Consider the following 109,445-nt stretch of genomic DNA (forward strand, 5'->3'; position numbering starts at 1 on the left):
CCCGGTCGCGTCGGCGAACTGAAGAAGACGATCGCGCGCATCAAGACGGTGCAGCGCGAAGAAGGCGACCTCGACGAGGAGTAACACGACGATGGCACTGACCCCCGAAACGCTCACGCGACACGAACTCTGCGGCCTCCCGGTACGGGTGGCCGCCGCCGCCAGCGACGCCTCCGTCGGCATCGCCGGCCGCGTCGTGTCCGAGAGCCAGCGGACACTCACGGTCCGCGACTCGTCGCCCGACGGCGACGCGGGGGACAAGCAGGTGCCGAAGCGGGGCGCGACGTTCGAGTTCGCGCTCCCCTCGACCGAGGATTCCGTCACCGGCGTCGCTGCTGGCGCAGCGGCGCACGGGCCCACAAATGAAGCCGCCGAGGCGCGCAAGCCCTCGGGGTCCACATCCGAACTTCCGTCGTCCGCGCACGGCACACTGGCCGCCGAGCGAGGACAGGACGATACTGCCGGGGTCACAGCCGGTCAGTCGGGCGGTTGCGAGGGTGTGGTCTACGTTACGGTGGATGGGGCCAGACTGCTCTCACGACCCGCCTTACGCACAGAACGTGCGGGTGATTCGATATGGCAATCGGACTGAACGTAACTACACCGGAGGAGACCTGCTCCGACGAGAACTGCCCGTTCCACGGATCGCTGTCCGTGCGCGGCCAGACGCTCGAAGGAACCGTCGCCTCCACACGAATGGACAAGACCGTCGTCGTCGAGCGGGAGTACGACGTCTTCGTACCGAAGTACGACCGCTACATGAAGCGACGGAGCCGCGTCTCCGCCCACTGCTCGCCCTGCCTCGACGTCGAGGAAGGCGACGAAGTGCGGATCGCGGAGACCCGACCGCTCTCGAAGACCAAGTCACACGTGGTCGTCGAGACGCTCGAAACCGAAGGTGATGCCTGATGGAGGCGCTGAAAGCCGACGTCACGCAGGGCCTCGAGAAAGGCTCGCTGATCACGTGCGCCGACAACACCGGCGCGCGTGAACTCAAAGTCATCTCGGTTTCGGGCTACTCGGGCACGAAGAACCGTCACCCCAAAGCAGGCGTGGGCGACAAAGTGACCGTCTCGGTCACGAAAGGGACGCCGGAGATGCGTCGACAGGTCCTCGAGGCCGTCGTCGTCCGGCAGCGCAAACCCATCCGTCGCCCCAGCGGCACGCGCGTCAAGTTCGCGGACAACGCCGCCGTCGTCATCGACGACGTCGGCGAGCCGCGCGGGACCGAAATCAAGGGTCCCATCGCGCGCGAAGTCGCCGAACGCTTCGGGAGCATCGCATCCACCGCGACGCAGATCGTATGAGCAAGCAACCGCACAAACAGCGAAACCGGACGCGAGACGCGCCGCTCCACGAGCGGCAGAAGCTCGTCCGCGCAACCCTCACGGAGGAGCTCCGTGAGGAGTACGGCCAGCGGAACGTCCGCGTCAACGCGGGCGACACCGTCGAGGTCATGCGCGGCGACTTCGCCGGCGTGGAAGGCGAAGTGCTCGAAGTCGACCTCCGCGACGCCGTGATTCACGTCGAGGACGTCACGGTCGAGAAGGCCGACGGCGAGGAGACGCCGCGGCCGCTCGACACGTCGAACGTCCGCGTCACGGAGCTCGACCTCGAGGACGACCGCCGCGAGGAGCGTCTCGAGTCCGACGAGGAGGCTGCATAACATGAGTAACCACCAGAAGCGACTGTCGGCCCCGAACTCGTGGCCGGTCGAACGGAAAGAGGAGACGTTCACCGTGGCGGCGGGCGCGGGCCCGCACGGCGAGTCCGGCGTCCCCCTGCTCATCGTCCTTCGGGACGTGCTGGGGTACGTCGACACCCGGAAGGAGGCGCGCTACGCGCTCGACCACGGCTCTGTGCTCGTGAACGGCAAGGCGGTGTCCGACGAGGCCCGCCCGGTCGGGATGTTCGACATCCTGGCGTTCACGGAGCGCGAAGAGTACTACCGCGTCTTCCCGAGCGAAGGCGGTCGGCTCTCGCTGACCCCCATCGACGAGGACGCAGCGGCGTCCCGACTCGGGAAGGTCGTCGAAAAGCGGCAGGTCGCCGGCGGGCAGTTCCAGTACACGCTGCACGACGGCACCACGCTGCTGGCCGACGAGTCCGACTACGACGGCAAGGACTCGCTCGTCGTCGACAACGAGACGAAGGAGGTCGTCGCGCACTTCCCGTACGAGGAAGGCGCGCTCGTCACCGCCATCGACGGCGAACACGCCGGCCAGATCGGCACCGTCGAGGAGATCGCGGTGACGCAGGGCTCCGGGGCGAACGGCGTCACGGTCAGCCAGGACGACGGCGGCTTCGAGACGGTCGAAGCGTACGTCGTCGTCATCGACGAGAACTTCGTCGACGGAGGTGACGACGAATGAGCGAGGCCGCAGACCTCCACGAGATGCGCGAACCGCGCATCGAGAAGGTCGTCGTCCACATGGGCGTCGGCCAGGGTGGCCGCGAACTCGCCAACGGCGAGGAAATCCTCGAAGAGATCACCGGTCAGGAGTCGGTCCGCACGACGGCGAAGAACGCCATCGGCGAGTTCGACATCCGGCCCGGCGATCCCATCGGGGCGAAGGTGACGCTGCGCGGCGACGACGCCGACGAGTTCCTCGAGACCGCTCTCGAGTTCGTCGACCTCTCCGCCGGGCAGTTCGACGACACCGGCAACTTCAGCTTCGGCGTCGACGAGCACACCGAGTTCCCGAGCCAGGAGTACGACCCGCAGATCGGTATCTACGGGCTCGACGTCACCGTGGCGCTGACGCGCCCCGGCTACCGCGTCTCCCAGCGGAACGAAGTGACGCGGTCGATTCCGAGCAGCCACCGGATGTCAGTCGAGGACGCCGTCACGTTCCTCGAACGCGAGTTCGAGGTCGAGGTGAGCGACGAATGAGCGAAGCAGAATCCGAAACGAGCGGCGCCGAACAGACGGGCGAACACGCCGAGAAGCGCACCGGCCAGCGGAACGAGTGTCGTCGCTGCGAGCGCAAGCAGGGGCTCGTCGGCAAGTACGACATCAATCTCTGCCGGCAGTGCTTCCGCGAGGTCGCCCGCGACATGGGCTTCCGCAAGTACCGATAACAATGGCAGGTAACGATCCACTCTCCGACGCGCTCGCAGGCATCGACAACGCCGAGAGCGTCGGTCATCTGGAGTACACGGTCCAGCCCGCCTCGAACATCGTCGGTTCCATCCTCGAAGTGCTGTACGACAGCGGCTACGTCGACGGCTTCGAATACGTCGAGGACGGGAAAGCCGGCCGGTTCGAGGTCGAACTGAAAGGCGCTATCAACGAGTGCGGCGCGGTGAAGCCGCGCTACTCCGTCGGCGCGGACGGCTACGAACGCTGGGAGAAGCGGTACCTCCCGGCCCGCGACTACGGCGCACTCATCGTGACGACGAGTCACGGCGTCATGAGCCACTACGAGGCCCGCGAACAGGGAATCGGTGGCCAGGTCATCGCATACGTCTACTGATCATGGCACGAAGAGAAATCGAACTACCCGAGGACGTCTCGGCGGACGTCGACCACCTCGACCTCACCGTCGAGGGGCCGAACGGCTCCGTGACGCGCCGACTGTGGTACCCGGACGTCGACGTCGCCGCCGAGGACGACGCCGTCGTGCTGACGTACCCGGACGACGCCGACCGCAAGACGAACGCGACCGTCGGAACCTTCGCGAGCCACGTGACCAACATGGTTCACGGGACCACGGAGGGCTGGGAGTACCAGCTCGAAGTGTTCTACGCTCACTTCCCGATGGACGTCTCCGTCGACGGCGACGACGTCGTCATCACGAACTTCCTCGGGGAGAAGGCCCCGCGCCGCGCGGCGATCCGCGGCGACACGGACGTACAGATCGACGGCGAAGAAATCACGCTGACCGGCCCCTCGAAGGAGGACGTCGGGCAGACCGCCGCGAACATCGAACAGCTCACTCGCGTGACGGACAAGGACACGCGCGTCTTCCAAGACGGCGTGTACATCACGCAGAAGCCCACCGGAGGTGCCTGATAGATGGCTGACGACGACGACATCCAGGAACTCGAAGAGATCTCGGGGGTCGGCGCTTCGAAAGCGGACGCGCTCCGCGACGCCGGCTACGAGACCGTCGAGGACGTACAGGCCGCCTCCCAGTCGGAACTGGCGGAGGTCGAAGGCGTCGGGAACGCACTCGCGGCCCGCATCAAAGCGGACGTGGGCGGACTCGAGGTCGAAACGGAGACCGATGCCGAAATCGAAGAGGAGGAGCCGGCGGCCGAGGAGGCCGAAGAAGCCGAGGAGGTCGAGACGGAGCTGCGCCCGCGCGGCCACGCCGACAAGACCCCTTCGCTCGACGACGACACTGCGCGCGCGCTCGCCCAGAAGCACCGCGAGGGCAAACCGCAGTTCAACCGGCAGGACTACCACAAGAAGAAGCGGACGCCGACCTCGTGGCGCCGCCCGCGCGGCGGCCTGTCGAAACAGCGCCGCGGCGTGAAAGGGAAGGGCCCGAAAGTCGAAGCCGGCTTCCGGTCGCCGGAAGCGGCCCGCGGCCTGCACCCGAGTGGCTTCGAGGAGGTCCGCGTGCACAACACGGACGACCTCGAAGGCGTCGACGCCGACACCGAGGCGGTCCGCATCGCCTCGAAGGTCGGCGCTCGCAAACGCGAACGCATCGAGGACGTCTGCGCGGACCGCGAAATCCGCGTCCTCAACCCGACCTACGAGGAAGTGGAGGTGGACGATGAGTGACCTGAGCGCACAGCGGCGTCTCGCCGCCGACGAACTCGACGTCGGGAAGAGCCGCGTCTGGCTCAACCCCGAGGCACAGTCGGAGCTCGCGGACGCGATCACCCGCGAGGACATCCGCGACCAGATCGAACAGGGCAACATCCGCGCGGAGGACAAGAAAGGGAACTCCCGCGGCCGCGCCCGAGAGCGCGACGAGAAACGCGCCTACGGCCACCGCAAGGGCGCCGGCACCCGCAAAGGGAAGGCCGGCGGCCGGCAGAGCAAGAAGGACGCGTGGATCAGCCGGATCCGCGCCCAGCGCGCACGACTCAAGGAGCTCCGCGACGACGGCCCCCTGTCCCGCTCGCAGTACCGCGAGCTGTACGACAAGGCGTCCGGCGGGGAGTTCGAGGACGTGCGCCGTCTCGAATCGTACATCGTGAACAACTACGACGTAACACTGGAGGACGACGAATAATGGCAACCGGACCACGATACAAGGTGCCGATGCGGCGCCGCCGAGAGGTTCGGACCGACTACCACCAGAGGTTGCGCCTGCTGAAATCCGGGAAACCGCGCCTGGTCGCGCGGACCTCGAACAGGCACGTCAGGGCGCAGCTGGTCACGACCGGTCCGGACGGCGACAACACGCTCGCAGCCGCGTCCAGCGAGGACCTCGCGGAGTACGGCTGGGACGCCCCCACGGGCAACATCCCCAGCGCGTACCTCACGGGCTACCTCGCCGGGCTCCGAGCGGTCGACGCCGGCCTCGACGAAGCGGTACTCGACATCGGCCTGCACACCGCGACGCCCGGCAACCGGGCGTTCGCCGTGCAGGAAGGCGCTATCGACGCAGGGCTCGAAATCCCCCACAACGAGGACGTACTCGCCGACTGGCCGCGTAACCGCGGCGAACACATCGCCGAGTACGCCGAGCAGCTCGACGAGCCGCTCTACTCCGGGGACTTCGACGCCACAGAACTGCCCGAACACTTCGACGAGCTTCGGGAGACCCTTACGGAGGAATTCGAGTAAATGAGCCGAAACAACGACGGCTGGACGCCGCAGACGCGGCTCGGCCGAAAAGTACAGGAAGGCGACATCACCTCGATGGACCAGGCGCTCGCCTCCGGGCTCCCGCTGAAGGAGCCCGAACTGGTCGACCAGCTCCTGCCGGGGCTGGAAGACGAAGTGCTGGACATCAACATGGTTCAGCGCATGACCGACTCCGGTCGCCGCGTCAAGTTCCGCTGCGTGGTCGCCATCGGCAACCGCGACGGCTACCTCGGCTACGCCGAGGGACGCGACGACCAGGTCGGCGGCGCCATCCAGAAGGCCATCGAGGTCGCGAAGCTGAACATGATCAAGGTCGACCGCGGCTCCGGCAGCTGGGAGGACTCGCCGGGCGGACTGAACTCGCTGACGCGGACCGCCAACGGAAAGGCGGGCTCCGTCGAAGTCGAGATCCGTCCCGCCCCGCAGGGCCTCGGGCTCGCCGCCGCCGAAACCGTCCGCAACATCCTCGAACTCGCGGGCGTCCAGGACGCTTGGACGTCCTCGAACGGGAACACGCGGACCACGGTCAACCTCGCGAAGGCGACGTACAACGCGCTGCGGAACGCGTCGCAGGCGCGCACCCCTGACCGGGCTCAGCGCGTCCAGCAGGAAGCCCGAGGTGGGCAGTGATGAAGGCGGTCGTTCAGCTCCGCGGCGAGGTCGACATGGCCGGCACGCAGCACGACACGCTGAAGATGCTGAATCTTCACGCCGTCAACCACTGCACGCTGGTTCCGGACGAGGACACCTACCGCGGCATGATCGCGAAGGTCAACGACTACGTCGCGTTCGGTGAGCCGTCCGTCGAGACGGTGACGCTGCTGCTGGAGACGCGCGGCGAGCCGCTCGAAGGCGACGCGGACGTCGACGACGAGTGGGTCGCCGAGCACACCGACTACGACGACGTCGAGTCGCTCGCGGCCGCGCTGGTCGACGAGGAGACGACGCTGCGCGAGCAGGGGCTCGCGCCGGTGCTGCGGCTGCACGCCCCGCGCGGCGGTCACCGCGGCATCAAGCACGCAGAGAAGAATGGCGGCGAACTCGGCCGCCACGAAGACATCGACGCGCTGCTGGAGGCGATGCGATAATGACCAGTAAGAAGCGACGCCAACGCGGCTCCCGTACCCACGGCGGCGGCTCCCACAAGAACCGGCGCGGCGCCGGTCACCGGGGCGGCCGGGGCGCAGCGGGCCGGAAGAAGCACGAGCGGAACCTCTACGGCCCGCTCGGCAAACACGGCTTCAAGCGCCCGGAGGACGCACAGGACGCCGTCGCGGAAGTGACGGTGCAGAAACTCGACGAGGACGCTGCGCTGCTCGCGGCCGACGGGGTCGCAGAGCAGGACGGCGACGCCTACCACATCGACGCCCGCGACGTCGCCGAGGACGGCTACGAGGCGGACGTCGTGAAGGTCCTCGGCAACGGACAGGTCCGCGGCGAACTCCACGTCGTCGCCGACGCGTTCACCGCCGAGGCCCGCGAACTCATCGAGGACGCCGGCGGCTCCGTCGAACTCTCCGACCGCGCCGAGGAAGCCGAGGAGGCCGACGCCGACGCGGACGACGAGTCCGACGACGAGTAGTCGGCGCCGACGCGCCGCACGGAGACGTTTCGCTTTTCGTTTTCCGCCCGGGGAGCGCCGGCTTCGCAGGTCGGCTGGTGGGCCATCCTCGGCGGTCGGTCTGTCGGCGGTCCGCGGCCGTCGAGCGTCGCCGCCGCAGGCGGCTCGCGCGGAACCTAATCGAAGCACCTACGTATGCCGCCCGTCCACCTTGACGCAAAATGGGTTGGAAAGAGTCCGCCGAACCTGTCCTCACGCGGATGCCGACGGTCGTCCGACCGGAAGGGCACGTTCCGTTCAAGCGGAAGCTCGCGTGGACGGCGGGTGTTCTCGTCATGTACTTCTTCCTCACGAACATCACGCTCTTCGGGCTGTACACCGGAGAGGGGGCGAGCGGTGACTTCTACGGTCAGTTCCGCTCCATTCTCGCCGGCTCGCAGGGCTCCATCCTGCAGCTCGGTATCGGCCCCATCGTCACGGCGTCCATCGTCCTGCAGCTGCTCGGCGGCGCGAACCTGCTCGGGCTCGACACCGACGACCCGCGCGACCAGATCCTGTACCAGGGGCTCCAGAAGCTGCTGGTGGTCGTGATGATCTTCCTGACCGGGCTGCCGATGGTGTTCGCCGGGAACTTCCTGCAGCCGGACCCGCAGGTCGCACAGGCGCTGTTCGGGTCGCAGAACGCCGTGTTCGGCGTGAAGGTCATCATCTTCGCGCAGATGTTCGTCGGCGCGCTGCTGCTGCTGTTCATGGACGAGGTCATCTCGAAGTGGGGCGTCGGCTCCGGCATCGGGCTGTTCATCGTCGCCGGCATCAGCCAGCAGCTCGTCGCCGGGCTGTTCGCGACGCAGGCGATCGGGAACGTCACCGGGTTCTTCCCGGCGTGGTACGGAATCGTCACCGGCAGCGTCGAACTCGGCGGACTCAGCGGCCTGCTGTTCTCGCCCGGGAACCTGCTCGCCATCTTCACGACGGTTCTCATCTTCAGCATCGTCGTGTACGCGGAGTCGGTCCGCATCGAGATTCCGCTCAGCCACGCGCGCGTCAAGGGCGCCCGCGGCCGCTTCCCGGTGAAGCTCATCTACGCGTCCGTCCTGCCGATGATTCTCATCCGGGCGCTGCAGGCGAACGTCCAGTTCCTCGGGCAGATCCTGTACTCGCAGCTCGGCGAGGCGACGATGCCCGACTGGCTCGGCGTCTACCAGACGACGCAGGCGGGTGGCACGCAGGTCACCGGCGGCCTGTTCTACTACCTGAACCCGATTCAGTCGCCCAGCGAGTGGATGTTCTTCGCCGGGCCGTACGCTCCGTCGGGCGACCCGCTCGACATCATGATTCGGGTGCTCATCGACCTGCTCGTCACGGTCGGCGGCTCCGCCATCTTCGCGGTGTTCTGGGTGGAGACGACCGGCATGGGGCCGGAGTCGACCGCCCAGCAGATTCAGAACTCCGGGATGCAGATTCCGGGCTTCCGCCGGAACCCGCAGGTCATCGAGAAGGTGATGGAGCGGTACATCCCGCAGGTCACCGTCATCGGCGGCGCGCTCGTCGGGTTGCTCGCGGTGCTCGCGAACATGCTCGGGACGCTCGGCGCCGTCTCCGGGACGGGGCTGCTGCTGACGGTCTCCATCACGTACAAGCTGTACGAGGAGATCGCCGAAGAGCAGCTGATGGAGATGCATCCGATGATGCGCTCCATGTTCGGCTCGGAGTAACGGCGGCCCGCCGCTCGAACCGCGACGTCCCCCCGCTTCTCGACCGCGAATTCTTCTGTCCAGTCCTCTTCGTCAGACGGGCGTTCTCACGACTGAGAGGTGGCCGGACAGCTATTTCAGTCCGACCCGACACGTTCCACGCGATGAGTACGACCGACCGGCGCGCGGAACTCGACGGGAGCACCCTGACCGACCTGCCGAAGTTCGAGCTTCGATTCCTCTACGACGACGGCGACCAGCCCCGGTCGGTGACGGTGTACGACCCCGAGTCGCTCGAAACCTCGTGGGTCACCGTCGACGTCGACGCCGCGGTTTCGCTCGACGACGTCCGGTAGCGGACGCGACGGACTGCGCAGCCACCACCGGGAGCGGCTACCGATTCCCGAGCCACCAACGCTTTTCCTTGCGGTATCCGAACGCGAACTGTGCCACCTGAATCGTCGTCGTCCCCGGAGGAGGCGTCGGGCGGTGGAGACGCCGTCGAAACGGAGCTCTCGCGGGACATGGGGCTGTTCGACATCACGTTCATCGGCGTCGGCGCGATGATCGGCGCCGGCGTGTTCGCGCTCACCGGGTTCGCCGCGGGGCTCGCCGGGCCGGCGCTCATCCTCACGTTCCTTTTGAACGGCTTCGTCGCGGTGTTCACCGCCGTCTCGTACGCCGAACTCGGCGCGGCGTTCCCGGAGGCCGGCGGCGGCTACCTCTGGGTGAAGGAGGCGCTCGCCGACCCGAACGGATTCTTCGCCGGCTGGATGTCGTGGTTCGCACACGCCGTCGCGTGCTCGCTGTACGCCGTGACGTTCGGCGTGTTCCTCACCAAGTTCGCCATCTACGGCACCGGGCTCACCAACGAGTTCGTGCTGTGGGGCGTCCTCACCCGGCCGATGGTCGAGAAGCTGCTGGCGACGCTGATGGTCGCGCTGTTCGCGTACATCAACTACCGCGGCGCCGAGGAGACCGGGAAGGCGGGCGTCGTCGTCACGGTCATCAAGGTCGTGATTCTGGGCGTGTTCGTCGCGTTCGGCGTGCTCGCGACGGTCCACACCCCGAACTGGCCGGCGAAGTTCCTATCTTCGCCGCGGTTCGCTCCGAACGGCGTCGTCGGCATCATCGGCGCGATGGGGTTCACGTACATCGCCTTCGAGGGGTACGAGATCATCGTCCAGTCCGGCGAGGAGGTCGTCGACCCGGGCGAGAACGTCCCGAAAGCCGTGTTCTACTCGCTCGCCATCGTCGTCCCAATCTACATCCTCGTGTCGTTCGCCGCCATCGGCGGCATCGAAGTGACGGCCGAACTCGCCCGGCAGGCCGGCGTCCCCGCCACCGCGCCGACGTGGGAGCTGCTCGGGAACCTCGGCGAAATCGGCATCATCGAGGCGGCCGGCCAGTTCGTCCCGTACGGCGTGCCGCTGCTGTTGGTCGCCGGGCTGACCGCGACGATGTCGGCGCTGAACGCGACCGTCTACTCCTCCTCGCGGGTGTCGTTCGCGATGGGGCGCGACCGCGTGCTGCCGTCGGTGTTCGCCGCCATCCACGACGAGAAGCGGACGCCGCACTGGTCCATCGCGCTGTCGGCGGTCATCATCGCCGCGATGGCGGTGACGCTCCCCATCGAGGCCGTCGCCGCCGCAGCCGACATCATGTTCATCCTGCTGTTCGTCCAGGTCAACTGGACCGTCATCAAGATGCGGAAGACGCACCCGGACCTGCCGCGGACGTTCGAGGTCCCGTACATGCCGTGGCCGCCGCTCATCGGCATCGTCCTCCAGGTTCTGCTCACGCCGTTCCTGCTGAAGGCGCTGGGGCTGAAGGTCGGGCTCGGCCCGGAGTCGCACGGCTTCATCGCGCTCGTCACCACCGCGGTCTGGATGCTGCTCGGCCTCGGCGTCTACTACGGCTACTCCGCGCGCCGCGAGGCGGAGAAACTGGAGGAGGAGACGCCGACGGTCGCCACCGAGGAGACGCCGTCCGAACGCGAATCCGAGCTGCTCGTCCCGGTCGCGAACCCGGAGAACGTCGAACAGCTGATGCGGACCGCACTCGACGTCGCGGCCGACCGCGACGCCGCCGTCCGCGTGATGAGCGTCGCCACCGTGCCGCAGCAGACCCCGATCAGCGAGGGCCGGGAGTTCACCGACGACCAGCGCGCCGTCGTCGCACACGCAATCGACTTCGCCGCGGACCACGACCCGGACGTCCCGGTGAGCGGCACCATCCGCATCGGCCACGACGTCTCGACGGCCATCCTGAACACGGTCGAACAGGAGGACTCCGCGGCGGTGCTGCTCGGCTGGCGCGGCCGCGGGCGGCGCCGCGACTACGTGCTCGGCAGCAACGTCGACGAGGTGGTGACGAACGCGCCGTGTGACGTCCTCGTCGAGCGCGTCGGCGACGGCGTCAGCGAGGGCGCCATGGAGTCGGTGCTGGTGCCGACCGCCGGCGGGCCGCACTCCGAGTACGCCGCCGAGGTCGCGGCGTCTATCGCCCGCATGAACGACGCGTCCGTGACGCTGCTGCACGTCCAGGCACCGGGCGGCGACGACGGCCGGTCGGTGCTCGAAGACGCCGCCGCGGCGCTCGACGGCGTCGACGTCGACACGGAACTCGTCGAGTCCGACGACGCGACCGCGGCCATCGTCGACCGCACCGACGGCTACGACCTCACGATCGTCGGCGCGAGCCGCGAGCCGTTCCTCCAGCAGATCGTCTTCGGGGCGCTCCCGGAGGCGGTCGCGCGGCGGTCACGCAGCACGGTCATCATGGCGAGGCGGCACCGCGGCATCACCTCCCTGTTCGCGCGGCTGTTCCGGCGCCGGGACTGACCGCGTGGGGAGTACTTAATTCGGCGGAGCCCCACCGGCCGGTATGCATCGATTAGCGACGAGCGCCGCGGCGCGGCACGCACCGTGGCGCCACCGGCTCCGACGCGCGGAGGGACAGCCATGACAGCACTGCTCGACACGGTCGTCGTCCCGGTCGCCGAGTCGGACGACGCCACCGCGACCGCCGCGGCGCTGTCAGCGCACGCCGACGCGGTCGGCCACGTCACCGTCGTCCACGTCGTCGAGAAGGCGGGCGGCGCGCCCGACAAGGCCGGCGTCGAACAGCGGGAAACCGCGGCCGAACACGCATTCGACGCGTTCCGGCAGGGCCTCCCGGACGTCCCGACGGAGACCGAAACCGTGTACGCGACCGACGTCGTCGACGGCATCCTCGACGTCGCCCGCGACGTCGACGCCTCCGCGGTCGTGTTCACGCCGCGCGGCGGCGGCCGGCTCGTCCGGCTGCTCACCGGCGACGTGACGCTCCGGCTCGTCACCGACGCCGACCGGCCGGTCGTCAGCCTCCCGAACCCCGGAGGTGGCGAATGAACGCGGTCGGGACGCTGCGACTCGCCGTCGCGCGGAGGTGGCGGCGGTGAGCGACGAGGAGCTCGCGAAGGACCTCGGCCCGCTCGCCGCGCTCACCATCGGCGTCGGCACCATGATCGGCGCCGGCATCTTCGTCCTGCCCGGGATGGCGATTTCGCGGGCCGGGTCGTTCGCGGTGGGCTCGTTCGTCCTGGGCGGCGCAATCGCGATTCTCACCGCGTTCTCCGCCTCGGAGCTCGGGACGGCGATGCCGAAATCCGGCGGCGCCTACTACTACGTGAACCGAGCGCTCGGCCCGTTGTTCGGGTCGGTCGCCGGCTGGGCGAACTGGATGGGGCTCGCGTTCGCCTCCGCCTTTTACATGGTCGGCTTCGGCGAGTACGTCGCCAACATCACTGGCGGCTCCGTCGTCGTCCCGGTCGTCGAGGTCGCGATTCCGGTCGGGGTCAAGGCCGTGGCGGTCGCTGCGGCGGCGACGTTCGTTCTCGTGAACTACGTGGGCGCGAAGGAGACCGGGAAGATTCAGAACGTCATCGTGGTCGTCCTCGTCGCGATCCTCGCCGTGTTCACGTTCGTCGGCGCCCTCCAATCCGACCCGGCCAACCTCCCGGCGAGCGCCGGATTCGGGCCGATGGTGTCCACGACCGGACTCATCTTCGTTTCCTACCTCGGGTTCGTCCAGATTACGTCGGTCGCGGAGGAGATCAAATCGCCCGGCAAGAACCTTCCGCGTGCCGTCATCGGCTCCGTCGTCATCGTGACCGTCATCTACGCGCTGGTGCTGTTCGTGATGAGCGCCGCCGTCGAACAGGGGTTCATCGCGGGGCTCCCGGACGGCGAAATCGCGGTGGTTGAGGTGGCGCGGCTCGTACTCGGTCCCGCTGGCGCCGTCGCGATGCTCGTCGGCGGCCTGCTCGCGACGGCGTCGTCGGCGAACGCGTCCATCCTCGCCTCCTCGCGCATCAACTTCGCCATGGGGCGGGACCGAATCGTCTCCCCCGAACTGAACGAGATTCACAAGCGGTTCGGGACGCCGTACCGCTCCATCGCCGTCACCGGGGGGCTCATCCTCGCGTTCATCGTTCTCGCGGACGTCCAGACGCTGTCGACGCTCGGCTCCGTTCTCCACCTCGTGATTTACGCGCTGCTCAACCTCGCGCTCATCGTGATGCGGGAAGCCGACGTCGCGGACTACGACCCGAGCTACACGGTTCCGCTGTACCCAGCCGTCCCGATTCTCGGCGTGGTGGCGTCCATCGCGCTCATCGGCTACATCGAGCCGACGGTCGTGCTCATCGGCGCCGCGTTCGTCCTGTTCGCCGTGCTCTGGTACTTCGGCTACGTCCGGTCGCGGACGGCCGCGGAGGGCGCGCTCTCGGCGTACGTCCGCCAGCGTTCCGAATCGATGCCGGACGCCGCGGTCGGCGCGGCCGACGCCGTCGCTCCTGACGGCGGCGAGTTCCGCGTCATGGTGCCGCTCGCGAACCCGGCACACGAGTCCGACCTGATGCGGCTCGCGACCAGCATCGCGAAGCAGCGCGGCGGCGTCGTCGACGCCGTCCACATCGTCTCGGTGCCCGACCAGACGACGCTGTCGTACGCCGCCGACCACGTCGACGAGTTCGACGAACTCAGCGACGACCTGCTCGACGAGGCCCGCATCGACGCCGAGGAGTTCGGCGTCCCCGTCGAGACGCACACCATCGTCTCCCACCAGTCGTTCGAGGAGGTGTTCGACGCCGCCGCGACCCACGACGCCGACCTCGTCGTGATGGGCTGGGGGCCGGAGGGCCACGGCGCCCCGGGCCGCGTCGAGAGCCGCACCGACGAACTCACTGAGGACCTGCCCTGCGACTTCCTCGTGCTGCGCGACCGCGGCTTCGACCCGGAGACGGTGCTGGTGCCGACGGCCGGCGGCCCGGATTCGGACCTCTCCGCCGCCGTCGCCCGCGACTTCCGCGCGGCGTACGGCTCCACCGTCAGGCTGCTCCACGTCGCCGACGACGTCGACGCCGGCCGCGACTTCCTCGAAACCTGGGCGGCCGAACACGACCTCTCCGACGCCGAACTGCTCGTGGAGAGCGGCGACCCCGAGGCCGCAATCGAAGCGGCCGCCGCCGACTGCTCGCTCGTCGTCATCGGCGCCTCCGAACGCGGCCTGCTCTCGCGGCTGTTCAGCGGCGCGCTCGCGCTCGACGTCGTCGACGACGTCGACTGCTCCGTGCTGCTCGCCGAACGCGCAGGCGACCGGACGCTCCGCGAACGGCTGTTCGGCCGCTGACTCCGGCAAGCCGCGGCGGGTGACCGCCCGCTTTTGCCGCCGCGGCGTCGCCTCCCTGTATGACCGACCCGGAGCCGCCGGCGACGCCGCGCCGCCCCGTCACGGAGGAGCTGCACGGCGAGTCCGTCACCGACCCGTACCGCTGGCTGGAGGAGTCGACCGACGAGGTCCGCGAGTGGACCGACGCTCAGGACGACTACGCCGACGCGGTCCTCGACACCGACCAGCGGGACGCGCTCGCCGAGCGGTTCGACGACCTCGCGCGCGTCACCGACTACGGCCCGGTGACGCCCGCCGGCGACCGGCTGTTCCAGTCCGTGAAGCGTCCGGCCGACGAACAGCCGGTGCTGTACGTGTTCCCGGACGACGCCGACGTCGGCGACCCGGAGTCGGGCCGCGCGCTCGTCGACCCGAACGACTGGGACGGCGACGGCACCACCTCGGTCGACTGGTTCGTCCCCGGCCCGGACGGCGAACGGCTCGCGTACGGCGTCGCGGAGGGCGGCGACGAGCAGTACGACGTCCACGTCGTCGACGTCGCGACCGGCGAGACGCTGGAGACGCTCGCCGGCACCGGCCGGACCAACGCCGGCGGGTTCGCGTGGACCGTCAGCGACGGCGCCGCGGCCGCAGACGGCTTCTACTACGTCGCCACCGGCAGCGCGGACGGCGGCGAAGGGAGCGACGGCGATGGTGGCGACGACGATACTGACGGAGACGACACCGACGGCGGTCAGCTCGACAAGGAGCTCCGCCACCACCGGCTCGGCGTCGACGCGGACCCGGACCCGGCGGACGACCCGGTTGTCGCCGCCGACTTCGACGAGCAGGTGTGGCCGACGCTCGAAACCGACGGCGACGCGCTGGTCGTCGAGTGCATGGACGGCTGGGAGCGCACCGACCTGTACGGCTATCGCGGCGACCCGGCGGCGGCGTCGCTCTCGCCGGTGCTGGAGGGCCACGACGCCGTCTTCTCCGCGACGCTCGCCGGCGACGACCTGCTTCTGGTGACGGACCTCGACGCGCCGTACTCACGGGTCCTCTCCGCTCCGGTGGACGACGTCGTCGGCGCGGACGCCGCCCCGTCCGTCCCCGACGACTTCGCGGAGCTGATTCCGGAGCGCGAGGCGGTGCTGCGCGGCGTCGAACCGGTCGGCGACCGGCTGCTCGCGCACTACCACCGCGACGCCGCCTCCGAACTCGTCGTGTTCGGCCGCGACGGCGACCGCGAACGCGACGTCGACGTCCCGGCGCACGCGACCGTCCACGGCGTCCACGGCGCCGACGAGGCCCGCGGCGGCGACGCTGCCGACGCGGATTCGTCGCCGGCCGCGTACTTCTCGGTGCAGTCGTTCGCGTCGCCGCCGGCGGTCCGCCGCGCCGACGTCGCCACCGGCGCGACGGAGACGCTGTGCGCGCAGGACACCGACGTCGACTTCGACGTCGCGGTGACACAGGAGTGGTTCGAGTCGGCCGACGGCACCGAGGTTCCGGCGTTCGTCGTCCGGCGCGGCGACGTGGAGCCGGACGGGTCGAACCCGGCGGTGCTCACCGGCTACGGCGGCTTCCGCGTGAACCGGACGCCGACGTTCGACCGGTTCCGGCTCCCGTTCCTCCGCGCCGGCGGCGTCTACGTCCTCGCGACGCTCCGCGGCGGCACCGAGTACGGCGAGGCGTGGCACGACGCCGGCCGCCGCGGCGACAAACAGCGCGTCTTCGACGACGCCGTCGCGGTCGCGTCCGGGCTCGGCGACCGCGGCTGGGCGGACCCGGACCGGCTCGGCGTCACCGGCGGGTCGAACGGCGGCCTGCTCGTCGGCGCGCTCCTCACGCAGCGCCCCGACCTGTTCCGGGTGGCGCTGTGTCACGTCCCGCTGTTGGACATGCTGCGGTTCCACCGGTTCCTGCTCGGCGCGTCGTGGACCTCCGAGTACGGCTCCCCGGAGGACCCGGAGGCGTTCGCGTACCTCCGTGACTACTCGCCGTACCACAACGCCCCGGAAGCCGCCTACCCGGCGACGATGTTCACGACGGCGCTCGGCGACACCCGCGTCCACCCGAGCCACGCCCGCAAGATGACCGCGCTGCTCCAAGAGCGAAACGTCGGGCCGCACCCGGTGGTGCTGCGCGTCGAGGGCGACGCCGGCCACGGCGTCGGCAAGCCAACGTCGATGCTGGTCCGCGAGAACGCCGAGCGCTGGGGGTTCGTCTGCGCCGAACTCGGCGTCCCGGCGGCGCACCTCGACGGGTAGCGGCGCGCCGGAACCGCCTCGACTCCGCCTCGTCTTCCTTCGCTGCCGTCCTCGGTTCGACTCGCGATTCGCCCCGCCGCTGCCGCGGCGACTCGGCCGACGCTCGCCGGTCGCCGCCGAGTTTCAGCCCGCGGCCGACTTTTCCTTTCGGCTCTCGGACACAAAGTGAACTGCGTTTCACCGAGCGACTAAGTAGTGTGAGCGAACACTGGAATCTGGCGACGGGCGCGGTGGACCCGTGTGCCTCTGACGATCCCCCCATCCGCCGCGCCTCCGCCGCCCGTTCTTCCGCCCGGAACCGGTAAGTCGGAGCCACCGGTACGGGTCGCTATGACAGTGAGTCGGAGCCGCGGCGAGAACCGGCCGTCGCGCGAGGCGTTCGCGACGCGGCGCGTCACGGTCCCCGTCGACGGCAGCGACGCCGAGTGCGCCGCCACGCTGTACCTCCCCGCGGACGCCGACGACCCGCCGGCCGTCGTCATGGCGCCGCCGTTCGCCGCCGAGGCGTCCTTCGGGCTACCGCGGTTCGCCGAGCGGTTCGCCGCCGCCGGCTACGCCGCGCTCACCGTCGACTACCGCGGCATCGGCCGGTCCGCCTCCGGTCGCGACGCCGCCTCGGCCCGCGACGCCCCGGCCGTGATTCCTGACCGGCAGTGTGACGACGTCGCCGCTGCCGCCGACTTCGCCGCCGGCCACGACGACGTCGGCGACGACCTGGTGCTGTGGGGCGCGTCGCTCGCCGGCGGCTACGCCGTCTCCGTCGCCGCCGACCGGTACGACGTCGACGCCGTCGTCGCACAGACCCCGATTCCGGACGGCGGCCTGCTCGGCGGCGGCGACTCACTCCGGAGTCGACTCCGCGCGGCGGCGGCCGGGCTCCGCGACCGAATCGGCGGCCTCGTCGGCCGCCCGCACCACGTGAAGGTGTACGGCGACCCCGACGAGTTCGCCGTGCTGAACGCGCCCGGCGCGAAGGACGGCTACGTCCGGCTGATTCCGCGCGAGTCCACGTGGCAGAACCGCACGCCGGCCCGCGGGCTCTCCGCGCTCCGCGGCTACCGTGCCGTCGCCGACGCCGACGCGGTGCGCTGCCCGGCGTTCGTCGTCGCCGCCGCGGACGACGCCGTCGTCCCGGCCGAGTCGACCGAGGCGTTCGTCGACGCGCTCGCCGACCCGACGGTGCTGCGCCGGCCGATGAACCACTTCGACGCCTTCCACGACGACTTCGAGGCGATCGTCCGCCACCAGCTCGCGTTCCTCGACGCGACGCTGTGAGCCGCCGCGGTCGCCCGTGTAGGTAGTTTTTCCTCCGGGGCTCCCGACCGTCCGCTATGACCGTCAGCGACGTCGTCGAACTGGAGGGGCACATCATCGACTCGGGGTTGATGGAGCGGGCGTTCACCGTCGTCATGGACCTCGGCGGCGAGTTCGAAATCGAGGAGTTCGAGGTCGGGAAACACAAAGACCAGCAGTCGTACTGCCGGATGCGCGTCATCGCGGCGGACGAGTCCGAGCTGTACCCGATTCTCCACGAACTCCACCAGTCCGGTGCGACGCTCGCGTCGCCGACGGACGCGACGCTGACGCCGGCGCCCGCCGACTGCGTCGTCCCGGACGGCTTCTACTCCACGACGAACCACCCGACCGAGGTCCGCGTCGACGGCGACTGGGTGCCCGTCGACAACATCGAGATGGACTGTGCGGTCGTCGTCGACGGCGTCGTCCGCGGCGACGACGGCGACGTCACCGTCACCGGCGCCGTCTCGGCCGAGACGAAGGTGCTGAACGCCATCGAGGAAGACGACCTCGTCGTCACCGGCGACGCCGGCATCCGCGTCCGGCCGCCCGAGCGCCCCCGCGACAGCTCCGGCCCGTTCGGGTTCATGCGCGGCGGCGTCTCCGCCGAACGGCCGTCCCGGTCGCTCATCCGCGACATCGCCGAAGCCATCGCCGAAACCAAAGCGGAGGGCGGCCGCGTGCTGACCGTCGCCGGCCCGGCGGTCATCCACGCCGGCGCCGGCGAGGCGCTCGCCGACCTCGTCCGCACCGGCTACGTCGACGCCATCTCCGCCGGCAACGGCTTCGCCGTCCACGACATGGAGCGCGCCACCTACGGCACCAGCCTCGGCATGGACGTCGAGACGATGGAGCACCCGCGGAAGGGCCACAAACACCACATCTACACCATCAGCGAGGTCATCCGCGCCGGCGGCATCGAGGCGGCCGTCGAGGAGGGGCTCGTGGAGGAGGGCGTGATGTACGAGTGCGTCGCGAACGACCGCGACTTCGTGCTCGCCGGCTCGATTCGTGACGACGGCCCGCTGCCGGACACCATCACGGACGCCGTCGAAGCCCAGAACGCCATCCGCGAGCAGGCCCGCGACGCAGACCTCGTGTTGATGCTCTGCTCGCTGCTCCACTCGGTCGCCGTCGGCAACTGCCTCCCGTCGACCACCCGCGTCGTCTGCGTCGACATCAACCCCGCGACGGTGACGCAGCTGCTCGACCGCGGGTCGGCGCAGGCCGTCGGCATGGTGACCGACGTCGGGACGTTCGTGCCGATGCTCGCCGAAGAACTCCTGGAGTAACACGGACTCCAGCCGCTTCGCGGTCTGTACTTCGCTGCGCGGCCTGCCTGCGGGACCACACGACCACGTCGAGAAACAGGAGCGGAGCGGCGGCCCGCCGGTCAGGCCTTGTCGGGCCGCGAGGACGACCCGGGGCCGCGGCCGACGACGCGGACGACGCGGCGGACCGCGGCGCCGAGGCAGAACGCGGCGACGCCGAGCGGGGCGCCGACCGCGACGGCGACCGCGGCGGCGACCGCGACGGCTTCGGGCAGCGAGACGACCGCCGCCCCGGTCTCGTAGGCGACGCGGGTGCCGTACCGCGTCGCCGCGGCGCCGAACACCGGCGCGGCGACGAGCAGCGTCGTCGGCAGCAGCCCGGAGTTGACCCCGGCGTTCGCCGCGCCGAGCGCGAGCAGCGCGCCGGCCGCCACGAAGACGCCGACCGCCGGGTCCGTGCCGGTCCAGGTGCCGCGAACCGCGGCTTCGAGCGCCGAGTAGCCGACGGAGGAGCCGACCCACCACGCGACGACGAGCGCGAGCGCCGGCGACAGCAGCGCGGCGAGCAGCGAGACGTCGGTCCGCCGCCCGACGACGGCGACCCGAAGCGGCCCCGTCACGGTTCGACGGACGGGGCCGGACACCACGCGCCGCGCCACGTCGGCGGCGCGTCTCGTCCGCGTCCACAGCGCTCCGGCGGCGGCGCTGACCCACCGTCGGAGCCGGACTGCAGCCTTCTTCGAGCGCGACGCGACGGCGACCATCGCCTCCAGAACCGCGGCGACCGCGGCCGCGACGCTGGAGTGGAGAGCTGACGTATCGGGGGACACACCGCGGCCTTATCAGCCGCACCTCATATCGGTTTGGGTCCGATTTCGCAGGCTCGGACGTGAAAAACGGAGACGCGCCGTCTGCCGACTGCTACCTTGCCGACTGCTACCTTGCTGACTGCTACCTTGCCGACCGCTACACTTCCTCGCGCGGCACGACGCGCATCGGCCGGTTCGACTGGAGCAGGACGTCCTGTGCGACGCTGCCGAACAGCATCTTCCCGGTGCGGCTGCGCTTCCGAATCCCGATGACGAGTTCGTCGGCGTCGACGTCGTCGGCGTGGTTCAAGACGTCCTCGGCGGGGTCGTTGCCGCGGACGAGCTGGTGGGTCTCGACGACGACGTCGTCGCCGAGACGTTCCTCGACGGCTTCGAGCGCCTGTTCGCCGGCGCGAATCTCGTCGGCGTCGGTGGCGTCGCCGCCGCGCTGGGAGTTCACGGCGTGCACCTCGTCGCCGTCGTCGAGTCGGTCTTGGAGGTACGTCGCCAGCACCGCGCTGGTGTGAACCGAGTTCGTCGCGAGCACGAACAACATGGCTACTGCGCCGTCCGGCCGCCGCATAACGCTATCGGCGATTTTCGGGCGGCGGCGCTACGCTTCCGGAGTCGGCACGACGCGGACGGGTCGGTCCGCGTTCAACAGGACGTCCTCGGCGACGCTGCCGAACACCAGTTTCGCGGCGACGCTCCGGTTCCGGACGCCGATGACGAGTTCGTCGACGCCGTTGCGGTCCGCGAAGCCGAGGAGGTCCTCGGCGGGGTCGTTGCCGCGGACGAGCTGGTGGGTCTCGACGGTCGTCTTATGGGACAGCCGGGTTTCGACGACGGCGAGCGCCTCCTTGCCGCGCCGGAGGTCGCCCTGGGTCGTGTCGTCGCCGCCGCGCTTCGAGTTCACGGCGTGCACCAGGTCGGCGTCGTCGACGCGCGGCGCCAGGTAGTCGCAGAGCAGTTCGCTGCGCTCGGCCGAGTTCGTCGCGACGAGGTAGACCGCCATACCGCCTCCCCGGACGCCGCGCACCTAACGCTGTCCCCGGCGACGGCGCTGCCCGGTTCCGGGTACGCGCGACCTGTCGCGGCACAAAGGGTTTACTCTCGCCCGTCGATTCGGGAACGATGCCCCGTGAACAGCTGTTCGCCGGCGCGGCCGCCGCGGTGCTCGTGGTGGCCGCGCTGTCGGCGCTCGCCGTCCCCGGCGTAGTCGCCCCTCCCGACGATGGCCCGACGCGGCCCGGCCCGGTCCGGGTGGCGGAGGTCGCCGTCACGCCGGGCGATGTCGGCGGCGCCACGGCCGAACTCCGACTGCTGACCAGAATCGACCACCGCGGCAACCCGACGCCGAACGTCACCGTCCGGTTCCGGGCGTACGACGCCGAATCCGGGCTGCTCCGCGCCGAGGAGACTGTCGACCTCGGCACCGTCACGGACGACGGCAGCGTCCCGGTGAACGCGTCGCTCCGCGTGCCCCGCGAGGGCGGCTACGTCCTGGAGACGACGGTGTTCCGCGGCGGCGAGCGCGTCGACCGCCACCGGACCGAGGTGTCGGGGATGCGCGCGCTGACCCCGGCGTATGCACGGACGGACGTCAGGTTCACCGAGAGCGCCGCGATTCCGTCGCTCGCGGTGTCCGTCGAGTCCGTGAGTGGCGACTCGACGACGCTGCGGGTCGCGGCGTCGCTGACGAACACCGGCGACGAGCCAAGCGGCGACCTCCGCGTCGAACTGATACTGCGGCAGGCGGAGTCCAACCTCGTCGCTGGCCGCACCACCGTCGACGTCGGCGCCATCAGGCCGGGCCGCACCGCCGACGCGGCGGCGACCGTCACGGTGCCGTCCGACTACAACTACTACGTCGACGCCGTGCTGTACAAAGACGGCGTCATCATCGACACCGCGCGGTCGGTCGCGAACCTCGACCCGACGCGAACCATCTCCGCGAACGAGACCCGGCAGGACGTCGAGTTCAACGTCGGCGACTTCGCCGAGGACGGCGGCGGTACGGCGCCGACCCGGACGCCGCACGGAACCGCGGCCGCGACGCAGACGCCCGGCTTCGGCGTCGCCGTCGCGGTCGTCGCGCTGCTCGGCGCAGCCCTGCTCGCACGGAGGTCCACCCATGACTGACGACACCACCGAACCCGAAGAGACGACAGAACCGACCGACTCCGCCGACTCGACAGCCCAACCCGACCCGGACGTCGCCGGCGAGTCACCCGGCTCCGCCGGCTCGGCCGGAGCCGAAGCACCCACCGAGCCCGAGGCGGCCGGCCGCGAGGCGGCAGACCGCGAGGTGACCGACCGAGAGAAGACAGACCGCGAGGTAACCGACCGCGACGGCGATGCCGACGCGGCCGGTGGCGGCGGAACCGCCCGGAGCAACGTCCGGCGGTACCTGAACTACGCGCTGCTGTCGGCGCTGGTGCTACTCGCGCTCGTCGCCGGCCTCCGGTTTTACGGCGCCGCCTCGTCCACCATCAATCAGTGGGTGGCCGCGGAGTACCGGTCGCTGTTCCACGCGGCGTTCAACCTCGCGCTGCTGTTCGTGGCCGCCGCCGGCATCTCGCTGCAGGTGAAGCGGCTCCGGTAGCGCCGGCGTCCGCGGCGACGCCGCGGAGTCCCGTTCAGGCGACGAGGAGCCAGCCGACGAAGACGGCGACGCCGCCGAGCGCCGTGGAGGCGACGGCGTGGACGCGGAGTCGGTCGAGGAGCCGGTGGGCGTCGTCGTGGTGTTCGAGCGACTCGTGGACCTCGCTGCCGAGTTCGCACTCCGGCAGGAAGTCCATCGCGATGTGGACGAACACGCCGGTCGCGAACCCGAAGACGACGCCGCGGACGGCGTCGGAGGCGGGGAGGCCGAGGAACGACGACGCGATGGCGGCGACGCCGACGCCGGCCGCCGGGAGCAGAATCGCGGTCCAGTCGCCGCCGCGGCCGACGTAGCGGTGCACGGCGGCGTAGCCCGCCGGCCCTTTGTGCGAGACGATGGCCAGTCCGAGCAGCGCGCCGAGTTCCATGTTGCCGTAGATGATGCCGATGATGGCGCCCGCGGAGACGGCGTGCGCCGTGAGTTCAGCGAGCGTCCGGTCGAACGGGAGGTCCATGTGCGCGAGCCGGTGGCCGAGCGTGTGCGCCGCGAAGCCGACGAGCAGCCCGGTGGCGACGCCGAAGCCGCCGAACGTCATGCTCTGCCGCATTGCCTGCGGCAGCAAGAACACGGCCGCGCTCGTCACCATCGCGCCGGCGGACAGCCCGTACCCCCAGACGAGCAGGTGCGGCCGGTCCTGCGGCGTCTTCGCGCCGAACCAGCCGGCGACCGTCATTCCGAGGAACGCGACCCACGCGATGCCGAACAGCGTCGCGCGCCCGGTCGTGAACGCCACCGCCGACGTCGCGACCAGCAGCGCGACGCTCGCGCCGCCGAGCGCGGTTTCGCGCCGCGTCTTCGCCCCGCCGCCGTCCGCGTTCGCCCCGCCCGCGTGACCCGCTTCGTCGTCCATGTTGTTAACCAACACTGAAGAGTTAATAGTGCCTCCGGTTCGGTGGCCGTCCGCAGCAGTCCGCTGCCGGCCGCGGGTCGACCGCGCGGGACGGCGGCGACAACGCTGAAAGGCGGCGCGCACAAACCCCGTGGCATGGCCGAGGACGTGACCGTCGACGTGGAGGTAGAGGTCGAAATCGACGACGACGAACTCGAAATCGAGGCCGGTGACGTCACCGAAGCGGAGGCGGAACTGGAGGTCGACGGCGTCGAAATCGAGGTCGAAGTCGAGGTGGAACGCGAAGACGGCGACGGCCGCGAGGGCGAACACCGCGAGGACGACGAGGCCGAAGCCGACGAGGAGCGGGACGAGGACGGAGGCGAAGACGAGGAGGACGCGGAACGGGACGCACACGAGGAGGCGGACGGCGAGTCGGAAGCGCGTGGCGCGTCGGGGGCCGAGGCGGACCGCGACGACCTCGGCGTCGCCGAAGAGGGCCCTGCGGCCGACGTCCCGGGCGACCCCGACGCGGCCCACCCGGAGAGCGACACCGGCTACGACGACTACGAGTAGCGCCGCCGGCACGGGCAGCGCCGCCGACCGCGGAGCGCGTTTTTTAACCGAGCCGAGCGCGAACCGGCTGGTATGACTGAGCCGCGCGTCCCCGGCGGCGGGGGCGAAGCCGTCGAGTTGCCGTGCGGCGAGACGATTCGCGTCCGCGACGTCGACATGGGGATGCGGGAGTTCGACTGCGACTGCGGCGACGCGCACGCGGTCGTGACGGACGTGAATCCACCGGACCGCTTCCTCCCCGAATTCCTGGTCGACGTGCTTCGCGACGCCGTCGAGACCACGAGCGAGGAGCTCCCCGAGTTCGGCACGCCGCACCTCATGGGTATCGTGCTCGAAGAGTTCCCCGAGCAGGTCGTCGCCGAGGACGTCAGCGAGGACCACGACGTCGGCTACACGATGCTGTGGATTACGGCGTTCGACTCCCGCCGCCTCCACGAAATCATCGTCGAACTCGTCGTCGAACTGATGGAGCACGCCGTCAGCCACGGCGACGACGAGGCGGCCATGACGGAGTTCGAACGGCAGATGCTGGAGTTCGACGTCGCGGAGTTCGTCGACCAGTACCGGGACGAACGCGACCTCGACGCCGACGACGTCTACGTCTGAACCGTCGCTCGACGCTGATTATCCGCGGCAGCCCGGACGACCTGCTCCGTGAGTCGGTGTCGCTGCTGGCCCGTCTGTTGCTTCCGCACGCGCGAGCGCGAGTCACTCCTCACCCGTTCGGTGTGGCACACAGTAACATTACGAATTTCGTAATTTTGCTGCGAATCTCTTCGTGAGTCGCCGGGCTTATTACGAGACGCGGACTTCGATGTGGTAATGACCGAGGAATCCAGGACGATTCTGCTCATCGGCAGCGGGCCGATCCAGATCGGGCAAGCAGCTGAGTTCGACTACTCCGGCGCGCAGGCGTGCCGGGCACTCCAGGAGGAGGGAGCGCGAGTCGTGCTGGTGAACTCGAACCCGGCGACCATCATGACCGACCCGGAGATGGCCGACGAGGTGTACATCGAGCCCATCACGACCGAGGCCATCGCGGAGGTCATCCGGACGGAGCAGCCCGACGGCGTCATCGCCGGCCTCGGCGGCCAGACCGGGCTGAACGTCACCGCCGAACTCGCAGAGGAGGGCGTCCTCGAAGAGCACGACGTCGAAATCATGGGGACGCCGCTCGACACCATCTACGCCACGGAGGACCGCGACCTGTTCCGCCAGCGCATGGAGAACCTCGGCCAGCCCGTCCCGGCGTCGACGACCATCACGCTCGACGACGGCGAGTCGATGGCGGGGCTGGACGAGGAGACGCTGCGCGACCGCGTCGAAGCCGCCGTCGACGCCGTCGGCGGCCTCCCGGTCATCGCCCGCACCACGTACACGCTCGGCGGCTCCGGCTCCGGCGTCGTCGACGAGATGCCGGAACTCATCGAGCGCGTCCGGAAGGGGCTGCGGCTCTCCCGGAACGACGAGGTGCTCATCACCGAGTCCATCGAGGGCTGGGTCGAACTGGAGTACGAGGTGATGCGGGACGCCGACGACTCCTGTATCATCATCTGCAACATGGAGAACATCGACCCGATGGGAATCCACACCGGCGAATCCACCGTCGTGACGCCCAGCCAGGTCATCCCGGACGACGGCCACCAGGAGATGCGCGACGCCGCGCTCGAAGTCATCCGCGACCTCGGGATTCAGGGCGGCTGCAACATCCAGTTCGCGTGGCACGACGACGGCACACCCGGCGGCGAGTACCGCGTCGTCGAGGTGAACCCGCGCGTCTCCCGCTCCTCCGCGCTCGCCTCGAAGGCGACCGGCTACCCCATCGCCCGCGTCACCGCGAAGGTCGCGCTCGGCAAGCGCCTCCACGAGATCGAAAACGAGATCACGGGCCAGACCACGGCGGCGTTCGAGCCCGCCATCGACTACGTCGTCACGAAAGTGCCGCGGTGGCCCATCGACAAGTTCCCGGAGACCGACTTCGAGCTGTCCACGGCGATGAAGTCGACCGGTGAGGCGATGGCCATCGGCCGCACCTTCGAGGAGTCGCTGACGAAGGCGCTGCGCTCTTCGGAGTACGACCCGGCGGTCGACTGGGACGACGTCTCCGACGAAGAGCTCGAATCCGAGTACCTGGTCCGCGCGAACCCGGACCGGCCGTACGCGATGTTCGAGGCGTTCAGCCGCGGCTACACCGTCGAGGATGTCATCGACCTCACCGACATCGAGGAGTGGTACGTCGAGCGGTTCGAGAACGTCGCCGACGCGTACGACGCCGCCCAGCACGGCGAGTTCGGCGACGGCGCCGCCGCGGGACTCACCGACCAGCAGCTCGCCGCCGAAGGCGACGTCGACGTCGACGCCGTCGACGCGGCGACGCCCGACCGGTCGTTCAAGCAGGTCGACACCTGCGCCGGCGAGTTCGAGGCGACGACGCCGTACTACTACTCCGCGCGCAACACCGGCGAACTCGTCGAGAGCGACGGCGGCCTCGTCGAAGGCGAACCGCGCGTCGGCGGCGCGGTCGCCGACGAGGTCCGCGTCGACGAGGACGCCGAGTCCGTCGTCGTCGTCGGCGGCGGCCCGATCCGCATCGGGCAGGGCGTCGAGTTCGACTACTGCTCGGTCCACGCGGTCCGCGCGCTCCGCGAACAGGGCATCGACGCGCACGTCGTCAACAACAACCCCGAAACCGTCTCGACCGACTACGACACCTCCGATGGCCTGTTCTTCGAGCCGATCACCGCCGAGGAGGTCGCCGACGTCGTCGAGCGCACGAACGCCGACGGCGTCATGGTGCAGTTCGGCGGGCAGACGTCGGTCAGCGTCGGCGAGCCGCTCGAAGCCGAACTCGACCGCCGCGGCCTCGACTGCGAAATCATGGGGACGAGCGTCGAGGCGATGGACCTCGCGGAGGACCGCGACCGCTTCAACCGCCTCATGGACGACCTCGGCATCGCCCAGCCCGAAGGCGGCTCGGCGACCAGCGAGGACGAGGCGCTGGCGCTCGCCCGCGACATCGGCTACCCGGTGCTGGTCCGGCCGAGCTACGTCCTCGGCGGCCGCGCGATGGAAGTCGTCCACGACGACGACGAGCTCCGCGAGTACATCGAGGAGGCCGTCCGGGTGTCGCCCGACAAGCCGATTCTGGTCGACGAGTTCCTCGCCGACGCCGTCGAACTCGACGTCGACGCGGTCTCCGACGGCGAGGAGACGCTCATCGGCGGCGTCATGGAGCACATCGAAGCCGCCGGCGTCCACTCCGGCGACTCCGGCTGCATCATCCCGCCGCAGTCGCTCGGCGCCGACACGCTCGGCCGCGTCCGCGAGGTCGTCGAGGACATCGCGACCGCGCTCGACACGGTCGGGCTGCTGAACGTCCAGCTCGCCGTCCGCGAGGAGGACGACGGCGCCGAGGTGTACGTGCTGGAGGCGAACCCGCGCTCGTCCCGGACCGTCCCGTTCGTCTCGAAGGCGACGAACGTCCCCATCGCGAAGCTCGCCGCGAAGGTGATGGCGGGCGCGTCGCTCGACGACCTCGACGTCTCCGAGTCGATTCCGGAGCACATCAGCGTGAAGGAGGTCGTCCTGCCGTTCGACCGCCTGCCGAACTCCGACCCGCGGCTCGGCCCGGAGATGAAGTCCACCGGCGAGGTCATGGGGACGGCGACCACGTTCGGGAAGGCGTACGAGAAGGCGCTCGACGCCGCCGGCCAGGGGCTCCCGGACGACGGCACCGTCGCGTACGTCTCCGTCGGCGACAGCCTCCCGGCGCCCGGCACCGACGCCGCCGCCGACTTGCTCGACGGCTTCGCGGAGTACTACGACGTCGCCGAGCCGGACGACGTGACCGCCGCGCTCCGCGCCGGCGACGTCGACCTGCTGCTCTCCGACGAGGTGGACGCGCTCCGCGCGGCCGTCACCGAGGAGGTGCCGTACCTGTCGACGGAGGCCGCCGCCTCCGCCGCGCTCGAAGCGCTCGACCACCGCGAAGACGACCTCGACGTGCTCGCCGTCTCCCGCCGGCCGCGCACCGACGCCGACTGGGGTCGCTGACGGGCTGACCGGCCGACCGGCTGACCGGCCGGTATCGCCGACGCTCCAAGCGACCCGAGGAGACAGCGAGAGGTTTCACCGTCGACACCGCGGCTCCGCTCTTGGGGCGTCGTAACCGGTAAAGAACACACTGCTACGGCGGATTACTCCAGTTTCTGAAGCGCGTCGAAGAAGTTGCCTGACGGGCCGGCGATGCGGACTGGCGGGCTCGTGGTTTCGACGACGACCTCGGTGGGGACGTCGACGGTGTGCGGTTCGCGTCCGTCGCTGATGACGACCGCCCGTTCGGCGTCGGTGAGCGTGACCGACACCGCGTCGTCGGCGTCGACGACGAGCGGCGGCATCCCGCCGCTGGCGCACATCTCGTTGACGACGACGCCGTCGACCGCCGGGTGGACGAGCGGGCCGCGTTCGCTGAGGTTGTAGGCGGTGGAGCCGGTCGGCGTCGCGACGAGGACGCCGTCGGCCCGGCCGCCGGAGTACAGCGAGCCGTCGACGCGGACCTCGAAGCCGACGCCGCCGCCGTGGCCGCGGCGGGCGCCCTGCACCACGATTTCGTTGGCGGCCGGGTTGCTCTCCCAGTCGCCACAGCGGGCGGCGAGCCGCGGCGCCTCCCGGACGGAGAGCGCGTCGGCGCGATACGCCTCCACTTCGTCGAGCACCGCCTCGACGGCGTCGTCCGGCGAGACGGCGTTCAAGAACCCAACTTCGCCGAGGTTCACGCCGAGAATCGGGGTGCCGCCGGCGTTGCGCGCCGTGAACAGGAAGGTGCCGTCGCCGCCGATGGAGACGACGAGGTCGCAGTCGTCGAAGGTCGACACCGGCGTCCCGTCGCCGTCGTCTCCGAGCGCCGAAGCGGTCTCCTCGTCGACGGAGACGGCGACGTCGACCGACTCCAGCCGGTCGCGGATGTCCGCGGCGAGGTACGCCGCCCGGTCGTTCCCTCGCTGTGCGACGATGCCGACGTTCATGCTCCGCGGTTCGCCCGCCCCCCGGAAAAGCCCGCCGACAGCGGCCGGCCGAAGCGACGCGGACCGCGAGCGTCGGCCGTCGCGGGGCGCCGACCGGACGCCGGGGGAACATTCATGGCTGCCGGGGCCCCACCGCCTCACATGAATGACCGCCCGGCCCGTCACCGGACGGCCACGCGGCGGGAGGGTCAGCCGTGAGTGACGACGACGAGGACTGGTTCGAGCGCGCGCTCCGCGAGGAGGAATCCGCGGAGAGCGAGGCTGAAACCGAGGAGACGGAAGCCGAGGCCGAAGAGACGGAAGCCGAAACTGAGGGAACAGAACCCGAAGCGGAAGCGGAGTCGGAAGCGGAACAGCCTGAGCCGACTGGCGAGTCCGGCGGCGGACCAACCGGCGAGTCCGGCGGCGGTTTCGGCGAGCCATCGGAGTCGGGCGAAGCGGAGCGGTCGGAGCAGCCCCCGGGTGACGCGGAGGAGTTCGGCGGCGAAGCCACGGAGTCCGACCCGTTCGGCGGGTCGTTCGCGGACGCGATGGACGAGGCGCCGTCGCCCGGCGGCGGCGACGAGTTCGGTGGCGGCAGCGGCGGCGACGAGTTCGGTGGCGGCAGCGGCGGAGACGAATTCGGCGGCGGCGGAGGCAGCGGTGGCTTCGGCGACTTCGGCGGTGGGTCGGGAGAATCAGGCGGGTTCGGTGACTTCGGCGGCGGTGGTGGAGGCGGAGGCGGCGGATTCGGTGACTTCGGGGGCGGTGGAGACGAGTTCGGCGGATTCGGCGGCGGTGGCGGCACCGACTTCGACGAGGAGGAGTTCGAGTCCGAAATCGACCGCATCGACGTCGGCATCGAAGGGCTCGACGAGATGATTCTCGGCGGCGTCCCGCGGCGCTCGCTGATGACCGTCATCGGGAGCGCCGGCACCGGGAAGACGACGTTCGGCCTCCAGTTCCTGAACCAGGCGCTGAAAAACGACGGGAAGGGCGTCTACATCACGCTGGAGGAGTCCCGCGACGCCATCATCTCGACCGCCGAGGAGAAGGGGTGGCCGTACCGGAAGTACCACGACGACGGCGACCTCGTCGTCGTCGCGATGGACCCCATCGAGATGGCGAACTCGCTCGACTCGCTCCGGGACGACATCTCGCGGCTCGTCGACGAGTTCGGCGCCGACAGGCTCGTGCTGGACTCCGTGTCGCTGCTGGAGATGATGTACGACAAACCGTCGAAGCGCCGCTCGGAGGTGTTCGACTTCGCGCGGTCGCTGAAGCAGGCGGGCGTCACGACGATGCTCACCTCCGAGGCCAGCGAGGACAACGCCTACGCCTCCCGCCACGGCATCGTCGAGTACCTCACGGACGCCGTCTTCATCCTCCAGTACGTCCGGCCGTCGGACTTCCGGGAGACGCGGCTCGCCGTCGAAATCCAGAAGATTCGGGACGCGAACCACAGCCGCGAGACGAAGCCGTACGAAATCACGAACGACGGCATCTCCGTCTACCGGCAGGCCAACATCTTCTGAGGCGGCCGCGGCGATTCCGTCTCCGTTACTGCTGTCGCAGGACGACCGCGCCGAGCACCGCGAGCGCGCCGACGAGCGCTGCGAGCGCCAGCTCCGGCGTGTCGACCGGTCCGCCGAGCCGGCCGCCGCGCTCTTCGACGACCATCGTCAGCACCGCCGAGGTGTCGTACGCGTGCGCGTAGCCGTCGCCGTACAGCACCGCCTGTAGCCCGTGCGTCCCGGGCGTGGAGGCGTCGAGCCGCTGGGTCACTGTGAGGGATTCGCCGGGTTCGAGCCGCTCCTCCCGGAGATTGAACGTCTCAGTTTCGTTGTTCGGCGACGCGGTCTTCAGCACGACCGTCGCGTTCGCCGCGACGTCGCCGCGGTTCTCCACGGTGACGTTCAGCGTCGCCGACTCTCCGCTGACGAGCCGGTCGGTCGACAGCGACACGTCGGCGAAACACAGTTTCTTCGCGCCGTCGGCCGCACAGTCAGTCCCGGCCGCGCCGACCGCCGGGCCGACCGCCACCGCCGCGACGAGCAACACCACGAACACTCCCGCTGCACCGCTCCGAACTCCCATACGCCGGCGCGGCGTCCGCCGCCCGTAAACCCTCGGGTCCGGCTATCGCCGATGAAAACAGGGGCGTCGGAGACGCGGCGAACCGGTGGGCGGCCGGCTCAGTCGTCGCTCGTCGCGGCCGCGTCGGCCGAGCCGCCGGCGTCGGCGAGCGTCGTCTCCTCGACCGGGTCGAACTCGCCGAAGTGCGCGATTTCGTCGACCGGGCGACGGTACTTCCGGGGGTTCTCGAGGTCGTCGGCGTCCTCGGCCGGGTAGCCGAGCGTGACGACCAGCACCGGCTCGTAGCCGTCGGGGACGTCGAACTCGTCGACGAGCGCGTCCGCGTCGAAGCCGCCGACCGGGCAGGACGCCACCCCCTGGTTCCACGCGGCGTTCATCAGCGACATCGCGGCGAGCGCCGACGACCGGGTGGTCCAGACGCGGCGCTCCGCCTCGGGCAGGTCGGCCATGCCGTCGGCCGTGTCGACGAGGTACTCTTTCGTCTCCTCGTCCGGGATGTAGTCTTTCGCCAGCCAGTCACCGAAGACGGCGTCGGCGTGCGCGGACGGGTCGAGGTTCCCGAACACGACGACGGCCGCCGACGCGTCGGTGACGTGTTCCTGGTCGTTCGCCGCCTCGCGGAGCCGCTCGCGGTTCTCGTCGGACTGCACGACGAGGAACTCCCACGGCTGCAGATTGAAACTCGACGGCGCGTACCGCGCCTGCCCGATGATGTCTTCGAGCGTCTCGCGGTCGACCGCTTCGTCGCTGTACTGGTGAACTGAGCGTCGGGACGTGACGACTTCTTCGAAGTCCATGGACGGACTACCCGCTCCAGCGGTTTGAGGGGACAGAACCCGGCGGACGGTTCGCCCACCCGGTTGTTTAACCGGGGCCCCGGCACGAATACTTGGGCGTTCCGGGAGATGACGCCGACGTAACCCGGTTACTTCGGCGTCCCGAGTCGGTGTGTCACGACGCCGGTGGTCGGCGGGGAGCGGGCCGCTGCGGGGCGAATCAGCGCGCGACCGTGACCGGGACGGGCGCCGACCGGACGATTTCCTCCGCGACGCTGCCGAGCACGATGCGAGAAATCCCCTTCCGGCCGTGGCTCCCGACGACGACGTGGTCGATGTCGTGCTCTTCGGCGTACTCGACGACCGCCTGCGCGGGCCGGCCGACCGTCGTGTCCGTCTCCACGTCGCGGTCGACCAGGTCGGCGGCGTCTTCGAGCAGCCCTTCCGCGCGGGCCTTCGCGCCCTCGAACCACTCCTCGGCGCCGCTGGGGACGCCGGTGGTCGTCGAGTAGCCCGCCTCGGCGGGGTTGATGACGTTCACGAGCACGAGCGTCGCCTCGGGCCACTCCTCGGCCGCGAACCGCAGCGCCGTCGCTGACTGGTCGGAGCCGTCGACGGCGACGAGGATTCGGTCCATGCGACGCCGTACAGTGCCGCCCGGCAAAAACCCCTGTCACGGACCGCCGGCTCAGTCGCCGTGCCGGGTGACGCACACCGGGAGGCCGGTGACTTCGACCGGCTCGGAGTTGTCCGGCGAGTACACCACCATCTGCCCCTTCTCCATGTACGGCACTTTCTCGGCGAGCGACGGCGGGATGTTGACGGAGCTGATGGCGTCCTCGTCGCCGAGGTTCAACACGAGCCGCGTGTTCACCTGCTTGAACACGGCGTCCGCGACGTCCTGCGGGTCCTGCGTGATCAAGAACAGCCCGAGCCGCTCCTTCCGGCCCTGCTTGGCCGCCTCCGTGAACGTCTGAATTACCTTCCGCGCCTGGACGTTGTCGGCCGCCGCCAGGAAGTTGTGCGCCTCGTCCATCCCGAGCACCAGCGGCGTCTCGTCGACGCGCGCGCTGTTCGGGTCGTTCGACAGCTTGTCGTCGACGAGCATCGCGGAGACGGCGAGCACGAACATCTCCTTCGCCCGCGACGACGACAGGTGGTACGTCGGAATCACGGTGAGGCCGCCGGGCCGGACCAGCGTCGTGTCGAGGTCCGTAATCGGCTTCGCGTCCTGGTCGAAGATGCCCGACGGGATGCTGCGGACGCGGCGCTTCACGGCGTCGAACGTCGCCTCGTGCACCCGGCCGGACTCGTCCAGTTCCTCTTTGAGCGCCGGGTCGTCGAGGAACGACAGGAACTGCTGGTAGGTGCCGCCGTCGTAGTTCCGGAAGAACCGGTTGAGCAGCCTGGTGAGCGCCGGGTACTGGTTCTCGTTCAGCGACGCGCCGGCGACGAGCCACGGCATGTCGTAGTCGTCGACGATGCTGAACGGCACGGTGAACTCCACCTGCTCGGCCCGGTGACCCGTCCCGGGGTAGCTGACGCCGGCCTCCTTCGGTACCAGCGCCACGGTGTCGTCGTGGCCGCCGTGGGAGATGCCTTCGCGTTCGAGGCGGCGCTGCCAGTCCGCGTCGACCGCGTCGTTGTCGTCGTGCATCTGCGCGTACTCGTCCTGCGGGTCGAACATGACGACGCCGGCGTTGGCGTCGCGGCCGTCGTCCATCTCGTACGTCCGGTCGAGGTACTGCCGCAGCACGTTCTTCGCGGCGTGCGTCTTCCCGGAGCCGGTGCCGCCGGCGACGAGCGTGTGCCGGAACACCAGCGGGTCACCGTCGGCGTAGTCGTCTTTCAGCCGGTAGTCCACCGTCGCCGGCTCCGCGGCGGTCCGCACCGTCTCCCCGCCGACCGACAGGTGCCCGAGGAAGACGCCGTCCTCCGGAATCGCGAGGCCGGTCTTGATCTGCTCGGCGTCGGTGGCCTGCTGGACGAGCGCGCCCGGCTTCGGCACCCGGTCGACCATCCGCCGCTTCAGTTCTGCCTCGTCTCCGTCGCCGTCGGAGAACAGCACCGCCACCGGGTCGAGTTCGGCGACGAACTTGTAGTCCGCCTCGGTGAAGCCGTCGCGGCCGCCCTGCATCCGCCGCCGCGCCGTCAACTCGGTCGCGTCGTCCGTCTGGAACTCCTGGGCGTACTCCAGCGCCGTGATGCGCGCGAACAGCGTCTCGCCGTCCGGATACGGCACCAGCAGGTACGTTCCGATGCGGACCTCCTCGCGGTTGCCGGCGGTGACGAACGCCTGCAGGCTCGTCTCGTCGCCGTCCTCGGAGACGCGGAGCCCCTGCGCCACCGAAATCGTCCCGAGCGCCTCCGCAGTGCCGGCGTCGGCGGCCGCCATCGCGAACTGCGCGAAGCCGCTGTCCGGGTCGCCGCCACCGCCGACGGCACTGTCGTCGCCGCCGCCGGAAGCGTCCCCCGTGCTCCCGGACCCGCCTGCGTTCCCGGAGTCACCGGAGTTCTCAGCGCCGCCGGAGTCGCCGGAGCCGGAGCCGCCGAACTCCTCGAAGTCGCCGAGATCGGAGTCGCCGAAGTCGGTCATGTCCGCGTCCACGGCAGCAGCCCGTAAAAACGTCTTCCTCCGCCGGCGCCCTGTCGGTTTCGTCGACGCCGACCGGGCGCCGACTCGGCGCTCACCCCACCGCGACGATGCGCGACCGAGCGAATTAGGGGGCGGGGGCGGCGACGGTCTCGGTATGGCCCGAGCCCCGCCGGAGCCGTGGATGACGCTGCTGGCCGGCGCGGCGATACTGCTCGTCGGCTACCTCATCAAGTACCGCGGCTGGACGTCGCTCGTCGCCGGCGTCGGATTCGCGGACGGCGCGTCGTCGCCCGCCGTCGCGGCCTACGCCGGGAACGTCACGCTCGTCGCCGGCGGCTTCGTGATTCTCGTCGGCGCCGTGCAGGCGCTCGGGCTGCTCCACCTGGTCCCCGGCTGGCTGCAGGCCGTGGCGTTCGTCGCCGCCGTCGTCGTCGTGACGCCGCGACTCGGCGTGCGGCCGGCGACGGACTGACGGCGGACTGACGACGACTCCTCGACGCCCGGGACGGAAATCAGGACGGCCGGCGCCCTGTCAGTCGGCGCCAAGACCGAACTTGGTGGCGTCTTCGCCGAGCGACGCGGTCGTCACTGCGGAGACGCCGACGGTGGCGAACAGGCCGAGCAGCATGCACCACAGCCGGATGTCCCACGTCAGGTAGGTGCCGGCGACGACGCTCGGCAGGAACACGTGGACCAGGTAGACCGCCTGGCTGAGGAGGATGCCGGCGAGGACGCCGGCGCGGGTCGTTCCGGCCCAGTACAGCGACACGAGCACGGGGAGCGCGAGCTGGGCGTAGCCGCCGAAGGCGGTGCCGCCGAGCGTCACGAGGAAGCCGAGTCCGGTTCCCTGCCCGGCGACCAGCGAGGCGAGCAGCGTCAGCGTCGCGAACGCGGCGACGCCGACCCGCGCCACCCAGCCTTCGCGGCTGTCCGAGGCGTCCGGTGCGACGAACGGCCGGTAGAGGTCGCGGGTGAAGTACGACGACCCGGACAGCAGCATCGAGTCGGACGACGACATCATCGCGGCCATCGCGCCGGCGATGACGAGCGCCGCGAACCACGTCGGCGTGTACTGCGTGAGCAGCGCCGGCAGGACGTTGCTGCCGGACGCGACGTCGACGCCGAGGCCGGCGGCCCACGACCCGAGCAGGAACGCCGGGACGAACAGCAGCAGCACCAGCACCGGCCACAGCGCGAACGACCGCTTCAGCGTCGCCTCGTCGTTCGCGACGAAGAACCGCTGGTTCACCTGCGGGAACATGGCGACGCCGAACGCGATGGCGACCGCCTGCGCGATCATCCACTGCGGCGAGTAGAGGCCGCCGCCGAGCGCGAGGAACTCGGGGTTGTTGGCGGCGAGCGCGTCGGAGACGGCGCCGTAGCCGCCGGCGGCCGACAGCACCCACGCGACGGCGAGCCAGACGACGCCGAGCATGAACACGCCCTGCAGCGTGTCGGTCCACGCGACGCCGCGCATCCCGGAGAGGACGACGTACGCGACCATGAACACCGTGATGAACGCGGCGCCGCCCCAGTACGGGACCGCGCCGTCGGTGAGGCCGACGATGGCCTGCCCGGCGCCGACCTGCTGGAGCATCACGTACGGGAACAGCCACAGCAGGCTGACGCCGGCGACGGTGCCGCGCAGCAGCGTGGAGCCGAACCGGTCGCCGAGCATCTCGCCGAGCGTCACGTAGCCGTACTCCCGGCCGACGAGCCACTGCTTGTAGCCGATGACGTACCACAGCACCGCGAACAGCAGGCCGTCCATCGTCCCCATCACGAGAATCCACTCGGGGCCGGACTTGTACGCGAGGTTCGGGCCGCCGAAGAACGTGAACGCCGACAGCAGCGTCGCGAACGTCGTGAACAGCAGGACGCCGGTGCCGACCGAGCGGTTCGCGAGGTAGTAGTCCTCGGCGGTCCGGTCGGTGAGCCGGTAGGCGACGAGCCCGATGGCGAGCGCGACGACGAGGTAGCCGGCGATGATGCCGAGCGACAGCGCCGCGTCAGCCACGCCGGATCACCTCCGCGTCGATGCCGCGGTCCCACGCGCCCCTCGTGAAGCCGTAGAAGACGACTGAGGCGAGCGCGAGCCAGCCGACGTGCCACCACAGCCACACCGGGAGTCCGGCGACGGTCGTCGAGTCGCGCCACATGAACCACGGAATCGCGAACGCCACCAGCACCGCCATGGCGATAACCCACAGGAAGTCGGTTCGGTTTCGGGGCATGACCGAACTATTGATACCAATATTACGTAAAGATTGTCCAATCGCCGAGAATCGCCACCGCTGAAGATATATTCTCTTCATAGGTGGTCGTGGGTGGCTCACGGCGAACAGTCCCTCGGCCGGGCAATCTTCGCCCAGCCGGCAGTTTCGACTCGACGGCGTCGCCCGCCCGGACTCGGCAGCGCCGGAGACGGCCGGACGATAGCCGCGTTTTTGTCGCGGCGCGCCGACAGTCCAGCCATGAGTCTGGAGGCCGCCGTGGCGGTCCCGTTCCGCGGGGCCGGCACAGACCGGATGGGTGAAGGCGAGTTCGTCGTGGCGCTGTCGCTCGACCGCGACTGGTTCTCGCCGGACCAGGCGAAGCGGCTCATCGACGTCGCCGCCGGCCGCGGCCTCATCGAGCAGCGCGACGGCGACCTCGTCGCCGACTTCGACCCGGCGGAGGTGCACGTCCCGGAGGACTTCCGGCCGAGCGAGGACGTGCTCCACGAGCAGTCCACGTTCGAGAAGGCCGTCGACGCGCTCGTCGCGTCCGGCGTGGAGAAGCGCGAGGCGGTCGCGGCCGCCAACGAGCGGCAGCGCGAGGCCGGCGTCACCCTCGAAGCCGCCGCGGTGCTGGTCGCCCGCGAACGCGGCGTCGACGTCGACGGCATCGCCGCCGAAGCGCGCGAGTCGCTGCTCGCGGAGGGCGAGTGATGGTCGACGACCGCACCACCGACGGCGTCCGCATCGCGCAACTGCTCGCCTCGGAGCTCTCCGGCGAAATCGGTCGGCTCGCCGGCGTCACCGTCACCGACGCGAACCCGGACGTCGAACCAACGACCGACGGCGCCCGGGCCTACAGCGTCCGCGACGGCGAGGTCGACGGCGACGAACGCCTCCTCGCCGAGGTGTTCGTCCACCCGGACCGCGTCCGCGTCGAGTTCGTCGCGGCGCCCGACGTCGCGGCGAACGCCGGCGAGGACGCCGGGCTCCGCGTCCGGCCGAAAGCCACCGAGCCGCCGCGGACCATCGTGTTCGTCGAAGACGGCGCCGAGGCGAAGCGCGTCGTCGACGTGTTCGACGCCGTCGTCCGCGAGTGACCGCCCGTCGCCCCGCGGACCGCACGGTTTTTGCGGCGCGGCCGCGGTGAGTCGACCGTGACGCTGGACCCGGTTCACGTCGACACCATCGCGTATCTCGCCTCCTCCATCGCGGACGGCGTCGACGACGCGGACCACGACGACCTGGCTGGGACGGTGTGGCGCGACTGGCTCGACCCGCTTCGCGAGGAGGGCCGCCCGGTCGTCGAGCCCGTCGGTGACCACGAGCTCCGCCGGGCCGCCGTCGAGGACGCGGCGCTGGCGGAGCGGCCGTTCGAGACGAGCCACGGCGTCGACTCCGGGACGCTCAATCCGACGTCGTTCAAGAACGGGCTCGTGCTGGACGTGGCCCACGCCGCGATGGGGTCGGAGCCGACCGATCTCGACTTACACCGCGGCCGCAGCGTCGTCGTCACGGTGCACGCCAACGACGCCACCGTCTACTTCCCGGACGTCACCGACGACTGGTCGCGGTACGACGACGGCCACAGCGAGCGCCGCGTCCTGAAGGTGCCGCGGACGCGGCGGTTCGCCGACGAGACGGTGCACGAACTGGCGCTGTCGCTCGCCGAGTCCCACCACGCGCTCCAGCACGTCCACCTCGTCGACGACCTGCTGGTGCTCGACGGGCCGCTGTACCCGAAGCGCCTGCTGAACTGGGCGACCCGCGACCAGGAACTCCGCGAGGTCGCCTACGGCGACACGGTCGCGGAGGCCGTCGAGAACTACGTCAGGCTGGTGGAGGCGTGCATCGACCGCGGCGTCCCGCTCGTCGGCTTCGTGAAGAACCCGACGACGGGCTACGTCACCCGGACGCTCGACGCGAAGGGCGTGGACGCGCCGTGGCCGGACGACACCGCGATGTTCACGCGGCTGCTCGAACTGCGCGCGGACGGCGAGCGGGACACGGACGCGGTGACGTTCACGTCGTGGCTGTACAGCCGCGGCGGCTCCGACGAGCCGATGTCGGCCGACGGCGACGCGCTCGGCGTCGACCGCGACCGCGACCCGGCGCTGTACGAACTGACGTTCATGCTGGTGTACGAACCGCGCGAGGACGTCCTGTTCAAGGTGGAGGCGCCGGCCGCGTTCACCGAGGACGACGCGGTCCGCGACGCGCTCACCCAGCAGGTCGTCTCGGAGGTCGCCGCCGAGCAGGGGCCGCCCGCCGCGGTCCGGAAGGCCGACGAACTGGCCCGCATCGGCGTCGGCGAGAAGCAGTCGCTCCGCCGGAAGTTCGAAGACCGGTTCGGCGCCGAGCACCTCCGCACCTACGACGACGTCCGCTGGGCCGACGACGAGTGACAGGGTCGCCGCGGGCACCGACACGCCGAGGTCGGGGTCGACGCGCCGCGTCGGCGAGGTGACGCTGGCTCTGTGACCGCGCCGCGCCGGCGACGTTGCTTCCGTCGGCCGCGTCGGCGAGGCGTCGGCGACCCGTCTACGCCGGCTCCTCTTTCACGACGTCGACGTCGACGTCCGCTTCCGGGACGCCGACGCGCGCGAACTGCGTCCGGATGTGTTCTTTCGCGGCCGCGACGGCCTGGTCGCGCGTGTCGAAGCCGCGCGGCATCGGCGACTCGAACGCCACCCGAATCGTCTCGCCGTCCACGGTCAACTCGGACCCGCCGCTCTCCACCTGGTAGAACTCGTCGCAGACCCAGACGTACGGCGCGTCCTCGTCCGGCGCGCCCTTGAACGACGGCGCCTCCTCGCCGCGCTCGTACACCGTCCCGGTGAGCGCGGTTCCGCCCCCGCGCCCCCGAACCTGTAACATGCACCGGAGTACGCGGCCGACGCGGAAAAGTCGTCCCCCGCGACGCGATTCCGGTGGATTCCCGGTCGCGGCGTCGCGGTTGCCGTGCGCGGCTGGCCTCCGTGCTGCTGCACCGCCGCCGCGACGCGGCGGCCCGCTCTCACTGCTCCGTCTCCTCGCTCTTCTCCGTGGTTTCGAACGTCTCCGGCGGCGAGACGAGGCCCCAGGCGGCGCCCGCCGAGTGCGCCGCGGTGACGAACGGGTAGAGGAGGAACACCGGGAGGGTTCGGAGCGCCGGGCCGTCGTAGTACCGCCAGCCGCGCCACACCCAGACGAGCGAGAACACGAACAGCGCCTGCGCGAGCAGGTGAAACGCGAATCGGCCGGGGAGACCCTCGGGGACCGCTCTGCTGAACAGCAGGAGGAACGGCGTCACGGGGCTGAACGCCCACGAGACGTTCCGGAGCGTGTCGAGCGCGCGGTACCACCGCGTGAGGTACTGCTCCTCCCGGAGCGTCCCGACGAACCACCGCCGGCGCTGCGCCAGCATCGCCCGCACCGACGGCGGCGCCTGGTTCCGGAACTTCGTCTCCATGACTTCGAGGCTCGCGCCCCGCCGCGCGGCGTGCCACGCGAACACCGTGTCCTCGATGAGCGTGTCGTAGTTCCACGTCACCTCGTCCTCGACGGACCGCCGAATCGCGACGCCGCCGCCCCAGACGTACAGCGGGACGCCGAGCTTCTCGAAGCCGCGCTGCTCCGTCTGGTACCCCATCCGGAGCACCTCAGCCCAGTACGTCAGGTACGACCCGGTGTACATCGGCCACTCGCGGAACTGGACGATGTCCGCGTCGGGGAGCCCGTCGAACTCCGTCACCAGCGTGTCCTCGTCCAGGAACAGGACGTACTCCCTGTCGCACGGGACCGCTCTGCGCGCCCACTCCAGCGCCCGGCCCTTCCGGGTCGCCTCGCAGTCGAACTCGTCGGGGACGACGTGGACCTCCGCGCCGTCGACGTCCATCGGCTCCTCGGCGACGACGTGTCTGTCGTCGAGTCGCTCCGGGAGCGCGTCCACGGTGTTCTGCACGACGCTCTCGGCGGACACGGTGAGGATACGCACCTGCACCGCGTCCGCGTCGTGTTCGAGCGGCGCCGGGTCGGCCTGCCGTCCGCAGTACGCCTCGTACGCCCAGATACCGGTCGGGACGACGTAGACGGCGACGAACCCCCACAGCGACACGTAGACGTAGGTCAGCAGGTGCCCCCTGAACGGGACGCGGGCGAGATAGCCGAACACCGACAGCACCGCGACGGTGAACGCCGCGATAATCAGCGCCGCCACGATTCGCTCCGTCGAAAAGGCGTACTCCGTGTCCCACGACACCGGGCCGGGGAAGCGGTCCCGGTCGGGCGTCGGAACCGCCTCCCGCAGCCGGGCCGTCGAGAAGTCCCACCACCACTCCGGGGTGAGCCCGGACTCGCCTTCGGAGGCCGCCGCGGATTCTGACTCCGTGTCCATCGTGATTCAGCGGCTGAGCCGTCCGGTCACCGAGGCGGGTACGTGTGGCGGAGCACCGTCGTTCCGGCGTCGTCCTCGACGAGAACCGTGTCGCCGTCGTTGTTCCAGACCGGGGAGTCGACGCCCCAGTAGAGGTCGTTTTCGTCCCACTGGCCGTCGCCCGTGTGCAGCCGGAAGCGGTCGCCGGCGTTCAGCGTGAAGCCGTCCGGCAGGTGGAACTGCCAGCCCTCCGCGTCCGCGACCGTGTAGCCGGTCAGGTCGAGCGCGGCGTCCCCGTCGTTCGCGAACTCGACGTACTCCGCAGCGAGGTTCTTCCTGTCGCCGCCCGCCGGGTTCACGTTCAGGTCGGTGACGACGAGCGGGACGTCGGAGTCGGCGTTGTTGAATCCGCCCGGCTGGACCGCGTCCTTCCCGCGGAACCACGTGTACGAGCCGAGTTTCCCGGTGAGGAAGCCGTACGCGGAGTCGAGCGTGAAGTTCGCCGCCTTCGTCTTGTACTCCAGATACAGCGTCCCGTTCTGCCGGTAGTACTTCTGCGGGGTCGCGCCGTTCCCGCCGGCGAGGTGGCTTCGCGACCCGAAGTACACCGACTTGTTGCCGGGGTCGACGTCGCTCGGCGCCACCCACTCGGACGAGTCGGCGCCGCTCGGCGGGGACGTCACGGCGACCGTGATGCGCCGTTTCGCGTACGGGTCGAACTCGTTCGGGTCCGTCCCCGGCATGATTTCGACGTTCGCCCGCTTCACCGACCGCCTGTCTCCGGCCGGCCGAATCTTCACGGGCTTCCCCGGGTAGAGGTCGAAACTCGACGTGTTCCCGGGATCGCCGGCGACGAACCGCCACGAGTCCACGCCGCGCAGCGTCTTCGGCGTCACTTTGATTTTTCCGCCGTCCGCGACGCCCCAGAACGCGCCGCCGTCCGTCTCGCCGGCGCTCCACTCCCACTTCACTTTCGCGTTGCCGCCGTCCCACCTCTCGAAGTCGTCGTCGACGGCGGCGGCGTCGTCGCGGACCGCCCACTCGCCGCTCGACCGCGACAGCCCGGAGAACGTGAACAGCGCCGTGCCGCCCGTCTCGGCCGTCGGGGCGCCGTGCAGGAAGACGAGCGACGACCCGACCGGCCCGTCGTAGACGAACAGCCGCGAGGCCGCCGGGTCGTCGATGACGTCGACCGCGGGGCTCGCCGTCCCCGACGACTGCTGGTACCCGTAGAACTGCTCGACGGTCCGGTCCTGGTACGACAGCGGGTCGACTTCCCAGTGGAGTTTCCCCTGCTCGACGAGGTAGCGCCGCTCCGTCGACGACCCGGTGAGCGCCGAGTAGGCTGCGGTCCCACCGACCGCCGCCGTCGTGAGGCCGCCGGCACCCAGCAGGACTCCTCGCCGTGACAGCGACGAGTCCTCGGTCGACGCCGAATCAGACCCTTCGGACATTGAGATACCACAGTGTCGACGGAGAACACTGAAAAGAAACACGGCCGTTCGTGTCCGGACACTGACCGTGGCGAACGGGGCTCGTTCGCCGCCACGAGCCGTCTCGATTCGCTGCGGGTCGGGCGGATTGGTGCGGCTGCGTCGTCCGAACCCGGATAATGCAGACAAAACGTATTAGAAAACAAGAACGACTGGTCGGCGCTCCTCTCTACTGGCAGAAATGACCGGGTGTTCGTCTCCATCCCGCGCGCTGCAGGCGCGGTGAGGGCGCGGACGTCGCCGCCGAACGGCGGAATCGGGTGCGGCGGTGGCACGGCACCCTTTTCTCGCCCCGGCGGGAAGCGGGAGGCATGGAGACGCACGTCGTCCCGGTCGGCTTCGACTACGACCGGCTCATCGCGCCGCTGGTCCGCGACCAGTTCGACGTGGACCGCGTCGTGCTGCTGGAGGGCGCGGTGGGGAGCGAATCGAACGTCGAGTACTCGCGGACGCTCGCGAAGAAACTGGAGACGGACTTCCGGAACCTGCTCGGCGCCGAAACCGAGCGCGTCACGGTCGCCGACGTGTACGACTACGACGCCGCCTTCGAGCAGGCGTACGACCTCATCAACGCCGAACTCGACGCCGGCGCCGAGGTGTGGGTGAACGTCTCGGCGATGCCGCGGCCCGTGTCGTTCGCGTTCGCCACCGCCGCCCACTCCATCACGCTGGAGCGGCAGGAGGACCGCGACCGCATCCACACCTACTACACGGCGCCCGAGAAGTACCTCGAAACCGAACTCGCGGAGGAACTCCGCGCGTCCCGCGACCTGCTCGCGGACGTCCTCGCCGACGACGCCGTCGACGACGACCGCGTCGAACGCCGCCTCGACGCCGCCACCGGCCTGCTGGAGGAGTTCGACGAGCGCGGCGTCACCATCGGCGCGAAGGAGATCGACGGCAGCCACATCGTCGAACTCCCAGTCGCGTCCTTCTCGAACGTCAAGCCGTTCGAGGAGGTCATCCTGTTCAAGCTCGGCGAGGACGGCGAGTTCGAGTCCGTCTCGGAGCTCGCGAAGGCGCTCGCCGCCGAACTGAACGAGGAGTACACCGACTCGTTCCGCTCGAAGGTCATCTACAACGTCGACCGGCTCGGCCCCGGCGGCAAAGGGTACGTCGAACAGGAGTCACACGGCAAGTCCTACCGGACGCGGCTGTCGCGCATCGGCGAACTCTGGGTCCGCGCGCACGCCGACGGCGACGGGCAGCGGCCGGACTGACGCCGCGGCCGCTCGGCCCCCGGCCGGGGCGGGCGTCCGCCGGTCAGAAGTCGAGGCCGCGCGGCGCGGCGGACGGCGCGAGCGGCGGCTTCGGGAGCCGCGGCGGCACCGTCGGGTCGTTGTAGGCGGCGGGCGCGACGTCGTTCGGGCCGTCCGGGTAGAACAGCGACGCCAGCGTGTGCAGGTGGCTGCGGCCGACGCCGAGTTCGAACTGGCCGCCGCCGTACAGCGACACGTCGCGGTCCGCGGCCCACTCCAGCGTGTCGAACAGCGACTCCACGGACCCGAACCGCGACGGCTTCACGTTCAGCCACGACGGCTCGAACGGCAGGTCCTCGACGCTCTCGACGCCCGTAATCGGGTAGTCCCACGAGACGCGGTGCTCCTCGCCGTCGAACAGCGGCCGCGTCTCCTCGGTGAGCCCCGGGTCTTCGATGACGGCGTCGGGGAACGAGTCGAGCAGCGACCCGTAGTAGTCCGCGCCCGGCTCGACGGAGACGTCGCCGTCGTCGCGGTCGTACAGCGCCTTGAAATCCAGGATGCGGACGCGGTCGGCGGGCAGGGCCGCCACGACGTCGTCGGTCCACTCCCGCGTCGGGTCGAGCTTGAACTCCAGCCCCGGGACGCGGTCGGTCAGCGCCTCGACCCGGTCGGTCGACGGCGGCGTTCCGAGCCGCGTCGACGCCACGAACCGGACCGGGTCGCGGTCGCGGCCCAGCACGGCGCCGAGGTGCGTGTCGGACTGCCGGAGCGCCAAATCGAGCGCCGCCGACTCCACCGCCCAGCGCCGGTAGTGCCGCGCGGTCGGCCGCTCCGGCTGCTTCGTCGGGAACAGGTCGAGGTCGTCGAGCCGCGACGAGAACTCGCCGAACGTCCAGTCGCCGGCGAACGCGCCGCTGAAATCCACCGCCACCGTCGGCGCGCCGGCGTCGGGGTCGTCGAACAGCGCGTCGTGGTCCGCCGGCTCGTAACAGACGTCCTCGCCGCGGCCGAGTTCGCCGCCGCCCCGCAGCCGGAACGTCGTCGTCACGCGCTCGAACCCCGACGACGTGTCGCGGCAGCGACGCCGGAGCGACACCGAATCGATGGTCAGCGGCAGGTCGGCCACGGCCTCGAACAGGCTCATCGTTCGCCGTGACGGCCCCGACCGGCTTAGTAGTCAGGTCGAACCGGGCGGACGCGGAGTCGCACGACCGGCGGCGACGCCGGCGACGCCGACGGACGATCGCTCGCCGCCGTCCGAATCAGGGTCGATGCGGCGGCTGCGGGTCAGCCGTCGACGTGGCCGCGTTCGAGCAGTTTGACGCGCGTGGTGAGCGCGAGGAACGTCGCGAGCAGCGTCAGGACGACGGCGCCGACGGCGGCGTACTGGTGGGCGGGCCACGGGTGAGTGTACCAGCCGGTGACGGCGTCGACGACCTGCGGCGGCACCGTCGTGTGGTGCGGCGTCCCGACCACCGGGACGAAGTAGTCGACGACGTCGTTGACGCCGTACCACAGTACCGCGACGGCGACGGCGCGCACCGGGAAGTCGGTGATTCGGTGGAGCACGAACGCCTCGACGACCATCGCGAGGTGCGAGCAGTACAGGAACAGGTACATCGGCCAGCCGACGCCGATGAAGCCGTCGAAGAACACCGACAGCGTGTACGGCGTCCACAGCCCGAGCTTCAGGCAGCCGAAGAACGCCAGCGCCGACCAGTACGGGCTCGGCCGGTCCAGGTACCACAGCCCGAAGGCGACGCCGATGAACAGCGTCGCGACCGGCGAGTCCGGGACGAACGCCCACATCGCCGGCGGCTCCGCGGCGAACTGCCAGACGACGGCCGGCTCGGAGAACGGGTGGAAGCCGTAGTACCAGAAGCCGAAGGCGGTGCCGACGAGGTTGACGAGCGCGACGACCGGCGCCAGCCGCAGCCCGAGGTCTTCGACGGCGGCGGGCAGCGGCGCGACGTACCGCGGCAGGTCGCGGCGGCTCGGCAGGTCCGGGTCCGTGAGGTGGTCGACGATGGCGGACATGCGCGGTTCGCGTGTCGGTTCGTCGCCGACGGTATAGCCGTGGCGGTGCCGGCCGCGCCGCCCGTACCGGCCGCGTCGACGCGGCTGTCCCGTCGACGCCTGCGGCGCGGTCGGCTGCGCCGTCGACCGACGCACTCGCCGCGGCTCGCCCGGCTCCGCGGACCGGCACCGATTAAGCCGCCTCGGTACGAACGCCGACGCAGACCCGCCGTGTCCCGCTCACCGCCGAACCCCGTCCCGGAGTCGCTCGCGGAGTTCTACCTGACGACGCCGTTCACGCTGGCGCTGCTGCTCGTCGGGAACGCGCTCGCGTTCCTCGTCGGCGTCCGCTACTACCTCGCGACGATGCCGGCGGTGCCGGCGCTGCTCTGGCCGCTGTACGGCGACTCGCCGACGGCGCTCGCGCTCGGCACGCTCGTCCTCGCCGCCGTGGTGCCGTTCGTCGGCTACCGGCTGGAGTCGGTGCCGACGAACCGGATTCTCGCCGCGCTGTCCACGCTCGCGGTCGTCTGGCTGGTGAAGATGGGCGTCTGGACGTTCGTCGCGCTGAACGTCCCGCTCGTCCGCCCGGACCTCCCGGTCGACCTCTACGTCGGCTTCGACCGCGATTCGCTGTGGGCGTACTGGGGGATTCTGGCGACCCACGCCGCGTTCGTCGCGGAGGCGCTGCTGCTCGCGCGCGTCGGCCGGACGAGCAGGCGGCTGCTCGTCGGCGCCGCCGCGCTCGCGCTCGCGAACGACCTGTTCGACTACGGCTTCCTCCTCGGCCTGCCGCTCTCCGGGCACCCGCCGGTCCGGTACGAACCGGGCATGCTGCTCGGCGTCGCGTCCGTTGGAACGACCGTGCTCGCCGTCGCGGTCGCGGCCGCCGTCCTGCCGCGAAGCCGCCCGGATTCGGCCGACCAGTCGACGGACGGCGCCGCCGACCCCTGAGCCGCCCTGACGAACGCCTTTTGTCCTTCCGGCGCTCACTTCCGGTGTCCATGGATTCCGCGGTGCTCCTCGACCTCCTCGGCAACGAGAACCGCCGGCGTATCCTCCGGCTGCTCTCGCGCAAGCCCTGTTACGTCACGGAGATCTCGGAGTACCTCGGCGTCTCGCCGAAGGCCGTCATCGACCACCTCCGGAAACTGGAGGACGCCGGCCTCATCGAGAGCCACACCGACGACCGCCGCCGGAAGTACTTCCACATCGCCCAGGACGTCCGGCTGGAAGTGAACGTCTCCCGGCACGGCTTCGGGACGAAGTCGGCCTACCCGGCGAACCCGAGCCTCGACATCTCGGGGCGGTGCCCGCACGTCCGCATCGACATCGACCTGCCGGACGCACACGTCGACGGCGCGGAACGAAACGGCGCAGCCGGCGCCGAACGCAACGGCGCAGCCGGCGCCGACGCTGACGCAGACAGCGACGCGGCCCCGACCGACGACGCGGCTCCCGGTGGCGCCGCGGCCGACGGTACCGCAGCGGACGGTGCCGGAGCCGCGGACGCTGGAGCCGCGGACGCCGATGCGGCGGTGGAGGCCGGCGCCGCTCCGCCCGACAGCGCCGGCGGCGACCACGACGTCGGCGACCTCGCCGCTGAGTTCGAGCGGCTCCAGCAGCTCGAAAACGAGGTGTCGCTGGCGCAGCGCTGGGTGCACGGCCGCATGACGGCGCTGCTCGACCGGCTGAACGACCGGCTCGGCGTCGACGCCGACTCCCGGTTCTTCGCGCAACTGCTCAGCGCGGTGGATTCGACGGACGGGACGGTCCGCGCCATCGCCGGCGAGGTCAGCGCGGACCGCGGCACCATCGAAGAGGGGCTGCAGCAGCTCCGCGAGTCCGGCATGGTCGAACGCGACGGCGACCGCTGGGTCGTCGCGTAACCCGATTCGACGCTTCTCGCGGTTCGACGCCGCTCGTACCCGCCGGTCCGTCGCCGCGTCGCTCCGACTCAGACGTCGCGCGTGAGGCCGTCGCGGAGGTCGCGGCCGAAGTAGTAGCCCGCGACCGACAGGACCAGCCCGACGCCGACGCCGACGCCGGCGATGGGGACGCCGTAGTCCGCGAGGAGGTTCGTGCCGACGAGGACGCCGCCGACCGACAGCGTGCCGAGCAGGAACGCCGAGACGGCGGCGAGCGTCCCGGCGAACGCGGTTTCGAGGTAGGCGCGCCGACTCCTGACGAGCCCGAGCGCGAAACACGCCGCGAACAGCCCGACGTACCGGGTGAGTCCGCCGACGAGCGGCACGGCGCCGCCGACGAGCAGCCCCGCTGCGGCGACGACGAACGTCAGCAGCAGGCCGCGGAGCGTCACCGGCGACCGGCCCGACCCGACCGGCAGCCGACCGCGGAGCGACGGCACGCCGAACCGCGAGGAGCCGTCGGCACCGGCGTCGGGGCCGGCGTCGCCGGTCGCGTCCGCACCGCCGTCCGCGTCGTCGACGCGGTCCGCGTCGGCGTCCGCGTCCGGCTCCGCGCCGGCGACGTCGCGCTCGGCGAGCTCCTGCAGTTCGTCGACGCTCCGTGTCATGGCCGACGGTGCGGCGGCGACGCCAATGGGTCTTTCCCCGGCAGCGACGCCCGAGCGTGCTCGGACAAAGGCAGTTTCAAGTCCGGCGGCGCCGCTACCGTGAGGTAATGACACCGAGCCCCGGCGACCGCGTCCGCGTGGAGCGGAGCGGCGTCACGGACGAGGGCGTGCTGATGCCCTCGTCGGACGAAGCGCACCTGGTCGTGAAACTCGAAGGCGGCTACAACGTCGGCGTCGACCGCGAGGAGGCGACCGTCGAGGTGCTGGAGCGCGGCGCCCACGACGTCGACGAGGCGGGCGAGGAGGGCGGCGACGGCTCAGAAATCGAGTTCGACGAGGACCTGCCGACGGTGGCGCTCATCTCGACGGGCGGCACCATCGCGTCGACCGTCGACTACCGGACCGGCGCGGTGACGGCGCAGTTCGACGCCGAGGACGTGCTGCGGGCGGTGCCGGACCTCGCCGGCCGCGCGAACTACCGCGGTCGCGTCGTCGCGAACATGCTCTCGGAGAACATGGAGCCGTCGGTGTGGGTCGACCTCGCGGCGGCCGTCGCCGACGAGATCGAACGCGGCGCCGACGGCGTCGTCGTGATGCACGGCACCGACACGATGCAGTTCTCCGCGTCGGCGCTGTCGTTCATGCTGGACACGCCGGTTCCGGTCGTGTTCACCGGGAGCCAGCGCTCCGCCGACCGGCCGTCGTCGGACAACGTCATGAACGCGGTGTGCGCCGTCGAAGCCGCGAAGGCCGACTGCGCGGAGGTCATGGTCTGCATGCACGGGTCGCCGTCGGACGACTACTGCGCGCTCCACCGCGGGACGCGCGTCCGGAAGAACCACACGTCGCGCCGCGACGCCTTCGAGACCGTCGGCGCCGAGCCGCTCGGCCGCGTCGACTACGGCGTCGACGACACCGCGGTGTCGTTCGCGGACAAGCCCCGCCGGAGCCGCGGCGACGCCGACCTCGCCGTGGCCGCCGACCTGAACGAGGACGTGGAGCTGGTGAAGTTTACGCCCGGCATGGACCCGGCGGCGTGGGGCTACCTCGACGGCGCCGACGGCGTCGTCATCGAAGGGACGGGGCTCGGCCACGTCCACACCGACCTGATTCCGCGCGTCGAGTCGCTCGTCGACGCCGGCACCACGGTGGCGATGACGAGCCAGTGCATCGAGGGTCGCGTCTGCGACCGCGTCTACGACACCGGCCGCGACCTGCTCGACGCCGGCGTCGTCGAGGCCGGCGACACGCTCCCCGGGACGGCGAAGGTGAAGCTGATGTGGGCGCTGGCGAACGCCGACGACCCGGCGGACGCGATGGGGCGCGACCTCGCCGGCGAACTCACCGAGGAGTCGCGTCCGTGGACATGACGGGCGGCGACCGGCTGCGGGCCGACGGGGGCGCCGACCTGACGGTTCGGCAGGCGCGCGCCGCCGACGCCGACGCGGTCGCGGCGTTCACGCGGGACACGTGGAGCGAGCAGGGCGCCAGCGACTACCTTCCGGACGTGTTCCCGCACTGGGTGGAGTCGGACGGCCCGGACCAGCGGACGTTCGTCGTCGACGTGGACGACGGCGCGGACGTCGCGGGCGTCCTGCAGGGCGTCATGCTGAGCGACACGGAGGCGTGGGCGCAGGGGATGCGCGTCAACCCCGACTACCGCGGCCGCGGCCTCGGCACGAAACTCACCCGCGCCGTCTTCCAGTGGGCCCGCGACCGCGGCGCCGTCGTCTGCCGGAACATGGTGTTCTCGTGGAACGTCGCCGGCCTCGGCACCAGCCGCGCCGGCGGCTTCCGCCCCGGCGTCGAGTTCCGGTGGGCGACCCCGGAGCCGGACGGCGACGCGGAGCCGACGCTCACCGTCGAGGGCGACGCCGCCGCGGCGGACGCCGCGTGGGCGTTCTGGCAGCGAAGCGACGCCCGCACCGAACTCGACGGCCTCGTCATGGACGACGAGGAGACGTGGGCGTGCTCGGAGCTGCGCCGCGAACAGCTCCGCGAAGCGGCCGCCGCCGACCGGCTGTTCACGGTCGTCGACGGCGGCACCCGCGGCTTCACGTACCGCAGCTACACCACCGAGCGCGACGCGGACGACGGCGGCACGGAGACCCTCGGCGTCTACGGCGTCGCCGTCTGGGACGACGTGGAGACCGCGCGGGCGCTGTACCGCGCCGTCGCCCGCGACGCCGCCGCCGAAGGCATCGACAGCGTCCGGGTGCTCATCCCGGAGTCCGTCCGCTGGGTGTCCGACACCGCCGCCACCCGCACCGGCGTCTCCGACGAACCCGACTTCCTGCTCACCGCCGACCTCACCGACGACGCCCTCTTCTGACCACGGCGACGACCCCCGTCCTTCCGCCGCCGCCGACCGCCTGTCCGTCCACCAGCGACGACCGCCCGTCCAGCGTTCGGGCGGGACTGAAAGGGGCCGAGCGGTCGCGCGGCGAGACCCCGCAAGCACCGCAGCCGCCGAGCGAAGCGAGGCGGCGAGGCGCGCAGCGCGGGGCGCAGCCCGCGAGCGCGAGGGGGCTTTCGCGGTCGTCGCCGCGGTCGTTCCCGTTGCCGTCGGAGCAGTCGTCGGAGTAGTCATCAGGGTGGTCGTTCCAGCAGCCATCGCAGTTCCGCACTCCCGACGCAATCCCAGTCGCGGCTTCCAGGTCTCGGAACGCCGCATCGTTCACCGGTTCGGCGGCGGGCCGCGAGGCGCCCGGTTTTTACGGTGGTTCGCCGTAGCGGTGGACGTGACCCGTTTCGACGCCGACACGCCGGCGGACCGCCGAAAGCTGTTCGCGGACGCCGTCACCGCCCACCGGAACCGCGGCAGCCAGTTCCTCACCGTGGAGGCCGAGCCGCCGCGGGAGACGCTCGAATTCGGCGAGTCGACCGAGGACGCAGCGGACGCCGAGAACGCCGACGGCGACGCCGACGAGGACGCGGACGAGGAGCCGGCGGTGCCGCCGTGGGTGCAGTTCGCGGAGAAGACGTTCAACCTCGACTGCACCGACGAGGAGCTCGACCGGCTGCACGCGCTGCTCGACGACTACCCGGAGTTCCGCGTCGACGCCCGGGAGTCGCCGGAGGAGGCGGAGGGGACGAACGTCCGGATTTCGGCGCGGTCGGACGCGAACCGGCTCGCCGACTTCCTCGACCACGTGTTCACCGACGTGTACGACCGCGACGAGGACTACCGGGCGTGGGTGACGCAGATTTAGGCGGCCGCGGCGCCGCGAGTCGGCGTCCGGAACCGAAACGGGAAACGGAGCCGGAACCGGTCTCGGCTCGGCCGTTTCAGTCGCGGCCGACGAGGACGTACAGCGCGATGGCGGCGGCGACGCCGACGAGCCACGCGAACAGGCCGCCGGCCAGCGTCACGATCGCCCAGAGCGTCGCGTCGTCGTTGCCGCGGGCCTGCGCGTCCTGATACACCCAGTAGGCGGCGCCGACCGGGATGAGCACGCTGAAAATCGCGAACATCAGGAAGATGAGGATGAGCTCTGGGCCGCCGGGGATACCGCCGAACAGTGGGAGGGCTGGAATCACGAGCGGTCGGTCTCGTCCCGCCGACGTGTGCTTTTCGGTGCCGTGCTCGTGCCGGGGACCGGTCCATTCTCTCGGTTGTCTCCTTCCCTCTCGGTTCGCCACTCCCGATTCGCCGAGTCGGCGTCGCCGTTGCCGTCGCTGCCCCTGTCGCCGTCGCCGTCGTCGACTCCGGGGCCCGTCCGCAGCGTTCGGCTCGGAATCGCGCCGCTTTCAGCACGCCTTTATTCGTGGCTGCGGACGCTCCGCGTATGGCCGACTACCGAATTCTGCTGCTCGGGCCGCCGGGCGCCGGGAAGGGGACGCAGAGCAAGCGACTCGCCGACGAGTACGACCTCGACCACATCACGACCGGCGACGCGCTCCGCGCGAACAAGGAGATGGAGACGGAGTACGGGACGCCCGCCGAGTACATGGACGCCGGCGAACTCGTCCCGGACCCGGTCGTCAACGAAATCGTCGTCGCGGCGCTCGAAGACGCCGACGGCTTCGTGCTCGACGGCTACCCGCGCAACCTCGACCAGGCCGAGTTCCTCTCGGAGGAGACCGACCTGGACTACGTCATCTTCCTGGACGTCCCGGAGGACGAACTGGTCGACCGGCTCACCGGCCGCCGCGTCTGCCCGGAGTGCGGCGCGAACTACCACGTCGAGTTCGACCAGCCGGAGGAGGAGGGCGTCTGCGACGAGTGCGGCGCCGACCTCGTTCAGCGCGACGACGACACCGAAGAGACCGTCCGCGAACGCCTCCGCGTCTACCGGGAGAACACCGAGCCGGTCGTCGAGCACTACCGCGACGAGGGCGCGCTCGTCGAGGTGTCCGGCGAGGGCACCCCGGACGACGTCTTCGACCGGATTCAGGACGTCGTCGAGAACTGACGCGGCGGTTCCGAGAGTCGAGCGTCCTCGACTGGCTGTGGGTCGGCGCTGCGACCGGCCGCGGCTCGGCGCCGGGCCGATTGCTAAACCTTCTTACGGGCCGACCGCCTAGCCCGCCGTAATGGCACGTATCGAAGCGCGCGTCCGGGATCTCGCGTCGGAGCCCGAGATGCGCGACGCGATCGAGACCGTCCTGGAGCGCGCCGAGGACGGCGAAGTCAAGTGGACGGACGTCCGCGAGGACGTCTCCAGCGGCGCGTGGGGCCGGCTCATCGAGCGCGGCATCCTCGAGGACGGCGAGGCCGGCTTCCGGCTCGCCGACCGGGACGCCATCGAGTCCGGGCTGGAGTCGCCGGACGACGACCTCGGCGGCAGCAACGTCGAAATCCCGGACAAGGAGGGCGCGTCGTGGAGCATCTACGACAAGGCCGCCGCGGCCGTGACGGTGCTGTTCTTCATCGGCTACACCGTCTCCGAGGTCCGGAACGTCATCGGCTCCGCGATGGACGTCGTTCTCGGGCCGCTCCAGGAGGCGCTGCCGTTCTACGCGGTCATCATGGTCATCGCGACCATCACGGGGCTGTACTCGACGCTGCTCCGCGGGAACCTCATGGACATGGAGCGGATGGGCGCCTACCAGGAGCGCATGCAGGACATCCAGGAGCGCCGGAAAGCCGCGAAGGAGCGCGGCGACGACGACGCGCTCGACCGCATCCAGGAGGAGCAGATGGAGGCGATGGGCGACCAGCTCGGCATGTTCAAAGAGCAGTTCCGGCCGATGGTGTGGATCATGGTCATCACCATCCCGGCGTTCCTCTGGATGTACTGGAAGATCGGGCTGCGCGGCGGCGAGGCGCACGGCGAGTTCTCGCAGGTGGTGCTGCCGCTCGCCGGCACCGTCAGCTGGACCGACGGCGTGTTCATCATGCCGGCGTGGATCATCTGGTACTTCCTCTGCTCGATGGCGTTCAACCAGATCATCCAGAAGGCGCTCGACATCCAGATGTCGCCGTCGACGTCGTAACCGCGGACGCGACGACGACGTATCCGCGGACTCGATTCTCGGGCGGTCCGCCCTCCGGCCGGGTTCGGCGCGCGCACGTCGCCCCCTGTTTTATGCGGAGCCGGCGCCTACGACGGTTCCATGCGAGAGCCTCGCGTCCCCGAGTCGCTCGCCGGCACCGACGTCGTCGTGGTCGGCGGCGGCTTCGGCGGGCTCGCGACGAGCTGTTACCTGGCAGATGCCGGCGCCGACGTCACCGTGCTGGAGAAGAACGAGCAGATCGGCGGCCGCGCGTCAGTGCTGGAGGCCGACGGCTTCCGGTTCGACATGGGGCCGTCGTGGTACCTGATGCCGGACGTCTTCGAGACGTTCTTCGGGCACTTCGACCGCGCCGTCGACGACTACTACGCGCTGGAGCAGCTCGACCCGCACTACCGCGTCTTCTTCAAGGACGGCGACAGCGTCGAACTCGGCCCGGACCTGGCGGCGAACAAGGCGACGTTCGAGGGGTACGAGCCGGGCGCCGGCGCCGCGCTGGAGGAGTACCTCGCGAAGTCCCGGGAGAACTACGAGGTCGGGATGCGCCACTTCGTCTACGAGCGCCGCGACCGCTTCCGCGACTTCGTCGACCCGGCGGTGCTGCGGCACGCCCGCGGCCTGTCGCTGCTCGGGACGATGCAAGAGCACGTCGAGGAGTACTTCGACCACCCGAAGCTCCAGCAGCTGATGCAGTACACGCTGGTGTTCCTCGGCGGGTCGCCGCACAACACGCCGGCGCTGTACAACCTGATGAGCCACGTCGACTTCAACCTCGGCGTCCACTACCCGGAGGGCGGCATCGGCTCCGTCGTCGACGGCATCGCCGAACTCGGCCGCGAACTCGGCGTCGAGTTCGTCACCGACGCCGCCGTCACGGGCATCGAGGGGCGGCGCGGCGGCTTCGCGGTCGACGTCGCCGGCGGCGACCGCTACCTCGCCGACCGCGTCGTCAGCGACGCCGACTACGCCTACACGGAGCAGGAGCTGCTGCCGCCCGAAAAGCGGCAGTACGACGCGGACTACTGGGAGAGCCGGACGTACGCGCCGTCGGCGTTCCTGCTGTACCTCGGCGTCGAGGGCGACCTCTCGGAGCTCGCTCACCACACGCTGGTGCTGCCGACCGACTGGGACGACCACTTCGCCGAAATCTTCGACGACCCGGCGTGGCCCGACGACCCGGCGTACTACGTCTGCGCGCCGTCGAAAACGGACGACAGCGTCGCGCCCGACGGCCACAGCGCGCTGTTCGTGCTCGTCCCCATCGCCGCGGGGCTGGACGACACGCCCGAGCGCCGCGACGCCTACCGCGACCAGGTGCTCGACGACGTCGCCGCCAACACCGGCGTCGACCTCCGCGACCGCATCGTGTTCGAAGAGCGGTTCGCGGTCGACGACTTCGCCGACCGGTACAACGCGACGCGCGGGTCGGCGCTCGGACTGGCGCACACGCTCCGGCAGACCGCGCCGCTCCGGCCGAGCCACCGGTCGTCCGCGGTCGACGGGCTCTACTTCACCGGGTCGTACACGTCGCCCGGAATCGGCGTCCCGATGTGTCTCATCAGCGGCCTGCTCACAGCCGAACTGCTCGCCGAGGACTGACGACTCCCTGACTGACCAGCCCATGTCTCGACTCACCGCCGCCGACGTCGCCGGCCGACTCGGCTACCTGCTTCGGCTGTCGCGGCCGCGGTTCTGGCTGTACCTCGCCGGCCCGGTGCTCGTCGGCGTCGCCTACGGCGCCCCGACGGTCCCGGCGCTCGTCGGCGCGCTGCCGGCCGCGCTGTTCGCCTACTTCCTGCTGCCGGCGAACCTGCTGCTGTACGGCGTCAACGACGTGTTCGACCGCGACGTCGACGCCGCGAACCCGGAGAAGAAAGGCGAGGACGCCCCGGAGGTGCGGTACGACGGCGGCGCGCTGGTACCGGCCGTCGTCGTCGCCGCGGCGGCGCTGTCGGCGCCGCTGCTCGTCGCGTCGCCGCCGGCGGCCCGGCCGTACCTCGTCGGCTTCCTCGCGCTCGGCGTCGCGTACTCGGCGCCGCCGCTGCGGCTGAAGACGTCGCCGCCGCTCGACTCCGTCTCGAACGGCCTGTACGTGCTGCCCGGCGCGGCCGCCTACGCCGCCGTCGCCGGTCACCATCCGCCGCTGGCAGCGCTCGCCGGCGGCTGGCTGTGGGCGATGGGGATGCACACGTTCTCGGCGGCGCCCGACATCGAACCGGACCGCGCGGCCGGCATCCGGACGACCGCGACCGTGCTCGGCGAGGCGTGGACGCTGCGGTACTGCGCGGCGTGCTGGCTGCTCGCGGCCGCCGCGTTCGCCGCGGTCCACCCGCTGCTCGCCGCGCCGCTCGCCCTCTACCCGCTGCTCGTCGCCGCGATTCGGCTCGGCGGCGTCGCCGTCGACCGGGCGTACTGGTGGTTCCCCGCGGTCAACACCGCCGTCGGCGCCGCGCTCACCGTCGGCGGACTCGCCCGGCTCGTCCCGCCGGAGGCGGTGCTGCCGTGACCGACGCCGCGTCCCGACTCGGCCGGCTGCGCGGACTCGCGGACCGGCTCCCCGAGTCGCGGCGCGACGCGGAGGCGGCGCTCGACGACCTGGTGCGCGACAACCGGTTCACTATCGCCGTCGTGTTCCCGCTGGTCGGCGCCGCAATGCTGCTCGCGTCCGCGACCGTGCCGGCGGTGCCGGACTGGCTCGCGTTCAACGGCTGGCTCGTCCTGTTCGGCACCGCCGTGATGCGGCTCCCGCTCGTCGCCGGCGTCGCGCCGCTGACGGACCGCCGGGCCGCCGCCGGCGTCGCGCTGCTGTCGCTGTACGCGTACGGAATCGAGTACGTCGGCGTCCACACCGGCTGGCCGTACGGCGAGTTCGTCTACGGCGTCGCGCTCGGCCCGACCGTCGCCGGCGTCCCGCTCGGCCTCCCGGTGTTCTTCGTGCCACTCGTCGTCAACGCCTACCTGCTGTGCCTGCTGCTGCTCGGCGGGCGCGCCGCCCACGGCCCGACGCGGCTCGCCGCCGTCGTCGGCCTCGTCGTCCTGCTCGACGTCGTGCTCGACCCGGCGGCCGTCGCGCTCGAATTCTGGACGTACCCCGGGGTCGGAGCCGACGCCGCGGTGACGGAAGCAGCGGCCGGCGCAGGAGCGGCGGGCGCAGCGGGGCTCGTCGACCGGGTGTTCGGCGGCGCGCTCGGCGCGTTCAGCGGCGGCGGCTTCTACGGCGTCCCGGCGTCCAACTTCGCCGGCTGGGTGCTGTCCGCGACCGTCTCCGTCGGCATCCTCGACCGGTCGTTCGACCGCGCCGCGCTGACCGCGCGGCTCGCCGACTGCGAGTTCATGCTCGACGACATGGTGAGCTTCGTGCTGCTGTGGGGCGCCGTCAACGCCGTCTTCGCCAACTGGGTCGCCGTCGCGGTCGCGGCCGGCATCGGCGCCGGCCTCGTCGCCGCCGACCGGTTCGACGCCGCGCTGTTCACACAGCCGTTCCGCCGCGGGTAAGGGAAGTCGCGCGCCGCGTCGACCGCTCCGACGCCGACCGCTCCGTCACCGCGGACCGCTCCGACGCCGCGGATGCCGCCTCGGTCGCCGACGGTCGCGGTCAGCGCGCCGGCGACGTGTCGCTGTGCCGGGTGTCGGCGTGCGCGTGGTCGCCGTACGGCACGCAGCTCACCGACCGGAACACGGCCTCCGGGTCTTTCGTCCGAATCCACGCCCACCACGTCCGGGCGAGCAGCACCGTCTTCCGCACCGCGCCGAGCTGCGGCGTCGCCGTGAGCGTGTCGTAGCCGCGGCGCCGAACGAGCCGGTGGTGTTCGGCGTACAGGACGGCCGAGAGCAGCACCGCGAACCGGCAGTCGGCCGGCAGGTACTGGATGCCGGCGACGCCCTCCTTGTACAGCTCCTCGGCGCGCTGCGTCTCGTGACGAATCGCCGCGGCGACGTCGTCGTCGAACTCGAACCGACGCAGCTGGTCTGCGGTGACGCCGTAGCGGTCGAGCGTCTCTTCGGGCAGGTAGACGCGGTCGCGCTCGACGATGTCCTCGCGGACGTCGCGGACGAAGTTGGTGAGCTGGAACGCCTCGCCGAGCGCCGTCGCGTGCGTCCGCGCCTGCTCGGGCAGCTCCGGGTCCATCACGGCCGTCATCATCCGGCCGACCGCGGCGGCGGAGCCGTCCATGTACGCCTCCAGTTCGTCGTACGTCTCGTAGCGATCCGTCTCGATGTCCGACAGCATCGCGTCCACGAAGACGTCGACGTCCTCGTCGGCGATGCCGTACTCCTCGCGGACCGCCGAGAACGCCGACACCACCGGGTCGACGTCGGCGCTGGTGGCGCCGGCGGCAGCGTCGACGCCGGCGACGTCGCCGTCGTCGTCGTCGGCAGCGGCGCTCGGGTCCTCCGGTGGCCCCGACGAATCGGCCGAATCTGCTGCGTCAGCCAGGTCCGCGGCGTCCGTCTCGGCCGATTCGTCGGCGTCGGTCCGGCCGAGCGCCACGTCGCGGAGGCGTTCGAGTCGGGCGCGCTGTTCGGCCGGCGGCGCCGGGTCGGGGTCGTCGACGACCTCGTCGGCGACCCGGAAGAACGCGTACAGGACGTACGTCGGGTGCCGGATTCGTTCGGGGAGGAGCCGGGTGGCGAAGTGGAAGGTTCTCCCGGTGCGCTGCTGGATTCGTTTGCTGCGGGCGAGCTGTTCGTCGGCTACCATGACCACGTCGAGGCGACCTCGAATCGGGCGGTCCGGTTCCCTCCACGCATTTGAGTAGAACCTGAGACGGCGTCCAGAACCATAACAGTTGGTGACGGCTCCGCGGCGCGCGCACCACCGCGGCTCGCCTCGGCAGAACGGGCCGGCGGGTTAGTAGAACGTGTCGGCGCAGTCGAACACGACTCCGTGCTCCGGGCAGACGTACTTGCAGTGCCGGTGATTCATCGACGCACCGCAGTACGGGCACGGCCGCGTCCGCTTCACCGTCTCGGCCGCCTCGGCGTCGCCGCCGGCGTCGGCACCGTCGGCGTCGCTGGCGTCGTCGACGCCGCGGTCAGCGTCACCGGCGTCCCCGCTGCGCTCCCGGTCGCTCATACCGGCGTTCGCGTCGCCGCCGCCAAAGCAGTTCGGGTCCGCCCGGACCGGCCGTCTCGGCGTCGACCCGGGATTCCACAAGCGACTTAGCGCCCGGTCGCCGACTCGGTGACATGATCGCTATCGTCGGTGGCGGCATCGCGGGGCTGTCCGCCGCCTACCGGCTCCGCCAGCGCGGCCACGACGTCCGCGTGTTCGAGGCCGGCGGCGACGACGCCCTCGGCGGCCTCGCGCGCACCTACGACACCGCCGGCGACGACGTCGAACAGTTCTACCACCACCTCTCGAAGTCCGAACAGACCATCGTCGACCTCGCCGAGGAACTCGGCGTCGGCGACGCCGTCGAGTGGCGCGTCGGCAAGAACGCCTACTACGTCGACGGTACCGTCTACCCGATGGACACGCCGTGGGAGATTCTGGCGTTCCCGCACTGGAGCCTCTACGACAAGTTCCGGCTCGCGATGCTGACGCTCGACGTCGACGTCCGCGGCGGCGTCCCGTCGTTCGACACCTACGAGCGGCTCGAGGACTTCGAACACCAGTCCGCCGTCGAGTTCGCGAAAGCGCACACCACCGAGAACGTCTACGACACCTTCTTCGACCCGCTGCTCGACGCGAAGTTCGGCGACCGGAAGCACGACGTGTCGGCGGCGTGGCTGCTCGGCCGCATCAAGTTCCGCGGCGAACGCGACCTGCTCCGCGGCGAAATCCTCGGCTACTTCGACGGCAGTTTCAGCGTCCTCGTGGACGCGCTCGTCGACGCCGTCGGCCGCGACAACGTCGAGACGAACGCCCCCGTCACCGACGTCGGCGTCGAGGACGGCGCCGTCGCGTCCGTCACGGTCGACGGCGACGACGGCCCGCGGACCGAACCGGTCGACGACGTCGTCGTCACGACGATGCCGAACGTCCTGGAGGACCTCACCGGCTACCCCTGCGACATCGACTTCCAGGCCGCCGTCTGCGCCGTCGTCACGCTGGACGACCAGCTCACCGACACGTACTGGCTGAACGTCGCCGACGACGCCCCGTTCGGCGCGCTCATCGAACACACGAACTTCGTGCCGCCGGAGCGCTACGGCGGCGACCACCTGCTGTACCTCGCGAGCTACGTCCAGAGCGACGACGAGTGGCTGTGGGCCGCTGACGACGACGAAATCCGGACCCGGTGGCTCGCCGGCGTCGAGGACCTGTTCCCGTCGTTCGACCGGGGCGACGTCACCGACTTCCGGCTGGCGCGCGCCCCGCGCGCCGCCCCGATTTACGAGCAGGGCTACCTCGACATGGTGGTGCCGTACGACCTCGGCGACGACGTCGCCGACGGCCTCTACTACGCCGGCATGGCGTCGGAGGCGCAGTACCCCGAACGCAGCCTCAACGGCGGCGTCCTCGCCGGCTACGAGTGCGCCGACCGCATCGCCGAGCGCCGCGAGTGACGGCTCGGCTCCGCCGGAGCCGGCCGCGCTGACGGACGCGAAACGCCCGGAAACAAGCCGCGGCTCCACTTCCGCCCGGCGCCGACCCGTGACACCGAGCGGTAGCGACCCGGAGCCGGCGGTTCGCCGCCGAAGCCGCGGTTTCACTTCCGCTCCGTGCGTGGCTCGCGGTTAAGCGCGTCCCGGCGGAAGCGTGTCGCATGCACGGCCCAGAGCCGATTCGGGACGACGGCGCCGACGGGGCACAGCTCGACCAGCCGACGCTCGACGACGGCGTGACGCTGCTCCGGCCGCCCGACGCGCGGTCGACCGCGCTGCACCGCCTCGTCGTCGACGCGCTCGCGGACGCCGACCGGGCGGGCGGCCCGGCGTACTGGGTCGACGCCCGCAACGCCGCCGTCTCGCACGCGCTGTACCGGCTGGCGCCCGCCGACCGGGCGCTCCGCGGGCTGCAGGTCGCGCGGGCGTTCACGGCGTACCAGCACCTCGAACTGGTCCGGACGCTCGCGCGGCGCGCCCGGCCCGGCACGCGGCTCGTCGTCGCGCCGAACGTCGCGTCGCTGTACCGCGACGGCGACGTCCCGGACGGCGAAGCCGACCGGCTGCTCCGCGCCGCGCTCGCGACGCTGTCCGAACTCGGGGACGCGCTGGACTGCCCGGTGGTGGTCTCCGCCACCGGCGACGACGACCACGCCGACCGCGTCGCCGACGCCGCCGACCGCGTCGTCGACTGCGAGCGGACCGCCCTCGGCCTGACGTACGACGCGCCCGGGTTCGACGTCGACGGCTACCACCGCGGCGACCACTGGCAGACCACCATCCCGTACTGGGTCGACCTGTGCGGTCGGCTTGAGCCGGTCGATCCGCGGTTCACCGCGGAGGTGCCGGCGTGACCCGCGTGACACGCGTCGCTCCCGCTCACCAACTCGCTGTCGACGTCGTCGGCGTCGTCGCTGTCCTCGTCGGCGTCGTCGCCGCAGCCGGAGGTGGGCGCTGATGGGACGGACGAACCCGACGTACCGGCGGTTCCTCGAATCGTACGAGCAGGACTGGTCGACGTTCCGGCGGGCGCTGCGCGCACAGCACCGCGACGACTTCGACCGGCTGTTCGAGCGCGCGGCCGAGCACGCCGCGGCCGCCGGGATGCAGAACCCGACGGACCCGACTGAGGCGCTGCTCGTGTCGCTGCTCGTCGCGCACGAAACCGAGATTCGGCGGCTCCGCGCGCGGCTGGACAGCGTCGAGGGCGGCGACGCGGCGGCCGGTGCGGCGGCCGACGCGACTGACGCGGCGGCTGACGCGACGGCCGACCGGCCCGCGGACGAATGACCGTCTCGCTGGAGTTCGTCGACGGCGACGTCGTCGAGTGGCGCCGCGGCGACGCGGGCGTCGAGCGGCGGCGCGTCACGGACTACGAACCGGCGCTGTTCGTCGACGGCCCCGACGACACACTCGACCGGCTCGCGGACTGGCTCGCCGGCGACGACCGCGTCACGGAGACCGGGTTCGCGGAGCGGTTCCCGTCGCTGCACGACCGCGAGCCGAGCCGGATGCTCCGCGTCGCGGCCGCGGACGCGCGGGCGGTCCGGCCGGTCGCGCGCCGCGTCCGCCGGGAGTTCGAGACGGCGACTGCGGCCCCCGGGACGCTCCGGCTGTTCGACGTCGACCTCGACCCGGGGTTCCGGTACTGCCTCGACACCGGCACCGACCCGGCGCCGACGCGCGACCCCCGGACGCTCCGCGTCGACCTGCCGACCGACGCGCTCGCCGGCGGCGACGTCTCCGCGCTCCGCGTCGACGGCGACGACGCGGGCGACACCGAAGCCGAGGCGGTCGAGACGCTCGCCGCGCGGCTCGCCGCGGTCGACCCGGACGCGCTGGTGGTGTCGAGCGCGGACGTCGTCCCGACGGTTTCGGCGCGCGCGGACGCCGTCGACGTCCCGTTCCGGTGGGGCCGGGAAACCCCGGCGGACCGCGGCTGGCGGCGGCTCGCCGGCGAGAACACGTACCACAGCTACGGCCGCGTCGGGCACTCGCCGGCGCGGTACGCCGTCCCCGGCCGAGCGGTTCTCGACCGCTCGAACAGCTTCCTGTGGGGGAAAGCCGGGCTGGACGGCCTGCTGTACCTCGTGGCGCGCTCCGGGCGGCCGCTGCAGGAGGCGGGCCGCGCCAGCATCGGCGGCATCCTGACGTCGATGCAGATTCGGCACGCCCGCGCCCGCGACGTGCCGGCGCCGTGGCGGCCGTGGGAGGCCGAGCAGTTCAAGCCGCTGTCGACGCTGCACGACGCCGACCGCGGCGGCGCCACGCTCGCGCCGACCGTCGGCTACCACGAGGACGTCGTCGAACTCGACTTCGCGTCGCTGTACCCCGAACTCATCCGGCAGCACAACCTCAGCGCCGAGACCGTCCGCTGCGGCTGCTGTGACGGCGACGACGTCCCCGGGCTCGGCTACAGCGTCTGCGACCGCGAAGGGTTCCTGCCGGGCGTCCTCGCCCGCCTGCTCGACGACCGGGCGCGCTGCAAGCGCCGGGCCGCCGACGGCGACGACGCCGCCGGCCGCGTCGCCGACGCCATCAAGTGGGTGCTGGTGTCCTGCTTCGGCTACCAGGGCTACCGGAACGCGAAGTTCGGCGTCATCGAGTGCCACGAAGCCATCAACGCGTTCGCCCGCGAGGCGCTGCTCGACGCCAAGGACGCCTTCGAACGCGGCGGCTGGTCCGTGCTGCACGCCATCGTCGACAGCGTCTGGATTCGGGCCGACGGCGACGACCCCGCCGACCCCGCGTCGCTCGCGGCGGCCGCGACGGACGCCGCGTCGGTGCCGCTGGAGCACGAAGCCGACTACGACTGGGTGTGTTTCGTGCCGAAGCGCGGCTCGCAGACCGGCGCGCTCACACGCTACTTCGGTCGGCGCAGCGACGGCGGCTTCCGCGTCCGCGGCATCGAGTGCCGGCAGCGCAGCACGCCCGCGTTCGTCGCGGACGCCCAGCGCGACCTCCTCCGGGCGTTCGACGCCGACCGGACGCCGGAGGCGGTCTGCGACCGGCTCGCCGGGCAGCTCCGCCGGCTCCGCCGCGGCGACGTCGACCCGTCGCGGCTCGTCGTCGACGCCCGCGCGTCGAAGTCCGTCGACGAGTACGACCGCGAGACGCTCACCGCGGCGGCGCTGGAGCGGTACGCCGACGCCGGCGTCGACCGCGCCGCCGGCCAGTCGGTCGCGTACGTCGTCACCGACGACGACGCCCGCGGCCGCGGCCGCGTCCGACTCCCGTTCGAGGACCCGGACCGCTACGACGCCGACTACTACCGCCGCCGACTGCTCCGCGCCGCCGAGAGCGTCGTCTCGCCGGTCGGCTGGGACCGCGACCGCATCGAACGGTTCCTCGCCGGCAGCCGCGACGCGACGCTGTCGGCGTTCTGAACGCGGCGACCGGGAGAACCGAGAGAATCTGCGGCGGCGTCAGTCGGCGTTCGCTTCGTCCTCGTCGACGCCGGGGGCGTCCGTCACGGAGACGTCGTCCGGCTCCTCGGCGCCGCCGGTCGTCAGTTCGCCGTCGCCGTCGACGACGTAGGCGTCGTCCGCGAAGCCGGCGACGGCGTTCTCGAACTCCCCTTCGGCCATCGCGTCAGGCGTCGCCGGCGCGTCAGCGACGCCGCCGTCGGGGGCGAACTCGCCGAGCGGGTCGTCGATGGTGACGCCGTGGTCGGCGAAGAACTCCTCGTAGCGCCGGTAGTGCGCCTCCAGTTCGTCGGCCGGGAACTCCATCATCTCCGCCCAGCCGTGGTTGAAGAAGTCGAAGTTCGCCTGGATGTGCGTGATTTCGCGCGCCTCCGCCTCCGGGTAGCCCCCGTCGAGCGCCGCGAGGTAGGCGTCCATGGTGGCGTCGAAGAAGTCGTCGAGGTGGTCGCGCCGCTCCTCGCGGTGCGCCTCGTCGGCGCGGCCGAGGAAGACGTCGGTGTGCAGCCCGACGAGTCGGTCGTGGACGACGTTGCCGACGACCGGCGTCGTCAGTGCCTGCTTCGCGGCCCAGTGACGGACGTTCTGCCGGAGCTTCATCGACGGAAACGTGTCGTTCCAGCGGCTTAAGCGGTGGCCATGCGGCGGCGACGTGGCGGCGACGAGGACAGCGACGCGCCGATCCGAGCGCGCCGGACGCCGGGCGTGTGACCGGGTGACGTGGCTCCTGCGTCGATAGCAACCCACATTAACCCCGAATCCTAACCGGTCGGGTATGAGCCAGTCGTTCGTCATCATCGGCGACGGAATCGCGGGGAGCTCCGCCGCCGAAACCCTCCGCGAGGAGGAACCGGACGCCGACATCACGGTCATCACGGACGAGGGCGAAGCCCTCTACAACCGCATCCTCATCAAGGAGTACGCGAAGGGGAAGCTCCCCGAAGCGCCCATCTCCATCCACCAGGAGGGCTGGTACGAGGAGCGCGACATCGACCTCGAACTGAACACGCTCGTCGTCGACATCCGGACGGACGACCACGAAGTCGAGACCCACGAGGGCGACGTCTACGGCTACGACAAGCTCCTGCTTGCCATCGGCGGCACCCCGCAGCAGCTCCCCGTCGACGGCTCCGACGCCGACGGCGTCCACCACTTCTGGACGTTCCAGGACGCCCGCCGCATCAAGGAGTCCGCCGACGACGCGGACGACGCGGTCATCGTCGGCGCCGGCCTGCTCGGCATCGACTTCGCCGCCATCTGCGGCGCGCAGGGCGTCTCCGGGAAGTACCTGATGCGCGGCAACAGCTGGTGGCGCTACGCGCTCTCGGAGGAGGGCGCCGAACTGATGCACGAGGCGATGCGCGAACGCGGCGTCGAGCCGGTGTTCGACTCCGGCGTCGACCACTTCGAAGTCGACGACGACGGCCACGTCGAAGCCGCCGTCGACCCGAACGGCGACCGCTACGAGGCCGACTTCGCCGGCGTCGCCATCGGCCTGAACCTCAACACGGAACTCGTCGAAGGAACCGACATCGAGACGGACGACGGCATCGTCGTCGACGAGTACATGCGGACGAACGACGAGGACGTGTTCGCCGCCGGCGACATCACCCGGTTTTACGACGTCATCCTCGGCGAACAGGCGCAGAACGGCGCGTGGGGCAGCGCGAAAGAGCAGGGCACCATCGCCGCCAAGAACATGCTCGACTACGGCTCCGAGCAGTTCGAGTGGGTGTCGTCGTACTCCATCACGCACTTCGACTTCCCGTTCCTGTCGTTCGGCCACCCGACGCTCGGCGACGACGAGGTCATGAAGAAGTTCGGCGACGACGAGTGGCGCCGCCTCGCGCTCAAGGACGGCAAAATCGTCGGCGGCGTCCTCATCGGGAACCTCGCGCCGCAGTCCGCGTACAAGTCGCTGATGCGCGAGCAGGTGGACGTCTCCGGGCAGAAGGACGTCCTGATGAAAGAGGGGTTCTCCGTCGACGACCTCGAAACCGAGGCCGCCGCGGAGTAACGCCGCACGTCGACGTTCGAACCCGAACCGTTCCGACCGCCGAACCCGAATCGCCTCGACCACCGAACCCGAACCGCTTTCTCGCCGTTTCTCGAATTTCGCTGAAGAGTACGGCCGTTTCACCGCGTCATCCCCTCGCCGCCGACCGGTTCACTGCGCGTCGTCAGAGCCGCACGCCGCCGAACTGCTCTGCCATTTGACTGTTCCCCACACTGCACCAACATTTAAGGCGTATCATGTTGTATGGTAACTCGTGGCACGACACGGTCCGACCCTGACGCTCCGACCCGCCGAGGCCGTCCCCGAGAAGGCGACCGTCCGGCACGTCGACCAGCTTTCCGAGGGCGAACTCGAAGCCGTCGCCGACATGGCGGACGGCGAGAAGCGACGCACACCGGGGCTTCAGCCGGGTGACGTCGTCGTGTTCACGTCGTACTATCGCGTGGTGGCCGCGGAGCGCGGCGGAGTCGACTCCACGGTCGCCGGGACGGCGGCGGACGGCGGCTCCCCCGTCCGCGGCCGGCGTTGAGTCGACCCGGCGCCGAGTCCGTCACGCGCTGCCGGTGTCCGTGGTCGCAGCCGCCGGCCCACCACGGCGGCGCCGCTCCGCGGTGATTCTCGCGCGGCCGCGCCGTCGGACCCGCTGACCCCCGGCGCCGCCTGCGCGTTCCAATCGACACCGTTTTCGGCGGCGTTCGCGGAACGGGTAGTATGGACGGCGGCGGTTCCACAGACATGACGCTCGCGTTCGAACTCGAGGCGCTGAAAGCGCTCGCCGACCCGAACGCGGTGTTCAACGACGCCCGCAGTTGGACCGAGTACGTCGGCGTCGTCTCCGAGAAGCCGACGTACGTCGTCACGAACTTCACCCGGAAGCACCGCGTCCGCCAGGACTTCTTCTCCGGGCCGCGCGGCGTCGCCGAGTCGCTGGAGAACGTCAAACAGCAGTTCGACACCGACCGGCACGTGTTCGTCGGCACCTCCGAGGAGGACCGCGCGGTCGCCGAGGAGACCGGCTGGGAGTACCTCCCGCTCGAGCAGGCCGCCGAGGCGGCCGGCTGGGAGCGCGCCGAACCGGAGCCGGAGTCCGACCCGTTCGAGGACGACGACGGCCGCGACGACTGGCCCTGACGGCTCGCCGGTCGCCGCGACTCACCTACCGCACCGCGTCGCCACCGCTGCCACCGCGTCGCCAGCGCGTCACTCCGCGTCGACGCCGCGTCGCCGCCACGCCCGAAATCCGGCCGCGACAACCGGACGGTTCTGCCTGCACAGTCGAGCCGGCCTGACATCTTCGTGTTTCGAAAGCACTAATCGCCGGCTTCCCCTGTAGCGTTGTACGAAATGAGTCATCAGCTGCCGGACGTGCAGGCGAGCCGGCCGGACGTCACCGTCGGGCTGAGTCAGGTCGGCGTGACCGGCGTCGAGAAGCTCGTGAAAATCGACCGCGGCGACGACCGCCCGTGGGTGTTCATGGCCGAGTTCTCCGTGTTCGTCGACCTGCCCGGCGAACGCAAAGGCATCGACATGAGCCGGAACATGGAGGTCATCGACGAGGTGCTCGAAGCCGCCGTCAGCGAGGAGGCGTACCGCATCGAGGACGTCTGCGGCGACGCCGCCGACCGGCTCATCCGGAAGCACGACTACACGTCGACCGCCGAGGTCAGCATGACCGCGGAGTTCGTGACGAAGGAGAACACGCCGGCGTCCGACCGCGAAACCCAGAGCACCGCGACCGTCATCGCGTCGGCGGTCGCCACCGAGGACGGCACCCGCGAGGAGATCGGCGCCGAAGTCACCGGGATGACGGTGTGTCCGTGCTCGCAGGGCATGTCGGAGTCGCGGGCCCGCGACAAGCTCGAAGAGCTCGGCGTCGACGACGACACCGTCGAGGAGTTCCTCGACGAGGTGCCCCAGCCCGGCCACAGCCAGCGCGGCCACGCGACGCTGACGTTCACGGCGGACGGGACGCCGGACGTCGACCTGCTCGACGTCATCGACGTCGCCCGCGACGCGATGAGCGCCCGCATCTACAACTACGCCAAGCGCCCCGACGAGGACCACATGACGTACCAGGCGCACATGGACGCGAAGTTCGTCGAGGACTGCGTCCGGTCGCTCGCCGAGGACGTCGTCGACGAGTTCGACCACCTCGACGACGACGTCGTCGTCCGCATGAAGCAGTCGAACGACGAGTCCATCCACCAGCACAACGCGCACGCCGAACGCGACATCCGGCTCGGCCAACTGCGAGACGAACTCGCTTGACTCGACAGCAGCTGCTCGACGCCGCCCCCGCCGCCTGTTTCGCCGCCGGGCGAAGGTATATGTGAACACGCCGCATGGATCTTCTCGGATCGCCATGCAACCGTGCCAGAACTGTCAGACGGTCATCGACGAGTACACCCTGGACAAACAACTCGAGCCGCTGCGCGACCTGACGGTCGACGACTTCAACGTCTGTGCGGACTGCGTGACAATCGCCGCCGACGCGTGCGTGGAGTGCGGCGGTGCGGTGTACGTTCCCCGGAAGGCGTCCGCCACGCCGGACTACTGCCCGGCGTGCCGGTCTGACCTCATCGAGCGGACGGGCAACGACCCCGGCTGGCACTGCGACGTCATCTCGACTTGACCTCGGCGGCGGGGCCGGTGCAGTCGCCCGCGACGACTGCACACCGACCGCGACTGCGCTTCGTTACGGGAACGCCAGCGGAGACGCCTCCTCCCACCGGGCGCGGAACGTCTCGTGGGCGTCGGCGGCGAACTCCGGGTCCTTCAGGTCTATCATCGCGAACGACTCGTCCGGGTCGACCGGGCTCGGTACCTCCATGCAGACCTCGGCGTCGTCGACGAGCGTGAACGTCCCGCGGACGCCGGCGGCGGTCCGCGCCTCGAACGACGGGTGGTCCGCCATCCGCTCGGTGTACCGGCGGCCGACGCTCCGCGGCAGCGTCGACGGCAGGTCCTCCGAGAGCAGCACCGACACGTCGACGCCGCGTTCGAGCGCGACCTCCAGTTCCTCGACGATTCGGTCGCCGATTTCGCCGATGTCCAGCCCCGACGCCGGGACCGACGCGATCATGACGACGCGGTCGTCCGCCGCGGCGAGCCGTTCGAGCAGCAGGTCCGCGGTGTCCTCGGCGCCGACGGCGGCGGTCCAGAACTGCTCTTCGACCGGGGTCGCCGCGTCGAGTTCCCGGGTGAGTTCCGCGACGATCTCCTCGTACTGGTCGGCCTTCTCCGCGAGTTCGCGCTTCTTCTCGTCGAGCAGCCGGTCGAGCGCCGCGTCCGGTTCGACGCCGACGTAGCGCTTCGGGCGGCTGGCCGCCTGGCTCCGGGCGAGCCGGTGGCGTTCGAGGCTGTTGAGCACGTCGTAAATCCGGCCCATCGGGACGCCGCTCGCCTCCGACAACTCCTTCGCGGTTGCCGGGGCGACGTCCAGGAGCGCGCGATACGTGCGAGCCTCGTACTCGGAGAGCCCGAGGTCACGGAGGTCTGCCATAGTTCTGCATGCGGACCGCGAAGTAAAAACGCTCCGCCAGTTTATCGGGTCGGCCGGTCGCCGACCGCGCCGGCTACTCGGTCGCCGCGGCGACGTGCCGCATCAGTTCGTCCGGAGAGTCCGCGGGGGCGGCGTCGCGGCCGCGGAGCGTCGCCGCGCCGTCCGGCGCGCGGTCGCTCGCCGGCACCACGACCTTCTCGTGGTCGGCGACGCGGAGCGCCGCCCGGTGGAGGTCTGAGCCGGCGGGGGCGCCGACGTCGACGACGAGCGGCCGGCGGGTGAGCCGCGCCGCGACGGCGCCGAACCCGGCGACCTGCGCGCCCATCCGCTCGGTGGCGCCCGCGAACGCCCCGACGGCCTCCCGTGCGCGCTCCCGGTAGTCGTCGTCGCCGGTGAGCGCCGCCAGGTCGACGAGCGCGTCCGCGAACTCGACGGAGCCGTCGATGGGGCGGAGCGGCCGGTCGAGCAGGCCGGCGCCGGTCGCCGGGCCGTCGCGGAACGCCGCCTCGTCGCCGAGGACGTCGACTGCGCGGTCCGCGACGCGGCGCGCCGTCCCGAGCCCCTCACCGAGCGTCTGCTCGGCGGCGCAGAACGCCGTCGTGACGCGCGCCGCGTCCGCGAGCAGGTCCGACCCCGCACCGTCAGCGGCACCTGCCGCGTCCGCGCTGCTCGTCGTCCCCGCTTCGCCTGCCGTCTCCGCGCCGTCGCGGTCCCGGAAGTGGACGACTCGGCCGTCGTCGACGAGGTCGTCGCGGAGGAACGACAGCGCGTCCTCGGCGGACGTCCGGGCGTCGTCGTCGTCGGTGTACGCGTACAGCGTGAGCAGCGCGTCGGCCGCGAGCGCGTTGCCGCCGGCGTAGCCGGTCAGGTCGACGCGGTCGCCGTCCGGCCCGACGCTGCCGCCGAACGCGAACCCGGACCACAGCGACTCGCGCAGGAAGCCGTGGATGCCGTCGGCGACGTCGCGGTACGTCTCGTCGCCGGTGTGGAGGTAGGCGTTCGCGAACGCCCGGAGCGCGCCGGCGTTGTCCGCGAGCAGTTTCTCGCGCGCCGGGTCCGACCAGTCCCGGGCGGCGGCGTACCGGAACACGCCGCCGTCGTCGTCGACGAGGTTCCGGTTCACGGCGTCGAGCGTCTGCGTCGCCATGTAGCGGTCGCGCTTCAGCGCGAACTCGACGGTGCGCGGCATCGGGAACTTCGCGTCGTCGCCCCACCCGGCGAACTCCGAGTCCCACTGCGACTCCAGTTGGCCGGCGAGGTGCTCTTCGATGTAGTCGCCGACCGGGCCGTCGGGGGTGTCGTTGCCGGCGAGCGCCCGCGGCACCCGGCCGGCCTCGGCGCCCTTCGCGTCCCACGTCTCCCGGACGCGGTCCAGAATCCTCCGGAAGCCGTCCGGCGCGAGATACGTCGCCCCGGAGATGAGGTCGCCGCTCGGCGTCGTGAACACGGTCGACGGGAAGCCGCCCATGTTGTACCGTTCGCGGACCCGCGGCCGCCGGTCGACGTCGACCCGGATCGGGACGAAGCCGTCGTTGACGTTCGCCGCGATGCGCGGCTCACCGAACGTCTCGGCCGCCATCTCGTGGCAGTCGTCACACCACGTCGCCGTCAAGAACAGCAGGACGGGCTTCCCGTCGCGCTCCGCCTCGTCGAACGCGGCGGCGCCCCACTCGCGCCACTCGACGTGCGTCTCGTCGGTCATACGCCGAATCCGGGGTGGACGAGGGTAAAGTCGGCGTTTACGGCCGACCTCGCGGCAGCCCCGGGCCGCGGCCGCAGGCCGCCCGGGAGACGGCCTCCAAAAGGGCTATACGGCGGCCTCGGGTATCCCGACTATGCGCATCCGCGCCCGGTACGTCATCGCGGCGCTCCTGCTGATTCCGCTGGCCGACATCCTGCTGCTGCTCTGGCTCGCGACGACCGTCATCACGCCCGTCCAGACGGTCGCGGTCGTCGTGCTCACCGGACTCGTCGGGATGCTGCTCGTCCGCGCCGAAGGCAGACACACGCTCCGCAAACTGGAACGGAAACTCGCCACCGGCGACATCCCGACCCAGGAACTGCTCAACGGCGCACTCCTCATCGCCGCCGGCGCGTTCCTGCTGACCCCCGGCGTCGTCACCGACGCCATCGGCTTCCTGCTCGCGCTCCCGCCGACGCGCTACCCCGTCCGGCGCGTCCTCGAGACGTACGTGCTGAAACCGTACCTCGACCGGAAAACCGACGGCTTCGCCACCGGCGCCGTCTGGACGGCCGGCTTCCCGAACGACGGCTCCGACTCCGGCGGCGGTCCGGGCGGCTCCGGCGGTTTCGGCCCCGGCGGCTTCGGACCGAGCGACGACGGTGACTCCGGCGGCTTCGGCCCGGCCGACACCGGTGGTGCCTCCGGAGACGGCGACGACGTCGTCGACGTCGACCCCGAACACTACTCCGTCGACAGCGACGACTCAGACAGTGAGAACGCATGACGTGACGGTGGTGCCGAACGGAAACGCTTAAACAAGTCCCCCCGCAACTCATGATTGCGCTCACCTGGGCCAATAGCTCAGTCAGGTTGAGCGCTCGGCTGATAACCGGGAGGTCCGCGGTTCAAATCCGCGTTGGCCCATCCAAAAGTAATCCGGTGCTTTGCCGGATTGAATTGGGCCGTTGGCTCCCCAGCCACCCAATTTCGACGTTCTAACGATTCTGAGACGGTAGTCTGTCGTCTTGTCCGGGAATACTTCTTGGTACCCCCCGAAGCCGTCGGGCGGTTCGTCTTAGCCGAAACGGGGTGTTAGCCGAGGACGACGAACAGGACGAACAGCAGTCCGAGCGCCGCGAACAGCACGAGGACTCCCTTGATGGCGCCTGTGGCTCCGAAGTCGCTGCCGGGTCGTCGGCCGCCGCCGCGGAGTCCGCCCATATATCGGGGGCCGTCCGTGTCCGGCAAAACTGTGGCGGCTCGGCGCCGACGCTGTCTCGGTCGGGGACGCAAAACGGGTTGGGTGGGCTCGGGCTGGGATGGGAGTCCGTCCGTCGGGCAAACGGACGGGGTGGCCCGAGCCGAAGCGACGCCCGACTCCGGGCGAGGGCCAGGCGTCGGCGGCGATATGGACGGCTGCTACAAATAACTGTGGTGAAAGTTCCGGGCGCGTCGGTACGAACAGTTCCGTCCTCGGAACAGCGACCGGCCCGCGAGGGCGAACGCGGCGGGGCGGTACGCTTCAGAACCCTTCGCGGAGGTGTGGTGCCGGGTCGGCTGCCGGGAACGCCTCGTCGAGCGCGGCGAGCGCGTCGTCGTCCGCGTCGAGGTCGCCGAGCGTCGCGAGGCGGTCGGCGGCGTGTGAGCCGACGACGAGCCGGGAGAGCGCTCCGATTCCGAGCGTGGCGTCCGGCGAGCCGTCGGTTCGGCCGCAGTCGGCGTCGCCGTCGGCGACGCTGAGGCGGAACGCGTCGTCGTTCCACGGGCAGCCGTCGTCGGTGACGTCGAGCGCGACGTCGACGTCGGCGCCGTCGGGGTAGTCGACGGCGGTCAGTGCGGCGGGGACGTCGACGACGCGGAGCATCGCGCCCGGCTTGACGGTGGTGTCCGCCGCGGCGGGGTCGTCGAGCAGGTCGAACAGCCAGTCGGTCGCGTTGCCGCCGAGCCGAACCCGGTCGACCTGCGAGTCGTGCGTCCAGCAGAACCGCAGCAGGTGGCCGCGCGCCGCCGCGTCGACCGCGGCGTGTTCGCGGACGGCGAGCGTCCGGTCGCCGTCGTCCTCGTCGACGGCGTAGACGACGTAGCCGCGGAGGTCACCGTCGCGCTCCCAGCCGTACACGAACGGGTCGGACTCCCACGACTGGAAGACGCGGCAGCGCCACCAGTCTTCGGTGCGGTCGAACGCGAGCGGCTCGGTGGCCGCCGCGTCGTAGACGGCGTCCAGTCGCTCCCAGTCGTCGGGGGCGAGCCGGACGAACTCGCCGGCCGGCTTCGGCGCGGCCGCCGACAGCGCGTCCACGTCGACCGTGGTCCGGCTGTACGCCGAGACGCGGGCGTACCCCATCCGGGCGTAGAACTCGTATTTGAACGGCCACAGCGCCGCGAACGCGACGCCGCCGTCCCGGAGCTCCTCGTGGAGCGCGCCGAGCATCTCGCGGACCAGGCCGCTCCGTCGGTGTTCGGGCGGCGACGCGACCGCGGAGACGCCGCCGACGTCGTGGACGTCGCCGCGGAGCCGCATCGAGAAGTCGTGGTAGCCGCAGGCGACGCCGAGGTCGTCGGGGTCGAGGTCGGCGGTCGGTGTCGCGTCGTCGACGTCGTAAAGTCCGCGCCGGTGGAACCCCTCGGGACGGTCCGGGCCGTCGCGGTCGGGGTCGGGGCCGCGTTCGGGGGCGAACGCGTACGCGAGCAGCCGGTCGTACGCGTCGACGTGGTCGTCGGGGACGGGTCGGTAGTCCATACCGCCGGGTGATTTCGCCGCACCAAAGCCCTTGTGTCACCGTGTTTCGACGCACCGAACGGGAAGCCGCGGCCGTCGCCGGTGGAACCGCGGGATTCACTTGACTGCAACACCGAGTCGACGTATGGCCGACACCGACGGATTCAGCCGGCACGTGACGCGCGACCGGCTGCTGCTCGCGCTGGTGCTGCTCGTCGGCATCGCCGGCACCGGCATCGTCCGCCGCCAACTCGGCGTCCTGGGGTACAACTGGCTCGGCCGGCTCGTCTTCATCTTCGGCTACGGCGGCACCGTGTTCGTCGTCTGGTACGGCTGGATTCGGCCGCTCGACCTCACCGGACCGGACGGCGGCACCGACCTCTACGCTGACGGCGACCGCTCAGAGGACCGCCCGGGAGACCGCGTGGACGAGAGCGAATGACCGCGATTCGGGGCCGACCCGGCGCAGCTCGACCGCGGCGGGGCGCTCGCACTCGAACGGAATAACGGAACGTTAATGCGGGCCCCGGAGCCACGGTGAGATACGAATGCTCCCGCTCCAGGTCATCGACAGCTTCCTGCTCGATTACAACGTCGGGCAGGCGCTCCTGCTCGGGCTCATCCTCACGACGGTCGCCACGCTGCCGGTGTCGCGGAAGGCGCTCGCGCTCAACACGATCCTGTTCGGCGTGCTGTTCCTGTTGACGCCGCAGACGCTCGTGCCGACGCACTACCTGTTCCTCGGCATCCTGCTCATCGTCGTCGGCCCGCTCGTGTACGTCACCGCCAGGGACTGACCAGACCGACCGTCGACGCCCCACCGGCCGCCGGCCGGCGGAGCGACGCGGCTCGACTCGTGCGGGCCGCCCAGCCGGGCGCCCGGCGCGTCACCGCCGGCCGATCCGTCGGATTGCCCCGCCGGCATCGCGTCGAACGCCACGCTTTTCTCGGCAGCAGTCCACCGACGGGGCATGGTTACCGCTCGCGCACCGGCGACAAGTGCGAACCTCGGGAGCGGCTTCGACACGTTCGGCGTCGCCCTCGCGAACCCGGCGGACGTCGTCACGGTCGAGCGAGCGGCGACGACATCCATCGAGGTGACCGGCGCGGGCGCACAGTACATCCCGACCGACCCGGCGGACAACGTCGTCGGCGCGGTCGCCGACGCGCTCGACGCGCCGGCACACATCCGCATCGACAAGGGCGTCCGGCCGTCGTCCGGGCTCGGCTCCTCTGCGGCGTCCGCCGCCGCCGCGGCCGTCGCGCTGAACGAACTGTACGACCGGGGGCGGAGCCGGAAGGAACTCGTCCCGGCGGCCGCCGAAGGCGAAGCCGTCGTCTCCGGCGTCGCCCACGCGGACAACGTCGCGCCGTCGCTGCTCGGCGGCTTCACGGTCGTCACCGACGACGGCGTCACCGCGCTCGACGCGGACCTGCGGCTCGTCGCCTGCCTCCCGGAGGTCGCGGTGTCGACGCGGGACGCCCGCGGCGTCGTCCCGGACTCCGTCTCCATGGACGACCACGTCGAGACGGTCGGGAACGCCGCGACGCTGGTCGCCGGGGTCTGCCGGTCGAACCCCGACCTGGTCGGCCGCGGCATGGACGACCCGGTCGTGACGCCGGCGCGGGCGTCGCTCATCACCGGCTACGACGACGTCCGCGACGCCGCCTTCGACGCCGGCGCGACCGGCGTCACCGTGAGCGGCGCCGGGCCGTCCGTCCTCGCCGTCTGCCGCCACGGGACGCAGCGCGACGTCGCGGCCGCGATGGTCGACGCCTTCGCGGACGCCGGCGTCGGCGCTCGCGCCTACCAGAGCGAAGTCGGCGACGGAGCCACGGTGCTGTAACTCCGTAGCGGTATCCGACGAGGCTGCAGCTGCCGCTACTGCGACTCCTGTGTGCCGTCGATGACGCGAGCGACGACGCGTTCGCGGACCTCCGGCTCCGGAATCGTACAGGCGTCCTTCTGCCCGAACACCTGGTAACGGTGCTCCGCGACGGCGTCGTACAGCCGGTCGCGGACGCCGCGCGGCACGTACCGGGCGACTCGGAGGAGCCGCCACGGGAACTCCAGGTCGCGCGAGACCCGGAGTACGGCGTCGGACTTCCGATACGCGCCGCTGCCGTCGACCACCACGAACGACTCGAACTCTTCGGTCGGCAGGCCCTCCCGTTCGAGCAGCGCCTGGCCGACCGGCGACGTGAGCGGCGCGAACCGGAAGACGCCGGCGTCGTCGTGCCGGACGATGAACCGGATGCCGGCGTGACAGAGGTTGCAGACGCCGTCGAACAACACGACCGGGTGTTCGGCCGGGTCGACGCCAGCCAGCGGGTCGTCGCCGTCGCTGGCGGTGCTGGCCGCGGCTGCGTCGCCGCCGCCGGCGGCGCGGTCCGGCCCGTCGTCCCCGTCGCCTCCGTGGTCTCCCTCGCCGGCTTCGTCGGCGTCGCTCATCACCGGTGGTACGTCGCGGAGCGGCATCAACGCGGCGGCAGCGCCGAAGGGGTGGTGCTGGCAGGCGACACGGACCGGCGGCTCCGCGGGGCGCCGTGTCGCACAGCCGCGTACCGCCCCGCGGTGACGGTTACGTCACGGGGCGGCTGCGTCGGTATCCGATAAAAAGGTCGTGCGTCAGTTCCTCGTCGACGACGCGGCTCGGCGTCGACGCGGATGGCGATGGTGTCTCGACGTCGGCGGCGACGTTCGCCGTTCAGACGCCGCGGCCCTGCAGTTTCTCCTCTTCGCGCATCGTCTCGTTCGCCTGCCCCTTCATGCCCTTGCCGAGGTCCTTCGAGATCTCCTTGAGGGTCTCGGGGTCGTCGTAGTTGTTGACGGCGTTGACGATGGCCGACCCCATCTTGACGGGGTCCTCCGCGCCGAAGATGCCGGAGCCGACGAAGATGCCGTCACAGCCGTGCTGCATCATCAGGGCGGCGTCGGCGGGCGTCGCGATGCCGCCGGCGGCGAAGTTCACGACCGGGAGCCGGCCCATCTCCGCGGTCTCGTGGACGAGGTCGCGCGGCGCCTCGTTCTCGCGGGCCCACTCGTCGCGCTCCTCGAAGTTCATGCCGGAGAGCATGCGGATGGACCGCTGGATGTTGCGCTGGTGGGTGACGGCCTGGTTGACGTCGCCGGTGCCGGCTTCGCCTTTCGTCCGAATCATCGCGGCGCCCTCGTCGATGCGGCGGAGCGCCTCACCGAGGTTGCGGGCGCCGCAGACGAACGGCGACGTGAACTCGCGCTTGTCGATGTGGTAGCGCTCGTCGGCGGTCGTCAGCACCTCGGACTCGTCGATCATGTCGGCGCCGGTGGCTTCGAGAATCTGCGCCTCGGCGGTGTGGCCGATGCGGCACTTCCCCATCACCGGAATCGACACTTCGTCGATGATGCCTTCGAGCTTCCCGGGGTCGGCCATCCTGGCGACGCCGCCGCGCTTCCGGATGTCGGCCGGAACCGCCTCCAGCGACATCACGGCGACCGCGCCGGCGTCCTCCGCGATGCGCGCCTGCTCGCGGTCGACGACGTCCATGATGACGCCGCCCTTCTGCATCCGTGCGAAGCCGCGTTTCACGAGGTCCGTGCCGCGTCGGAGTTCCTCGAGGTCCGTCTCGGTCATGGTTCAGCTTGCGCCCCGACCCACTTAACCGGTGTCCTTCCCCCGACGCGCCTGCCGCAATCAGCCGCCGGCGCCCCGACGACGCGCTTCGGCTGCGTCGCCGTCGCGGCTCACAGCGGCGCGTCGATGGCCTGGCTCACGCGCCGGGAGAGCTGCGGGAGCCGCGTCTCGACCAGCGCCGGGAGCTTCCCGGGGACGTCGTCGCGGTTCCGCTCCAGGACCGACGCGACAGTCACGAGCCGCTTCCGGAGCGCCCGGAGCCGCCGGTTCGCCGCGTCCGCGTTCCCGTTCGCGGCGGCCGCCTGCGCCCGCGTCGCCGCCACGGCCGCCGCCTCCAGCGCCCGAAGCAGCCCGAGCAGGCCGCCGGCCTGGAGCGCGTCGGCGTCGTCCAGCAGTCCGTCGTCCGTCCCGGTCGCCGTCCCCGTCGACCCGGTCGCCGTCTCGGTCTGCGTGGCCGTCGGCGTCGCCGTTGCCGTCTGCGTCTCCGTCCCGTCACCGCCGAGGCTGTCGTCGATTCCGTCTTCGACGGTGCCGGCCGCGGTTTCGACGCTGTCGGCCGCGTCGCCGACGCCGTCGGTCGTCGTCGCGGTTCCGTCGCCGGAGCCGCCGGTCGCGTTCCCGACGCCGCCGGTCACGCCGTCGACGGCGTCTCCGACCGAGCCGGCGGCGTCGTCCGTCGCCGTCGACGTCGCGTTCAGAATCTCCTCGACGGCCTTCCCGGCGGTCTCGGCGGTGTCGTCTGCGACCTCGACCGCGTCGACGCCGTCGGCGTCGCCGTCCTCGAACGCCTTCGCCTGCGCGAACGTCTCCGTCAGGTACGTCGTGAGGAAGTCGGTCAGCGACGCCTTCCCGGTCCGCGGCTCCGGGATCGTCGCGGTCGACTGGTCGGCCGCGGGGTTGACGCGGTAGGCGCCGCTGACGCCGTCGGCGTCCTCGATTTCGGCGGTGTAGGCGCCTTCGCGGTGCACGTAGACGCCGAAGCGGTCCTCGCCGGGCGGCTCGCCGGCGTAGACTGCTCCGGCGAAGTCGTCCTCGACGGCGAGGGACGCGACCGTCGGCGCGTCGTCGCCGCTGGCGTCCACGCGGAGCTTCACGGCGTCCTCGTTCGGCGTCACGACGACCTCCCCGCGGTCGCCGACGCCGGCCGCGGTGTCGCTGTCGCCGTCGTGGCTGAACCGCTGGCTGTGCGGCGCAACGCCGGCGGCGTTCACGGTGAGCCGGTGGTCGCCCGACGGGACGCCGCGGAGCGCCACGACGCCGTTGAACGTCGGTGCCGCGGTCGGGTCGGACTCCAGCAGCGCCACGCCCTCGTTCGTCGCCGCCGACGTTGCCACGCCGTTCGACCCGGGCGCGTCGTCGGTGCCGGTCGCCTCCCTGAGCACCGCCACCACGGCGTCGACCGGGCCGTCGACGTCGACGTCGAACCGGCTGGCGAGCGCGCTGCGGTGGTCCGGGTCGGTGACGTCCGCGAGCGGGTTCGTGAACCGCGGCTGCGACTGCGGCACGTCGGTCGACGTGAGGTGGGAGGCGACGGCGTTCTCGGCGAACCGCGGAACCGCGAACTCGAAACTGAGCTGCGGCCCGACGAGTTCGTCGACGTCGACGTCGCTCATCGGGGCCAGCGCGTACGTGTGGTCGACCGCGGCCGCGTCGGTGCCGCTCCGGCCCTCGTAGGCGAACTGCACGTCGGCCGACCGCGTCGGCAGGTCCGCCGGCGGCGACGGCAGCGACGCGTACTCCCGCACCGTCAGCTCCGGCGGCACGAAGTGCTCCCGTTCGACGTTCGGGAGCTTCGGGTGGTCGAACAGCGGCGCGCCGTCGAGCTCCGGCAGCGAGAACGGCAGCCCGAACCCTTCGTCGCGCGGCAGCCCGTACGCCGCCGGCAGGTCCAGCTTCGACAGCAGGCCGTTGTTGATGTCGGCGATGTCGCCGTCGACCGGAAGCCGTTCGAAGGCGTTCCGCGTCTCGTTGACGCCGAGCGCCGACGAGTGCGACCCGACCTCCGCGATGACCGACGCCCGGTCGGTCGCCGGGTCGAGGAACTCGTTGTTCGGCACCTTCCGGGCGTGCGCCGACGCGACGAACAGCACCGGCTCCCCGGTCACGTCGTCGCCGTCGCCGGCGTCGGTGTCGACGAACACGTGCAGCACCTCCCAGTCGTGCCAGTGGAAGTTCACGGAGAACTGGTCGAACACGGAGTAACACCAGAACTGCACCGCGGCCAGCGACGACCCGGTGTACCGCCGGACGTTGTAGAACACGGTCGGCGCCGGGGGCGCGCCGCTCGCTTCGAACTCGGCGACGTAGCCGTCGAGCGCGTCGAAGCCGTCCACGACCCGGTCGCCGTCCCGGCCGGTCCCGTACCGACGCGGGTCGGTCGGGAACCACTGCTCGGCGGCGCCGAAGAACAGGTCGGGCGCGTACGCCTCGGCGAGTCGACGCGCCCGCTCCTCGCCGACGGACTCGGTCGAGGGGGCGTCGCCGTCGCCGAACAGGCCGCTGCAGCCGGCGACGCCCGCTGAGCCGGCGGCCGCGGCGCCGGCGAGCAGGTCGCGCCGTGTGAACTCGGGCATGGTCGAAGTTGGTCGGTGTTCCGCCCCCGGACTGATTATCCCGTCGCCCTTCCCATCGATTGATTGAACTGTTCGGGCGCGGAGGCGGTGCGGGAGCCGGTGTGGGAGTCGACGCGGGGCCGATGTGGGAGTCGACGCGGGGTCGGTGTCAGAGCCGACGCGGGGCCGGTGTGAGAGTCGGGGAGCCGACGCGGCCGACGCCGGACCGGGGTGCGCCGGTGGCGGAACCGACGGAGTGATTTGGCGGGCGGCGGACGGGACAGGTATGAAGGCGGCGCTCGTCATCCTCGACGGCTGGGGGCTCGGCGACCACGACAGACGCGACGCGGTCGCGGCGGCGGAGACGCCGAACTTCGACCGGCTCCGCGGCGCCGGCGCGTTCGGCACGCTCACCGCGTACGGCCGCGACGTCGGCCTCCCGGACGACCAGATGGGGAACTCGGAGGTCGGCCACGTCAACATCGGCGCCGGCCGCACCGTCTACCAGGAGTACACCCGCATCAACGACGCCATCGACGCCGGCGAGTTCGCCGACAACGACGCCATCAGCCGCGCGTTCGACCACGCCGCCGACACCGGCGGCCGCGTCCACTTCCTCGGGCTGGTCAGCGACGGCGGCGTCCACTCGGACCAGCGGCACCTCCACGCGCTCATCGAGGCCGCCACGGACCGCGGCGTCGACGCCGTCACCCACGCGTTCACCGACGGCCGCGACACCCCGCCGCAGTCCGGCGAGCGGTTCCTCCGCGACCTCGAAGCCGCCGTCGACGAACACGGCACCGGCGACGTCGCCACCGTCTCCGGCCGCTACTACGCGATGGACCGCGACCAGAACTGGGGGCGCACCGAACTCGCGTACGACGCCATCGTGAACCGCGAGGCGCCCCACGAAGCCGACTCCGCCGTCGACGCGGTGACGGACAGCTACGACCGCGGCGACACCGACGAGTTCGTCGAGCCGACGCTCGTCGACGACCGCCCGGCGCTGACCGACGGCGACAGCGCCGTCTTCTTCAACTTCCGGTCTGACCGCGCCCGCCAGCTCACTCGGCTCCTCGCCGACATCTGGCCGGAGGACTGGGCGGCCGAGGGCGTCGAGACGGCGCCGCCGGACGTCGAACTCGTCACGATGACGGAGTACGACGCGACGTTCGACCTGCCGGTCGCGTTCCCGCCCCACCAGCCGGAGGACACGCTCGGGGAGGTGCTCGCGGCGGCCGGCCTGACACAGCTGCGCGTCGCCGAGTCCGAGAAGTACGCGCACGTCACCTACTTCCTGAACGGCGGCCGCGAAGTCGAGTTCGACGGCGAGAAGCGCCGCATCGTCGAGAGCCCGGACGTCCCGACGTACGACGAGACGCCGGAGATGAGCGCCGCCGAGGTCACCGACACGGCGCTCGCGGCCATCGACGCCGACGACCCGGACGTGCTCGTGTTGAACTACGCGAACCCGGACATGGTCGGCCACACCGGCGACTTCGACGCGGCGGTCGCCGCAGTCGAGGCCGTCGACCGCGAACTCGGCCGGCTCGCCGACGCCGTCCGCGGCGCCGGCGGCCACCTGCTCGTCACCGCCGACCACGGCAACGCCGACGACATGGGGACCGCGGAGGACCCGCACACGGCTCACACCTTCGCGCCCGTCCCGTTCGTCTACGTCGCCCCGGACGGCACTGCCGGCGGCCGCAGCGTCCGCTCGGGCGGGTCGCTGGTCGACATCGCGCCGACGCTGCTCGAACTCGTCGGCGTCGACGAGCCGGACGCCATGACCGGCGAGTCGCTGCTTTTGGACGACCGGACGCTGTGAAGTGAGAAACGGAACGGGCCGCCCGCGGTCGGCGTCGACGCAGTCGGTGTCGCCGCGTCGACGTTGCTGCGGCGGCGACGCAGCCGCCTGGGCTGGCTCACACGGCGCTGAGCTGCTCTGCGGTGAGCACGCGGACCGACGCCGGGCGTTTCACGTAGTCGCCCTCGGTCGCGCAGACGACCTGTGAGACGCCGCGCTGGGCGGCAACGTCCAGCACCTTCTGTGTCAGTTCGCCGTCGACGACCAGCGCGAACGGCGCCTCGTCGGCGTCGCTGACCGCGTCGAACGCCTCGGCGGCCGGCACCTCGGCGAGCACGCCGTAGTCCGCGTCGAGCAGCCGCGCCCGGTTCGACTCCGCGTCGACGACCTCCCGGACGTGTTCCCGAAGCGTCGACGGCTCGGACGTCGACTCGGCGGATTCGGCTGACTCGGCGGATTCGGCTGACTCGGCGGATTCGGCTGACTCGGCTGACTCGGCTGACTCGGCCGACTCCGTCTGCGAACCTCGGCGCTGTTCCGACGCAGCGGCGGTGGCTGCGGCGCCGTTCGCGGCGGCCTCAGCGGCGGCGTCAGCGGTCGGCTCGGCGGCTTTCGTCGCGGAATCGGCTGATTCGGACGACTCGGACGATTCGGCCGGCGCAGTGCGGCCAGTCGTGACGGCGACCGACCGGTCGATTCCGGGCGTCGCGTCCGCACCCTCGCCGGCGTCGTCGGCTGCGTCGCCGTCCGCGTCCGAGTCCGAGTCCGCGTCCGGGTCCGCGTCCGGGTCCGCGTCGCGGTCGGCGGAGCCGGTGCGTTCGTCGGCCGGGGACGAGCCGCCGAGGTCGACGGCGTCGAGCGGCATCTTCTCGCGGAGCGCCGCCATCACTTCGTGCCGTGCCAGGTCCTCGACGGAGCGGCTCGAGGGCGCGAACGCCACGTAGTCGACGTCGCCGACCTGTGCGAGTTCGCGCAGGATGAGTTCGCCGCCGCGGTCGCCGTCGAGGAACGCCGTGACGGTGCGCTCGCCGGTGAGGTCGGCGACGGCGTCGGGGACGTTCGTCCCCTCGACGGCGACGCCGTTCTTGATGCCGTACCGGAGCAGCGTCAACACGTCCGAGCGCCCCTCGACGACGATGACGGCGTCCGAGTCGCGGACGCGCGGCCCCGCGGGGAGCCCCTCGTACTCGTCGATGCGGTCGACGCGGTGGGCCTCGCGGACCTCGTCGAGGATCTCCTTCGAGTCCATGACGGACTCGTCGAACGAGTCGTTGAGCAGCTCCTTCGCGCGGTCGACGACCTCGCGGCGCTGGGCGGCCCGCATGTCCTCGATGTCGGTCACTTCGACGCGGGCCTCACACGGCCCGACGCGGGTGATGGCTTCGAGGCTCGCCGCCAGAATCGACGTCTCCACCTTGTCGAGTCCGGAGGCGATGGTGAGCCGCCCGAAGCTCTGGCCGTTCTCGGAGTCGACGTCGACGTCGATGCGGCCGACCTTCGAGCGCTGCTGGAGGTCGCGGAGGTCCAGTTCGTCGCCGAGCAGTCCTTCCGTCTGTCCGAACACCGCGCCGACGACGTCGCTGCGCTCGACGACGCCGTCCGCGGTGATGCGTGCGTGAATCAGGTATTTGGCTGAGTCGTCCATGTGAAATCCCCTCGTCGGGGTGTGATGATGGTGAGGTGATGGTGACGGGAGTCACCGTCTGCTATATAAGGCGTCGGCGACGCAAATACCTATCGTACCGCCGGGTGGACGAACGGGCAGTTCCTGCGGCCGGGCGAAAGACACATCGACCCCTGCGGCAACTGACAGGCGTGAACGAAGCCGGCCTCACGTCGCTCCTCGACCAGGAGACGATGGCCGACCGCGTCGCCGCCGGCGCCCCCGACTGGGTGGTCCGGCACTTCGAGACGTTCACCGGTGCGCTCACCGGCGAACGAAACGGAACGCCGTTCCCCTGTCACTTCGGTACCAACGCCGTCCAGCGCGGCGACCTGCTGTACACCGCCGTCCCCTCGCTCACCGACCCGGACGCGCTGTTCGGCCTCCGCGACGCGCTTCTGGAGTACCTCGACGTCTACGAGGACCACGCTGACCTCGCGCCGCTCGTCGTCTTCTTCGCGCCGCCGGACGACGTGGCGTCGCTCACCGAGGCGGACTGGCACGAAGCGATGTGGCACGTCCTCCAGTTCCTCCACGTCAACGATCCGGAGCCGTGGCCCGACGACATCCCGACCGACCCCGACGACCCGTACTTCGAGTTTTGCTTCGGCGGCGAACCGCTGTTCCCGACCTGCCGCGCACCGTTTTACGAGGAGCGGAAGAGCCGGTACTGCCCGGTCAGCCTCGAAACCACCTTCCAGCCGCGCTCCGTCTTCGACGGCCTGACGCACGACACCGAAGCCGGCCAGCACGCCCGCGACGTCATCCAGGGCCGGCTCGGCGACTACGACGGCGTCTGCCCGCACGCGGACCTCGGCGACTGGGGCGTCGACGGCGACCGCGAGTGGCGCCAGTACCTGTTCTCGGCCGACGAGTCGCAGTTCCCCGACGAGTGCCCGCTCACGGTGACGCCGGAGGTCACGGCGCTCGACGGCGACGAGCCACCGGCCGCGGGAGCCGACTGATGCCGGACCCCCTCCCCGCGCTGCTGTTCGTGGACTTCCAGACCGGCTTCGACGACCCGGGCTGGGGCGACCGGAACAACCCGGACGCCGAGGCGAACGCGCGGCGGCTGCTCGCGGAGTGGCGCGACCGCGGCGGCGACGTCGTCCACGTCCGGCACGACTCGACGGAGCCGGATTCGCCGCTGCGCGCCGACCGCGACGGCTTCGCGTTCAAGCCGGGGCTGCGTCCCGCCGACGACGAACCGAGCCTCGTGAAACGAGTGAACTCGGCGTTCGTCGGGACGGACCTCGAATCCCTGCTCCGCGACGCCGGCCACGACGCGGTCGTCGTCGCCGGGCTCACCACGGACCACTGCGTCTCCACGACGACCCGGATGGCGGAGAACCTCGGCTTCGCACCGACCGTCGTCGCCGACGCCACGGCGACGCATCCCCGCGAGTACGACGGCGAAACGTTCGACCCGGAGACGGTTCACCGGACCGCGCTCGCACACCTCCGCGGCGAGTTCGCCGCCGTCCGCGACACCGACGGCGTGCTCTCCTCGCTCCCGGACAGCGCCGGCGACGCGGATTCCGCTGTCGACGCGGACGCCACCGGCGGCGAGGACTAGGCGAGGTCGTCGACGAGTCGGCGGAGCGACGCGAGGTCGAACTGTCCCGGGGCGGTCGCGTCCGCGGCGTCGACCGGAGCGTAGCCGATGCGGGAGCCGTACACCGGCGCGACGGCCCGGGTGTGCTTGCCGGCGTCGCCCATCGCCATCGTCGCGACGCGGTCGCCGCGGGCGGTGGCGCGGTGCGTCGCCGCGAGGACGTCGAGGGCGTCGCCGCGGTCGTGCGCCGTCACCGCCAGTTTCCCGACGTCGCCGGCGGCCGCCGCGGCGCGGAGCAGCGCGTCGAGCGTCCGCGGCGACCGCGTCCCGTCGAAGTCGTGAACCGACGCGACGACGGCGGCGTCGTTCGCCCGCGCGGCCGCCACCAGTTCCGCCGGGTCGACGTCGTTGGTCCCCGCCGGGCGGCCGCGGAGCGTCGCCAGTTCCACGTCGACCGCCTCGACGGCGTCGTGTTCGACGGCCTCGGCGAGCGCGTCGAGTCGGCTGTACGGCGCGGACTCGCCGCCCTCCCACCGCGGCCGGTTCGTCACGAGCAGCGGCAGCTCCCCGTCGTAGCCGGCGAGCGCGTCGAGCGGGTCCGCCGCGAGGTCCATCCGGAACTCGACGCAGTCCGCGTCGTCGCGGGCGGCCGGCTCCGCCGCGAGGTCGTCGGTGGCGGCCGCCAGCGTGAACGAGTCGAAGTCCATAGGCGTCGTTCCACGTGCCGCCTCAAAACTGGCTCGGCGTCGCCAACGCTGACGGGGCGGAGAAACGGACCGGAGAACGCCGTTCGGTGGTGCGTCGAGGCCGAGCCACGGGACGCGGCTACGCAGCTACTCGACGACGTAACTGCGTGACTGCGTGACTGCGCGACTACGCGACGAGGCCTTCTTCGGCTTCGAGCAACTCGTGGTAGCGGTTCCGGATGGTGACCTCGGAGATGTCCGCGACCTCCGAGACCGCCGCCTGCGTCGTCTTCTCGTTCGTGAGTAGCGCGGCGGCGTAGACGGCGGCGGCCGCGAGCCCGACCGGCGACTTGCCGGAGTGGACGCCCTGCTCTTTCGCGTTCCGGAGGAGCTGTTTGGCGCGCATCTCCGACTCGTCAGAGAGGTCGAGCGAGGAGGCGAACCGCGGGACGTACTGCTCGGGGTCCGCGGGCTTCACCTCCAGTTTCAGTTCGCGGACGACGTAGCGGTACGTCCGCGCGACCTCGTCTTTGCTGACGCGGGAGACGTCGGCGATCTCGTCGAGGCTCCGCGGGACGCCGGCCATCCGGGCGGCGGCGTACGTACACGCCGTCGAGACGCCCTCGATGGAGCGGCCCGGCAGGAGGTCCTCGTCGAGCGCGCGGCGGTAGATGACGGAGGCGGTCTCGCGGACGTTGTCCGGGAGGCCGAGGGCGGACGCCATCCGGTCGATTTCGCCGAGCGCCTGCTTCAGGTTCCGCTCTTTCGAGTCGCGCGTCCGGAACCGCTCGTTCCACTTGCGGAGCCGCCGCATCTTCTGACGCTGGCGGGAGCCGAGCGACCGGCCGTAGGCGTCCTGGTCGCGCCAGTCGATGTTGGTCGACAGCCCCTTGTCGTGCATCGTGTTCGTGGTCGGGGCGCCGACCCGGCTCTTTTTGTCCTTCTCGGCGGCGTCGAACGCGCGCCACTCGGGGCCGCGGTCGACGGAGTCCTCCTCGACGACGAGCCCGCAGTCCGCGCAGACGGTTTCGCCGTGCTCCTCGTCCTGGATGACGTGGCCGCCGCACTCGGGACAGCTCAGCCCCTCGTCGGCCTCCGTCTCCTGTTCGGTCTGCTGTTCGTCCGCTCGTTCTCGGTTCGCTGCTGGGTGTCGGGTGTGTGTTCTCTCGCTCATCGTGGGGCGGGTGCTCCCTGGGTGGCCGCGAAAAAAGCCCAGGTCAGTCTGTACCCCACAGAGATGGGAGAAAGACTTAAATTAAACGGTGTTGGGCGGAGCGGCCTCCACGCCGTCACCGGGTCACGGAACCGTCCGACGGCACCTATTTGTGTGAGGCTGTACCAGGCGTAACCGACGGATGCAGAAGAACCCTGCGGCAGCGGCGTCCCGCGTCGCCTCGCTCGCACCGAGCGCCACGGCGACCCTCCGCGCCATCGGCGCGGCGGACGCGCTCGTCGGCGTCACCCACCACTGCGACGTCGACGCGGGCAGTCACAGCGACGTCGACGCGGGCGAGGACGCCGCCCGTGACGACGTCGCCCTCGACGCTGCAACCCACGGCGACCCCGACTCCGAACCCGAAATCGTCGGCGGCTGGCCGAACCCGGACCTCGACCGCGTCGCCGCGCTCGACCCGGACGCCGTCCTGACGTGCGACCCGCTGCAGCGCGACACCGCCGAGGCGCTCCGCGAGCGCGGCCTCCCGGTTCACCACGTCGAACCGACGCGGCTCCCGGCCGTGTTCGACGCCATCGAAGCCGTCGGCGCCGCGGTCGGCCGGCCCGACGCCGCCGCTGCCGTCGCCGCCGACTGTCGCCGCCGCGTCGACCGCGTCCGCGAGGCCGTCCCCGAAGACCCCGAGGAGCGCCCGGTGGTCTACTGCGAGGAGTGGAGCGACCCGCCGATGGCCGCCGGGAACTGGGTCCCGGACGCCGTCGAGGCCGCCGGCGGCCGGTCCCCGTTCGTCGACGCCGGCGACCGGAGCCGCGAGGTGGACGAGCAGGAGGTGCTCGACGCCGACCCGGCGTACGGCGTCATCCACGTCTGCGGCCGCGGGGCGCAGTCCGACCCGGCGACGTTCGACGAACGCGGCTGGGACGTCGACGCCGAGGTCCACGTCGTCGACGACACGCTGTTGAACCAGCCGAGCCCGCGGCTCGTCGACGGCATCGAGGAACTGGCGCGCATCCTCCACGGCGTCGACCCCGACGGCGTCGACCCGAACGTCGACGATTACGACGGCTGATCGCTCGCCGCCGATTCCGTCCGGGACCGCAAGGGACTCGTCGCCGCCGACGCACCACCGCCCATGCGAATCGGTGTCGGCTCCGGGAACCCGGTGAAGCGAGACGCGACGGTGCAGGCCGTCGAGGCTGCCGACGACGACGTTTCGGCGGCCGCGACGGTCGAAGCGTGCCCAGTTCCGTCGGGCGTATCAGAACAGCCGACCGGCCACGGCGAGACCCGCCGCGGCGCCCGCAACCGCGCCGAAGCCGTGGTCGAAGAGGGGTACGACGTCGGCGTCGGCATCGAAGGCGGCGTCGCCGAATACGCGGGCGTCGGCGGCGACGCGGGCGGCGGTGCCGACCGGCGGGGCGCCGACGCGCCGCTGTTTCTCGTGATGTGGGCGGCGGTCACCGACGGCGACCGCTGGGGCGACGGCACCGGGCCGAGCCTCGTCCTCCCGGCCGGAATCGCGGACCGGGTCCGCGGCGGCGAGGAACTCGGCCCGGTGATGGACGACGTGCTCGGCGAGTCCGACGTCGCGAAGAACCAGGGCGCCGCCGGCGCGCTCACCGGCGGCCGCGTCGACCGCGCGGACGCGCTCGCCGCGGCCGTCTCCGGCGCCCTCGGCCCGTTCGTCACCGACCTGTACGACGACTAGCGCGACCGGCCGTCCGCCACACGCCGACCGCGACGAACCGACCGCGACGCGCCGACCGGGTCCGTCGTTCTCCTCCCTGTCGCCCAGGTCGCCTCCGACGCCTCAGTCGTCGCCCGACGGCTCGAGTTCGGCGGCGTCGACGTCCTCGTCGAACTCCTCGGTTTCGTCGACGGCGGCGGTGAGCGAGACGTTCAGGCCGAGCATCGACGCGACGCCGCCGACGACCGTGACGGCGTTCTTGACGGCGTGGTCGAGGACGGCTGCGGCGAACGCGACGGGCGCGGCGACGCCGCCGAGCGCGACGACGAACGCCGTGAACGCGGCCTCGTACAGGCCGATTCCGCCGGGCGTGAGCGGCAGCACCTTCGCGAGGTTGCCGACGGAGACGGCGAAGAAGCCGACGGCGACGAGCTGCACCGTAGTCATCGCGGCCGCGGCGTCGGGGAACGCGGCGAGCACGAGCAGCGCGGTGACGACGTCGAGCGTCCAGACGACGACGCTGGCGCCGCCGACGCGGAGGAACGAGCCGCGGCGGCCGGCGACGGTCTGGACGCCGGCAACGAACTCCTCGACGACGCCGACGACGTAGTCGACGTACGAGTCCGAGGAGAACCGGGAGACGACGTCGCGGACGAAGTTCCGGTCCGTGCGGGCGGAGGCGACGATGACCAGCAGGCCGACCGCGGCGGCGACGCCGACCGCGGCGGCGACCCGGACGGCGGTGCGGACCGCGCCGGGGGTCACGACGCCGCCGCCGGCGACGTTCCCGGAGACCGCGGCCGCGAGGTCGCCGGCACCGCCGGTGACGAGCAGCCCGACGAGCACGGCGCCGGCCATCCCGGTGATGGTGAGCAGGTCGAACACCCGTTCGGCGGCGAGCGACGCGAACCCGGTCGGGTACGGGATGCCGCGGCGCGCCTTCACGACGTACGCGCGGACCGCGTCGCCGGCGCGCGCCGGGAACACGAGGTTCCCGGTCTGGCTGATGAAGACGGCGCCGGTGAGAAACACGGCGGACTCGCGGTAGCCGAGCTCCGAGAGGATGTCGCGGTACCGGAGTCCGCGGAGCGGCCACGAGACGGCGTACACGACCGCCGCCGCCGCGACCAGCGTCAGGTCGGCGTCGCGGAACGCCGCGAGCACGTCCGACGGGTCGAGATACAGCGTCATCAGCGCGAGCGCGACGAGCGTCAGCGCGATGCCGGCGCCGACGGTGCGCCGCCGCGTGATGCGCGGCGACACCGACAGCTGCCACCACAGCCGCAGAATCTGACTGCCCATCCCGAAGACGTCGCGGACGAGGTCGACCTTCGAGTCGCCCTTCGGCGTCCAGTCGACCGCGAACTCCTCGACGTCGAGGCCGGTGCGCTGGGCGCGCACCAGCAGTTCGGTGTCCCAGAACCAGTGGTCGTCTTCGACGTCGTCTTTCAGCTGCTCGAACGCCTCGCGAGACAGCGCCTTGAAGCCGCACTGGTGGTCGCGCAGGTCGGACCGCAGCACGGTCCGCACGAGGAGGTTGTAGCCGCGCGACGGGACGCCGCGTTTCGCGGGGCGGTCGGCGACGTTCTCCGGCATCCACCGCGACCCGGTGGCGACGTCCGCGCCGCCGCGGACCCGGTCCACCAGCTCCTCCAGGTGTTTCAGGTCTGTCGCGAGGTCCGTGTCGAAGTAGACCAGTACGTCGCCGGCGGCCCGCTCGAACGCGAACTCCAGCGCGCCGCCGCGGCCGAGCCGCCGGTCGCTGTGGAAGTGCTTGACGCGGCTGTCCTCGTCGGCCAGGCGGTCCGCAATTTCGGGCGTCCGGTCTTCGCAGCCGTCCTCGGCGACGATGACCTCGAAGTCGTCGTCCGCGAGGAACGACGACAGCGTCTCGACGGTCCGCCGAACCGTCTCCTCGATGGTGGCCTCCTCGTTGTAAGCCGGCAGGACGACGCTGACCGAGACGGCGCCCGTTGCCGCGTCGGACCCACCGACCCCCGCGGCGCCCGTTGCCGCGTCGGACCCACCGACCCCCGCGGCGCCCGTTGCCGCGTCGGACCCACCGACCCCCGCGGCGCCCGTTGCCGCGTCGGACCCACTGACTCCGGTGGGGTCGTCGTCCTCGCCGCGCGTCCGACTCATTAGCCCAAACAGGCCGTCCGCCGCGTAAGTACCTTCTGTCATCGGGCAGTCGCCGTACTCCACGGACACCCGGAGGCGACGCGGCGTGTTTGACGACTGTACCCCCGCGGAAGCCCCAGGCCCGCCCCGCGCCGACGAACACCGCGAAAACCGCGGGACGGCGGCGTGTTAACTCGGTGTACCAAACCCCCTATATCGGTGAGGCGCCTCCGAACGAGTATGAGCGCCATCGGAGTTTCGGACGTCGTCGACGCGGACGCGGCAGACGCAGCGGTCGACGCCGCGGCGAACCTGAACGACAAGCAGGTCCGCATCCTCGGCTACCTCCGCGACAACGTCGGCCAGCAGACGTACTTCAAGTCCCGGCTCATCGCCGAGGACCTCGGCATGACCGCGAAGGAGGTCGGCGCGAACATGACTGCCATCTGCGAGAGCGACGTCGACGTCGACGTCGAAAAGTGGGGGTACAGCTCCGGCACCACTTGGATGGTGACGGCGTGAGCCGCTACCGGTCGTAGCTGATGAACTGCGCGGCGTCGTCCGCGAACGCCACGGCGTCCGCGCCGAACGAGTCCGCATAGCGCACGACCAGCGAAATCACGGTCTCCGGCTGAACGACCCGGTAGCCGTCGTTGCGGTCGAGCAGCCCCGCCGCGTCCAGTTCGCCGACGTAGTTCGAGACGGTCGCCCGCGACACGTCGAGCGCGCGCGCCACGTCGGCGCCGGAGGCCGACGGGTCGCGGAGCAGTTCGAGCAGCAGGCCGCGGGCGGTGTCGCGGCGGAGGTAGCCGAGCGCGCGCTTCTCGAAGCCCGTGAACCGGTCGGCCGGGTAGAACCGCCGGTAGTCGCCGTCCTTGAACGACGACACCTCGCCGTCGGACTCCAGCCGCCGGAGGTGGTGTTGGGCCTCGCCGGTCCCGAGTTTCAGGTCGTCGCGGAGCTTCGAGAAGTGCGCGCCGGGCGTCGTCGAGAGGTAGCCGCGGATGGCGTCCCTGACCGCCGAGTCGTCCCCGTCGTCGGCGGCGGCCCGGCCGCTCGCCACCAGCGGCGTCGCCGCACCGAGCGCCGCGAACCGGCGGAGCGTCGCGCGCTTGTCCGCGTCCACCTCGCGTGTCACAGCCTCACGTAGCGATGTGCGAGAGAAAAGGGTTCCGTTCACGCGACCCGCCGAACCGCGGAGGCCCGGCGTCAGCCCTACTCCGTCTCGGTTTCCGTCTCCGCGTCGTCGTCGCCGCCGGTGCTGCCGTCGACGACCTCGTCGGCTGACTTGATGTCGCGTTTGTCCTCGGCGTCCGCGCTCGCGATGACCTCGTCGGCGGACTTGATGTCCTCCGTGATGTCGCCAGACTTCACGGCCTCGGCCTCCTGTTCGAGCTGCTCGGTGTCCATCTCGGCCGCCTCGTCTATCTGGCCGAGAATCTCCTCGATGTCGTCGAGCCCGAGCATCTCGCGGGTCTCCTCGTCGAACTCCAGCGAGTCGAGCCCCTCGGACTCCTGGACGTCGCTGCCGGTGAGCTGCTTGCCGTACCGGCCGACGAGGCTGGTGAGCTCCTGGGGCAGCACGAACGTCGTGGACTCGCCGTGCCCGATGCTTTCGAGCGTCTCCATCCCCTTCTCGATGATGGCGCGCTCACCCATCGACTCGGCGGACTTCGCGCGCAGCACCGTCGAAATCGCGTCGCCCTGCGCCTCCAGAATCTGGCTCTGCTTTTCACCCTGCGCGCGGATGATGTTCGACTGCTTCTCCCCTTCGGCGGACTCGACGGCGGAGCGGCGCTCCCCCTGCGCCTCCAGAATCATGGCGCGGCGGCGGCGCTCCGCGGACGTCTGCTGCTCCATCGCCTGCTGGACGTCCTGGCTCGGATTGACCTCCCGGACCTCGACGCTCTCCACGCGAATCCCCCACTCGTCGGTCGGCTCGTCGAGCTCCTTCCGGATGCGGGCGTTGATCTCCTGGCGCTTGTTCAGCGTGTCGTCGAGCTCCATGTCGCCGAGCACCGCGCGCAGCGTCGTCTGCGCGAGGTTCGACACCGCGGTCTTGTAGTCTTCGACCTCCAGGAACGCCTTCTTCGCGTCCATCACCTTGATGTAGACGACGGCGTCGGCCGTCACCGGCGAGTTGTCGCGGGTGATGGCCTCCTGCCGCGGCACGTCGAGCGTCTGCGTCCGCATGTCGAACGTGTACGTCCGCGAGACGAACGGCGGCACGATGTTGATGCCCGGTTCGAGCAGCTTCCGGTACTCGCCGAACACCGTCAGCGCCTTCTTCTCGTAGGCGTCGACGATGACGATTGCCTGATACACCGCGACGATGACCACCAGCAGGAACAGCAGTCCGACCAGCGCCGCCCCGAGTTCGGCGGCCTGGAGTGGTACGGGAACCATGCGTACGACGTTCAGCGCTCACGGCTTAAGCGTTCGGTCGGTGATAGGAAGCGGCCGGGCGCCGGCGGCTACTCGCGCTCCAGTTCCCGCTCCGCGTCGACGTCGTTGTGCGCCGCGCTGTCGCTGTCCGCGTCGGCGTTGCTGTCCGCGTCAGTGTCGCTGTCCGCGTCGGCGTTGCCGTCCGCGTCGACGTCGTTCTCCGCGTCGGCGTCGCCCTCCGCGTCGGAGTCGCGGTCGCCGTCGCGTTCCTCGTCGCGGCGGCTTCGTTCCCGTGCGAGTTCGCGGTCGATGTCGTCGACGCCGCCGGCGAGCGACTCCACGGTGACGACGTTACCGCCGCCGGGGTCGACGACCATCACCTCCTCGCCCTCCGGGATTTCGCCGTCGACGCTGCGGGCGGAGTAGTACGGGCTGAAGCCGCCGTCGTCGAGTTTCACCTGGCCGCCGGTCGGCGTGACGGTCTCGGTGACCCGGCCGGTCGCTCCCCGCAGCGACCCCGAATCCGACGTCTGCGCCTGCCCCTTCCCGCCGTAGACGTCGAGTTCGCGGTAGCCGTAGAAGGCGAGCGCGCCGAACACGAGCACCAGCAGGCCGAGCACGAACGGCCCGGCGACCGGGCCGAGCAGCAGCCCGACGAGGCCGGCGGCGAGCAGCGCGACGCCGACGACGACGAGGTGTGCGCCCGGCGCCAGCGCCTCCAGGATGGAGACGACGAGTCCGGCGGCGACGAGGAGCAGCGGCAGCGTTTCGGGGCCGAGCGGGCCGCTCTGCAGCAGCGTTCCGGCGACGGCGGCGAGCGGCGACTGGTCAGCCATACCCGGCGTTGGGGGGACCGGCTACAAAAGCGTGGCCGACGCGAACAGCAGCAGCGTGCCGAGCACGCCGACCGCGACGAACACGGCGTTCTCCGCGCTGATGGACTCCGGCTCTATCGGCTCCGGCTCCCGGCCGACGATGCCGTTCTCGCCGACGTCTTCCACCGAGAACCGCCAGTCGCCGTCGTCGTCGCGGTCGTCGCGGCGTTCACTCATGGCAGAGTCTTGCGCGGCGACCGGTAAAGACGTGTCGGGGAGCGGAACGGAGGGACTGCGCGGCGGTCGGGAGGTGTGCGGCGGGTGGCCGCGCGGCGGTCGGGGGACGGCGGCTCCGTCTGCCTGGCTGGCGGTTCAGCGTTTCCGGGCGGCGGTCGTCACGTCGCCCTCGTAGACGACGCCGCGCTCGGCGTCGAGCGTGACGACGGTTCCGTCGGCGAGGTCGTCCGGAAGCGGGGCGCCCGACACCATCGGGACGCCGACTTCGCGGGCGACGACGGCGGGGTAGCCGGTCATGCCGCTGCGGGCGTCGACGATGCCGCCGAGTTTCGACGTGTCGCCGCGGAACTCGGCGTCGAAGCCGCTCGGAAGGTAGGCGATGCCGCCGGCCGGGAACTCCGTGAGGTCGCCGTCGTCGACGCGGACGAGCGGGCCGGCCGCGCGGCCGCCGACGACGTGCCGGCCGGTCGCGACGGTTTCGGCGGCGACGTGGAGTTTCAGCGTGTTCGTCGTGTTCGTCCCCTCCAGTTCCGTCATCATGCCGGAGAGCACGACGAGCGTGTCGCCGGAGTCGGCGGCGCCGGTTTCGAGCGCAGCGGAGACGGCGTTGTCCATCACCTGCTCCATGCCGGCGGCGTAGTCGGCGTACACCGACTGGACGCCCCACGACAGCGCGAGCTGCCGGCGGACCCGGTCGCTCGGCGTCGTCGCGACGACGGGGACGGCCGGCCGGAACTTCGCGGTCTTCCGCGCCGTGTAGCCGGATTCGCTGGCGGCGACCACCGCGGCGGCGTCGGTGTCGCGGGCGAGGTAGCGCGCAGAGCGGGCGAGCGCCTCGGTCCGGGAGTCCTCGTCGGCGAACGGGACGCGGCTCTCGCGGGTCTCGTCGTACTCGTCGCTGTTCTCGACCTGTCGGACGATGCGGTCCATCGTCTCGACGACGCGGACCGGGTGGTCACCGACCGCGGTTTCCCCGGAGAGCATGACGGCGTCCGTCCCGTCGAGCACCGCGTTCGCGACGTCCGAGGCCTCCGCGCGGGTCGGGCGTCGGGCGCGCACCATCGAGTCGAGCATCTCGGTCGCCGTGATGACGGGCGTCCCGGTCTCGACGCAGGTCCGGATGATGCGTTTTTGAATCATCGGGACGTCCTCCAGCGGGCACTCGACGCCGAGGTCGCCGCGGGCGACCATGACGCCGTAGGCGGCGTCGACGATGCCGTCGAGGTTCTCGACGGCGCCGGCGCGCTCGATTTTCGCGACGATGGGGATGTCGCCGGCGTCGCGCGCCTCCAGCGCGTCCGCGACGGCGTAGACGTCCTCGGCGTCCCGGACGAACGACGCGGCGACGAAGTCGACGTGTTTCTCGGCGGCGAGGTCGAGTTCGGCCTCGTCGGCGTCCGTGATGGTGTCGAGGCCGAGGTCGACGCCGGGGATGTTGACGCCCTTCCGGGAGCCGAGTTCGCCGCCGGAGTTGACGTGCGCGACGACGCCGTCGTCGGTGACTTCTCGGACGGTGGCTTCGATGCGGCCGTCGTCGAGCAGCACGGTGTCGCCGGGGCCCGCGGCGTCGATGGCGTGGCTGACGCCGACGCGGTCCGGCGTGGCGGTGTCGGCCTCGACGAAGACGACCTCGGAGTCGGTTTCGAGCCGGATCGGCTCGTCGATTTCGGCGGTGCGGACCTCCGGCCCCTGCAGGTCGAGCATCGCGGCCAGCGGGCGGTCCGAGGCGTCGTCGACGGCGCTGATGCGGTCGATGACGTCGCCGCGGTGGTCGGTGTCGCCGTGGCTGGCGTTCAACCGTGCGACAGACATGCCGGCGTCGGCCAGCGACCGAATCGCGTCGCGGTCGTCGGAGGCGGGGCCGAGCGTACAGACGATTTTCGCTCGTCGCATTCTTGGCGGGACCTTCCCGCCGCGCCGCCTTAAAGGTGCGACGACTGGACTCGGAACCGAGTGAATCGAGGAGCGTCGAGGAACCCGGCCCGGTTACTTCTCGATGATGGACTCCTCGACGGCTTCGCCGAAGTGGCGCGCGACGTCCTCGTAGTAGACGAGCACCTCGTCGCCTTCGGCGAGGTCGGTGACGGCCTTCCGGCCCGTCTCGGTGGCGACTTTCACGGTTTCGGCGTTCTGGATGAGCGTCTCGATGCGGTCGACGCCGTCGGCGGTTTCGACTTCGGCCTGCACCCGGAACATCGGGCGCTTCTCGATTTTCACGCGGCCGACGATGGCCTCGCGGGTCTTCCCGTTCGTGTCGGCGACCTGGACCTCGTCGCCGGACTGGAGCTCCGAGAGGTACTTGGTGCCGCCGTCGGGGGTGCGGACGTAGGCGTGGACGGCGCCGGCGTTCACGCGGAACGGCCGGGAGGCGACGTACGGCGAGTCCGCGGTTTCGGCGTGCACGAAGAACAGGCCGCGGCTCATCGACCCGACCAGCATCCCTTCGTCGTGGTCCATGATGCTGCCGGTGTCGACGCAGACGCGGTCGGCGGAGCCGGTCCGTTCGACGGCGGTGACGGTGGCGTACCGAAGGTCGAGCGTCTCGCGTTCGGCCTCGTCGCGGACGTCGACGGTCGACCGGATCTCGTCGGGGTCGTCGGTGTCGAGCAGGACGCCCTCGGCGCCGTGTTCGAGCGTCTCGAAGGCGGTGCGGGCCTCCTCGGCGGCGGTGACGCCGGCGATGAGCGTGGTGTCCTCGCCGATGCGGGCGATGAGGTTCTCCAGCGGGATTATCTGCCAGTTCTCGCCGACCGTGATGAGGAAGTCGGCGTCGCGGGCGGCCTCCTCGGCGAACGCCTCGTAGTCCTCGTCGAAGATGCGGACGTACGCGCCCTGCGCGCGGTTGTCGTCGCGGCGGAGCGTCGTCAGGTCGGCGGAGCCGGAGAAGTCGGAGGGGAGGTCGACGGTGCCGTCGCCTTCGCCGTCCTTCCCGACGATGTAGGCGTCGGCGGTGGCGTCGTCGCCGGGTTCGCCGTCTTCCGCTTCGCCGATGACGTCGACGTCGGCGTCGGAGCGGAACGCCGCGACGTTGACGTCGCCGAGTTCGCGGACCTTCGCGACGTCGCGCTCGTCGACGAGCACCCAGTCGACGCCGGCTTCGAGGCCGGCGGTGATTCGTCGCTTTCGCTGCTCCCAGTCGCCTACGCCGTCGTCGGCACGAAGCCAGACGCTCCGCTTTCCTGTCATTGTGCCACCTCACACGTGGTGTGCGCTTCAAGTTGGCGGATACGTCAACGCCGCGCGGTAGCGGTGCGGCCGCGGTGCTGCGGCGGTGCTGAGACGGGGCGGTACTGTGGGCGTCGGTACTGCGCGGCGGTGCTGCGGCGGGGAGGTACTGTGGCGGCTTACAGCACCTGCCAGCCGCCGTCGACGTACAGCATCGCGCCGGTGACGTAGCCGGCGTCGTCGCTGGCGAGGAACAGCGTCGGCCCGCCGATGTCTTCGGGGAGGCCGGCGCGGTCGAGCGGCACCGGCTTGATGAAGTCGCCTTCGCGGGCGCCTTCGATGGCGCCTTCGGTCCAGCCCTCGAAGAACTCGGTCGCGATCTGGCCGGGCGCGACGGCGTTCACGCGGATGTCGTACTCGGCGAGTTCGAGGGCGGCGCCGCGGGTCAGCATTCGGATGGCGCCTTTCGAGGCGTCGTAGTGCACCTGGTCGTGTTGGGCGTGGCTGGCGCTGATGGAGGCGATGTTGACGATGGACCCGGGCTGGTTCCGTTCGACCATGTCGCGGGCGGCGGCCTGCAGCGCCGTGAAGTAGCCGCGGACGTTCACCGACAGCAGCCGGTCGAGTTCGTCCGGCTCCAGTTCCAGCAGCGGCTCGGAGAAGTAGATGGCGGCGTTGTTGACGAGGACGTCGACGCCGCCGAACTCGCGGGCGCCGCGGACGACGGACTCGACCTGTTCGGGGTCGGAGACGTCGGTTTCGACGAACTCGGCGCGGCCGCCGGCCGCCTCGATGCGTTCGTGCGTCGGCGTCGTCTCGTTTTCGTCTTTCGGCGTCTCGCGCTCGTCGGCGTTCACGACGACGGCGCCGGCGTCGCCGAACCGCTCCGCGATTGCGCGGCCGATGCCGGAGCTGCCGCCGGTCACGACGACCGTCTCGTCCGTGAAGTCGTACGTCGCGTCTCCCATGGCTGGCGCTGCGACCGCGCGGCTGAAACGGTTGGTGGCCGCCGGCGCCGGCCGCCCGGTCCGCGACGCGCCTCGCCCTCCCCGGCCGACTCCCTCGGCGCTCTGCGCCTCGGTCGCCCCTCGCGCGCTCGCGGCCGCGACGCAGCACGGCCGCCGCGCGCCGAACCGGCTTCCTCGGGTCGTTGTCGTCGCTGTGGAGTTAGCGTCGTCGTTGCTCTCGGAGTTAGCGTCGTCGTTGCTCTCGGAGTTAGCTTCGTCGTTACTGTCGCGGTCGGGGTCGGCGTCGCGTTCGAGAAGAGCGCCGGGGTCGTCGCGGCGGGCTTAGAGGCCGGCGAGGTGGAGTGCGTCTTCGGCGTCGGCGTCGTCGTGGACGACGGCGGAGACGGCGCGGGCGATGGCTTCGGGGTCGTCGTGCTGGAAGATGCTGCGGCCCATCGAGACGCCTGCGGCGCCGGCGTCCATCGCGCCGCGGACGTCTTCGAGCGTCCGCCGGTCGCCCGACGGGGACCCGCCGGCGATGATGACGGGGAGCCGCGTCGCCTCGACGACGTGCCGGAAGCTGTCCGCGTCGCCGGAGTAGGCGGTTTTCACGACGTCGGCGCCGCACTCCTCGGCGATGCGGACAGCGTGGCCGAGGTACTCGGCGTCGTGTTCGGGGTCGTCGCCCTCGAGGTTCTCGCCGCGGGCGTACGCCATCGCCATCGTCGGGACGCCGTAGTCGCCGGCGTCTTCGGTGAGCTGGGAGAGCTGTTCGAGCTGCTTCGGCTCGTAGGCGGAGCCGACGTTGATGTGCATCGAGACGGCGTCGGCGCCGGCGCGCAGCGCGCCCTTCACGGTGCCGGTCATCCGTTTGTCGTTGGAGTCCGGGCCGACGACCGTGGAGCCGTTCAGGTGGACGACGTAGCCGGCGCCGTTCAGGTTCGGGTGGACGCGCGGCGCGACGCCCTTCTGGGTGAGGACGGCGTCGGCGCCGCCGCGGGTGACGGCGTCGACGGTGCCTTCGAGGTCTTTCAGCCCGGTTACGGGGCCGAGCGTGACGCCGTGGTCCATCGGGACCATGAGGATGCGGTCGTCTGTGGAGATGCGGTCGAGTCGAGCGGCGAGTCCTGCGTGTTCCATGAGTGTGTGGGAGTCTGCCAAGGGCGTGGAAAGCGTTTGCGGACGATTCAGTTTGAAGAGCGTTCCGGTGCCGGCTGTCGTCGCTCGTAGCCGCGCACCGCGCCCGCCTTCAGTTCGCGCGCCAGTTCCTCCAGCCGGTCGGCCACCTCGTCGACGGGCAGGTCGGATTCGACGCCCTCCGCGACGACGTCGACGAGCGCGGAGCCGACGATGACGCCGTCGGCGCCGGCTTCGACGACCTCGGCGGCCTGCTCGCCGGAGGCGATGCCGAACCCGACCGCCTTCGGCAGGTCGACGTCCGACAGCCGGTCGAGCGACGCCGCGGTCCGGTCGGAGACGGACGACTGCGCGCCGGTGACGCCGAGCCGCGCCTGCACGTACAGGTAGCCGGAGGCGACCTCGACGAGGCGGTCCAGCCGGTCGCCCTCGGTGGTCGGCGCGACGATGGAGACGAGGTCGAGACCGAACTCGTCGCAGGCGTCCCGCAGCGGCCCGGCCTCCTCCGCGGGGAGGTCCGGGACGACGAACCCGGAGAGCCCGACGTCCGCCGCCTTCTCGACGAACGGCCGCGGCCCGGTGACATCGTCTGCCGCGTCGCCGGCCGTCTCCCCGTCCGCGTCGCCGGCTGCGTCCGGCGGCCGGTACTGGTAGATGAGGTTGTAGTACGTCATGCAGACGAGCGGCACGTCGACGTCGAGGTCCTCGACGAACTCGAAGAACCGGTCGGGCGTCATGCCGGCTTCGAGCGACCGGACGACGGCCTCCTGAATCGTCGGGCCCTCCGCGATGGGCTCGGAGAACGGCAGCCCCAGTTCGATGACGTCGGCGCCGCCGCGTTCGAGCGCCTCGACGTACTCCAGCGACGACTCGTAGTCCGGGTCGCCGACGGCGAGGTACGGGATGAACGCGGGGCCGTCGGCGAACGCCTCGGCGAGGTCGCTCATAGCCCACCCTCGAACATGCTCATGTCCGGCGCGTTCGGGACGTCGCGTTCGGCGGTCTCTTCGATGACGGCTTCGAGGTCCTTGTCGCCGCGGCCGGACACCGTGACGACCACGAGGTCGCCGAGTTCGTCGCCGCGCTCGTGGAGGTGAGCCAGCGCGTGCGCGCTTTCGAGCGCCGGAATGATGCCTTCCTCCTGGCTGAGCCGGTGGAACGCTTCGAGCGCCGCGTCGTCGTCGACGGTCGCGGTCGTGACGCGGCCCTCGTCGACGAGGTGGGCGAGCTCCGGGCCGACGCCGGCGTAGTCGAGCCCCGACGACACCGAGTGCGACTCGACGATCTGGCCGGCTGCGTCCTGCAGCAGCTTCGTCCGGGCGCCGTGCAGCACGCCCTCCGAGCCGGTCGACAGCGACGCGGAGTGCGGCGCGACGCCGGCCTCCTCGTCGACGTCGAGCGAGGCGCCGCCGGCTTCGACCGCGACGAGGTCGACGTCGCCGTCGGGGACGTAGCTGTGGAACGACCCCATCGTGTTCGACCCGCCGCCGGCGCAGGCGACGACCGAGTCAGGGAGCCGGTCCGCGTGCTGCTGAATCTGCCGCCGGGACTCCTCGGAGATGAGCGCCTGGAAGTCCCGGACCATCCGCGGGAACGGGTGCGGGCCGACGACGGAGCCGATGACGTAGTGGGTGTCCTCGACGTTCGTCGCCCAGTCGCGCATCGTCTCCGAGATGGCCTCCTTCAGCGTGCCGCGCCCCGTCGACACCGGGTTCACGTCGGCGCCGTTGATCTTCATCCGGAAGACGTTCGGGCGCTGCCGATTGATGTCGCGTTCGCCCATGTACACCTCGCAGGGCACGTCGAGGTGGGCGGCCGCCATCGCCGTCGCGGTGCCGTGCTGGCCGGCGCCGGTCTCCGCGATGACGCGGTCTTTCCCCATGTACTTCGCGAGCAGCACCTGCCCGAGCGCGTTGTTCAGTTTGTGCGCGCCGCCGTGAACGAGGTCTTCGCGCTTCAGGTACACCTCGGTGCCGTACCGTTCGGAGAGCCGCTCCGCGCGCTGGAGCGGCGTCGGCCGGCCGCCGAAGTCCGCGATGCGGCGCCGGAACTCGTCCATGAAGCCGTCCTCGTTGTTGAGGACGTAGCGCTCGTAGGCGTCCGTCAGCTCCTCGATCGCCGGCATCAGCGCCTCCGGGACGTATTGGCCGCCGTACTCCCCGAACTTTCCGTCGCCGGCGCGGACGCGGTCGCCGCCGCGGTCCGGGTCGCTGACGTCGTCGCTGCTCATGACTGTGTCTCCTGTTCCGCGGCGGTAAAGCGTCGGGTGTTCGCGCGAACGTCACCGGCTCCGTCGGCGTCGGCGTCGGCGTCGGCGTCGGGAGCCATGATTGCGGAGCCGATGAGGAGCGCGTCGGCGCCGGCGCGCCGCATCCGCCGGGCGTCGGCCGGCGACGTGATACCGGACTCCGCGACGAGCGTGACGTCGTCGGGGACCTCCGGGGCGACCGTCTCGAACGTCCCGAGGTTCACCTCCAGTTCGGCGAGGTCGCGGTTGTTCACGCCGACGAGGTCCGCGCCGGCGTCCAGCGCCGCCGCCAGTTCGGCGTCGTCGTGGACCTCGACGAGCGGCTGGAAGCCGCGGTCTTCGGCGGCCGCGACCAGGTCGGCGAGGTCGTCGCCGACGAACCGGGCGATGAGCAGGACGGCGTCCGCGGCGACGGCGTCGAGCTGGGCCTCGCGCACGACGAAGTCCTTCCGCAGCACCGGGACGTCGACGGCGTCGCGCACCCGTTCGAGCGTCCCGGTGGCGCCGCCGAAGTACTCCGGCTCCGTCAGGACGGAGAGCGCGGCGGCGCCGCCGGCCACCATCTCCTCGGCGAGTTCGACCGGGTCGTCCTCGCGGACGCCGTCGGTGGTCGGGCTGGTCGGCTTGATTTCGGCGATGACCGGGACGCGGCCGTCGGCTTCGGCCTCGTCGAACGCCGCCGGGAGCGATTCGGCGTCGACCGAGACCCGCCCGTCGCCGCCGTCGCGCGCCTCGGCGGCGTCGAGGATGGAGCGCACCGCGGGCGCCAACTCCTCACGTGATGTGTTCATCCGTGTTCATTGATGGTCACTTCCGTACAAAAGAGTTGCGTCGCCGGTGGCCGCGGTCGCCGCCGCCGAGTACCGCAGTTTGAAGCGTTCGGCGGGCGACCGTCCAGCCATGACCGACGCACTGGGCGGCGACTCGGGCGTCTACGCGCGTCGCTCCGAGCGGCTCGGCCGCGTCGTCGAGGTGGGCGTGGCGAGCGGCCGCGTCCTGTCCGTCTCGTTCCCCGACGACCTCCCCGAGGACGCCGAGCGGGAGCACGAACTGCTGGACCGGCTGTTCGACTACTTCGACGGCGCCGAGGACGACTTCGACGACGTGCCGCTCGCCATCACCGTGCCGACGGCGCAGCGGAACGTCCTCGACGCGCTCCAGTCGGTGCCGTACGGCGACACCGTCTCGCTCGGCCTGCTGGTCCGGATGACGACCGGGCTGGACCACGAGGACGACGCCGACCGCGAGACCGCACGGGAGGCGCTCCGCGAGAATCCCGTGCCCGTGTTCGTCCCCGACCACCGCGTCAGCGACGCGGAGGGAGCAACGCCGCCGGACGTCGCGGCGACGCTGCGCGACGTCGAATCGGAGCCGTAGCAGCGGGCGCGGCCGGGTCGCCGGCTGGTGCCGGCTCAGGCGCCGTCGGCGCGGACGAGGAAGTAGACGACCGCGAGCGCGAACAGCGCTTCGCCCGCGGTTTCGAGCGCGCCGACGCCGACGCGGACGCCGCCGAGTTTGCCGGCGCCGGCCAGCAGGAACAGCGCCGCGTTGCCGAGCGCTCCGGGCTCCGTCGGCCGGGTGTGGCGCCACATGGTGCGCTGGCTCGCGACGATGCCGACCGCGAGCATCGCACAGCCCGCGAGGAACGCCGTCGAGTAGGTGCCGAGGTACCAGCCGCGCGCGCCGACGCCGACGACCGCCGCCGCGAGGACGCCGGCGCCGACGGACGGGACGGTCACGCCGCTCGTCGAACGAGTCGCCATACCGTCCCGTCGGGCGGTTACCGCCCTAAGCGTGACGGGAAATCGCACGACGGGCGTCTGACGACCGTCGACTCGCTGCCAGTTTCCGGCGGGACACCGGTGCCCTCGCTCCGCCCTCGGCTACTCGCCCGGGGCGAGCGCTTCGTGCACCACGAACTCGGCGGCGTTGACGACGTAGTGAGCGACCGCGACGGCGAACAGGCTCCCGGTGGCGACGTAGGCCGCGCCGAGCGCGACGCCGAGCAGCCCGGTGACGACGATGCCGGCGCGGCCCTGCGCGCCGTGGCCGGCCGCGAACGCCGCCGCGGACCCGGCGACGAGCAGCCACGTCGGGACGCCGAACCCGGCCGACAGCGCGCCGACGAGCACGGCGCGGAACAGGAACTCCTCGAAGACGGCGACCGACGGCAGCACGACGAGCAGCAGCGCCGCCCAGCCGACGGCGCGCTCCGGCGTCATCGCCGCCCGAAGCGACTCGTCCGGCCGAACCCCGAACCGGGTCGTGACCCGGCCGGCGGCTTCGTTGCCGGCGGCCAGCGCCGCGCCGACGGCCACGCCGACGAGAAGCGACTCCGGTGAGGCGACCGGCGAAAGCCCGAGCGCCGACGGCGGAACGGCGGTCCACCACGCCGCCGCGGCGACGACGCTCCCGAACAGCCCGTTCGAGACGACGACGTTCGCGTACACCGCGGCCGTCGAGAGCGCGCCGACCCCGGCTCGGCTGGCGCCTGGCGTCGTCGACGGCGCCGCGTCCGCCTGCTGGCTTCGCTCCACTGACTCCGCGGGCTCCGTCGAGCCCGCGGATTCCGGCCGCCGGTCGTCGGTGCCAGCACCCCACACCCACTCGTCCGCCGCGAACGCCGACGCCGCCTCGGCGTCGTCGCTGTGTCCCTCGGCGTCGTGTCCATCGGCGCCGCCGACGCTCTCGTCGAACCGGTCGGTGTCGACGTCGCGGCCGCTGTTCGGTGCTGTCAGGAGGTCGGCGGAGCGTCGCGTGAGAACGAGGAGGACCGCGAGGACGACGCCCACGACCGCCGCGAACGTCGTCCAGTCGGTCACGCGTCTGCGCTACTGCGGGCTCGGGTTCGACGCGCCCGGGCCGGTTTCGCCGGGTTCGCTGGCCTTCTCCAGCGCCGACCCGGTGATGCTCTTCAGGCGGTCGACGAGCGAGTCCTTCTCGGGTTCGCCTTCGAGCGCGATGTCGAGCACCTCGCTGATGTGCGACACCGGGATGATTTCGACCATCTCCTTGTACTCGTCTTCGATCATCACGTCCTGCTCGTTGGCGGCCGGGATGATGACGCGGTCACAGCCCGCCTTCGCGGCGGCCTCGATCTTGTGGGTGACGCCGCCGACCGGGAGCACGTCGCCGCGGACCGACAGCGAGCCGGTCATCGCGAGGCTCTGGTCGACGCCGACGTTCTCCAGCGCGGAGATGACGGCGGTCGCGACCGTGATGGACGCGGAGTCGCCGTCGACGCCCTGCTGGCCGGTCTGGACGAACTGGATGTGGATGTCCTTCTCGGAGATGTTCTCGTCGGAGAACTTCTTGATGATGGCGGAGACGTTCTGCACGGCCTCCTCCGCGATCTCCTGGAGCTGCCCCGTCGCGATGATCTCGCCGGGGCCCTGACTCGGCGTCACTTCGGCCATGACGGGCAGCATGATGCCGGAGTCCTCGCCCATGACGGCGAGCCCGTTCACGCGGCCGACCTCGTACCCCTCGGACACCTGGAGTTCGTAGTCCTTGCGGCGCTCGATGAAGTCGTCCGCGAGCTGCTGTTCGATGGACCGGCTGCGGCCCTTCGCCTGCAGCACGTGCTCGCGGGTCGTCCGCTCGGCGTCCTCGCCGCGGGCGATGTCGCCCGAGACGCGGACCAGCCCGCCGAGGTTCCGGAGCTTCAGCGTGAGGTGGCCCTTCCGGCCGGCGCGGCGACGAGCCTCGAGGATGACCTCCTCGATGGCGTCGCGGTCGAACTCGGGGAGCCGGCCGTCCTTCGCGACCTCCTGGGCCACGAAGCGCGCGTACTTCCGGCGCATCTCCGGGGTATCCTCGATGGTGTCGTCCATGTACACCTCGTAGCCGTACCCCTTGATGCGCGAGCGCAGCGCCGGGTGCATGTTCTCCATCGCGTCGAGGTTGCCGGCGGCGACCATGACGAAGTCCGTCGGCACCGGCTCGGTCTGCACCATCGCGCCCGAGGAGCGCTCGGACTGGCCGGTGATGGAGAACGCGCCCTCCTGGATCGCGGTCATCAGCTTCTGCTGGGACCGGATGTCGAGGGTGTTGATCTCGTCGATGAACAGCACGCCCTTGTTCGCCTTGTGGATGGCGCCGGCCTCGACGCGGTCGTGGCTCGGCGTCTCCATCCCGCCGGACTGGAACGGGTCGTGCCGGACGTCGCCGAGCAGCGCACCGGCGTGCGCGCCCGTCGCGTCCTCGAACGGCGCCGACGTGACGTCGGCGTTGTTCACCAGCAGGTTCGGAATCATCGCGTCCGAGCCGCGGGAACTGTACCGCACGGCGAGGTAGATGACGCCGGCGGCGAGAATGCCGAGCAGCACGTTCCCGACGACCAAGAACGCGTAGCCGACGACGGCGAGGATGATGATCCACATCAGGAAGGTCCGCATCTGGTTGCGCTTGCGGGCCTCCTCCCGGTGGGCTTCGACGATCTGTTCGCCCTTCCCGGACGGGACGGTCCGGACCTTCGGGTTGTTGCCGTCGTCCGGGTTGTGGTACACCAGGACGTCCTGGAGTTCCTCCGGCGGCAGCAGTTCGGCCATCGCCTTCGCCAGCATCGACTTCCCGGTCCCCGGCGAGCCGATCATCATGACGTGGCGGCGCTGCTTCGCCGCCTTCATCACGACGTCGCGGGCGTGTTCCTGCCCGATCACCTGGTCGACGAGCCGCTCGGGCACGTCGATGTCGCCGGTCGAGCCGATCTGGAGGCCGCCGAGGAGGTCGTCTTCTGCGGCCTCCTCGTCGATTTCGGCGTCGATTTCAACGTCACTCCCGAGGTCTTCGATGGCGGCGTCCTGCTCAGACGGGTCGTTCGACGTCCCGACGGAGGAGTCGCCCGCGGCACCGTTGGACCCGGGGTCGTCGACGACGGGGACGTCGTCGACCTGGTCCCCGTCGCGACTGTCGTTGCGGTCGTTGCTCATAGAATCGTTGCTACCGAATCCGACGGCCCGTGAACTGATATACTTTCTCCCCCCGTGTCGACGCCGTACCCGAGCGTGGACGGCTGAATCAGCCGGTCTCGCGGCCGACCGGCCCCGGTGAGACGACTCGCCGGGCTTATAAACGACGGCCGCGAACCGGCTGCGTAATGCGGGGGTTCTACATCGGGCGGTTCCAGCCGTACCACAACGGCCACCACCACATGGTGGAGGAGATCGCCGACGACGTCGACGAGCTGGTGCTCGGCATCGGCTCCGCCGGCGACAGCCACACGCAGCGAAACCCGTTCACGGCCGGCGAACGCATCATGATGGTGACGAAGTCAGTCGCGCAGTTCGACCTGCCGACGTACGTCGTCCCCATCGAGGACCTCGAACGGAACTCGGTCTGGGTGAGCCACGTCCAGTCGATGTGCCCCGAGTTCGACGTCGCCTACTCGAACAACCCCCTCGTGGTCCAGCTGTTCAACGAAGCCGGCGTCGAAGTCCGGTCGTCGCCGATGTTCCGCCGCGACGTCCTGGAGGGCAGCGAGCTCCGCGACCGCATGATTCACGGCGGCGGCTGGGAGACGCTGGTCCCCGACGAGGTCGTCGAGGTCGTCGAGGAGGTCGGCGGCGTCGAACGCATCCGGCGGGTCGCCTCCTCGGACGCCAACGGCACCGAGTCGTACACCGGCGAGCAGTCCACGCTCGACGCGGAGTAGCCGCGGAGCCGCCGAAGCGGAGCGCGGCGCGGTGACCCCGAGAGGCGGCGGTGCGGAGCGCCGCGTGGCCCGGCGTCAAAGCACGATTCTCGCGACGGCTGCTTCCCCGGTCAGCAGCGCGTTGTACGCGACGGTGAGCGTGACGCCGACGCAGAACAGCGCCGCCGGGACCGGCAGCGCGGAGCCGGCCAACCGAATCACGGCTTGGCCGGCGAGCAGCGTGCCGAGCGTCGACGCGACGTGGACGGTGGAGACGACGGCGAGCGGCCGGTCGCTCACGTCCGTCTCGCCGAGCAGGCCGTCGAACGCGACCGCGGCCAGCACGGCGAACCCACAGACTGCGCCGCCGACGAACCCGACGACGCCGAGGACCGACGGCACGCCGAACGCCCGGATGGCGAGCGCGCCGACGCCCCACGTCGTCAGCGAGTAGCCGTACGCCTCCGATTCGGCGGCGAGTTTCCGCGCGAGCCGTCGTCGCGGTGCGTCGGCGGGCATCCGTCCGGTCGATTAGAGCATTCCGCGGACGTCGTTTTCGATCATCTCGACCTCCTCCTGGAGCAGTTCGCGCTCGAAGTACAGCAGCTCGACGCCGATGACGAACACGCCGAGCACGCACACCATCACGAACGTCTCGAACTCCGCGTCGTACAGGTGATACAGCATCACCGGGACGAAGCCGACGGAGCCGACGGTGCCGACGAGCGGCGGCACCGGGTTGACGTGGTCGACGTCGCGGTGCCGGACGGCGAGCGCGCTCATGCCGCCGAACACGACGATGAACGAGACGGACGCGAAGCTCGTGATGGCGTCGAGGCTCCCCCACGCCGTCAGCAGCGCCGTCACGCCGCCGAGCGCGAGCAGCGTCCGCTCGGGGACGCCGTCGGCGCCGCCGTCGCCGATTCGGTCGGGGAGCAGGTCGCGCGACAGCAGCCCCTTCGCGAAGTGCCCCGCCGAGAACAGCGTGGCGTTGATGGCGGAGCCGGTCGACAGCAGCGCGGACAGCGAGATGACAATGGCGGCGGTGCCGCCGAGGCCGAGCGGCGACGCCATCGTCGCGGCCGCGTTCTTCAGCGCCGTGTGCGGGTGGTGTGCGAGCGCCGTCGGCGCGAGGTTGTACGTCGCGACCGCGACGACGACGTAGATGGCGACGGCGACGGGAATCGAGATGTACACCGCCTTCCTGATGGTGTCGACCGGGTCGGCGATGGTCTCCTGGTCGTAAAACAGGAGCTGCCACCCCTGGAAGGCGACGAACGAGACGCCGGCCGCCATCACCGGCCCGAACGACGTGAGGTTCGACAGGCCCATGTGCACCGGGTCGGGCGACGCCGTGAGCGCGTACGCGATGCCGCCGACGCCGAACGCGACGAGCACCGCGATTTTCCCGACGACGAGGACGTTCTCCGTGGTGCCGGTGGCGCGAGCCCCGAGCAGGTTCAGCGCGACGAAGCCGACGACCGCCGCCACGGAGATGACGGGGCGCAGCGGGAGGCCCGCGGCGGACTCGGGGACGCCGGGGAGCGTCGTCGCGAACTCCGCGAACGCGAACGCGTACATCGCCATCGAGCCGACGTAGCCGAACAGCAGCGTCCAGCCGACGACGCCGGCGAGCGTCGTGTTCCCGGTGAAACACTGGACGAACGAGACGGAGCCGCCGCGCTGGTCCTTCTCCTCGTCCATCACGCGGTTCAGCACGATGTACGAGTAGCCCGCACACAGCGCGACGACGCCGGCGAGCACGAACGCGAACCACGTCGCCGCGCCGGTGATGCGGGTGACGACGCCGAGGACGGCGTAGATGCCGCCGCCGATCATGCCGCCCAGCGCGATGGAGACGCTCTCCGTGAGGCCGAGGTGCTCACCGTCGGGCATACGACGAGTCAGTAGTGGTCGCCGTCAGAAAAGACGTGTGGCCCAGAAAAGGTCAGGACGGCTGCGGGCAAGCCGCCCGGTCCGCG

At 71.0% G+C, this 109,445-nt stretch carries 114 protein-coding genes, 1 tRNA gene and 1 pseudogene (1 of these 116 cut by a window edge); 68 read left to right on the plus strand and 48 right to left on the minus strand.

The window, feature by feature from the left end; all coding sequences use genetic code 11:
• The 24 genes from rpmC to ACQUST_RS09860 all read left to right on the plus strand — a co-directional run.
• Positions 1-84: the 3' end of a 50S ribosomal protein L29 gene (rpmC, locus tag ACQUST_RS09745; RefSeq protein ID WP_435127734.1), read on the plus strand. The gene continues 129 nt to the left of window position 1, outside the view; only the last 84 of its 213 coding nucleotides appear in the window; its start codon lies beyond the left edge, outside the window; the stop codon is at positions 82-84.
• Between the two features lie 7 nt (positions 85-91).
• A complete protein-coding gene (locus tag ACQUST_RS09750) occupies positions 92-592 on the plus strand; it encodes a ribonuclease P protein component 1 (protein WP_435127736.1) in 501 nt (166 codons plus the stop codon).
• Positions 577-909: a 30S ribosomal protein S17 gene (locus tag ACQUST_RS09755; protein WP_435127738.1), complete on the plus strand. Its 333-nt coding sequence runs from the start codon at positions 577-579 to the stop codon at positions 907-909. The genes ACQUST_RS09750 and ACQUST_RS09755 overlap by 16 nt, the downstream gene beginning before the upstream one ends.
• Positions 909-1,307 (plus strand): 50S ribosomal protein L14, encoded by a 399-nt coding sequence (locus tag ACQUST_RS09760; protein ID WP_023393877.1) that lies wholly within the window; start codon positions 909-911, stop codon positions 1,305-1,307. Before ACQUST_RS09755 ends, ACQUST_RS09760 begins: the two co-directional genes overlap by 1 nt.
• Positions 1,304-1,666 carry a 50S ribosomal protein L24 gene (rplX, locus tag ACQUST_RS09765; protein WP_435127740.1) on the plus strand — a complete coding sequence of 121 codons (363 nt, stop codon included), beginning with the start codon at positions 1,304-1,306 and terminating at the stop codon, positions 1,664-1,666. The genes ACQUST_RS09760 and rplX overlap by 4 nt, the downstream gene beginning before the upstream one ends.
• 1 nt (position 1,667) lies before the next feature.
• Positions 1,668-2,372 (plus strand): 30S ribosomal protein S4e, encoded by a 705-nt coding sequence (locus ACQUST_RS09770; protein ID WP_435127742.1) that lies wholly within the window; start codon positions 1,668-1,670, stop codon positions 2,370-2,372.
• The gene (locus tag ACQUST_RS09775) at positions 2,369-2,893 is read left to right on the plus strand and encodes a 50S ribosomal protein L5 (RefSeq protein WP_435127744.1); all 525 of its coding nucleotides are present in this window, start codon (positions 2,369-2,371) and stop codon (positions 2,891-2,893) included. Before ACQUST_RS09770 ends, ACQUST_RS09775 begins: the two co-directional genes overlap by 4 nt.
• Entirely contained in the window at positions 2,890-3,081 is a 192-nt protein-coding gene (locus ACQUST_RS09780) for a 30S ribosomal protein S14 (RefSeq protein WP_435127746.1), read from the plus strand. Before ACQUST_RS09775 ends, ACQUST_RS09780 begins: the two co-directional genes overlap by 4 nt.
• Positions 3,082-3,083: 2 nt before the next feature.
• A complete protein-coding gene (locus ACQUST_RS09785; RefSeq protein ID WP_435127748.1) occupies positions 3,084-3,476 on the plus strand; it encodes a 30S ribosomal protein S8 in 393 nt (130 codons plus the stop codon).
• 2 nt (positions 3,477-3,478) lie between these two features.
• A complete protein-coding gene (locus ACQUST_RS09790; RefSeq protein WP_435127750.1) occupies positions 3,479-4,015 on the plus strand; it encodes a 50S ribosomal protein L6 in 537 nt (178 codons plus the stop codon).
• Between the two features lie 3 nt (positions 4,016-4,018).
• Entirely contained in the window at positions 4,019-4,735 is a 717-nt protein-coding gene (locus ACQUST_RS09795; RefSeq protein WP_435127752.1) for a 50S ribosomal protein L32e, read from the plus strand.
• Entirely contained in the window at positions 4,728-5,192 is a 465-nt protein-coding gene (locus ACQUST_RS09800) for a 50S ribosomal protein L19e (RefSeq protein WP_435127754.1), read from the plus strand. The genes ACQUST_RS09795 and ACQUST_RS09800 overlap by 8 nt, the downstream gene beginning before the upstream one ends.
• A complete protein-coding gene (locus ACQUST_RS09805) occupies positions 5,192-5,749 on the plus strand; it encodes a 50S ribosomal protein L18 (protein WP_435127756.1) in 558 nt (185 codons plus the stop codon). Before ACQUST_RS09800 ends, ACQUST_RS09805 begins: the two co-directional genes overlap by 1 nt.
• Entirely contained in the window at positions 5,750-6,400 is a 651-nt protein-coding gene (locus ACQUST_RS09810) for a 30S ribosomal protein S5 (protein ID WP_435127758.1), read from the plus strand.
• The gene (rpmD, locus tag ACQUST_RS09815) at positions 6,400-6,858 is read left to right on the plus strand and encodes a 50S ribosomal protein L30 (protein ID WP_435127760.1); all 459 of its coding nucleotides are present in this window, start codon (positions 6,400-6,402) and stop codon (positions 6,856-6,858) included. Before ACQUST_RS09810 ends, rpmD begins: the two co-directional genes overlap by 1 nt.
• Positions 6,858-7,352, plus strand: a complete 495-nt coding sequence (locus ACQUST_RS09820; RefSeq protein WP_435127762.1) for an uL15m family ribosomal protein — start codon at positions 6,858-6,860, stop codon at positions 7,350-7,352. Before rpmD ends, ACQUST_RS09820 begins: the two co-directional genes overlap by 1 nt.
• A gap of 200 nt (positions 7,353-7,552) precedes the next feature.
• Entirely contained in the window at positions 7,553-9,046 is a 1,494-nt protein-coding gene (gene secY / locus ACQUST_RS09825) for a preprotein translocase subunit SecY (protein WP_435127764.1), read from the plus strand.
• Between the two features lie 143 nt (positions 9,047-9,189).
• Positions 9,190-9,381, plus strand: a complete 192-nt coding sequence (locus tag ACQUST_RS09830; RefSeq protein WP_435127766.1) for a hypothetical protein — start codon at positions 9,190-9,192, stop codon at positions 9,379-9,381.
• Between the two features lie 168 nt (positions 9,382-9,549).
• Positions 9,550-11,868, plus strand: a complete 2,319-nt coding sequence (locus ACQUST_RS09835; RefSeq protein ID WP_435128170.1) for an amino acid permease — start codon at positions 9,550-9,552, stop codon at positions 11,866-11,868.
• A gap of 120 nt (positions 11,869-11,988) precedes the next feature.
• A complete protein-coding gene (locus ACQUST_RS09840) occupies positions 11,989-12,417 on the plus strand; it encodes a universal stress protein (RefSeq protein ID WP_435127768.1) in 429 nt (142 codons plus the stop codon).
• A gap of 46 nt (positions 12,418-12,463) precedes the next feature.
• The gene (locus ACQUST_RS09845) at positions 12,464-14,698 is read left to right on the plus strand and encodes an amino acid permease (protein WP_435127770.1); all 2,235 of its coding nucleotides are present in this window, start codon (positions 12,464-12,466) and stop codon (positions 14,696-14,698) included.
• A 59-nt stretch (positions 14,699-14,757) separates the two neighbouring features.
• A complete protein-coding gene (locus ACQUST_RS09850; RefSeq protein ID WP_435127772.1) occupies positions 14,758-16,950 on the plus strand; it encodes a prolyl oligopeptidase family serine peptidase in 2,193 nt (730 codons plus the stop codon).
• Positions 16,951-17,280: 330 nt separating this feature from the next.
• Entirely contained in the window at positions 17,281-18,225 is a 945-nt protein-coding gene (locus tag ACQUST_RS09855) for an alpha/beta hydrolase (RefSeq protein WP_435127774.1), read from the plus strand.
• 56 nt (positions 18,226-18,281) lie between these two features.
• Complete coding sequence (locus tag ACQUST_RS09860; RefSeq protein ID WP_435127776.1) at positions 18,282-19,538, plus strand: TIGR00300 family protein; 1,257 nt, start codon at positions 18,282-18,284, stop codon at positions 19,536-19,538.
• Positions 19,539-19,639: 101 nt separating this feature from the next.
• On the opposite strand, the gene ACQUST_RS09865 is transcribed toward ACQUST_RS09860, so the two are convergent.
• From ACQUST_RS09865 to ACQUST_RS09875, 3 genes are all read right to left on the minus strand, one after another.
• Positions 19,640-20,347, minus strand: coding sequence for a hypothetical protein (locus ACQUST_RS09865; RefSeq protein ID WP_435127778.1), 708 nt, complete (start codon positions 20,345-20,347; stop codon positions 19,640-19,642).
• 136 nt (positions 20,348-20,483) lie between these two features.
• Complete coding sequence (locus ACQUST_RS09870; RefSeq protein WP_435127780.1) at positions 20,484-20,882, minus strand: universal stress protein; 399 nt, start codon at positions 20,880-20,882, stop codon at positions 20,484-20,486.
• Positions 20,883-20,939: 57 nt separating this feature from the next.
• Positions 20,940-21,341 carry a universal stress protein gene (locus tag ACQUST_RS09875; protein ID WP_435127781.1) on the minus strand — a complete coding sequence of 134 codons (402 nt, stop codon included), beginning with the start codon at positions 21,339-21,341 and terminating at the stop codon, positions 20,940-20,942.
• Between the two features lie 119 nt (positions 21,342-21,460).
• Between ACQUST_RS09875 and ACQUST_RS09880 the strand changes: the two genes are divergently transcribed.
• Both ACQUST_RS09880 and ACQUST_RS09885 read left to right on the plus strand, forming a co-directional pair.
• On the plus strand, positions 21,461-22,468 hold the full coding sequence (locus tag ACQUST_RS09880; protein ID WP_435127783.1) for a DUF7490 domain-containing protein: 1,008 nt from the start codon (positions 21,461-21,463) through the stop codon (positions 22,466-22,468).
• Positions 22,461-22,931, plus strand: coding sequence for a hypothetical protein (locus tag ACQUST_RS09885; RefSeq protein ID WP_435127785.1), 471 nt, complete (start codon positions 22,461-22,463; stop codon positions 22,929-22,931). The genes ACQUST_RS09880 and ACQUST_RS09885 overlap by 8 nt, the downstream gene beginning before the upstream one ends.
• A 34-nt stretch (positions 22,932-22,965) precedes the next feature.
• On the opposite strand, the gene ACQUST_RS09890 is transcribed toward ACQUST_RS09885, so the two are convergent.
• On the minus strand, positions 22,966-23,841 hold the full coding sequence (locus ACQUST_RS09890; protein WP_435127787.1) for a ZIP family metal transporter: 876 nt from the start codon (positions 23,839-23,841) through the stop codon (positions 22,966-22,968).
• Between the two features lie 135 nt (positions 23,842-23,976).
• Here ACQUST_RS09890 and ACQUST_RS09895 point away from each other — a divergent pair, with 135 nt between their 5' ends.
• From ACQUST_RS09895 to carB, 3 genes are all read left to right on the plus strand, one after another.
• Complete coding sequence (locus ACQUST_RS09895; RefSeq protein ID WP_435127788.1) at positions 23,977-24,396, plus strand: hypothetical protein; 420 nt, start codon at positions 23,977-23,979, stop codon at positions 24,394-24,396.
• 72 nt (positions 24,397-24,468) lie between these two features.
• Positions 24,469-25,002, plus strand: a complete 534-nt coding sequence (locus ACQUST_RS09900; protein ID WP_435127790.1) for a DUF5815 family protein — start codon at positions 24,469-24,471, stop codon at positions 25,000-25,002.
• Positions 25,003-25,218: 216 nt separating this feature from the next.
• The gene (carB, locus tag ACQUST_RS09905) at positions 25,219-28,449 is read left to right on the plus strand and encodes a carbamoyl-phosphate synthase large subunit (RefSeq protein ID WP_435127791.1); all 3,231 of its coding nucleotides are present in this window, start codon (positions 25,219-25,221) and stop codon (positions 28,447-28,449) included.
• 143 nt (positions 28,450-28,592) lie between these two features.
• Here the strand turns inward: carB and ACQUST_RS09910 are convergent, their stop codons facing one another.
• Positions 28,593-29,420 (minus strand): NAD(+)/NADH kinase, encoded by an 828-nt coding sequence (locus ACQUST_RS09910; RefSeq protein ID WP_435127793.1) that lies wholly within the window; start codon positions 29,418-29,420, stop codon positions 28,593-28,595.
• A gap of 194 nt (positions 29,421-29,614) precedes the next feature.
• Here ACQUST_RS09910 and ACQUST_RS09915 point away from each other — a divergent pair, with 194 nt between their 5' ends.
• Complete coding sequence (locus ACQUST_RS09915; RefSeq protein ID WP_435127795.1) at positions 29,615-30,934, plus strand: KaiC domain-containing protein; 1,320 nt, start codon at positions 29,615-29,617, stop codon at positions 30,932-30,934.
• Positions 30,935-30,959: 25 nt separating this feature from the next.
• Here ACQUST_RS09915 and ACQUST_RS09920 read toward each other — a convergent pair whose 3' ends face one another.
• From ACQUST_RS09920 to ACQUST_RS09935, 4 genes are all read right to left on the minus strand, one after another.
• Positions 30,960-31,496 carry a CARDB domain-containing protein gene (locus ACQUST_RS09920; protein WP_435127797.1) on the minus strand — a complete coding sequence of 179 codons (537 nt, stop codon included), beginning with the start codon at positions 31,494-31,496 and terminating at the stop codon, positions 30,960-30,962.
• A 98-nt stretch (positions 31,497-31,594) separates the two neighbouring features.
• A complete protein-coding gene (locus tag ACQUST_RS09925; protein ID WP_435127799.1) occupies positions 31,595-32,293 on the minus strand; it encodes a nitroreductase family protein in 699 nt (232 codons plus the stop codon).
• 199 nt (positions 32,294-32,492) lie between these two features.
• Positions 32,493-32,909: a universal stress protein gene (locus ACQUST_RS09930; protein ID WP_435127801.1), complete on the minus strand. Its 417-nt coding sequence runs from the start codon at positions 32,907-32,909 to the stop codon at positions 32,493-32,495.
• Positions 32,910-32,960: 51 nt separating this feature from the next.
• The gene (locus tag ACQUST_RS09935) at positions 32,961-34,868 is read right to left on the minus strand and encodes an ATP-binding protein (protein WP_435127803.1); all 1,908 of its coding nucleotides are present in this window, start codon (positions 34,866-34,868) and stop codon (positions 32,961-32,963) included.
• 154 nt (positions 34,869-35,022) lie between these two features.
• Between ACQUST_RS09935 and ACQUST_RS09940 the strand changes: the two genes are divergently transcribed.
• Complete coding sequence (locus ACQUST_RS09940; RefSeq protein ID WP_435127805.1) at positions 35,023-35,340, plus strand: hypothetical protein; 318 nt, start codon at positions 35,023-35,025, stop codon at positions 35,338-35,340.
• Positions 35,341-35,400: 60 nt separating this feature from the next.
• On the opposite strand, the gene ACQUST_RS09945 is transcribed toward ACQUST_RS09940, so the two are convergent.
• The gene (locus tag ACQUST_RS09945) at positions 35,401-36,885 is read right to left on the minus strand and encodes a sodium:solute symporter family protein (protein ID WP_435127807.1); all 1,485 of its coding nucleotides are present in this window, start codon (positions 36,883-36,885) and stop codon (positions 35,401-35,403) included.
• Positions 36,878-37,102: a DUF3311 domain-containing protein gene (locus ACQUST_RS09950; protein WP_435127809.1), complete on the minus strand. Its 225-nt coding sequence runs from the start codon at positions 37,100-37,102 to the stop codon at positions 36,878-36,880. The genes ACQUST_RS09945 and ACQUST_RS09950 overlap by 8 nt, the downstream gene beginning before the upstream one ends.
• A gap of 240 nt (positions 37,103-37,342) precedes the next feature.
• Between ACQUST_RS09950 and ACQUST_RS09955 the strand changes: the two genes are divergently transcribed.
• The 3 genes from ACQUST_RS09955 to ACQUST_RS09965 are packed head-to-tail and all read left to right on the plus strand — an operon-like array spanning position 37,343 to position 39,489.
• A complete protein-coding gene (locus tag ACQUST_RS09955; protein ID WP_435127811.1) occupies positions 37,343-37,798 on the plus strand; it encodes a DUF2240 family protein in 456 nt (151 codons plus the stop codon).
• A complete protein-coding gene (locus ACQUST_RS09960; RefSeq protein ID WP_435127813.1) occupies positions 37,798-38,184 on the plus strand; it encodes a hypothetical protein in 387 nt (128 codons plus the stop codon). The genes ACQUST_RS09955 and ACQUST_RS09960 overlap by 1 nt, the downstream gene beginning before the upstream one ends.
• A gap of 57 nt (positions 38,185-38,241) precedes the next feature.
• Positions 38,242-39,489, plus strand: coding sequence for a DNA double-strand break repair nuclease NurA (locus tag ACQUST_RS09965; RefSeq protein WP_435127815.1), 1,248 nt, complete (start codon positions 38,242-38,244; stop codon positions 39,487-39,489).
• 136 nt (positions 39,490-39,625) lie between these two features.
• On the opposite strand, the gene ACQUST_RS09970 is transcribed toward ACQUST_RS09965, so the two are convergent.
• From ACQUST_RS09970 to ACQUST_RS09980, 3 genes are all read right to left on the minus strand, one after another.
• Positions 39,626-39,961: a DUF7113 family protein gene (locus tag ACQUST_RS09970; RefSeq protein ID WP_435127817.1), complete on the minus strand. Its 336-nt coding sequence runs from the start codon at positions 39,959-39,961 to the stop codon at positions 39,626-39,628.
• A 139-nt stretch (positions 39,962-40,100) separates the two neighbouring features.
• Complete coding sequence (locus ACQUST_RS09975; RefSeq protein WP_435127819.1) at positions 40,101-41,459, minus strand: glycosyltransferase family 2 protein; 1,359 nt, start codon at positions 41,457-41,459, stop codon at positions 40,101-40,103.
• Between the two features lie 26 nt (positions 41,460-41,485).
• Positions 41,486-42,892, minus strand: coding sequence for a lamin tail domain-containing protein (locus ACQUST_RS09980; RefSeq protein ID WP_435127821.1), 1,407 nt, complete (start codon positions 42,890-42,892; stop codon positions 41,486-41,488).
• Between the two features lie 350 nt (positions 42,893-43,242).
• On the opposite strand from ACQUST_RS09980, the gene ACQUST_RS09985 reads away from it, so the two are divergent.
• Complete coding sequence (locus ACQUST_RS09985) at positions 43,243-44,151, plus strand: HFX_2341 family transcriptional regulator (RefSeq protein ID WP_435127823.1); 909 nt, start codon at positions 43,243-43,245, stop codon at positions 44,149-44,151.
• Positions 44,152-44,194: 43 nt separating this feature from the next.
• On the opposite strand, the gene ACQUST_RS09990 is transcribed toward ACQUST_RS09985, so the two are convergent.
• Both ACQUST_RS09990 and ACQUST_RS09995 read right to left on the minus strand, forming a co-directional pair.
• Positions 44,195-45,277, minus strand: a complete 1,083-nt coding sequence (locus tag ACQUST_RS09990; RefSeq protein WP_435127824.1) for a hypothetical protein — start codon at positions 45,275-45,277, stop codon at positions 44,195-44,197.
• A gap of 143 nt (positions 45,278-45,420) precedes the next feature.
• Positions 45,421-46,170: a DUF1405 domain-containing protein gene (locus tag ACQUST_RS09995; RefSeq protein WP_435127826.1), complete on the minus strand. Its 750-nt coding sequence runs from the start codon at positions 46,168-46,170 to the stop codon at positions 45,421-45,423.
• Between the two features lie 210 nt (positions 46,171-46,380).
• On the opposite strand from ACQUST_RS09995, the gene ACQUST_RS10000 reads away from it, so the two are divergent.
• The 3 genes and pseudogenes from ACQUST_RS10000 (at position 46,381) to ACQUST_RS10010 (ending at position 48,038) form a co-directional block, all read left to right on the plus strand.
• Positions 46,381-47,103: a DUF1405 domain-containing protein gene (locus tag ACQUST_RS10000; RefSeq protein ID WP_435127827.1), complete on the plus strand. Its 723-nt coding sequence runs from the start codon at positions 46,381-46,383 to the stop codon at positions 47,101-47,103.
• Between the two features lie 50 nt (positions 47,104-47,153).
• Positions 47,154-47,486, plus strand: a pseudogene (locus ACQUST_RS10005) (ArsR/SmtB family transcription factor); the annotation flags it as partial.
• Positions 47,481-48,038 (plus strand): hypothetical protein, encoded by a 558-nt coding sequence (locus ACQUST_RS10010; RefSeq protein WP_435128171.1) that lies wholly within the window; start codon positions 47,481-47,483, stop codon positions 48,036-48,038. The pseudogene ACQUST_RS10005 and the gene ACQUST_RS10010, both read left to right, overlap by 6 nt.
• 68 nt (positions 48,039-48,106) lie before the next feature.
• On the opposite strand, the gene ACQUST_RS10015 is transcribed toward ACQUST_RS10010, so the two are convergent.
• Positions 48,107-48,685 (minus strand): hypothetical protein, encoded by a 579-nt coding sequence (locus tag ACQUST_RS10015; RefSeq protein WP_435127829.1) that lies wholly within the window; start codon positions 48,683-48,685, stop codon positions 48,107-48,109.
• 107 nt (positions 48,686-48,792) lie between these two features.
• On the opposite strand from ACQUST_RS10015, the gene gatD reads away from it, so the two are divergent.
• The 3 genes from gatD to ACQUST_RS10030 all read left to right on the plus strand — a co-directional run bounded on the left by gatD (position 48,793) and on the right by ACQUST_RS10030 (position 51,897).
• The gene (gene gatD, locus ACQUST_RS10020; RefSeq protein ID WP_435127830.1) at positions 48,793-50,055 is read left to right on the plus strand and encodes a Glu-tRNA(Gln) amidotransferase subunit GatD; all 1,263 of its coding nucleotides are present in this window, start codon (positions 48,793-48,795) and stop codon (positions 50,053-50,055) included.
• Positions 50,052-51,017, plus strand: coding sequence for a GNAT family N-acetyltransferase (locus ACQUST_RS10025; protein ID WP_435128173.1), 966 nt, complete (start codon positions 50,052-50,054; stop codon positions 51,015-51,017). Before gatD ends, ACQUST_RS10025 begins: the two co-directional genes overlap by 4 nt.
• 409 nt (positions 51,018-51,426) lie before the next feature.
• Positions 51,427-51,897: a hypothetical protein gene (locus ACQUST_RS10030; protein ID WP_435127831.1), complete on the plus strand. Its 471-nt coding sequence runs from the start codon at positions 51,427-51,429 to the stop codon at positions 51,895-51,897.
• A 76-nt stretch (positions 51,898-51,973) separates the two neighbouring features.
• On the opposite strand, the gene ACQUST_RS10035 is transcribed toward ACQUST_RS10030, so the two are convergent.
• Complete coding sequence (locus tag ACQUST_RS10035; RefSeq protein ID WP_435127833.1) at positions 51,974-52,225, minus strand: hypothetical protein; 252 nt, start codon at positions 52,223-52,225, stop codon at positions 51,974-51,976.
• Between the two features lie 248 nt (positions 52,226-52,473).
• Here ACQUST_RS10035 and ACQUST_RS10040 point away from each other — a divergent pair, with 248 nt between their 5' ends.
• The 5 genes from ACQUST_RS10040 (at position 52,474) to ACQUST_RS10060 (ending at position 57,637) form a co-directional block, all read left to right on the plus strand.
• Positions 52,474-53,100 (plus strand): adenylate kinase, encoded by a 627-nt coding sequence (locus ACQUST_RS10040; protein ID WP_435127834.1) that lies wholly within the window; start codon positions 52,474-52,476, stop codon positions 53,098-53,100.
• Positions 53,101-53,221: 121 nt separating this feature from the next.
• A complete protein-coding gene (locus ACQUST_RS10045) occupies positions 53,222-54,124 on the plus strand; it encodes a DUF106 domain-containing protein (RefSeq protein ID WP_435127836.1) in 903 nt (300 codons plus the stop codon).
• A gap of 120 nt (positions 54,125-54,244) precedes the next feature.
• Positions 54,245-55,741, plus strand: a complete 1,497-nt coding sequence (locus ACQUST_RS10050; RefSeq protein ID WP_435127838.1) for a phytoene desaturase family protein — start codon at positions 54,245-54,247, stop codon at positions 55,739-55,741.
• A 22-nt stretch (positions 55,742-55,763) separates the two neighbouring features.
• Entirely contained in the window at positions 55,764-56,648 is an 885-nt protein-coding gene (locus tag ACQUST_RS10055) for a prenyltransferase (RefSeq protein WP_435127839.1), read from the plus strand.
• Complete coding sequence (locus ACQUST_RS10060; RefSeq protein WP_435127841.1) at positions 56,645-57,637, plus strand: carotenoid biosynthesis protein; 993 nt, start codon at positions 56,645-56,647, stop codon at positions 57,635-57,637. Before ACQUST_RS10055 ends, ACQUST_RS10060 begins: the two co-directional genes overlap by 4 nt.
• 100 nt (positions 57,638-57,737) lie before the next feature.
• On the opposite strand, the gene ACQUST_RS10065 is transcribed toward ACQUST_RS10060, so the two are convergent.
• Together ACQUST_RS10065 and ACQUST_RS10070 are read right to left on the minus strand one after the other, a co-directional pair.
• Positions 57,738-58,844, minus strand: coding sequence for a phytoene/squalene synthase family protein (locus ACQUST_RS10065; RefSeq protein WP_435128174.1), 1,107 nt, complete (start codon positions 58,842-58,844; stop codon positions 57,738-57,740).
• A gap of 150 nt (positions 58,845-58,994) precedes the next feature.
• The gene (locus tag ACQUST_RS10070) at positions 58,995-59,108 is read right to left on the minus strand and encodes an HVO_2523 family zinc finger protein (RefSeq protein ID WP_435128176.1); all 114 of its coding nucleotides are present in this window, start codon (positions 59,106-59,108) and stop codon (positions 58,995-58,997) included.
• Positions 59,109-59,332: 224 nt separating this feature from the next.
• Between ACQUST_RS10070 and ACQUST_RS10075 the strand changes: the two genes are divergently transcribed.
• The 4 genes from ACQUST_RS10075 to ACQUST_RS10090 all read left to right on the plus strand — a co-directional run bounded on the left by ACQUST_RS10075 (position 59,333) and on the right by ACQUST_RS10090 (position 64,080).
• On the plus strand, positions 59,333-60,655 hold the full coding sequence (locus tag ACQUST_RS10075) for an NAD(P)/FAD-dependent oxidoreductase (protein ID WP_435127843.1): 1,323 nt from the start codon (positions 59,333-59,335) through the stop codon (positions 60,653-60,655).
• A gap of 200 nt (positions 60,656-60,855) precedes the next feature.
• Positions 60,856-61,548 (plus strand): hypothetical protein, encoded by a 693-nt coding sequence (locus ACQUST_RS10080; RefSeq protein WP_435127845.1) that lies wholly within the window; start codon positions 60,856-60,858, stop codon positions 61,546-61,548.
• A 103-nt stretch (positions 61,549-61,651) separates the two neighbouring features.
• The gene (locus ACQUST_RS10085; protein WP_435127847.1) at positions 61,652-61,984 is read left to right on the plus strand and encodes a hypothetical protein; all 333 of its coding nucleotides are present in this window, start codon (positions 61,652-61,654) and stop codon (positions 61,982-61,984) included.
• Positions 61,981-64,080, plus strand: a complete 2,100-nt coding sequence (locus tag ACQUST_RS10090; RefSeq protein ID WP_435127849.1) for a type B DNA-directed DNA polymerase — start codon at positions 61,981-61,983, stop codon at positions 64,078-64,080. Before ACQUST_RS10085 ends, ACQUST_RS10090 begins: the two co-directional genes overlap by 4 nt.
• 39 nt (positions 64,081-64,119) lie before the next feature.
• On the opposite strand, the gene ACQUST_RS10095 is transcribed toward ACQUST_RS10090, so the two are convergent.
• Positions 64,120-64,716, minus strand: coding sequence for a DUF6149 family protein (locus ACQUST_RS10095; RefSeq protein ID WP_435127851.1), 597 nt, complete (start codon positions 64,714-64,716; stop codon positions 64,120-64,122).
• Positions 64,717-64,891: 175 nt separating this feature from the next.
• On the opposite strand from ACQUST_RS10095, the gene ACQUST_RS10100 reads away from it, so the two are divergent.
• From ACQUST_RS10100 to ACQUST_RS10120, 5 genes are all read left to right on the plus strand, one after another.
• Positions 64,892-66,133, plus strand: coding sequence for an NAD(P)/FAD-dependent oxidoreductase (locus ACQUST_RS10100; protein ID WP_435127853.1), 1,242 nt, complete (start codon positions 64,892-64,894; stop codon positions 66,131-66,133).
• Positions 66,134-66,386: 253 nt separating this feature from the next.
• Entirely contained in the window at positions 66,387-66,662 is a 276-nt protein-coding gene (locus ACQUST_RS10105; protein WP_435127855.1) for a hypothetical protein, read from the plus strand.
• A gap of 182 nt (positions 66,663-66,844) precedes the next feature.
• The gene (locus ACQUST_RS10110) at positions 66,845-67,264 is read left to right on the plus strand and encodes a DUF7124 domain-containing protein (protein ID WP_435127857.1); all 420 of its coding nucleotides are present in this window, start codon (positions 66,845-66,847) and stop codon (positions 67,262-67,264) included.
• Positions 67,265-67,477: 213 nt separating this feature from the next.
• Positions 67,478-68,401: a GTP cyclohydrolase MptA gene (gene mptA, locus ACQUST_RS10115; RefSeq protein WP_435127858.1), complete on the plus strand. Its 924-nt coding sequence runs from the start codon at positions 67,478-67,480 to the stop codon at positions 68,399-68,401.
• A gap of 94 nt (positions 68,402-68,495) precedes the next feature.
• On the plus strand, positions 68,496-68,765 hold the full coding sequence (locus ACQUST_RS10120; RefSeq protein ID WP_435127860.1) for a DUF7571 family protein: 270 nt from the start codon (positions 68,496-68,498) through the stop codon (positions 68,763-68,765).
• Between the two features lie 63 nt (positions 68,766-68,828).
• On the opposite strand, the gene ACQUST_RS10125 is transcribed toward ACQUST_RS10120, so the two are convergent.
• Positions 68,829-69,635, minus strand: a complete 807-nt coding sequence (locus ACQUST_RS10125; protein ID WP_435127861.1) for a TrmB family transcriptional regulator — start codon at positions 69,633-69,635, stop codon at positions 68,829-68,831.
• 73 nt (positions 69,636-69,708) lie between these two features.
• Positions 69,709-71,337, minus strand: a complete 1,629-nt coding sequence (locus ACQUST_RS10130; protein WP_435127863.1) for a DUF255 domain-containing protein — start codon at positions 71,335-71,337, stop codon at positions 69,709-69,711.
• A gap of 139 nt (positions 71,338-71,476) precedes the next feature.
• Here ACQUST_RS10130 and ACQUST_RS10135 point away from each other — a divergent pair, with 139 nt between their 5' ends.
• Together ACQUST_RS10135 and ACQUST_RS10140 are read left to right on the plus strand one after the other, a co-directional pair.
• Positions 71,477-72,103, plus strand: a complete 627-nt coding sequence (locus tag ACQUST_RS10135) for an FxsA family protein (RefSeq protein WP_435128178.1) — start codon at positions 71,477-71,479, stop codon at positions 72,101-72,103.
• Positions 72,104-72,169: 66 nt separating this feature from the next.
• Positions 72,170-72,243: transfer RNA gene (locus ACQUST_RS10140), tRNA-Ile, on the plus strand.
• Positions 72,244-72,411: 168 nt separating this feature from the next.
• Here the strand turns inward: ACQUST_RS10140 and ACQUST_RS10145 are convergent.
• The gene (locus tag ACQUST_RS10145) at positions 72,412-72,540 is read right to left on the minus strand and encodes a hypothetical protein (RefSeq protein ID WP_435127865.1); all 129 of its coding nucleotides are present in this window, start codon (positions 72,538-72,540) and stop codon (positions 72,412-72,414) included.
• 301 nt (positions 72,541-72,841) lie between these two features.
• Positions 72,842-74,059: a GNAT family N-acetyltransferase gene (locus tag ACQUST_RS10150; RefSeq protein ID WP_435127867.1), complete on the minus strand. Its 1,218-nt coding sequence runs from the start codon at positions 74,057-74,059 to the stop codon at positions 72,842-72,844.
• 124 nt (positions 74,060-74,183) lie between these two features.
• Between ACQUST_RS10150 and ACQUST_RS10155 the strand changes: the two genes are divergently transcribed.
• The 3 genes from ACQUST_RS10155 (at position 74,184) to ACQUST_RS10165 (ending at position 75,885) form a co-directional block, all read left to right on the plus strand.
• A complete protein-coding gene (locus ACQUST_RS10155) occupies positions 74,184-74,480 on the plus strand; it encodes a hypothetical protein (RefSeq protein ID WP_435127869.1) in 297 nt (98 codons plus the stop codon).
• Positions 74,481-74,586: 106 nt separating this feature from the next.
• Positions 74,587-74,835, plus strand: a complete 249-nt coding sequence (locus ACQUST_RS10160) for a hypothetical protein (protein WP_435127871.1) — start codon at positions 74,587-74,589, stop codon at positions 74,833-74,835.
• Between the two features lie 174 nt (positions 74,836-75,009).
• On the plus strand, positions 75,010-75,885 hold the full coding sequence (locus ACQUST_RS10165) for a homoserine kinase (RefSeq protein ID WP_435127873.1): 876 nt from the start codon (positions 75,010-75,012) through the stop codon (positions 75,883-75,885).
• Between the two features lie 35 nt (positions 75,886-75,920).
• Here ACQUST_RS10165 and ACQUST_RS10170 read toward each other — a convergent pair whose 3' ends face one another.
• The 3 genes from ACQUST_RS10170 to ACQUST_RS10180 form a co-directional block, all read right to left on the minus strand.
• Positions 75,921-76,490 carry a thiol-disulfide oxidoreductase DCC family protein gene (locus ACQUST_RS10170; RefSeq protein ID WP_435127875.1) on the minus strand — a complete coding sequence of 190 codons (570 nt, stop codon included), beginning with the start codon at positions 76,488-76,490 and terminating at the stop codon, positions 75,921-75,923.
• A gap of 256 nt (positions 76,491-76,746) precedes the next feature.
• Positions 76,747-77,652, minus strand: coding sequence for a pyridoxal 5'-phosphate synthase lyase subunit PdxS (gene pdxS, locus ACQUST_RS10175; RefSeq protein WP_435127877.1), 906 nt, complete (start codon positions 77,650-77,652; stop codon positions 76,747-76,749).
• A 110-nt stretch (positions 77,653-77,762) separates the two neighbouring features.
• Positions 77,763-80,225, minus strand: a complete 2,463-nt coding sequence (locus ACQUST_RS10180; protein WP_435127879.1) for a hypothetical protein — start codon at positions 80,223-80,225, stop codon at positions 77,763-77,765.
• Positions 80,226-80,490: 265 nt separating this feature from the next.
• Between ACQUST_RS10180 and gpmI the strand changes: the two genes are divergently transcribed.
• Positions 80,491-82,032 (plus strand): 2,3-bisphosphoglycerate-independent phosphoglycerate mutase, encoded by a 1,542-nt coding sequence (gene gpmI, locus ACQUST_RS10185; protein WP_435127881.1) that lies wholly within the window; start codon positions 80,491-80,493, stop codon positions 82,030-82,032.
• Positions 82,033-82,129: 97 nt separating this feature from the next.
• Here gpmI and dnaG read toward each other — a convergent pair whose 3' ends face one another.
• Entirely contained in the window at positions 82,130-83,656 is a 1,527-nt protein-coding gene (gene dnaG, locus ACQUST_RS10190; RefSeq protein ID WP_435127883.1) for a DNA primase DnaG, read from the minus strand.
• Between the two features lie 170 nt (positions 83,657-83,826).
• Between dnaG and ACQUST_RS10195 the strand changes: the two genes are divergently transcribed.
• Positions 83,827-84,639, plus strand: coding sequence for a YqcI/YcgG family protein (locus ACQUST_RS10195; RefSeq protein WP_435127885.1), 813 nt, complete (start codon positions 83,827-83,829; stop codon positions 84,637-84,639).
• Positions 84,639-85,250: a cysteine hydrolase family protein gene (locus ACQUST_RS10200; RefSeq protein WP_435127887.1), complete on the plus strand. Its 612-nt coding sequence runs from the start codon at positions 84,639-84,641 to the stop codon at positions 85,248-85,250. Before ACQUST_RS10195 ends, ACQUST_RS10200 begins: the two co-directional genes overlap by 1 nt.
• Here the strand turns inward: ACQUST_RS10200 and ACQUST_RS10205 are convergent.
• Together ACQUST_RS10205 and ACQUST_RS10210 are read right to left on the minus strand one after the other, a co-directional pair.
• Positions 85,247-85,936: a type I 3-dehydroquinate dehydratase gene (locus ACQUST_RS10205; protein WP_435127889.1), complete on the minus strand. Its 690-nt coding sequence runs from the start codon at positions 85,934-85,936 to the stop codon at positions 85,247-85,249. The two genes, ACQUST_RS10200 and ACQUST_RS10205, sit on opposite strands and share 4 nt — an antisense overlap.
• 166 nt (positions 85,937-86,102) lie before the next feature.
• Positions 86,103-87,089, minus strand: coding sequence for a transcription initiation factor IIB (locus ACQUST_RS10210; protein WP_435127891.1), 987 nt, complete (start codon positions 87,087-87,089; stop codon positions 86,103-86,105).
• 181 nt (positions 87,090-87,270) lie between these two features.
• Here ACQUST_RS10210 and ACQUST_RS10215 point away from each other — a divergent pair, with 181 nt between their 5' ends.
• Positions 87,271-88,158 (plus strand): helical backbone metal receptor, encoded by an 888-nt coding sequence (locus ACQUST_RS10215; protein WP_435127893.1) that lies wholly within the window; start codon positions 87,271-87,273, stop codon positions 88,156-88,158.
• A gap of 63 nt (positions 88,159-88,221) precedes the next feature.
• Positions 88,222-88,797, plus strand: a complete 576-nt coding sequence (locus ACQUST_RS10220) for a DUF84 family protein (protein ID WP_435127895.1) — start codon at positions 88,222-88,224, stop codon at positions 88,795-88,797.
• A 102-nt stretch (positions 88,798-88,899) separates the two neighbouring features.
• On the opposite strand, the gene ACQUST_RS10225 is transcribed toward ACQUST_RS10220, so the two are convergent.
• Positions 88,900-90,918, minus strand: a complete 2,019-nt coding sequence (locus ACQUST_RS10225) for a flippase-like domain-containing protein (protein ID WP_435127897.1) — start codon at positions 90,916-90,918, stop codon at positions 88,900-88,902.
• 219 nt (positions 90,919-91,137) lie between these two features.
• On the opposite strand from ACQUST_RS10225, the gene ACQUST_RS10230 reads away from it, so the two are divergent.
• On the plus strand, positions 91,138-91,419 hold the full coding sequence (locus ACQUST_RS10230; RefSeq protein WP_435127899.1) for a DUF7123 family protein: 282 nt from the start codon (positions 91,138-91,140) through the stop codon (positions 91,417-91,419).
• 4 nt (positions 91,420-91,423) lie between these two features.
• On the opposite strand, the gene ACQUST_RS10235 is transcribed toward ACQUST_RS10230, so the two are convergent.
• The 11 genes from ACQUST_RS10235 to trpC form a co-directional block, all read right to left on the minus strand.
• A complete protein-coding gene (locus tag ACQUST_RS10235; protein ID WP_435127901.1) occupies positions 91,424-92,035 on the minus strand; it encodes a winged helix-turn-helix transcriptional regulator in 612 nt (203 codons plus the stop codon).
• A 77-nt stretch (positions 92,036-92,112) separates the two neighbouring features.
• Positions 92,113-93,303 (minus strand): SPFH domain-containing protein, encoded by a 1,191-nt coding sequence (locus ACQUST_RS10240; RefSeq protein ID WP_435127903.1) that lies wholly within the window; start codon positions 93,301-93,303, stop codon positions 92,113-92,115.
• A 68-nt stretch (positions 93,304-93,371) separates the two neighbouring features.
• Entirely contained in the window at positions 93,372-94,118 is a 747-nt protein-coding gene (locus tag ACQUST_RS10245; RefSeq protein WP_435127905.1) for an NfeD family protein, read from the minus strand.
• 21 nt (positions 94,119-94,139) lie between these two features.
• Positions 94,140-94,334, minus strand: a complete 195-nt coding sequence (locus tag ACQUST_RS10250; protein WP_435127907.1) for a DUF7312 domain-containing protein — start codon at positions 94,332-94,334, stop codon at positions 94,140-94,142.
• Positions 94,335-94,469: 135 nt separating this feature from the next.
• Positions 94,470-96,227 (minus strand): pyruvate kinase, encoded by a 1,758-nt coding sequence (gene pyk, locus ACQUST_RS10255; RefSeq protein WP_435127909.1) that lies wholly within the window; start codon positions 96,225-96,227, stop codon positions 94,470-94,472.
• 93 nt (positions 96,228-96,320) lie between these two features.
• Positions 96,321-97,520 carry a 3-dehydroquinate synthase II gene (locus ACQUST_RS10260; RefSeq protein ID WP_435127911.1) on the minus strand — a complete coding sequence of 400 codons (1,200 nt, stop codon included), beginning with the start codon at positions 97,518-97,520 and terminating at the stop codon, positions 96,321-96,323.
• Between the two features lie 158 nt (positions 97,521-97,678).
• Positions 97,679-98,467 (minus strand): SDR family NAD(P)-dependent oxidoreductase, encoded by a 789-nt coding sequence (locus ACQUST_RS10265; RefSeq protein ID WP_435127913.1) that lies wholly within the window; start codon positions 98,465-98,467, stop codon positions 97,679-97,681.
• Positions 98,468-98,788: 321 nt separating this feature from the next.
• On the minus strand, positions 98,789-99,586 hold the full coding sequence (locus ACQUST_RS10270; RefSeq protein ID WP_435127915.1) for a 2-amino-3,7-dideoxy-D-threo-hept-6-ulosonate synthase: 798 nt from the start codon (positions 99,584-99,586) through the stop codon (positions 98,789-98,791).
• A 47-nt stretch (positions 99,587-99,633) separates the two neighbouring features.
• On the minus strand, positions 99,634-100,530 hold the full coding sequence (trpA, locus tag ACQUST_RS10275) for a tryptophan synthase subunit alpha (RefSeq protein WP_435127917.1): 897 nt from the start codon (positions 100,528-100,530) through the stop codon (positions 99,634-99,636).
• Complete coding sequence (trpB, locus tag ACQUST_RS10280) at positions 100,527-101,813, minus strand: tryptophan synthase subunit beta (RefSeq protein WP_435127919.1); 1,287 nt, start codon at positions 101,811-101,813, stop codon at positions 100,527-100,529. Before trpB ends, trpA begins: the two co-directional genes overlap by 4 nt.
• The gene (gene trpC, locus ACQUST_RS10285; RefSeq protein ID WP_435127921.1) at positions 101,810-102,622 is read right to left on the minus strand and encodes an indole-3-glycerol phosphate synthase; all 813 of its coding nucleotides are present in this window, start codon (positions 102,620-102,622) and stop codon (positions 101,810-101,812) included. The genes trpB and trpC overlap by 4 nt, the downstream gene beginning before the upstream one ends.
• 109 nt (positions 102,623-102,731) lie before the next feature.
• On the opposite strand from trpC, the gene ACQUST_RS10290 reads away from it, so the two are divergent.
• Positions 102,732-103,208 carry an MGMT family protein gene (locus ACQUST_RS10290; protein ID WP_435127923.1) on the plus strand — a complete coding sequence of 159 codons (477 nt, stop codon included), beginning with the start codon at positions 102,732-102,734 and terminating at the stop codon, positions 103,206-103,208.
• Positions 103,209-103,243: 35 nt separating this feature from the next.
• Here the strand turns inward: ACQUST_RS10290 and ACQUST_RS10295 are convergent, their stop codons facing one another.
• From ACQUST_RS10295 to lonB, 3 genes are all read right to left on the minus strand, one after another.
• Positions 103,244-103,594, minus strand: a complete 351-nt coding sequence (locus ACQUST_RS10295; RefSeq protein WP_435127924.1) for a hypothetical protein — start codon at positions 103,592-103,594, stop codon at positions 103,244-103,246.
• Between the two features lie 120 nt (positions 103,595-103,714).
• Complete coding sequence (locus tag ACQUST_RS10300; RefSeq protein ID WP_435127926.1) at positions 103,715-104,653, minus strand: CPBP family intramembrane glutamic endopeptidase; 939 nt, start codon at positions 104,651-104,653, stop codon at positions 103,715-103,717.
• A gap of 9 nt (positions 104,654-104,662) precedes the next feature.
• Entirely contained in the window at positions 104,663-106,762 is a 2,100-nt protein-coding gene (gene lonB, locus ACQUST_RS10305) for an ATP-dependent protease LonB (protein ID WP_435127928.1), read from the minus strand.
• A gap of 167 nt (positions 106,763-106,929) precedes the next feature.
• Between lonB and ACQUST_RS10310 the strand changes: the two genes are divergently transcribed.
• Positions 106,930-107,484: a nicotinamide-nucleotide adenylyltransferase gene (locus tag ACQUST_RS10310; RefSeq protein WP_435127930.1), complete on the plus strand. Its 555-nt coding sequence runs from the start codon at positions 106,930-106,932 to the stop codon at positions 107,482-107,484.
• Between the two features lie 75 nt (positions 107,485-107,559).
• Here ACQUST_RS10310 and ACQUST_RS10315 read toward each other — a convergent pair whose 3' ends face one another.
• Positions 107,560-107,982 carry a hypothetical protein gene (locus ACQUST_RS10315; protein ID WP_435127932.1) on the minus strand — a complete coding sequence of 141 codons (423 nt, stop codon included), beginning with the start codon at positions 107,980-107,982 and terminating at the stop codon, positions 107,560-107,562.
• Positions 107,983-107,994: 12 nt separating this feature from the next.
• The gene (locus tag ACQUST_RS10320) at positions 107,995-109,359 is read right to left on the minus strand and encodes an APC family permease (RefSeq protein WP_435127933.1); all 1,365 of its coding nucleotides are present in this window, start codon (positions 109,357-109,359) and stop codon (positions 107,995-107,997) included.
• Between the last annotated feature and the right edge of the window lie 86 nt (positions 109,360-109,445).

The sequence above is a fragment of the Halobaculum sp. D14 genome (assembly GCF_051195135.1).
In the GTDB taxonomy this organism is placed as follows: Archaea; Halobacteriota; Halobacteria; order Halobacteriales; family Haloferacaceae; genus JBNTKA01.

What these genes read in the sequence shown, in the direction of transcription:
- ACQUST_RS10075 (WP_435127843.1), top strand. Translation starts at nt 59,333, where the DNA reads ATGATCGCTATCGTCGGTGGCGGCATCGCGGGGCTGTCCGCCGCCTAC.
- ACQUST_RS09910 (WP_435127793.1), bottom strand. Translation starts at nt 29,420, where the DNA reads ATGAACGTCGGCATCGTCGCACAGCGAGGGAACGACCGGGCGGCGTAC.
- ACQUST_RS09875 (WP_435127781.1), bottom strand. Translation starts at nt 21,341, where the DNA reads ATGGCGGTCTACCTCGTCGCGACGAACTCGGCCGAGCGCAGCGAACTG.
- ACQUST_RS09880 (WP_435127783.1), top strand. Translation starts at nt 21,461, where the DNA reads ATGCCCCGTGAACAGCTGTTCGCCGGCGCGGCCGCCGCGGTGCTCGTG.
- ACQUST_RS10110 (WP_435127857.1), top strand. Translation starts at nt 66,845, where the DNA reads ATGGACGGCGGCGGTTCCACAGACATGACGCTCGCGTTCGAACTCGAG.
- ACQUST_RS09890 (WP_435127787.1), bottom strand. Translation starts at nt 23,841, where the DNA reads ATGGACGACGAAGCGGGTCACGCGGGCGGGGCGAACGCGGACGGCGGC.
- ACQUST_RS09995 (WP_435127826.1), bottom strand. Translation starts at nt 46,170, where the DNA reads ATGTCCGCCATCGTCGACCACCTCACGGACCCGGACCTGCCGAGCCGC.
- ACQUST_RS09840 (WP_435127768.1), top strand. Translation starts at nt 11,989, where the DNA reads ATGACAGCACTGCTCGACACGGTCGTCGTCCCGGTCGCCGAGTCGGAC.
- ACQUST_RS09750 (WP_435127736.1), top strand. Translation starts at nt 92, where the DNA reads ATGGCACTGACCCCCGAAACGCTCACGCGACACGAACTCTGCGGCCTC.
- ACQUST_RS09955 (WP_435127811.1), top strand. Translation starts at nt 37,343, where the DNA reads ATGAGTCTGGAGGCCGCCGTGGCGGTCCCGTTCCGCGGGGCCGGCACA.
- ACQUST_RS09780 (WP_435127746.1), top strand. Translation starts at nt 2,890, where the DNA reads ATGAGCGAAGCAGAATCCGAAACGAGCGGCGCCGAACAGACGGGCGAA.
- ACQUST_RS10315 (WP_435127932.1), bottom strand. Translation starts at nt 107,982, where the DNA reads ATGCCCGCCGACGCACCGCGACGACGGCTCGCGCGGAAACTCGCCGCC.
- ACQUST_RS10145 (WP_435127865.1), bottom strand. Translation starts at nt 72,540, where the DNA reads ATGGGCGGACTCCGCGGCGGCGGCCGACGACCCGGCAGCGACTTCGGA.
- ACQUST_RS09835 (WP_435128170.1), top strand. Translation starts at nt 9,550, where the DNA reads ATGGGGCTGTTCGACATCACGTTCATCGGCGTCGGCGCGATGATCGGC.
- ACQUST_RS09830 (WP_435127766.1), top strand. Translation starts at nt 9,190, where the DNA reads ATGAGTACGACCGACCGGCGCGCGGAACTCGACGGGAGCACCCTGACC.
- ACQUST_RS10310 (WP_435127930.1), top strand. Translation starts at nt 106,930, where the DNA reads ATGCGGGGGTTCTACATCGGGCGGTTCCAGCCGTACCACAACGGCCAC.
- ACQUST_RS10170 (WP_435127875.1), bottom strand. Translation starts at nt 76,490, where the DNA reads ATGAGCGACGCCGACGAAGCCGGCGAGGGAGACCACGGAGGCGACGGG.
- rplX (WP_435127740.1), top strand. Translation starts at nt 1,304, where the DNA reads ATGAGCAAGCAACCGCACAAACAGCGAAACCGGACGCGAGACGCGCCG.
- ACQUST_RS10155 (WP_435127869.1), top strand. Translation starts at nt 74,184, where the DNA reads ATGGCCGACACCGACGGATTCAGCCGGCACGTGACGCGCGACCGGCTG.
- ACQUST_RS10090 (WP_435127849.1), top strand. Translation starts at nt 61,981, where the DNA reads ATGACCGTCTCGCTGGAGTTCGTCGACGGCGACGTCGTCGAGTGGCGC.
- ACQUST_RS10025 (WP_435128173.1), top strand. Translation starts at nt 50,052, where the DNA reads ATGACGGGCGGCGACCGGCTGCGGGCCGACGGGGGCGCCGACCTGACG.
- ACQUST_RS09860 (WP_435127776.1), top strand. Translation starts at nt 18,282, where the DNA reads ATGACCGTCAGCGACGTCGTCGAACTGGAGGGGCACATCATCGACTCG.
- ACQUST_RS09760 (WP_023393877.1), top strand. Translation starts at nt 909, where the DNA reads ATGGAGGCGCTGAAAGCCGACGTCACGCAGGGCCTCGAGAAAGGCTCG.
- ACQUST_RS09925 (WP_435127799.1), bottom strand. Translation starts at nt 32,293, where the DNA reads ATGGACTTCGAAGAAGTCGTCACGTCCCGACGCTCAGTTCACCAGTAC.
- ACQUST_RS09870 (WP_435127780.1), bottom strand. Translation starts at nt 20,882, where the DNA reads ATGTTGTTCGTGCTCGCGACGAACTCGGTTCACACCAGCGCGGTGCTG.
- ACQUST_RS10290 (WP_435127923.1), top strand. Translation starts at nt 102,732, where the DNA reads ATGACCGACGCACTGGGCGGCGACTCGGGCGTCTACGCGCGTCGCTCC.
- carB (WP_435127791.1), top strand. Translation starts at nt 25,219, where the DNA reads ATGACCGAGGAATCCAGGACGATTCTGCTCATCGGCAGCGGGCCGATC.
- ACQUST_RS10230 (WP_435127899.1), top strand. Translation starts at nt 91,138, where the DNA reads ATGAGCGCCATCGGAGTTTCGGACGTCGTCGACGCGGACGCGGCAGAC.
- ACQUST_RS09935 (WP_435127803.1), bottom strand. Translation starts at nt 34,868, where the DNA reads ATGACCGACTTCGGCGACTCCGATCTCGGCGACTTCGAGGAGTTCGGC.
- ACQUST_RS09805 (WP_435127756.1), top strand. Translation starts at nt 5,192, where the DNA reads ATGGCAACCGGACCACGATACAAGGTGCCGATGCGGCGCCGCCGAGAG.
- ACQUST_RS10165 (WP_435127873.1), top strand. Translation starts at nt 75,010, where the DNA reads ATGGTTACCGCTCGCGCACCGGCGACAAGTGCGAACCTCGGGAGCGGC.
- ACQUST_RS10100 (WP_435127853.1), top strand. Translation starts at nt 64,892, where the DNA reads ATGAGCCAGTCGTTCGTCATCATCGGCGACGGAATCGCGGGGAGCTCC.
- ACQUST_RS10245 (WP_435127905.1), bottom strand. Translation starts at nt 94,118, where the DNA reads ATGGCTGACCAGTCGCCGCTCGCCGCCGTCGCCGGAACGCTGCTGCAG.
- ACQUST_RS09800 (WP_435127754.1), top strand. Translation starts at nt 4,728, where the DNA reads ATGAGTGACCTGAGCGCACAGCGGCGTCTCGCCGCCGACGAACTCGAC.
- ACQUST_RS10065 (WP_435128174.1), bottom strand. Translation starts at nt 58,844, where the DNA reads ATGGTAGCCGACGAACAGCTCGCCCGCAGCAAACGAATCCAGCAGCGC.
- rpmD (WP_435127760.1), top strand. Translation starts at nt 6,400, where the DNA reads ATGAAGGCGGTCGTTCAGCTCCGCGGCGAGGTCGACATGGCCGGCACG.
- ACQUST_RS10045 (WP_435127836.1), top strand. Translation starts at nt 53,222, where the DNA reads ATGGCACGTATCGAAGCGCGCGTCCGGGATCTCGCGTCGGAGCCCGAG.
- ACQUST_RS09950 (WP_435127809.1), bottom strand. Translation starts at nt 37,102, where the DNA reads ATGCCCCGAAACCGAACCGACTTCCTGTGGGTTATCGCCATGGCGGTG.
- ACQUST_RS10085 (WP_435127847.1), top strand. Translation starts at nt 61,652, where the DNA reads ATGGGACGGACGAACCCGACGTACCGGCGGTTCCTCGAATCGTACGAG.
- ACQUST_RS09920 (WP_435127797.1), bottom strand. Translation starts at nt 31,496, where the DNA reads ATGGGAGTTCGGAGCGGTGCAGCGGGAGTGTTCGTGGTGTTGCTCGTC.
- trpC (WP_435127921.1), bottom strand. Translation starts at nt 102,622, where the DNA reads ATGAACACATCACGTGAGGAGTTGGCGCCCGCGGTGCGCTCCATCCTC.
- lonB (WP_435127928.1), bottom strand. Translation starts at nt 106,762, where the DNA reads ATGAGCAACGACCGCAACGACAGTCGCGACGGGGACCAGGTCGACGAC.
- ACQUST_RS09930 (WP_435127801.1), bottom strand. Translation starts at nt 32,909, where the DNA reads ATGGACCGAATCCTCGTCGCCGTCGACGGCTCCGACCAGTCAGCGACG.
- trpB (WP_435127919.1), bottom strand. Translation starts at nt 101,813, where the DNA reads ATGAGCAGCGACGACGTCAGCGACCCGGACCGCGGCGGCGACCGCGTC.
- ACQUST_RS10160 (WP_435127871.1), top strand. Translation starts at nt 74,587, where the DNA reads ATGCTCCCGCTCCAGGTCATCGACAGCTTCCTGCTCGATTACAACGTC.
- ACQUST_RS10040 (WP_435127834.1), top strand. Translation starts at nt 52,474, where the DNA reads ATGGCCGACTACCGAATTCTGCTGCTCGGGCCGCCGGGCGCCGGGAAG.
- ACQUST_RS10015 (WP_435127829.1), bottom strand. Translation starts at nt 48,685, where the DNA reads ATGACACGGAGCGTCGACGAACTGCAGGAGCTCGCCGAGCGCGACGTC.
- ACQUST_RS09975 (WP_435127819.1), bottom strand. Translation starts at nt 41,459, where the DNA reads ATGGACACGGAGTCAGAATCCGCGGCGGCCTCCGAAGGCGAGTCCGGG.
- ACQUST_RS10130 (WP_435127863.1), bottom strand. Translation starts at nt 71,337, where the DNA reads ATGACCGACGAGACGCACGTCGAGTGGCGCGAGTGGGGCGCCGCCGCG.
- gatD (WP_435127830.1), top strand. Translation starts at nt 48,793, where the DNA reads ATGACACCGAGCCCCGGCGACCGCGTCCGCGTGGAGCGGAGCGGCGTC.
- mptA (WP_435127858.1), top strand. Translation starts at nt 67,478, where the DNA reads ATGAGTCATCAGCTGCCGGACGTGCAGGCGAGCCGGCCGGACGTCACC.
- ACQUST_RS10250 (WP_435127907.1), bottom strand. Translation starts at nt 94,334, where the DNA reads ATGAGTGAACGCCGCGACGACCGCGACGACGACGGCGACTGGCGGTTC.
- ACQUST_RS09980 (WP_435127821.1), bottom strand. Translation starts at nt 42,892, where the DNA reads ATGTCCGAAGGGTCTGATTCGGCGTCGACCGAGGACTCGTCGCTGTCA.
- ACQUST_RS10050 (WP_435127838.1), top strand. Translation starts at nt 54,245, where the DNA reads ATGCGAGAGCCTCGCGTCCCCGAGTCGCTCGCCGGCACCGACGTCGTC.
- ACQUST_RS09795 (WP_435127752.1), top strand. Translation starts at nt 4,019, where the DNA reads ATGGCTGACGACGACGACATCCAGGAACTCGAAGAGATCTCGGGGGTC.
- ACQUST_RS10220 (WP_435127895.1), top strand. Translation starts at nt 88,222, where the DNA reads ATGCGAATCGGTGTCGGCTCCGGGAACCCGGTGAAGCGAGACGCGACG.
- ACQUST_RS09900 (WP_435127790.1), top strand. Translation starts at nt 24,469, where the DNA reads ATGACTGAGCCGCGCGTCCCCGGCGGCGGGGGCGAAGCCGTCGAGTTG.
- ACQUST_RS10225 (WP_435127897.1), bottom strand. Translation starts at nt 90,918, where the DNA reads ATGAGTCGGACGCGCGGCGAGGACGACGACCCCACCGGAGTCAGTGGG.
- ACQUST_RS09985 (WP_435127823.1), top strand. Translation starts at nt 43,243, where the DNA reads ATGGAGACGCACGTCGTCCCGGTCGGCTTCGACTACGACCGGCTCATC.
- ACQUST_RS09885 (WP_435127785.1), top strand. Translation starts at nt 22,461, where the DNA reads ATGACTGACGACACCACCGAACCCGAAGAGACGACAGAACCGACCGAC.
- ACQUST_RS10210 (WP_435127891.1), bottom strand. Translation starts at nt 87,089, where the DNA reads ATGAGCGAGAGAACACACACCCGACACCCAGCAGCGAACCGAGAACGA.
- ACQUST_RS10270 (WP_435127915.1), bottom strand. Translation starts at nt 99,586, where the DNA reads ATGGAACACGCAGGACTCGCCGCTCGACTCGACCGCATCTCCACAGAC.
- ACQUST_RS10180 (WP_435127879.1), bottom strand. Translation starts at nt 80,225, where the DNA reads ATGCCCGAGTTCACACGGCGCGACCTGCTCGCCGGCGCCGCGGCCGCC.
- ACQUST_RS09820 (WP_435127762.1), top strand. Translation starts at nt 6,858, where the DNA reads ATGACCAGTAAGAAGCGACGCCAACGCGGCTCCCGTACCCACGGCGGC.
- trpA (WP_435127917.1), bottom strand. Translation starts at nt 100,530, where the DNA reads ATGAGCGACCTCGCCGAGGCGTTCGCCGACGGCCCCGCGTTCATCCCG.
- ACQUST_RS10320 (WP_435127933.1), bottom strand. Translation starts at nt 109,359, where the DNA reads ATGCCCGACGGTGAGCACCTCGGCCTCACGGAGAGCGTCTCCATCGCG.
- ACQUST_RS09790 (WP_435127750.1), top strand. Translation starts at nt 3,479, where the DNA reads ATGGCACGAAGAGAAATCGAACTACCCGAGGACGTCTCGGCGGACGTC.
- ACQUST_RS09770 (WP_435127742.1), top strand. Translation starts at nt 1,668, where the DNA reads ATGAGTAACCACCAGAAGCGACTGTCGGCCCCGAACTCGTGGCCGGTC.
- pyk (WP_435127909.1), bottom strand. Translation starts at nt 96,227, where the DNA reads ATGCGACGAGCGAAAATCGTCTGTACGCTCGGCCCCGCCTCCGACGAC.
- ACQUST_RS09970 (WP_435127817.1), bottom strand. Translation starts at nt 39,961, where the DNA reads ATGTTACAGGTTCGGGGGCGCGGGGGCGGAACCGCGCTCACCGGGACG.
- pdxS (WP_435127877.1), bottom strand. Translation starts at nt 77,652, where the DNA reads ATGACCGAGACGGACCTCGAGGAACTCCGACGCGGCACGGACCTCGTG.
- ACQUST_RS10095 (WP_435127851.1), bottom strand. Translation starts at nt 64,716, where the DNA reads ATGAAGCTCCGGCAGAACGTCCGTCACTGGGCCGCGAAGCAGGCACTG.
- ACQUST_RS10200 (WP_435127887.1), top strand. Translation starts at nt 84,639, where the DNA reads ATGCCGGACCCCCTCCCCGCGCTGCTGTTCGTGGACTTCCAGACCGGC.
- ACQUST_RS10205 (WP_435127889.1), bottom strand. Translation starts at nt 85,936, where the DNA reads ATGGACTTCGACTCGTTCACGCTGGCGGCCGCCACCGACGACCTCGCG.
- gpmI (WP_435127881.1), top strand. Translation starts at nt 80,491, where the DNA reads ATGAAGGCGGCGCTCGTCATCCTCGACGGCTGGGGGCTCGGCGACCAC.
- ACQUST_RS09855 (WP_435127774.1), top strand. Translation starts at nt 17,281, where the DNA reads ATGACAGTGAGTCGGAGCCGCGGCGAGAACCGGCCGTCGCGCGAGGCG.
- ACQUST_RS10240 (WP_435127903.1), bottom strand. Translation starts at nt 93,303, where the DNA reads ATGGTTCCCGTACCACTCCAGGCCGCCGAACTCGGGGCGGCGCTGGTC.
- dnaG (WP_435127883.1), bottom strand. Translation starts at nt 83,656, where the DNA reads ATGGACGACTCAGCCAAATACCTGATTCACGCACGCATCACCGCGGAC.
- ACQUST_RS09810 (WP_435127758.1), top strand. Translation starts at nt 5,750, where the DNA reads ATGAGCCGAAACAACGACGGCTGGACGCCGCAGACGCGGCTCGGCCGA.
- ACQUST_RS09785 (WP_435127748.1), top strand. Translation starts at nt 3,084, where the DNA reads ATGGCAGGTAACGATCCACTCTCCGACGCGCTCGCAGGCATCGACAAC.
- ACQUST_RS10150 (WP_435127867.1), bottom strand. Translation starts at nt 74,059, where the DNA reads ATGGACTACCGACCCGTCCCCGACGACCACGTCGACGCGTACGACCGG.
- ACQUST_RS10055 (WP_435127839.1), top strand. Translation starts at nt 55,764, where the DNA reads ATGTCTCGACTCACCGCCGCCGACGTCGCCGGCCGACTCGGCTACCTG.
- ACQUST_RS10125 (WP_435127861.1), bottom strand. Translation starts at nt 69,635, where the DNA reads ATGGCAGACCTCCGTGACCTCGGGCTCTCCGAGTACGAGGCTCGCACG.
- ACQUST_RS09775 (WP_435127744.1), top strand. Translation starts at nt 2,369, where the DNA reads ATGAGCGAGGCCGCAGACCTCCACGAGATGCGCGAACCGCGCATCGAG.
- ACQUST_RS09755 (WP_435127738.1), top strand. Translation starts at nt 577, where the DNA reads ATGGCAATCGGACTGAACGTAACTACACCGGAGGAGACCTGCTCCGAC.
- ACQUST_RS10120 (WP_435127860.1), top strand. Translation starts at nt 68,496, where the DNA reads ATGCAACCGTGCCAGAACTGTCAGACGGTCATCGACGAGTACACCCTG.
- ACQUST_RS09940 (WP_435127805.1), top strand. Translation starts at nt 35,023, where the DNA reads ATGGCCCGAGCCCCGCCGGAGCCGTGGATGACGCTGCTGGCCGGCGCG.
- ACQUST_RS09960 (WP_435127813.1), top strand. Translation starts at nt 37,798, where the DNA reads ATGGTCGACGACCGCACCACCGACGGCGTCCGCATCGCGCAACTGCTC.
- ACQUST_RS10295 (WP_435127924.1), bottom strand. Translation starts at nt 103,594, where the DNA reads ATGGCGACTCGTTCGACGAGCGGCGTGACCGTCCCGTCCGTCGGCGCC.
- ACQUST_RS10080 (WP_435127845.1), top strand. Translation starts at nt 60,856, where the DNA reads ATGCACGGCCCAGAGCCGATTCGGGACGACGGCGCCGACGGGGCACAG.
- ACQUST_RS10215 (WP_435127893.1), top strand. Translation starts at nt 87,271, where the DNA reads ATGCAGAAGAACCCTGCGGCAGCGGCGTCCCGCGTCGCCTCGCTCGCA.
- ACQUST_RS10260 (WP_435127911.1), bottom strand. Translation starts at nt 97,520, where the DNA reads ATGACAGGAAAGCGGAGCGTCTGGCTTCGTGCCGACGACGGCGTAGGC.
- secY (WP_435127764.1), top strand. Translation starts at nt 7,553, where the DNA reads ATGGGTTGGAAAGAGTCCGCCGAACCTGTCCTCACGCGGATGCCGACG.
- ACQUST_RS10265 (WP_435127913.1), bottom strand. Translation starts at nt 98,467, where the DNA reads ATGGGAGACGCGACGTACGACTTCACGGACGAGACGGTCGTCGTGACC.
- ACQUST_RS09850 (WP_435127772.1), top strand. Translation starts at nt 14,758, where the DNA reads ATGACCGACCCGGAGCCGCCGGCGACGCCGCGCCGCCCCGTCACGGAG.
- ACQUST_RS09990 (WP_435127824.1), bottom strand. Translation starts at nt 45,277, where the DNA reads ATGAGCCTGTTCGAGGCCGTGGCCGACCTGCCGCTGACCATCGATTCG.
- ACQUST_RS09895 (WP_435127788.1), top strand. Translation starts at nt 23,977, where the DNA reads ATGGCCGAGGACGTGACCGTCGACGTGGAGGTAGAGGTCGAAATCGAC.